At 70.6% G+C, this 115,343-nt stretch carries 85 protein-coding genes, 3 tRNA genes, 1 other RNA gene and 5 pseudogenes (2 of these 94 running past the window's edge); 54 read left to right on the top strand and 40 right to left on the bottom strand.

Going from position 1 to position 115,343, the window contains the following annotated elements:
- Both C3V41_RS07895 and ffs read right to left on the bottom strand, forming a co-directional pair.
- Positions 1–384 carry the beginning of a DUF4011 domain-containing protein gene (locus C3V41_RS07895; protein ID WP_106109818.1) on the bottom strand. Its footprint begins 4,860 nt before the window's first position, so 384 of the gene's 5,244 nt are visible here — the first part of the coding sequence; its start codon is at positions 382–384; its stop codon lies off the left edge, out of view.
- Between the two features lie 681 nt (positions 385–1,065).
- Positions 1,066–1,161, bottom strand: an RNA gene (gene ffs, locus C3V41_RS07890) — signal recognition particle sRNA small type.
- A gap of 203 nt (positions 1,162–1,364) precedes the next feature.
- Between ffs and C3V41_RS12860 the strand changes: the two genes are divergently transcribed.
- Positions 1,365–1,559: a hypothetical protein gene (locus C3V41_RS12860; protein WP_129591529.1), complete on the top strand. Its 195-nt coding sequence runs from the start codon at positions 1,365–1,367 to the stop codon at positions 1,557–1,559.
- 225 nt (positions 1,560–1,784) lie between these two features.
- Here the strand turns inward: C3V41_RS12860 and C3V41_RS07885 are convergent.
- The 9 genes and pseudogenes from C3V41_RS07885 to C3V41_RS07845 form a co-directional block, all read right to left on the bottom strand.
- Positions 1,785–1,872: transfer RNA gene (locus tag C3V41_RS07885), tRNA-Ser, on the bottom strand.
- Positions 1,873–2,228: 356 nt separating this feature from the next.
- Positions 2,229–3,047 (bottom strand): type 1 glutamine amidotransferase, encoded by an 819-nt coding sequence (locus C3V41_RS07880; protein WP_254423522.1) that lies wholly within the window; start codon positions 3,045–3,047, stop codon positions 2,229–2,231.
- A complete protein-coding gene (locus C3V41_RS07875) occupies positions 3,044–4,432 on the bottom strand; it encodes a Mur ligase family protein (RefSeq protein WP_106109817.1) in 1,389 nt (462 codons plus the stop codon). The genes C3V41_RS07880 and C3V41_RS07875 overlap by 4 nt, the downstream gene beginning before the upstream one ends.
- Positions 4,433–4,925: 493 nt before the next feature.
- Positions 4,926–5,648, bottom strand: coding sequence for a hypothetical protein (locus tag C3V41_RS07865; RefSeq protein WP_106109815.1), 723 nt, complete (start codon positions 5,646–5,648; stop codon positions 4,926–4,928).
- 487 nt (positions 5,649–6,135) lie between these two features.
- Positions 6,136–6,534: a hypothetical protein gene (locus tag C3V41_RS12855; protein ID WP_129591528.1), complete on the bottom strand. Its 399-nt coding sequence runs from the start codon at positions 6,532–6,534 to the stop codon at positions 6,136–6,138.
- Positions 6,531–7,007 carry a Panacea domain-containing protein gene (locus C3V41_RS07860; protein ID WP_106109814.1) on the bottom strand — a complete coding sequence of 159 codons (477 nt, stop codon included), beginning with the start codon at positions 7,005–7,007 and terminating at the stop codon, positions 6,531–6,533. The genes C3V41_RS12855 and C3V41_RS07860 overlap by 4 nt, the downstream gene beginning before the upstream one ends.
- 597 nt (positions 7,008–7,604) lie before the next feature.
- Positions 7,605–7,678 (bottom strand) — tRNA-Pro (locus C3V41_RS07855).
- A gap of 68 nt (positions 7,679–7,746) precedes the next feature.
- Positions 7,747–8,948 (bottom strand): annotated as a pseudogene (locus tag C3V41_RS07850) (metallophosphoesterase).
- Position 8,949: 1 nt separating this feature from the next.
- Complete coding sequence (locus C3V41_RS07845; protein WP_106109813.1) at positions 8,950–11,424, bottom strand: transglycosylase domain-containing protein; 2,475 nt, start codon at positions 11,422–11,424, stop codon at positions 8,950–8,952.
- Between the two features lie 393 nt (positions 11,425–11,817).
- Here C3V41_RS07845 and C3V41_RS07840 point away from each other — a divergent pair, with 393 nt between their 5' ends.
- Positions 11,818–12,141, top strand: coding sequence for a WhiB family transcriptional regulator (locus C3V41_RS07840; RefSeq protein WP_106109812.1), 324 nt, complete (start codon positions 11,818–11,820; stop codon positions 12,139–12,141).
- An 18-nt stretch (positions 12,142–12,159) separates the two neighbouring features.
- Entirely contained in the window at positions 12,160–12,318 is a 159-nt protein-coding gene (locus tag C3V41_RS07835; protein WP_106109811.1) for a DUF4177 domain-containing protein, read from the top strand.
- A 398-nt stretch (positions 12,319–12,716) separates the two neighbouring features.
- Here the strand turns inward: C3V41_RS07835 and C3V41_RS07830 are convergent, their stop codons facing one another.
- A complete protein-coding gene (locus C3V41_RS07830) occupies positions 12,717–13,394 on the bottom strand; it encodes a Crp/Fnr family transcriptional regulator (protein WP_106109810.1) in 678 nt (225 codons plus the stop codon).
- A gap of 262 nt (positions 13,395–13,656) precedes the next feature.
- Between C3V41_RS07830 and nth the strand changes: the two genes are divergently transcribed.
- Complete coding sequence (gene nth, locus C3V41_RS07825) at positions 13,657–14,250, top strand: endonuclease III (RefSeq protein WP_441299703.1); 594 nt, start codon at positions 13,657–13,659, stop codon at positions 14,248–14,250.
- A 57-nt stretch (positions 14,251–14,307) separates the two neighbouring features.
- On the opposite strand, the gene C3V41_RS07820 is transcribed toward nth, so the two are convergent.
- The 5 genes from C3V41_RS07820 to C3V41_RS07800 all read right to left on the bottom strand — a co-directional run bounded on the left by C3V41_RS07820 (position 14,308) and on the right by C3V41_RS07800 (position 19,314).
- Positions 14,308–15,225 carry an alpha/beta fold hydrolase gene (locus C3V41_RS07820; protein WP_106109808.1) on the bottom strand — a complete coding sequence of 306 codons (918 nt, stop codon included), beginning with the start codon at positions 15,223–15,225 and terminating at the stop codon, positions 14,308–14,310.
- A 187-nt stretch (positions 15,226–15,412) separates the two neighbouring features.
- Positions 15,413–15,733, bottom strand: coding sequence for a branched-chain amino acid transporter permease (locus tag C3V41_RS07815; RefSeq protein ID WP_106110741.1), 321 nt, complete (start codon positions 15,731–15,733; stop codon positions 15,413–15,415).
- On the bottom strand, positions 15,723–16,472 hold the full coding sequence (locus C3V41_RS07810) for an AzlC family ABC transporter permease (protein ID WP_106110740.1): 750 nt from the start codon (positions 16,470–16,472) through the stop codon (positions 15,723–15,725). The genes C3V41_RS07815 and C3V41_RS07810 overlap by 11 nt, the downstream gene beginning before the upstream one ends.
- 49 nt (positions 16,473–16,521) lie before the next feature.
- Complete coding sequence (locus C3V41_RS13795; protein WP_254423521.1) at positions 16,522–18,111, bottom strand: hypothetical protein; 1,590 nt, start codon at positions 18,109–18,111, stop codon at positions 16,522–16,524.
- A 306-nt stretch (positions 18,112–18,417) separates the two neighbouring features.
- Positions 18,418–19,314 (bottom strand): hypothetical protein, encoded by an 897-nt coding sequence (locus C3V41_RS07800; RefSeq protein WP_106109807.1) that lies wholly within the window; start codon positions 19,312–19,314, stop codon positions 18,418–18,420.
- Positions 19,315–19,520: 206 nt separating this feature from the next.
- Here C3V41_RS07800 and C3V41_RS07795 point away from each other — a divergent pair, with 206 nt between their 5' ends.
- Positions 19,521–20,345, top strand: a complete 825-nt coding sequence (locus C3V41_RS07795) for a Fic family protein (RefSeq protein WP_254423520.1) — start codon at positions 19,521–19,523, stop codon at positions 20,343–20,345.
- A gap of 83 nt (positions 20,346–20,428) precedes the next feature.
- On the opposite strand, the gene C3V41_RS07790 is transcribed toward C3V41_RS07795, so the two are convergent.
- Both C3V41_RS07790 and C3V41_RS07785 read right to left on the bottom strand, forming a co-directional pair.
- Positions 20,429–21,805 carry a DUF4032 domain-containing protein gene (locus tag C3V41_RS07790; RefSeq protein ID WP_106109806.1) on the bottom strand — a complete coding sequence of 459 codons (1,377 nt, stop codon included), beginning with the start codon at positions 21,803–21,805 and terminating at the stop codon, positions 20,429–20,431.
- 195 nt (positions 21,806–22,000) lie between these two features.
- Positions 22,001–23,128 carry an ABC transporter ATP-binding protein gene (locus tag C3V41_RS07785; protein WP_106109805.1) on the bottom strand — a complete coding sequence of 376 codons (1,128 nt, stop codon included), beginning with the start codon at positions 23,126–23,128 and terminating at the stop codon, positions 22,001–22,003.
- Positions 23,129–23,347: 219 nt separating this feature from the next.
- On the opposite strand from C3V41_RS07785, the gene C3V41_RS14205 reads away from it, so the two are divergent.
- The 3 genes from C3V41_RS14205 to C3V41_RS07770 all read left to right on the top strand — a co-directional run bounded on the left by C3V41_RS14205 (position 23,348) and on the right by C3V41_RS07770 (position 27,054).
- Positions 23,348–25,423: a serine/threonine-protein kinase gene (locus tag C3V41_RS14205; RefSeq protein WP_302475969.1), complete on the top strand. Its 2,076-nt coding sequence runs from the start codon at positions 23,348–23,350 to the stop codon at positions 25,421–25,423.
- Positions 25,424–25,839: 416 nt separating this feature from the next.
- Complete coding sequence (locus C3V41_RS07775) at positions 25,840–26,967, top strand: DsbA family protein (protein ID WP_165271606.1); 1,128 nt, start codon at positions 25,840–25,842, stop codon at positions 26,965–26,967.
- 11 nt (positions 26,968–26,978) lie between these two features.
- A tRNA-Thr gene (locus C3V41_RS07770) sits at positions 26,979–27,054 on the top strand.
- Between the two features lie 170 nt (positions 27,055–27,224).
- Here the strand turns inward: C3V41_RS07770 and C3V41_RS13130 are convergent.
- From C3V41_RS13130 to C3V41_RS07730, 7 genes are all read right to left on the bottom strand, one after another.
- Positions 27,225–27,377, bottom strand: coding sequence for a hypothetical protein (locus tag C3V41_RS13130; RefSeq protein WP_165271605.1), 153 nt, complete (start codon positions 27,375–27,377; stop codon positions 27,225–27,227).
- Positions 27,378–27,465: 88 nt separating this feature from the next.
- Positions 27,466–27,726: a hypothetical protein gene (locus C3V41_RS07765; protein WP_129591526.1), complete on the bottom strand. Its 261-nt coding sequence runs from the start codon at positions 27,724–27,726 to the stop codon at positions 27,466–27,468.
- Between the two features lie 32 nt (positions 27,727–27,758).
- Positions 27,759–28,001, bottom strand: coding sequence for a helix-turn-helix domain-containing protein (locus C3V41_RS07760; RefSeq protein WP_106109801.1), 243 nt, complete (start codon positions 27,999–28,001; stop codon positions 27,759–27,761).
- Between the two features lie 704 nt (positions 28,002–28,705).
- Positions 28,706–29,626, bottom strand: coding sequence for an HIT family protein (locus C3V41_RS14400; protein WP_106109800.1), 921 nt, complete (start codon positions 29,624–29,626; stop codon positions 28,706–28,708).
- A gap of 53 nt (positions 29,627–29,679) precedes the next feature.
- Positions 29,680–30,147 (bottom strand): TIR domain-containing protein, encoded by a 468-nt coding sequence (locus C3V41_RS07750; RefSeq protein ID WP_217350922.1) that lies wholly within the window; start codon positions 30,145–30,147, stop codon positions 29,680–29,682.
- A gap of 418 nt (positions 30,148–30,565) precedes the next feature.
- Positions 30,566–30,793: a helix-turn-helix domain-containing protein gene (locus C3V41_RS07745; protein ID WP_106109799.1), complete on the bottom strand. Its 228-nt coding sequence runs from the start codon at positions 30,791–30,793 to the stop codon at positions 30,566–30,568.
- Positions 30,794–31,926: 1,133 nt separating this feature from the next.
- Positions 31,927–32,325, bottom strand: a complete 399-nt coding sequence (locus C3V41_RS07730) for a helix-turn-helix domain-containing protein (protein WP_106109797.1) — start codon at positions 32,323–32,325, stop codon at positions 31,927–31,929.
- Between the two features lie 1,011 nt (positions 32,326–33,336).
- On the opposite strand from C3V41_RS07730, the gene C3V41_RS07725 reads away from it, so the two are divergent.
- The 16 genes from C3V41_RS07725 to C3V41_RS07650 all read left to right on the top strand — a co-directional run bounded on the left by C3V41_RS07725 (position 33,337) and on the right by C3V41_RS07650 (position 48,995).
- Complete coding sequence (locus tag C3V41_RS07725) at positions 33,337–34,515, top strand: cobalamin biosynthesis protein CobQ (RefSeq protein ID WP_106109796.1); 1,179 nt, start codon at positions 33,337–33,339, stop codon at positions 34,513–34,515.
- 89 nt (positions 34,516–34,604) lie between these two features.
- The gene (locus C3V41_RS07720) at positions 34,605–35,936 is read left to right on the top strand and encodes a TadA family conjugal transfer-associated ATPase (protein WP_106110736.1); all 1,332 of its coding nucleotides are present in this window, start codon (positions 34,605–34,607) and stop codon (positions 35,934–35,936) included.
- A 4-nt stretch (positions 35,937–35,940) separates the two neighbouring features.
- A complete protein-coding gene (locus C3V41_RS07715; RefSeq protein WP_106109795.1) occupies positions 35,941–37,104 on the top strand; it encodes a hypothetical protein in 1,164 nt (387 codons plus the stop codon).
- Between the two features lie 433 nt (positions 37,105–37,537).
- Positions 37,538–38,050 (top strand): PH domain-containing protein, encoded by a 513-nt coding sequence (locus C3V41_RS07710; RefSeq protein WP_106109794.1) that lies wholly within the window; start codon positions 37,538–37,540, stop codon positions 38,048–38,050.
- A gap of 112 nt (positions 38,051–38,162) precedes the next feature.
- Entirely contained in the window at positions 38,163–38,504 is a 342-nt protein-coding gene (locus C3V41_RS07705) for a histone-like nucleoid-structuring protein Lsr2 (protein WP_106109793.1), read from the top strand.
- A gap of 664 nt (positions 38,505–39,168) precedes the next feature.
- Complete coding sequence (locus C3V41_RS07700; RefSeq protein ID WP_165271604.1) at positions 39,169–40,158, top strand: sensor histidine kinase; 990 nt, start codon at positions 39,169–39,171, stop codon at positions 40,156–40,158.
- Complete coding sequence (locus C3V41_RS07695; RefSeq protein ID WP_106109791.1) at positions 40,155–40,820, top strand: response regulator transcription factor; 666 nt, start codon at positions 40,155–40,157, stop codon at positions 40,818–40,820. The genes C3V41_RS07700 and C3V41_RS07695 overlap by 4 nt, the downstream gene beginning before the upstream one ends.
- Before the next feature lie 269 nt (positions 40,821–41,089).
- Positions 41,090–41,257 carry a hypothetical protein gene (locus C3V41_RS13125; RefSeq protein ID WP_165271603.1) on the top strand — a complete coding sequence of 56 codons (168 nt, stop codon included), beginning with the start codon at positions 41,090–41,092 and terminating at the stop codon, positions 41,255–41,257.
- Between the two features lie 192 nt (positions 41,258–41,449).
- Entirely contained in the window at positions 41,450–42,445 is a 996-nt protein-coding gene (locus C3V41_RS07685) for an ABC transporter ATP-binding protein (RefSeq protein WP_106109789.1), read from the top strand.
- Positions 42,438–43,235, top strand: a complete 798-nt coding sequence (locus C3V41_RS07680; protein ID WP_106109788.1) for a hypothetical protein — start codon at positions 42,438–42,440, stop codon at positions 43,233–43,235. Before C3V41_RS07685 ends, C3V41_RS07680 begins: the two co-directional genes overlap by 8 nt.
- A gap of 336 nt (positions 43,236–43,571) precedes the next feature.
- Entirely contained in the window at positions 43,572–45,422 is a 1,851-nt protein-coding gene (gene dnaK, locus C3V41_RS07675; RefSeq protein WP_106109787.1) for a molecular chaperone DnaK, read from the top strand.
- A complete protein-coding gene (grpE, locus tag C3V41_RS07670) occupies positions 45,419–46,036 on the top strand; it encodes a nucleotide exchange factor GrpE (protein ID WP_106109786.1) in 618 nt (205 codons plus the stop codon). Before dnaK ends, grpE begins: the two co-directional genes overlap by 4 nt.
- A 180-nt stretch (positions 46,037–46,216) precedes the next feature.
- Positions 46,217–47,236: a DnaJ C-terminal domain-containing protein gene (locus C3V41_RS07665; protein WP_106109785.1), complete on the top strand. Its 1,020-nt coding sequence runs from the start codon at positions 46,217–46,219 to the stop codon at positions 47,234–47,236.
- On the top strand, positions 47,233–47,655 hold the full coding sequence (locus tag C3V41_RS07660) for a heat shock protein transcriptional repressor HspR (RefSeq protein ID WP_106109784.1): 423 nt from the start codon (positions 47,233–47,235) through the stop codon (positions 47,653–47,655). The genes C3V41_RS07665 and C3V41_RS07660 overlap by 4 nt, the downstream gene beginning before the upstream one ends.
- Positions 47,656–47,715: 60 nt before the next feature.
- On the top strand, positions 47,716–48,225 hold the full coding sequence (locus tag C3V41_RS07655) for a hypothetical protein (protein ID WP_106109783.1): 510 nt from the start codon (positions 47,716–47,718) through the stop codon (positions 48,223–48,225).
- Between the two features lie 23 nt (positions 48,226–48,248).
- Positions 48,249–48,995, top strand: a complete 747-nt coding sequence (locus C3V41_RS07650; RefSeq protein WP_106109782.1) for a hypothetical protein — start codon at positions 48,249–48,251, stop codon at positions 48,993–48,995.
- Between the two features lie 199 nt (positions 48,996–49,194).
- Here the strand turns inward: C3V41_RS07650 and C3V41_RS07645 are convergent, their stop codons facing one another.
- Positions 49,195–49,377 carry an antitoxin gene (locus C3V41_RS07645; RefSeq protein ID WP_106109781.1) on the bottom strand — a complete coding sequence of 61 codons (183 nt, stop codon included), beginning with the start codon at positions 49,375–49,377 and terminating at the stop codon, positions 49,195–49,197.
- A 207-nt stretch (positions 49,378–49,584) separates the two neighbouring features.
- Here C3V41_RS07645 and C3V41_RS07640 point away from each other — a divergent pair, with 207 nt between their 5' ends.
- The 6 genes and pseudogenes from C3V41_RS07640 to C3V41_RS13770 all read left to right on the top strand — a co-directional run bounded on the left by C3V41_RS07640 (position 49,585) and on the right by C3V41_RS13770 (position 56,040).
- Entirely contained in the window at positions 49,585–50,238 is a 654-nt protein-coding gene (locus tag C3V41_RS07640) for a hypothetical protein (protein WP_106109780.1), read from the top strand.
- Between the two features lie 283 nt (positions 50,239–50,521).
- The gene (locus tag C3V41_RS07635) at positions 50,522–53,215 is read left to right on the top strand and encodes an ATP-dependent Clp protease ATP-binding subunit (RefSeq protein ID WP_106109779.1); all 2,694 of its coding nucleotides are present in this window, start codon (positions 50,522–50,524) and stop codon (positions 53,213–53,215) included.
- A gap of 412 nt (positions 53,216–53,627) precedes the next feature.
- Positions 53,628–54,299, top strand: a pseudogene (locus tag C3V41_RS13785) (serine/threonine-protein kinase); the annotation flags it as partial.
- Between the two features lie 216 nt (positions 54,300–54,515).
- Positions 54,516–55,037, top strand: a pseudogene (locus tag C3V41_RS13780) (PTS sugar transporter subunit IIA); the annotation flags it as partial.
- 33 nt (positions 55,038–55,070) lie between these two features.
- Positions 55,071–55,457, top strand: a pseudogene (locus tag C3V41_RS14395) (transposase family protein); the annotation flags it as partial.
- A 31-nt stretch (positions 55,458–55,488) separates the two neighbouring features.
- Positions 55,489–56,040 (top strand): transposase family protein, encoded by a 552-nt coding sequence (locus C3V41_RS13770; RefSeq protein ID WP_368033296.1) that lies wholly within the window; start codon positions 55,489–55,491, stop codon positions 56,038–56,040.
- Here the strand turns inward: C3V41_RS13770 and C3V41_RS07620 are convergent.
- The 3 genes from C3V41_RS07620 to C3V41_RS07610 form a co-directional block, all read right to left on the bottom strand.
- Entirely contained in the window at positions 55,958–57,853 is a 1,896-nt protein-coding gene (locus tag C3V41_RS07620; RefSeq protein ID WP_106109777.1) for a CocE/NonD family hydrolase, read from the bottom strand. The genes C3V41_RS13770 and C3V41_RS07620 overlap by 83 nt on opposite strands.
- A gap of 41 nt (positions 57,854–57,894) precedes the next feature.
- The gene (locus tag C3V41_RS07615) at positions 57,895–60,897 is read right to left on the bottom strand and encodes an alpha-L-rhamnosidase (protein ID WP_106109776.1); all 3,003 of its coding nucleotides are present in this window, start codon (positions 60,895–60,897) and stop codon (positions 57,895–57,897) included.
- Between the two features lie 2,019 nt (positions 60,898–62,916).
- On the bottom strand, positions 62,917–64,032 hold the full coding sequence (locus C3V41_RS07610; RefSeq protein ID WP_106109775.1) for a hypothetical protein: 1,116 nt from the start codon (positions 64,030–64,032) through the stop codon (positions 62,917–62,919).
- Positions 64,033–64,560: 528 nt separating this feature from the next.
- Between C3V41_RS07610 and C3V41_RS07605 the strand changes: the two genes are divergently transcribed.
- From C3V41_RS07605 to C3V41_RS07575, 6 genes are all read left to right on the top strand, one after another.
- Positions 64,561–66,315, top strand: a complete 1,755-nt coding sequence (locus tag C3V41_RS07605) for an anchored repeat ABC transporter, substrate-binding protein (protein WP_106109774.1) — start codon at positions 64,561–64,563, stop codon at positions 66,313–66,315.
- Between the two features lie 506 nt (positions 66,316–66,821).
- Positions 66,822–67,877: a choice-of-anchor M domain-containing protein gene (locus C3V41_RS07595; RefSeq protein ID WP_106109773.1), complete on the top strand. Its 1,056-nt coding sequence runs from the start codon at positions 66,822–66,824 to the stop codon at positions 67,875–67,877.
- On the top strand, positions 67,874–68,728 hold the full coding sequence (locus tag C3V41_RS07590; protein ID WP_174714764.1) for an anchored repeat-type ABC transporter ATP-binding subunit: 855 nt from the start codon (positions 67,874–67,876) through the stop codon (positions 68,726–68,728). Before C3V41_RS07595 ends, C3V41_RS07590 begins: the two co-directional genes overlap by 4 nt.
- A 10-nt stretch (positions 68,729–68,738) precedes the next feature.
- Positions 68,739–69,596: an anchored repeat-type ABC transporter permease subunit gene (locus C3V41_RS07585; RefSeq protein ID WP_106109772.1), complete on the top strand. Its 858-nt coding sequence runs from the start codon at positions 68,739–68,741 to the stop codon at positions 69,594–69,596.
- Between the two features lie 294 nt (positions 69,597–69,890).
- A complete protein-coding gene (locus C3V41_RS07580) occupies positions 69,891–72,575 on the top strand; it encodes a choice-of-anchor M domain-containing protein (RefSeq protein WP_106109771.1) in 2,685 nt (894 codons plus the stop codon).
- 261 nt (positions 72,576–72,836) lie between these two features.
- The gene (locus tag C3V41_RS07575) at positions 72,837–75,326 is read left to right on the top strand and encodes a glycosyl hydrolase family 95 catalytic domain-containing protein (protein WP_106109770.1); all 2,490 of its coding nucleotides are present in this window, start codon (positions 72,837–72,839) and stop codon (positions 75,324–75,326) included.
- A gap of 949 nt (positions 75,327–76,275) precedes the next feature.
- Here C3V41_RS07575 and C3V41_RS12850 read toward each other — a convergent pair.
- From C3V41_RS12850 to C3V41_RS07565, 3 genes and pseudogenes are all read right to left on the bottom strand, one after another.
- On the bottom strand, positions 76,276–77,499 hold the full coding sequence (locus C3V41_RS12850; protein ID WP_129591524.1) for a hypothetical protein: 1,224 nt from the start codon (positions 77,497–77,499) through the stop codon (positions 76,276–76,278).
- A gap of 384 nt (positions 77,500–77,883) precedes the next feature.
- A pseudogene (locus C3V41_RS14515) lies at positions 77,884–78,000 on the bottom strand (variant leucine-rich repeat-containing protein); the annotation flags it as partial.
- Positions 78,001–78,629: 629 nt separating this feature from the next.
- A complete protein-coding gene (locus C3V41_RS07565) occupies positions 78,630–79,277 on the bottom strand; it encodes a TetR/AcrR family transcriptional regulator (protein ID WP_106109768.1) in 648 nt (215 codons plus the stop codon).
- A 107-nt stretch (positions 79,278–79,384) separates the two neighbouring features.
- Between C3V41_RS07565 and C3V41_RS07560 the strand changes: the two genes are divergently transcribed.
- From C3V41_RS07560 to C3V41_RS07550, 3 genes are all read left to right on the top strand, one after another.
- Positions 79,385–81,664, top strand: coding sequence for an ATP-binding cassette domain-containing protein (locus C3V41_RS07560; protein ID WP_441299702.1), 2,280 nt, complete (start codon positions 79,385–79,387; stop codon positions 81,662–81,664).
- 89 nt (positions 81,665–81,753) lie between these two features.
- Complete coding sequence (locus C3V41_RS07555) at positions 81,754–83,466, top strand: ABC transporter ATP-binding protein (protein WP_106110734.1); 1,713 nt, start codon at positions 81,754–81,756, stop codon at positions 83,464–83,466.
- Positions 83,467–83,846: 380 nt separating this feature from the next.
- Positions 83,847–85,358, top strand: coding sequence for a hypothetical protein (locus C3V41_RS07550; protein ID WP_129591523.1), 1,512 nt, complete (start codon positions 83,847–83,849; stop codon positions 85,356–85,358).
- A 264-nt stretch (positions 85,359–85,622) separates the two neighbouring features.
- Here the strand turns inward: C3V41_RS07550 and C3V41_RS07545 are convergent, their stop codons facing one another.
- Positions 85,623–88,271: a heterodisulfide reductase-related iron-sulfur binding cluster gene (locus tag C3V41_RS07545; RefSeq protein ID WP_106109766.1), complete on the bottom strand. Its 2,649-nt coding sequence runs from the start codon at positions 88,269–88,271 to the stop codon at positions 85,623–85,625.
- 334 nt (positions 88,272–88,605) lie between these two features.
- On the opposite strand from C3V41_RS07545, the gene C3V41_RS07540 reads away from it, so the two are divergent.
- The 3 genes from C3V41_RS07540 to C3V41_RS07530 all read left to right on the top strand — a co-directional run bounded on the left by C3V41_RS07540 (position 88,606) and on the right by C3V41_RS07530 (position 90,737).
- Complete coding sequence (locus C3V41_RS07540; protein WP_217350921.1) at positions 88,606–89,439, top strand: tetratricopeptide repeat protein; 834 nt, start codon at positions 88,606–88,608, stop codon at positions 89,437–89,439.
- An 81-nt stretch (positions 89,440–89,520) separates the two neighbouring features.
- Positions 89,521–89,907 (top strand): DUF5663 domain-containing protein, encoded by a 387-nt coding sequence (locus C3V41_RS07535; protein ID WP_129591522.1) that lies wholly within the window; start codon positions 89,521–89,523, stop codon positions 89,905–89,907.
- 230 nt (positions 89,908–90,137) lie between these two features.
- Positions 90,138–90,737: a hypothetical protein gene (locus tag C3V41_RS07530; protein WP_129591521.1), complete on the top strand. Its 600-nt coding sequence runs from the start codon at positions 90,138–90,140 to the stop codon at positions 90,735–90,737.
- A 164-nt stretch (positions 90,738–90,901) separates the two neighbouring features.
- Here C3V41_RS07530 and C3V41_RS07525 read toward each other — a convergent pair whose 3' ends face one another.
- Positions 90,902–92,470, bottom strand: coding sequence for a tetratricopeptide repeat protein (locus C3V41_RS07525; RefSeq protein WP_106109762.1), 1,569 nt, complete (start codon positions 92,468–92,470; stop codon positions 90,902–90,904).
- Between the two features lie 396 nt (positions 92,471–92,866).
- Here C3V41_RS07525 and C3V41_RS07520 point away from each other — a divergent pair, with 396 nt between their 5' ends.
- From C3V41_RS07520 to C3V41_RS07510, 3 genes are all read left to right on the top strand, one after another.
- Positions 92,867–94,936 (top strand): hypothetical protein, encoded by a 2,070-nt coding sequence (locus C3V41_RS07520; RefSeq protein WP_106109761.1) that lies wholly within the window; start codon positions 92,867–92,869, stop codon positions 94,934–94,936.
- A gap of 6 nt (positions 94,937–94,942) precedes the next feature.
- Positions 94,943–96,364: a hypothetical protein gene (locus C3V41_RS07515; RefSeq protein ID WP_106109760.1), complete on the top strand. Its 1,422-nt coding sequence runs from the start codon at positions 94,943–94,945 to the stop codon at positions 96,362–96,364.
- Between the two features lie 62 nt (positions 96,365–96,426).
- Positions 96,427–98,085, top strand: a complete 1,659-nt coding sequence (locus C3V41_RS07510; protein ID WP_106109759.1) for a hypothetical protein — start codon at positions 96,427–96,429, stop codon at positions 98,083–98,085.
- Between the two features lie 261 nt (positions 98,086–98,346).
- Here the strand turns inward: C3V41_RS07510 and C3V41_RS07505 are convergent, their stop codons facing one another.
- Complete coding sequence (locus C3V41_RS07505; protein WP_129591520.1) at positions 98,347–99,528, bottom strand: OmpA family protein; 1,182 nt, start codon at positions 99,526–99,528, stop codon at positions 98,347–98,349.
- A gap of 1,585 nt (positions 99,529–101,113) precedes the next feature.
- Here C3V41_RS07505 and C3V41_RS07500 point away from each other — a divergent pair.
- The 9 genes from C3V41_RS07500 to C3V41_RS07455 all read left to right on the top strand — a co-directional run bounded on the left by C3V41_RS07500 (position 101,114) and on the right by C3V41_RS07455 (position 110,122).
- On the top strand, positions 101,114–101,869 hold the full coding sequence (locus C3V41_RS07500; protein ID WP_129591519.1) for a hypothetical protein: 756 nt from the start codon (positions 101,114–101,116) through the stop codon (positions 101,867–101,869).
- Positions 101,853–102,176 (top strand): hypothetical protein, encoded by a 324-nt coding sequence (locus tag C3V41_RS07495; protein ID WP_106109756.1) that lies wholly within the window; start codon positions 101,853–101,855, stop codon positions 102,174–102,176. The genes C3V41_RS07500 and C3V41_RS07495 overlap by 17 nt, the downstream gene beginning before the upstream one ends.
- Before the next feature lie 59 nt (positions 102,177–102,235).
- A complete protein-coding gene (locus C3V41_RS07490) occupies positions 102,236–103,489 on the top strand; it encodes a hypothetical protein (RefSeq protein WP_129591518.1) in 1,254 nt (417 codons plus the stop codon).
- 456 nt (positions 103,490–103,945) lie between these two features.
- Positions 103,946–104,410: a hypothetical protein gene (locus C3V41_RS07480; RefSeq protein WP_106109753.1), complete on the top strand. Its 465-nt coding sequence runs from the start codon at positions 103,946–103,948 to the stop codon at positions 104,408–104,410.
- Complete coding sequence (locus C3V41_RS13305) at positions 104,407–104,982, top strand: hypothetical protein (protein WP_174714763.1); 576 nt, start codon at positions 104,407–104,409, stop codon at positions 104,980–104,982. Before C3V41_RS07480 ends, C3V41_RS13305 begins: the two co-directional genes overlap by 4 nt.
- Positions 104,979–107,366 (top strand): helicase HerA domain-containing protein, encoded by a 2,388-nt coding sequence (locus tag C3V41_RS07475; RefSeq protein WP_129591517.1) that lies wholly within the window; start codon positions 104,979–104,981, stop codon positions 107,364–107,366. Before C3V41_RS13305 ends, C3V41_RS07475 begins: the two co-directional genes overlap by 4 nt.
- A gap of 67 nt (positions 107,367–107,433) precedes the next feature.
- A complete protein-coding gene (locus C3V41_RS13120) occupies positions 107,434–108,153 on the top strand; it encodes a hypothetical protein (RefSeq protein WP_165271601.1) in 720 nt (239 codons plus the stop codon).
- Entirely contained in the window at positions 108,150–108,944 is a 795-nt protein-coding gene (locus C3V41_RS07460; protein WP_129591516.1) for a hypothetical protein, read from the top strand. The genes C3V41_RS13120 and C3V41_RS07460 overlap by 4 nt, the downstream gene beginning before the upstream one ends.
- Positions 108,945–109,270: 326 nt before the next feature.
- The gene (locus C3V41_RS07455; RefSeq protein ID WP_106109749.1) at positions 109,271–110,122 is read left to right on the top strand and encodes a hypothetical protein; all 852 of its coding nucleotides are present in this window, start codon (positions 109,271–109,273) and stop codon (positions 110,120–110,122) included.
- A 261-nt stretch (positions 110,123–110,383) separates the two neighbouring features.
- Here the strand turns inward: C3V41_RS07455 and C3V41_RS07450 are convergent, their stop codons facing one another.
- The 4 genes from C3V41_RS07450 to C3V41_RS07435 form a co-directional block, all read right to left on the bottom strand.
- Entirely contained in the window at positions 110,384–111,535 is a 1,152-nt protein-coding gene (locus tag C3V41_RS07450; RefSeq protein WP_106109748.1) for a tetratricopeptide repeat protein, read from the bottom strand.
- Between the two features lie 68 nt (positions 111,536–111,603).
- Positions 111,604–113,046, bottom strand: a complete 1,443-nt coding sequence (locus C3V41_RS07445) for a tetratricopeptide repeat protein (RefSeq protein WP_106109747.1) — start codon at positions 113,044–113,046, stop codon at positions 111,604–111,606.
- Between the two features lie 52 nt (positions 113,047–113,098).
- On the bottom strand, positions 113,099–113,944 hold the full coding sequence (locus C3V41_RS07440; protein ID WP_165271600.1) for a tetratricopeptide repeat protein: 846 nt from the start codon (positions 113,942–113,944) through the stop codon (positions 113,099–113,101).
- 193 nt (positions 113,945–114,137) lie between these two features.
- Positions 114,138–115,343 carry the end of a tetratricopeptide repeat protein gene (locus C3V41_RS07435; protein ID WP_106109745.1) on the bottom strand. 1,734 nt of this gene lie beyond the right edge of the window, so 1,206 of the gene's 2,940 nt are visible here — the last part of the coding sequence; the start codon falls outside the window, past its right edge; it ends in the stop codon at positions 114,138–114,140.

Genomic DNA, 115,343 nt, shown 5'->3' with positions numbered 1-115,343 from the left:
GATCCTGAGCGTGACGGCGACGGTGCGCGGCAGGCGGCTGCCGAGCGGCCTGCCCGGGGGCGTCGCGGGGTGGGAGCGGTTCAGGCCGGTCGCGCCGCGGGGGCGCCCGGGTACGGTGGAGCGGTCGGACGGCGGGGTGCTGGGCGTGCCGCCCGTGTCCTGGGCGGCGGGCGCGGACACGCGGACGGTCATGCTCAGTCCCCGGCCCACCACCGCGTGGGCGTAGCTAATGACGGGGGTGCACCAGGCCTCGACCACGACGTCCTCGAACGGGTTGCCCCAGGGGCGGGAGGGGGCCGGTGACGCCGAGGGGTGGTGCGGTCTCGCGGTGGCCTGGACGGCGCCCGGCCCTGGCCGGGGCGCCTCCGTGCGAGAGGGCTCCATACGGGGAGCACCTGTAGGGGTGCGTGTGCGGGGTGTGTCCGTCGGGTGCGGCCAGGAGGTCTTCTGCTGGGTACGGTCGGTGCGGGGCGGTAGCTGAGTGCGGTTAGTGTGGGGCGCTACAGGAGGGGTGCTGGCGGAGCGTCTGAGCGTCTCTGCAAGCTGCTCAATTGCGAGGACACCGTCCGGGACGTTGACCATGGTGAGAATCTCTTTAATAAGAGTAAGAGTCGTCTGAGCCTGGTCGTAGGTGAGTGGTAGGCCGTGGTCTATGTCATGGAGGTGCTTGCGTGCCTCACGCAGCTTGCTGCGCAGGTCCATTCTCACCGGTCGTCGCGAGCCGTGGGGAGGGTCAATGAGGAGGTCCAGCTGGACTGCCGCCTGGGAGAGCCTGAGGGGCTCGGCGTCGGCCCCCGTCCGGTACCTCAACCGGGTCAGCGCCGCCTCACCGAGCACCTTGCGGGTGTAGGGCTCTAGGTGTGTCGGGAGAATGTTTTTGAGTCCCGTGGCAACGATGTCATTAAACTTCATAGACGTTCTCCGCCACGTCACCAGGGTCTGGGGACTCCCGCCGCCGTCGCCCTGGCGGGGCGAGGGTAGCGACGGCGGTGCGGTCCGGAGCGGTGGCGCAGTGAGATGTGTGAGAAGGTGCAGGAGTGCGGCCGGGGTTGGGACCGGCGGTGAGTCAAGGACCCCCCGTGCACCCGCCAGAGCCCGCTTACCCTTGCTACCTTCCGGTCCTGGGGGAGTTCGCGAGATAACGCCGCACGAGGGGCCGGGCAGCAGTGTACCCGACAACGGCTGCGGTGCCGAATCGGCTGGTGGGGCGGTGCGGGCGCGGGCGGATCTCGGTCGCCAGGGTCAAGGTGGCGTCCCCCAAGAGGTAGCCGCGGGGAAGGTCTCGTCGTGTTGTCTCGGCCACTCTGGTATCCGTGGGGCCGCCGCCCTAGGGTAGGTAGACCACCACATCTAGGAGGATCCTCATGACCACGACGACGGCATCCCCTACCCCACCTTCCCCCACCCAGCCGACCACCCCGGCCCTGCGCCCCCCGGTCGGTACTAGGGAGCAGGACCTGGCGGAGAAGGCTAGGAAGGCCCTTGAGGCCCGGCGCCTGGGCGCCGAGCTGCGTCGGGGCAGGCGGAAGAGTTTTCAGCCTGTCGTCGGACGCATCTGATGACCTCACGCACCCCCCTCGACACGAGAGACTTGCCGCCCGGGGGCGACGCCGGCATCTGATTCGGGACGCACTCACCGGGACGCCTCTTGCGTCCCGTACTGGTGGGAGGGGTGCCCTCGTGGGTGGGTCTCAGGCGGCCGGATCGAGGTGCTGGTCGAGCTGCGGGGCACTGTGTGAACAAGGACACAAAACAAGGCCCCGGAACCGTCGCGGTCCCAGGGGTGGCGGAGGATGGGGGATTCGAACCCCCGAGGGCTTGCACCCAACACGCTTTCCAAGCGTGCGCCATAGGCCACTAGGCGAATCCTCCAGGCGCCCCACGACGCCGTGGCGTCGTGCAACGGAGTAGGAATATATCGGACAGCCATGCCCGGGCGCCACTCGCTTAGAGTGACGTGCCTCACTGTTGGGTGGGTGTGTGCCCCTGTCTGTCGTGTCTGCCCAGGTAGCGCCCAGGTGTGGTGCCTGCCTCGGGCCGGTGCGCTCCACGTCGGGCTAGTGCGCTCCTCGTCGGCAAGCCGCACGGGCCCGGCGCTCCTTAGGGCAGGTCCGGCACCGGCACTGCCGTCAGCCACAGCCCCCGTTCTCACGAGCAATAAGTACCGTTCTCACGACAAATAAGTACCGTTCTCGCGAACGGGGGTGGGACGGGGTGGGGTGGAGGGCTCAGCGGGGGCGGGAGCGGGCCACCTTCCGGGCCCGCTCGGCCTCGGTGGCCAGGTCCGCCCCGCCAGGCAGGGCCACCGGGACCTGCGGCTGGGCCGGTACCCACTCGACCCCGGCCCGCGTGCAGGCCTGCTCAAGCAGCCAGTCGGCCACGGCGGGGTTCTTGGGCAGGAGGGAGCCGTGCAGGTAGGTGCCGATGACGTGGTGCACTCGCGCCCCCTCCGTACCGTCCTTGCCGTTGTTGCCGTCCCCCTGCGTGACCCGCCCGAAGGGCCGGGCCCCCGGTCCCAGGGTGGTCAGGCCCGAGTGGTTCTCGTAGCCCACCACCGTGCCCAGGTCCGTGGACAGGGTGATATTGCCGATCAATCGCCTGGGGCCGCCCACGGTCTCGGCGTCGATAATGCTCACCCCGGGGATCTCGGCGCCCTCGGAGGTGGTGAACCGGTGGCCGAAGAGCTGGTAGAGGCCGCAGATGACCAGCATGGGCAGGCCGTCGGCCGCCCAGGCCCGCAGGTCCGCACCCCGGGTGACGAGGTCCTCCTTGATCTTCTCCTGGCCGGAGTCCTGTCCGCCGCCGCCCACCAGGAGGTGGACGTCGCCAGGCAGGCTGTCACCTGGGTCGTAGGAGAGCAGCTCGACGTCGTACCCGCGCCACTGTGCCCGGCGCGTCAGGGTCAGGGTGTTGCCCCAGTCGCCGTAGATGTTCATGTCCCGGGGGTAGAGCTGGAGGATGCGCAGCCTGCCCAGGGCGGGGCCGTCGGTGGTGTGCTCGTAGCGCACGGCGCCGGACGCGCCGCCACTGGCCTGGGGGGTGCTCACTTCATGACCTCCTCGACGTCGGTGATCTCGCCCAGCCGGGCGCGCAGGGCCAGCATGGCCGTGTAGGTGGTGAAGATCCGTACGGGCCGGTCGGCCTGGCGGGCGGCGGTACGCACCCGCTCCAGGGCCCTGGACAGGTCCGGCTCGACGGCGGCGGCAGGCACCTCGTCGTAGGCCAGGCGCAGGGCCATGTCCCAGGCGCGTACGCCGGTGACCACCGCGACGCCCTCGGCCCGCAGGGCCGAGAAGTCCACGTCCCACAGCCAGGACATGTCCCGGCCGTCGGCGTACTCGTCGTTGATGGCGATCATGACGGTCTCGGGGCCGGGCGCCGTGGCCGCGGTCAGCAGCCCCATGCGGAAGCCCGCCGGGTTCTTCACCAGGCTCAGCTGGACCTCCCGGCCGTCGAGGTGGAGGACCTCCCCGCGCCCGAAGGCCGCTTGGACGTGCGACAGGGCCCTCAGGGCCGCCGGGACGTCGGCGTCCTGGCCCAGCACCTCCAGGACCAGGGCCAGGGCCGCGCAAGCGTTGAGCTGGTTGTGGATACCCGGGATGGTGAAGGTGACCTCGTGGGTGGAGCGGGTGCCGGACGCGGCGGAGGTGCCCGGTGTGCCGGGGGCGTCCGGGGCCTGCGCCACGTGGGGTGCCAGGGACAGGACGGCGTCCTGGCCGTGCAGGGACTCCAGGAGGACGGTGGCCTGCCCGCCGGGGGCGGCGTCGGTCAGGGTGCTCACCTGGCCGGTGCGCAGGTCGTCGTCGGACAGGAACAGGGAGCGTAGCGCGGGCCCGGCGCCGAAGGAGGCGACGCGCGCCCTGAGGTCCTCGGTGAAGGCGGGGGCGGCCAGGCGGGGGTCGTCCGCGTTGACCACGACGACGCCGGTGGTGGCCTTGGCCACCGTGTGCAGTAGGGAGGCCGTGTAGTCGATCTCGCCGAAGCGGTCGAGCTGGTCGCGCATGACGTTGAGCAGGAGGCATGCGCGTGGGCGTACCGCCCGCACGAAGTGGACGGCGTGGGCCTCGTCCAGCTCCAGGACGGCGATGTCGGCGTCCAGGTGGCCGGAGGCGTCCACCTCGGTGAGCAGGGCGGCCAGCACGCCGCGCACGAAGTTGCTGCCGGTGCGGTTGGTGAAGACCCGCAGGCCCGACGCGCGCAGGAGGTCGACCACCATCTTGGTGGTGGTGGTCTTGCCGTTGGTGCCGGAGACCACGATGACGCCGTGGGGCAGGGCCCCCAGTGTCCGGGCCAGGAAGCCCGGGTCGGCCCGCTCCATGACCAGGCCGGGGAAGGCGGTGCCGCCGGAACCCCCGCCCCGCAGGCGGGCGGCGAGGCGCGCGGCGCGTCCCAGGGCCACTGTGGCGCGCGAGCGCGGTGAGTGTGCGGTCATGGTGGTCCCCTCGGTCAGCGGCCTGGACGGAGCCGAGTATAGGGAGGAGCGGGGGCGCGTGGTGGGCAGCGCGGGCGCGTGGCGGACTCAGCTGCGGGCGGTGAGCGCCACGGCGGCGCGGTCCTGCCCGATGCGGCGGAGGCCGCTGCCAGGGAGCTGCACCTGGGTCTTGACGGCCTCTTTCTGCGGGGGCTCGTCTACCCGGGCCTGCAGCTCTGCGGGGGGCGTGGAGCTCCTGCGTCACCTGCGTGATCATCTGGTCCGGGTGCCCGCTGGCCTCGGGGCAGGTTCTGGCCGGTAACGGGCGTCAGGGCCTTTCAAGGGGCGAGGAACCTGCTGACTAGGTATCCTCGGGAGTGAGGGGAACCCGGTGTCGACCGCACCGGTGCGGGGCACGGCTACTGCCGCACCCCGCACCGGCTGGTGTCGGTCCTCTCCGAGTGGTTCTCCCCGTGTGCCACGGTGACCGCTGCGCGGGGGACGCTCAGCAAGTTCAGTGAGCGGTCTGCACCACGACGTCAGCGAAGCCCTTGACCTCCTCCGCCGTCGACCCGGAGACGTAGATCACAGTGAATGCCTTCTGGGCGTTGGGCAGGATGAGCATGACGCCCTTGATCGTCTTACCTGCCTGGGTCAGGGTGTAGGCGCTGCGCACACCCTGACCGTTGGCGGTCTCGACGGTCTCGTAGGAGTCCAGCGTCGCGTTCTGCTTCTGGAGCAGGGACTCGACCGTCTTCTGGTCCGGGACCACAGAGGTCGGGACGGTCTGCTTGGCGACATTGAGGTTGGGGGTGATGCCGGCCTCGTCCGGCGCCTGAGCCATGACAAAGAGGTCGAGCTGAGCGAGCAGGGTCTTTATCTGGTCGACGCTCTGGTCCACGTTAGAGGCGAGCTCCTCAAGCTGGCTGTCGGAGAGCTCTCCGAGGTTCTCCCAGTCCTGGGGGACGGCGAAGGTGATCTTGGCGGTAGGAGCGGTGACCTCCTTGTAACCGTCGGGGACCGTGGTGCCCTGGGCGGCCGACGTCTTCATGTCGGGTGCGGTTGACGTCTTCGTGTCGGGTGCCGCTGACGTGGCCTCACCCTGTGCCTGCTGGGACGTGCTGGTCCCGGGGGTGGAGGTCTCCTTGGCTTCCTTGGAGTCGGAGCCGCAGCCCGCCAGGGCCAGGGAGCCGGTGAGGACGAAGACGGCGAGGGTGTTACGGAATCGGGTACTCATATGACCTCCTCGGTCGTGGTGCTACCCGGCGGGAAGGCGGTTGTAGCCGTCGGGACGGCAGGGGTGGTGGGGTTCTCCTGCTCGCGCATAGTAACGGACTGATGACGACAAGAGCCAGTTGCCTCGTGGTCCAGTGCGTCATGCGGTGGTTAAGGAGGCGTCCTGACCTGCGTCAACGACGGTCAGGGCATGGGTTCCCCGAGGTGCCGCGCCCGGCGACACGGGACACGCACGGCACTGGCTGGGCCGACGTCGGGCCTGGGGAAGGGGGTGGGGAGTCGCTGGTGCCGGGGCGGCGGTACGTGCGCACCGGCCCCTGGTGGCAGGGGCCGTCCAGGCCAGCTGGGTGCGAGCGTGTCCGCCCGGGTGCCCCGCCCTCAGCCGGGCCTGCCGGGCGGTGATAATCACCTGCTGGCGCCATGTGGCTCCACACCTTGCCAGGTCTGATGATAAATGTCACCTTGCTCCTGGTTCTGGGCGTGTTTCCTTACTTGTCGCGGTCGAGGGTCCTGGCGAAGACGAACCCCAGGGCGGTGGTGACAATGAGCTTGAGGGTGTCTACCGCGCCCGAGAGCAGGTCGGACTCCCGGGGGAAGAAGTAGCCGACCAGCGCGAGCACGGTAATGAGGAACACGCATGATCCAATAAGCCATTGGGCAAAGTTCAGGCGTTTGATGGAGATGTGCTCGCCCAGGTTCTTGGGCTCGTAGCCTCTTGGTGCCATCTTCGCTGCCGGCTCGGGCACCGTCGCCGCCCTGGCCTCACCGGTCCGGCCGTTTGGTGAGGTAGCGGGCTGGAGGCGTACGTCCTCCTCTCCCGAGATGACGGGTACCGCCTTGGGCTTCTTCCTGCCCTCGGCCGCGGTTTTCCCTTCCTTGGTGCTCAACAGGTGAGCCCTAGGTCGGCCAGATAGGTCCTGTCCGCAGTGATCTCGTCCGGGTCAAGGACGTCGCGGTCGTCCTGGTAGGCCTTGTACCAGGCGGATCCTTCTGCGTGCGTGAGCTCGGAGAGATCGATGGCGCTGCGGCGTTTGGTGGCCTCCCAGACCTCGTCGAGGCAGTCACGCAGGTCTGCGTCGGCATCCTCGTCCACGACGAGGGCGTTGCCGGCGGCGTCGCGTGCAAAGCGTCTAATGCCCTTCTTGGCAAAGGGGCGGAACTCGTCGTAGGCGGAGTAGGCGACCGGGCCGTACGCCCAGGTCTGGAACCGCTCGGCCAGGAGCTGGGAGCCTGTGCGCTTGGCGTACTGGGCGGCGGTGAAGTAGAGGATCTTCTGGAGCTTCATGGGCGAGATGTAGCGACGCTCGCTGAAAGACCGCATTAGGATATTGTTGGCCAGCATTGTGGGGCTGTAGGCCATGACGGTTCACCTCGCTCCTTCCTCTCCCCGGTGCTCCGGACTCCGGGCACTGCCGTCTGGCGGGGCGCAGCCTGTGGGGCGGAGGCTGGTTCCCGGGAGGAGCCTGGGTAACACCTGTACCAAGGCTAACCCACAAGGCGTGCTTGTTATTCCCTCTACGGGCAGGTTTTGTCAGGATGCGCGGCTCCCGTCCCGTCGCCGGTGCGCGGCCCTGGTGGCGCCTGACTGCAGGCCTGCTGGTGCCAGCACTCGGCTCCTCTGCCGCGGACAGGGGGCGGGGAGAACCGTCGCCCCTCTGCCTCACGAAGGGGCTGCGGCATGAGCGACGTCGGGAGCTGGTCCGGGCTGGCGCCCTGGGGAAGGGGGTGGGGAGTCGCTGGTGCCGGGGCGGCGGTACGTGCGCACCGGCCCCTGGTGGCAGGGGCCGCCAGGGGCGCGTCGGTGGTGCTGTAGCGCCTCTTGTCGCGCAACAGGGCCGTGGTGCCACCTCTGGGCGCGCACCACCGTGAGTGCCAGGCCAGCTGGGCGCGAGCGTCGCCGCCCGGGTGCCCCGTCAGCCGGGCCCACCGTGCGGTGATAATGATAATCACCTACCAGTCGGGGTGGCGGGATTTGAACCCACGACCTCTTCGTCCCGAACGAAGCGCGCTACCAAACTGCGCCACACCCCGTGTTGCAGCGCGCCAATACTAGCGGCACGAGCGCGCTGTTGCGAAATCCTCCGGCTGAGTCCTGCGTCTCACTCCTGGCTGGTCCTGGCCTTCTCCTGGCCCTCACCCGGCTCCTGGGCCGGCACGAGCGTCAGGAGCGTGGCCTCCGGGCGGCACGCCAGGCGCACCGGTGAGAACGGGCTGGTGCCCAGGCCCGCCGAGACGTGCAGGAACAGTCCGGGCTGCGGAAGTGGCCCCAGCAGGGCGCGGTCCCCGTGGACGCCGCGCAGGGCGTCTCCAGGCCAGGTGGACAGCCCGGAGGCCCGACGGCGGTCCAGGTCGCAGTTGGTGACCAGGGCCCCGACGCCGGGCAGGCAGATCTGGCCACCGTGCGTGTGCCCCGCCAGGACCAGGCTCACGCCGTCGGCCGCCATGGTGTCCAGGACCCGCGTGTAGGGGGCGTGCGTCAGCCCCAGGCGCAGGTCCTGTCGCCGGGCGTCCTGGACCGCGGGCAGGCCTACCGCTGCCGCAGGACCCCGGTGCGCGCCGGTAGTGGTCCTGGCGGCCCCGCCGCTCGCGCCGGGGGCGGCGTCCGCCCGGTGGCGGCCCCGCCCGGAGGCAGGGAAGACGTCCCGCTTGGCGTGGGGGTCGTCCACGCCCACCAGGTCGATCCGCCGTCCGCGGACCGTCAGGCTCCCGCGCGTGTTCGTCAGGTCGACCCACCCGCCCCGGGCCTGGATGTCGTGGACCTCCTGCCAGGGGAGCTCCTGGATCTCCGCCTGCTTCTCCGGGGAGTCGGCGGTGCGGGGGTCGCGGCGCAGGTAGCGCGTGGGGGGCGGAAGACCGTCGTGAAGTAGTCGTGGTCGCCCATGACGAAGGCCCCTGGCAGGTTGAGGAAGGGCTCCAGGGCCCGCTCAAGGGGCTCGACGCCGGAGGCGAAGGACAGGTTGTCCCCGGTGTTGACCACGACGTCGGGACGGGTGCCCGCCAGTGAGCGGACCCAGGCCACACGGGCCTCGGTGTGGTCGGTCAGGTGCAGGTCGCTGAGGTGGAGCAGGCGGATAGGCTCCTCGCCGGGGGCCAGGACCGGGACCTGGATGCGGCGCAGGACGTACCAGCGGGCCTCCAGCAGGCTGTAGCCCAGGGTGACCGCGCCCAGGCCGACACCCAGCCCAATACCCCGCGCTGTGATACCTGCCACTCTGCTCAGGGTCCGGCCGGGGCGGCGAGCGTGGGGCGCGGCCCGGCGGTCACTGTCCGCAGGCGTGCGCCCCGTACCAGTACCCGCCATCTCAGCTGTCCTCCTCGTTGCGCACGGCCGGGACGGTGCCGACGCCTGCCAGGCCCCCACCTCCTGAGGTGCCGCCTGCGGAGAGCTCGGTGGTGCCCGCCGAGACGCTGCCGCTCTCCTGGCCTGACGGGGTGGCGCCACCGGTCGGCGTCGTGCCGGTGGGTGCACCGGTCGGTGCGCTGGTGGGCTGGATAATGTCAGCGGACGGGGTGCTGGCCTGGAGCGTGGCCTCGAAGGTGCCGCTGGTAGGCGCCTCGGTGGCCACGGAGGTGGCGCCCCCGGTGGCGCTGCCCGGGGCCGGGGTGGTGGCCTCGCTACTGGCCTCGTGCGTGGTGCCCTGGTCGCTGGTGGAGCCGCTGCCCGCGGTGTTGGAGGCCCCGCCGGCGCCCAGGCCCACCTGGTTGAAGGCCTGGGCCGGCTGGCCGGCCAGGGCGCTGTCCATGTAGGTCTTCCACAGGGATGCCGGGGCGTCCGAGCCGTACATGGTGGAGTAGTAGTGCCCGCCAATGGTCTGGTGGGCCATGGTGTAGTAGCCGTCGGAGTGCCCCAGCCAGACGGCGGTGGAGAGCTGGGGGGTGAAGCCCACGAACCAGGCGTTGTCCATTTCCTCGGTAGTGCCGGTCTTGCCCGCGCCCTGGCGTCCGGCCAGGGCGGCGTTGGGGGCGGTCCCCTTGGAGGTCAGCACATTGGTCAGAGTGAGAGCCACCTGGTCGGCGGCGGTGGCCTCCAGGGCCTGGGAGCAGTCCGCGCTGGGTACCGCCATGTCGTTGCCGGAGGCGTCCTTAATGGAGTTAATGGCAATGGGCTTGCAGTAGACGCCGTGGCCGGCGAAGGTGGCGTAGGCGTTGGCCATGGCCATCGGGGTGACCTCCTGGGCGCCCAGGACGATCGAGGGACGGGCCTCCAGCTCGGATCCGTCGGTCTTGGTCACCCCCAGGGTGGCGGCCAGCTTGGAGACGTCGCAGATGTCCAGCTGGGCGAGCATTCTGACGTAGCCCACGTTAATGGACATGGCCGTGTTCTGGATGACGTTGTGGGTGCCGCCCTCGCTGCTGTTGGAGTTTCCCACCTTCCAGTTCTCACCCGCCAGCCGTGAGCCGCAGGCGGTGAACTGACTCATATTGAACACGGTAGGGTCGGTGTTCATGGAGGCGTAGCCCGACTTGTGCTGGGCGTACCACTCGGCGAGCACAAAGGGCTTGAAGGCGGAGCCGGGCTGGAATCCGTTGGATCTCAGGCCCCCGTGCTTGGCGTCGGCGGCGAAGGAGATCTGGGTGGCCGAGGGGTCGGACGCGGTGGAGTCGCCGAAGTTGGTGTTCTGCGCCATCGCCAGGATCTTGCCGGTGCCCGGCTCCACCGAGACCAGGGCAGCCTTGACGTCGGAGGGGTCGTTGGTGGGGACGTAGGCCTGGACGGCGGAGTTGGCGGCACCCTGCTTGCCCCGGTCCAGGGTGGTGGTGATCGACAGGCCGCCGCGCAGGAGGAGCTTGCGCCGCTCCGCCAGGGAGGCCCCGTAGAGGTCGGAGTTCTCGATCTCGCCGACCACGTAGTTGCAGAAGTAGGCCGCGTCCCCGGCGGTGCCGCAGCCGCCGACCTCGTTGGTCACGTGCAGCATGGAGTCAATGGTGGTGGCCACCCCGGCGTCGTGCTCCTCCTGGGTGATGAACTGCTCCTCCAGCATCTTCTCCAGCACCCAGTCCATGCGTTTCTTGGCCTCCTCGGGGTGGGTGATGGGGTCGTAGGCGCTGGGGGCGTTGGTCAGGCCGGCCAGGAGGGCCGCCTCGGGGATCGTGAGCTCCTTGGCGGAGTGGGAGAAGTAGTGCTGCGCGGAGGCCTCCACGCCGTAGGTGGAGGGGCTGAAGGCCGCGATATTGAGGTAGCCCTCGAGGATCTTCTGCTTGGCGTCGGGGTACTTCTGCTCCAGGGTCAGCGCGTACTTGATCTCCCGGAGCTTACGGGCCGTCGTCTTCTCCGTGGCCGCCTTCATGGCCTTCTTGTCGTTGGACTGGGTGGCCGCCTCCACCAGGACGTTGCGCACGTACTGCTGGGTGAGGGTCGAGGCCCCCTGGGTGGAGCCGTCGTTGCTGTTGGACACCAGGGCGCGCAGGATACCGGTGGGGTCAACGCCCTTGTGCTGGTAGAAGCGCTTGTCCTCGACCGCGACGATCGCGTGCTGCATATTGATGCTGATGTTGTCCAGGGAGACCACGATGCGGTTCTCCGCGTAGAACTGCGCGATCTCGGTGCCGTCAGAGGCCTTCATGACCGAGATCTGGGAGGGGGACAGGATGGTGAAGTCCTCGGGGAGCTCGTCGAAGAACTCCTTGGAGGCGTTGGTGATCGCCGAGGTCGCGCCGACGAAGGGAGCTGCGAAGCCCGCCGCCAGGATGCCGCCCGCCGTCGAGAGGAGCAGGAAGACGAGCACCAGGGACAGGGCCTTGACCGGGCTGATGGGGCGTCGCGAGGAGGAGGACATGCCTCCAGCGTACGTGGAAGGTGGCCGGTAGTGCTGTGAGGTCGCCCGGTGGCGTCGCGGGGAAATCGTCCGGGGCGTCGGCGTCCGGGGTCAGGGGGCGACGGCGGCGGGCACGGCGCGGCGGTCGCCGGACCGGGCCACCCGGGGCGGGACGCCGGGCGGGCGGCCCGGCCCCCCGGCCGTTTTCCCGCGCGGTTGCGGGGATGGGCGGGGTGCCCGGGTGACGTGGCGGCGGTCGCGGCGCCCCTGTGCCAGGGGCCGTGGCGGCCGGGGTACCCCCGTCGTCGCGGCGGCGACCGACCGGATGGCGGATTTTGTGCCGGGGACCATTGTGATCTAACGTCTATGTGATGCGGCTGACAGTGGCTTCGATCGTAGAGAGGGGTAGAAGTTATGGTGAGTGACCCAACCTGGGCAACGCGTGCGGCCTGTGCCGGAATCGCGCCGGACCGTCTCTTCGGGAAGGGGGCGGAGCAGCGGGACGCGCGCTCGATCTGCTTCAGCTGCCCGGTGCGCATGGAGTGCCTCATAGAGGCGCTGGAGACCGAGTCCGTCTTCGGTGTCTGGGGCGGGCTGACCGAGCGTGAGCGACGCGCCCTGGTGCGCAAGTACCCCGACGTCACGGACTGGTCGGCCTGGCTGCGCCAGGTGGACAACGAGACGCTCGCTGAGCTGCGGGCCCGGCGTGCTCCGCGGATCCTCGCCCGCACCCGCTGACGCCCGTAGGGTGGGGGCATGACTACCTGGGAGTACGCCACCATCCCCCTCCTGACCCACGCCACCAAGCAGATCCTCGACCAGTGGGGCGCTGACGGCTGGGAGCTCGTGCAGGTCGTCCCCGGGCCGACCGGCTCGGAGAACCTGGTCGCCTACCTCAAGCGCCCCCGCGCCTAACGCCTCGCCGTCGTGGTCGTGCGCCTGCCCGGTGCGCGACCACGAGGGGCGGGCACGCCTGGCGACCTGCGACGACGCGGACCCGGGGCGAGGTGCCCGCACCCGACGGGGGAGGAGGCGGGCGGTGCGACCACACGTGTTCTCTGCTAGAGAACTTAGGTCCTAAGGCCTAATTTTAGACCACTTGTCCTCCGATCAGCTTTCTCTGTCAGAGAACGACTCATGCGGCTCCGGCCCCTGCGAGATGCCGCCCCTGGTGAGGGACCCCCGCACCGGGAGGCCCTCACCAGGGGCGGGCGGACCGGGCAGGTCGCGGTCGCCAGGACCCGGTAGGCCGGGACCTGGCTGACGGTGGCTCACGCCGGCCTGCCCGCCCCTGGTGAGACCGGAGCCCGGAGTCAGCGAGCGCGGCGGCGCAGGCGGTCGACGTCGAGCAGCGTGACGGCACGGCCCTCCAGGCGGATCCAGCCGCGTGAGACGAACTCCGCCAGCGACTTGTTGACGGTCTCCCGGGAGGCGCCCACCAGCTGGGCCAGCTCCTCCTGGGTGAGGTCGTGCGGGACGTGGATGCCGTCGTCGGTGGTGGAGCCGAAGCGGTCGGCCAGGTCCAGCAGGGCCTTGGCCACGCGACCTGGGACGTCGGAGAAGACCAGGTCGGCCAGGGCCGTGTTGGTGCGGCGCAGACGCTGGGCCAGGGCGCGCAGCATGTCCTTGGCCAGGGCCGGGTGGGTCTCGATAAAGCTCATGAGCTGGCCGTGCTCCAGGTTGAGCAGCTCGGTGGGCGCCACCGCGGTGGCGGTGGTGGAGCGCGGGCCCGGGTCGAACAGGGTCAGCTCGCCCACGATCTCGCCGGGGCCCAGGACCGCCAGCAGGTTCTCGCGGCCGTCAGGACTGGTGTGACCGAGCTTCACCTTGCCCGACACGAGGATGTAGAGGCGGTCGCCGTCCTCCCCCTCGTTGAAAAGGGTCTCCCCGCGGCGCAGGGTGGTGCGCGACATCATGCTGCGCAGCTCGTCCTGCTCCTCGTAGGTCATCCTCTCAAAAAGGGGGATACGGGCGATGATGCTGTCTTCCACGAAGGACCTCCTGTAATGATGGTCGGCCAGCCCTGCGTTAACGGGCAGCCCTGTTCCTATCCTGCCATGGCTTGTGACATATGGCACGCCGCCGTGCATTGTAGTCTCACTGTGGGTTAGGTCAAATACTGTACGAAGGAGCTCGATGGTCACGCCAGTCGTGCCGGCGCCTGCGCCGGCCTCAACGCCTGCGCCGGCACGGTGTTCGCTGCCAGCACTCCGGGCCACCCCCGAGACGGCCGCGGCGGTCGACGAGGCGCTCATGGTCCTCTACCCCGACGCGACCTGCTCCCTGGTCCACCGCGACGCCTACGAGCTCCTGGTGGCCACGGTCCTGTCCGCCCAGACCACCGACGCCCGCGTCAACACCGTCACCCCCGCCCTCTTCGCCTCCTGGCCCGACGCCGCCGCCCTGGGGTCCGCGCGGGTGGAGGACGTGGAGGACGTCGTCCGGCCCCTGGGGATGCAGCGCACCCGCGCCCGGCGCCTGGTGGCCCTGGGCACCGAGCTCACCGGGCGGTTCGACGGCGTCGTCCCGGCCACGCGCGCCGAGCTCACCTCCCTGCCGGGCGTGGGGCGCAAGACCGCCAACGTGGTCCTGGGCAACGCCTTCGGTATCCCGGCCCTGACCGTGGACACGCACGTGGGCAGGCTGTCGCGGCGGCTGGGATGGACCCGGCACACCGATCCCCTCAGGGTCGAGTGCGACATTGCCGACCTGTGGGAGCCGTGGCGCTGGACCGACGGCTGCCACCGGCTCATTGCCCACGGGCGGCGGGTGTGCCGCTCCCGCAGGCCCGACTGCGCCAGCTGCGCCCTGCTGGACCAGGGGCTGTGCCCCCAGGCCGGGCTCTGAGGCCGCCGGAGAGCGGGGAGGCGTCACCGCGTGTGCCCCGCCCGGACCCTGAGGCGCCTACCCGACCTCGGTGAGGAAGGGCAGGAGGGCGTCCACCAGCTGGGTGGGGGCCTCCTCGGCCGGGAAATGCCCCACCTGCGGGATGGTCACCTGCCGCAGCGTGCCTACGACGTGGTGGGTGTCGCGGGCGTAGGCCTGGGCGGGCTGCAGCGGGTCCACCTCCCCCTGCACGGACAGGACAGGGACCGACACCCTGCGCTCCAGGGTGTTGGACTCGGCGCGGCTGAGCCTCCTGCGGCGCACGGTCTCCAGGGCGCAGCGCACGGCGCCCGGACGGGCCAGGAGCTCGGCGTAGTACCCCGCCCCCTGCGCCACGGCGTCACCGTAGGCGGCCCCGGCCCAGGAACGCAGCAGCCGTTCCACGCCCGCCCGGGTGGACAGCCTGCGCTCGTACAGGTGGGGGATCCTGAAGGCCGTGGTCTGCAGGGCCGTCCCGGAGAAGGCCCGCCCGCGCAGGGAGCGCACCGCCAGCGGGTGCGGTGCCCCTACCGGTACGATCCCGACGACCGTGCCCGGCTGCGAGGAGGCCAGCGCCCAGGCGACCTGCCCCCCGTAGCCGGCGCCCACCACCACCGCCCGCTCGTACCCCAGCGCCCGTACCAGCCTGGAGGCGTCCTGGGTCGTGGTGGACAGGTCGTAGCCCGACGGCGGGCGGTCGCTCCCGCCGAAGCCGCGCAGGTCCGCGGCCGCCACGCGGTGACCGGCCTGGGCCAGGGCGGGGATGACGTGGCGCCAGGCCCACCAGCACTCCGGGAAGCCGTGGAGGAGGAGGACCAGGGGCTGTTCCGGGGCCGCCTGCGTGCTCTCCAGGCGCAGGGGCGCCTCCGGGCCGGCCAGGGCCACGTGGAAGCGGGTGCCCCCTGCGGTGAGGTCGCGGTGGGTCCAGGGGCCGGGCAGGTTGACACGCACAGGCATGATTGCAGCCTAGCCGTCTTTAAGGCGGACACCCTGCCCGGGGCGCCTCCGGGCCGGGGCGCCGGGCACGTCCCCGACCGCCCCGGCTGCGTCGCGTGGGGGCTGCCGGGGCGTGCCGTGGTCGGATACAGCGGGAGTCCCGCGGACCCGTAGGCTCCTGAACGCCGCGCGTGTGGTCGGATCCCTGCTACAGCAGGAGTCCTACGGCGACGTAGGCCGCCGTGCCGCCTACCAGGGACAGCGCCATACTGCCTCGCCACAGGTGCAGGCCGGCGGTCGTGCCGATCCCCACCAGCGGGGGCAGCCAGCTGGAGGGGGCCGGCCCCACCTCGCCGACCGTGTAGGCGATCAGCACCACCATGACCCCCAGGGGCATGGCCCGGGTCAGGAAGGTGAGGAGAGGGACGTCCTGCTTACGGCGCAGGAGCACGAACGGTGCCGCGCGGCAGATGTAGGTAATGACCGCGACCACAATAACGGCCAGGCCGATCTGCGGGTTACTGGGCACGGGCCCCACCACCTGTGCCGTCCGGGTCCTCGCCCTCGGGCGCTCCCGGCAGGGGTGCCCGACGGCGTCGGTACAGGTAGAGCAGGCTCAGCCCGAGGGCCAGGAGGGCCAGGGACACCAGCAGCGGTGCCGAGCCCCCGACGAGGACGCCCCCGCCTCCCGCCGCCACCCCCACCAGGAGCACGGCCAGATCCGGGTGGTGTCGCCAGTTCTCAATCGCCAGGACCACGAACAGGGCCGTCAGGACGAACCCCAGGAGGGTGACCCGCTGCCCCAGCAGGTCCGCCAGCCCCAGCCCCACCAGCGCCCCCGCCGTCGTGCCCAGCAGCCAGGAGACCTGGGCCGCCGCCTCCACCGTCAGGACGTAGCGGCTGCTCATGGACCCCTCGTCCTTGGACGACAGGAGGGCGAAGACCTCGTCGGTGATGGCGTGCACGGCGTAGGCGCGCCGGCCCCCTCGGGCGCGGACGCGCTGGAGGGGGAATCCCAGGCCGTAGAAGACGTGCCGCCCCGAGACGAACACCGTGGACAGGGCGATGGCCGCCAGGGGCTCACCTGTGGCCGCCAGGGGCACGAGGACCATCTGCATGGTCCCCGAGTAGATGACCAGGCTCCACACCGGCGCCCACCACCAGCTCAGGCCCTGGGCCACCAGCAGGGTCCCCGCCGCCGTGCCCAGGGTGAGGTAGCCGACCACCACCGGTACGACGTCGTGCAGGGCGTCCCGGCAGGTGGTCAGCCCCGGTACGGCGGTGGCGCCGGGAGGCGGCGTCGGGCGCGTTGTGGCCTCAGACACGGCGGACGCGGTCAATGACCTCCTGCTCGCGGCGGCCAGCACGACGGGCAGCGTGTGAGACGAGTCCCACCATGATCATAAAGACGCCAAAGGATACGAACTTGCCGCTGGCGGCGTCGTGCCACAGGTAGGTGGCCAGGTCGACCCCCAGGTCGGAGTGCGTGCTCAGGTGCTCCAGGGTCGGGGTGAGCACACTGGTCATGACACCCGGGAGGAGCAGGAAGGGCAGGCCCAGCACCACGGAGACGGCGCCGATCACGAAGCTGCCCAGGGAGGAGCGCTGCGCCATCCACAGGGCCAGGGCCAGGCAGGCCGCGCCGACCAGGAGCGCCACGAGGCCGTTGGCGGAGAAGGCGAAGGACAGCCTCGCGGCGGCTGCGGTCTGGTGGGCGGCGCCCAGGTGCAGGAAGAACCAGGCCAGGGGGACCAGGACCACGGCGACCAGGACCGAGGCCCAGTGCACGGCGGTGCGCGGGGCCAGCTGGCCCACGACCGAGGAGCCGTCAAGGAGGACGTCGTCCTCACTGCGCTCACCGGTGGGCACGGGGGTGCGCCTGAGCCAGGGCGGCATGGTGTCCGCGGTGTCCGCGGTGTCCGTGGCCGCCGCGGGCACTGAGGCCGCCGAGGCCGCCGCAGCGGGGGCGGCGGGCGCGGCGGGCGCGGCCGCTGGGCCCGGCTCCGGGGAGTGGGCGGAGGCGGCGTGGCTGGTCGCCCTGGCAGGTCCGGGCGCCAGCTGGTCGACGGTGGCCTCGGCCGGGGGGGAGGCCTGGGCGTCACGGTCGCTGATCGCCTCGGTGAACAGGGACCGACGGCGGATAGCGGTGGAGTCCGGTGAGTCCGGTGAGTGGGTGGTGGCCAGGCGCCCGGAGCGCTCACTGCGCGTGCGGGGAGCCTGGGCGGGAGGCTCGTCGGCCCGCACCGGCAGGTCGCCGGCCTGGACCGGCAGGTCCCTGGCGGGGGTCGGGCGGCCTGACCGGGAGGTGACGGAGGGTGCTGAGGTGGCCGAGGGGGCGGAGCCCGGGCCCGCTGAGGGGGTGACGGGGGCCGCTGAGGGCGCGGAGCCGGTCGAAGGGGCCGAGGGTGCGGAGTCGGGGGTGAACAGGGATGGCGGCGCCGCCGGTGCCACCGGCGTGGCCGAGGGCGCTGAGGGGGCCGAGGGAGCCGAGTGCGGGGCGAACACGGGCGGGTCGACCGGGCCCGCCGAGCCGGCCCGTGGCGCTGAGGGCGCGGAGTGGGAGGTGAACACGGGGGCTGACCCCGGTCCCGGACGGGGCTGGCGCCGCGGGCTGGCGGAGGCGGTACCGGGCGGGGTCGCGGAGCCGGCGGAGGCGGTACCGCCCGGGGCGGGGCGACGGCGTACCGGGTAGGAGGGGGGTGCCCCGTCGGCGCTGTGCGCGGGGCCGGGGACGTCGCCGTCCTGGATCAGGAGGTGCCGGTCGTGCGCCTCGGTGCCCGGGGAGGCGGGGGTGGCGGCCGTGACCGTCTCAACGACCCGGCCGGACTCGTCCAGTACGGGCACGATGTCGGGAGTGATCAGCTCGTCCGGGGTGTTGGCGGGGGTGCGCGGGTTGTCAGTGCTCAAGAGGCCCTCCTTCTGCGTGACACCGTAGTGGTGCGGGGGTCGCGAGCGCGGGAGGCGTGCCGGAGCGGCGGTGGGTGATCTTCCCGTGGCCTGGGGGCTGACGCGGGTGCGTCGGTGGCCCCTGGTCGACACCCTGGTCCCTGTGCCGGGCCCCGCTGGTCACCACCCGAGTGGCCGCCAGGAGCGGGGCGCCCTGGCCCTGTGCCGGGCCCCGCTGCGGGGCGGTGCCCATGGGGCCCGGGGCTGTGTGTCAGGCCTCGCGGGCGTGCAGGGCGGGGCGGTGCCCAGGGAGTGCGCCGACCCTGCTCAGGCCTCGCGGGTGTGCAGGGCGGCGGCCTGGGCGGTGCGGCCCTGGCGTCGGGCGGCGTGGGCGCCCCATCCCAGCGTGGACAGGAGGATCCCTATGAGCACCAGGGTGGTGCCGGTGGGGTCCTGGGGCAGGAGCTGGGCGGCCGGGTCGCTGGGGAGCAGGGGGCCCCACAGGAGGCCGGGCAGGCCCGCCAGGATGAGGAGCGTCCCGGTCACGCGCGCTCCCAGGGTCGATCGGGCGGTCCCCGCCGCTGCCAGGAGCAGGATGAGGGCGCAGGCCAGGGCGTAGCCGTAGCCGGTGACCAGGGGCCCGTCCTGACGCAGCAGCAGCACGACGGCGCCGGCCGCGGCCAGCGTCAGCACCCCGGAGAGCAGGTGGCTGCGGCGTCGCGAGGGCGGGGCCGCCGGTTGCCGGCCCATCTGCCGGTCCTGCGCGGCGAGCTGGCGGGCGGTGCGGGCCTCGGCCCGTCCTGCCCGGCGTGCCTGGCGCATTCCCAGGCTCCCTCCCAGCAGCAGGGCCCCCACGTACAGGCTGTGGTCCACCGATATGGTGGTGAGCCACCACTCGGGCAGCTGCCTGGGGGAGGTGGCCATGAGCTGCGGCAGGCTGGTGGCCAGGGCGGCGACCCCTCCGACGAGCCCTCCCAGGGAGGAGCGGCGCGCGAAGGAGATCTGGGCCAGCAGGCAGGCGGTGCCGATGACCGCCATGGTGATGACCGCCTCCGTGTGGTCCCCGGTCATGACGTTCACGAAGGCGCCCCTGGCTCCGACCAGGACCAGGGCTACCAGGGCCAGGCTCTCGGCGCAGACCAGGAGGTGGTCGCGGCGTCGCCCCTGGGGAGGGGTGGCGGGGAGTCCGCGTGAGGGCGTCGGGGGTGCGGGGAGGGTGGTCACAGACTGATCCTAGTGTGGTGTGGGACAGTGGGGCCGTGGTTGGTATTAGCACGGGCCCACGACCCCTGCCAGGTCCGGGACCGGCCCCGAGGCTGGCCGCGGGGCCAGCCCTGAGGTCGCCGCGGTCGGCTCCGGGGACGGCCGCGCAGCCGCGGGCCGGCTCTGCCCTGGTTCCGGTCCTGCGTGCCCTGGCCGCCCAGCCCCGGGTGGTCCGGGCTCAGGAGGCCCTGGACGAGGCGACTGCCGCACTGCGCTGGAACGAGGCCCTGCGCCGTCGCTGGCGGGAGGCGCGGGCTGAGGCCTCTGTGCGCTGCGCCGTCGCCTCCGGGGCGGTCGAGGGGGCGCCCGTGCCGGCCTCCCTGCTGCGTGAGCACGTGGCGGCCGCCGACCTGACCAGGCCGACCAGCGCGGACCCCGCGCTCGACGCCGTCGCCGGGATCTGGCGGGCCGGGACCCGCCTGGTGGCCTGGATGCCTGACCTGCGCGGTGACCTGCGTCCGACCCAGCCGAGTGCCCGGACCCTCCTGGCGACCCTCCACCGTGACGTCACCGGGCCTCTGGCGAGTGCGGGGGTCATCCCCCTTGGTGAGGTGGGTGCTCCTCGTGAGGAGGCGATGCCCCTGCGTGAGGGGGGACCGGGTGACGCGCCCCGTGGCGGGGCTCTTGCCGCCCGCCTGGACCCCCTCCTGGAGCTCATTGAGGCCCCCGGCCTGCCCGCCCTGGTGCGTGCTGCCGTCGTCCACGGCGAGCTGATCACGGTCCGTCCCTTCACCTCCGGCAACGCCGCCGTGGCCCGCCTGGTGGTCAGGCACCTGGTGACCCGTGACGGCCTGGAGCCCACGGGCACAGCGGTGGCCGACCAGTACGCCGCCCAGGCCCCCGGGGCCTACTCAGCCGCGGCCCGGGCCTACGCCTCGGGGACCTCTCAGGGGGTCACCGACTGGATCCTGTGGCAGGCCGAGGCGCTCCTGGTGGGGGTCACCGAGGCCCAGGCGCTGTGTCGTGCCGTCCAGGCGGGGACGACGGCGTAGCGGCGCACCACCCAGGGGCGGCCACGGCTCCTCGATAAGGAGTTAGTCCTTGCGGAATGGCCCGGCCCGGATGCCGGGGCGGCTCACTCTCCCTTGAAGCGCATCCCGGCGGTGAAGCCCAGGGGGTTGGCCTCGTAGGCGGCGGCGGTCTCCTCGTCGCGGGCAGCGAACTCGGCGTCGTCCCCCAGGGGCTCGTCCACCGGGGCGGTGTCGTCGAAGATGGCGGCCATCTCCTGGGTGTCCCCCAGGGAGAGGAAGGACTGCTCGTCGCGGTGCTGGGGCAGGACGTGGGCGACGTAGTCGTCCACGGCCTCCTTGGTGCTGACGTCCCGCCGCTGCTGCTCGGACATGTACCAGCGGTGCTCGAGGATCTCGTGGAAGATCTCCGCCGGCTCCAGCTTGCGGCGCATCTCCATGGGGACGGCCTGGATGGTGGGCTCGAAGACCTCCGCCAGCCAGTCGTGGGCCACCAGCTCGATGGGGTCGTCCTTGCGCCCGGACATGGCCCGGTAGGCCTCCAGGTCGTTGAGCATGCGCTGGCCCTGGCGCTCCTGGACGTCCAGACCCGTCAGGCGCATGACCTGACGGTGGTAGTGGCCGGCGTCGACCACCTTGGGCTGGATGACCAGGTGGTTACCGCGCTCGTCGGTGCGCATAATGAGCTCGCCGACGTCGAAGCCCAGCTCGTTGAGCTTTTCGATACGGTGCCGTACGCGCCACCGCTCGGACATGGAGAAGGACTCCTCGGCGGTCAGGACGTTCCACAGCTCGGTGTAGCGGGTGACGATCCGGTCCCCGACCTCGATGGTGTCCACGCTGGGCTCCAGCAGGGCCCCGGCCTGGAGGTCCATGAGCTCGCCGATGATATTGGTGCGGGCGACGTCGATGTCGTACAGGCGCTTGCCCTCCGTGAGCCCCTCGGTGTGGAGCTCGCCGGTCTCGGCGTCCACCAGGTAGGCGGCGAAGGCCCCTGCGTCGCGGCGGAAGAGGGTGTTGGACAGGGACACGTCCCCCCAGTAGAAGCCCAGCAGGTGCAGGCGCACCAGGAGGACGGCCAGGGCGTCAATGAGGCGGGTGGCCGTCTCGGGGCGCATGTACTGGCTGAACAGGGCGCGGTAGGGCAGGGAGTAGGACAGGTGCTCGGTGACCAGGACGGAGTTGAGGGCCTGCCCGCTCAGGTCCGTGCGGCCGGTGACGACGGCGGTGGGGATGACGCAGGGGGCTCCCAGGCGCAGCAGGTTACGGAGGAGCTCGTACTCCCGGTAGGCCACCGACTCGCCGATCTCCTTGACGGCGATGACGCGCTCAGAGAGGTTGACGAAGCGCACAATGTGCCGTGACAGGCCACGAGGAAGGGCGGCCAGGACCTCGGCGGGCCACTCCTGGAGGGGGAGCTCCCACGGCAGGTCGAGCAGGGCGGGGTCGGTCGTCGCCGCGGTGATCTGTATGGACTGGGGCATGGGGTCATTGTCTCAGGTAAGCCTGGTCCGTGCCGGGTGGGAGCGGGGCGTGCTGGGCGCGCGACATCCTCGTCCGCGCCCTGAGCGGCGCGCGGCGCCGGGGCGTGCTGGCCCGGGCGGGAGAGCCGGGGCGGGCAGGAGCCCCGCCGCGGGGACGGGGCTCCTCATGCCGGGCAGGGCCCGGGTACGTGCCGGTCAGGCAGGCAGGCGCTCGCCGGTGGAGGCGGAGAAGATGTGCTCCTGGCCGGGCTTGATCCGCACGTAGACGGTCTCGCCCGGCTCCGGCGCGGTGCGCGGGGGGACGCGGACAATGATCTGGCTGGAGTCCTCACCGGAGCCCAGCTTCTCTTCCGAGCCCTCGGCGCCGACGAGCTCGCCGTAGATGTAGGCGTCGCTCCCCAGCTCCTCCACGAAGGACAGGCGCACCGGGATGGAGTGCTCGGCGGAGGCGGAGACCACCTCGAGGGACTCCGGACGGAAGCCGATGGTGACCTTGCCGCCGTCCTCGGGGGCGATGGCGTCCAGGGTGGCCTTGGACAGCTGGATCTTGGCGGCGCCGAGGGTGGCGACGTCGCCGGAGACCGTGAAGCGGCCCAGGTTCATGGCCGGCGAGCCGATGAAGCCGGCCACGAACTCGTTGGCGGGCTTGTCGTACATCTCGCGCGGGGTGCCGACCTGCTGGAGGACGCCGTCCTTGAGGACCGCGATGCGGTCGCCCATGGTCAGGGCCTCGGTCTGGTCGTGGGTGACGTAGACCGTCGTGACGCCCAGCGAGCGCTGGAGCGAGGCGATCTGCGTGCGGGTCTGGACGCGCAGCTTGGCGTCCAGGTTCGACAGCGGCTCGTCCATGAGGAAGACCTTGGGCTTGCGCACAATGGCGCGGCCCATGGCCACGCGCTGGCGCTGGCCGCCGGACAGGGCCTTGGGCTTGCGGTCCAGGTACTCCGTCAGGCCCAGGACCCTGGCGGCCTCACGGACCCGCGCGTCGATCTCGTCCTTGGGGGTCCCCGCGATCTTCAGGGCGAAGCCCATGTTGTCGTGGACGGTCATGTGCGGGTAGAGCGCGTAGTTCTGGAAGACCATGGCGATGTCACGGTCCTTGGGCTGGACGTCGGTCACGTCGCGGTCACCGATGAGGATGCGGCCGGAGTTGACGTCCTCGAGGCCTGCGAGCATGCGCAGGGAGGTGGACTTCCCGCAGCCGGAGGGGCCGACCAGGACCAGGAACTCGCCGTCGGCGATCTCCAGGTCGAGGGAGTCCACGCTCGGGCGGTCATTACCTGGGTAGATACGAGTGGCGTGGTCGAAAGTCACGCTTGCCATGTTGCTGTCCCTTCACCGGCAGGTACGTGCCGGACGATCCGCATGAAAGGTGCCGAATGCGTGTCCGCACTGACACATGTCCACCAGTAGGCTCCGGTAGGACATAGGCTGATCATGACATACAGGACGGCGCCAATGGAACCACCTAGCTTACCATCACACACTGTGATGTGTCGCACGTCTATGTGGCTGTCGGGTGTCCCCGGTACTGTGGGCCACGTGAGCACCTCCGTTCCTGGCGCCCGGCCCCGCCGTCACGAGACGCCCAGTGCCGTGACCTCCGGATCCCGGACGGCACTGCGCGAGGGCGGTCTGGCAGGTGGCTACCGTCTGGTGCGTCGCCTCGGCGCCGGCGGCATGGGCGCGGTCTGGGAGGCCGAGGACGCCGACGGCCTGCGCGTGGCCATGAAGATCCTCCACCCGCAGGTCGCCGCCGACGCCACCGCCCGGCTCCGCCTGCGTCGTGAGGCCTCGGTCATCTCCCGGGTCAAGGACAGCCGGGTGGCCCGCGTGCTGGACATCGAGACCGGGGAGGGGGAGGACCCGGACTCCTGGGACGGGCTGACCTTCGTGGTCACCGAGCTCGTGGACGGCCCCACCCTCAGCGCCGAGATCGACGACCACGGCGTCTACGACCCCGCCACCGACAGCACCGAGCTGGCCGACCTCGCCCACGGGCTGTCCGAGGCCCTGGAGGCGGTCCACGAGGCCGGGGTCATCCACCGTGACCTCAAGCCTTCCAACGTCATGCTCGGCGCGCAGGGCCCCGTCCTGATCGACTTCGGCATCGCCCAGGTGGCCGACGACGTCCGGCTGACCCAGACCGGCCAGGTCACCGGCACCCCCGGCTACCTGCCCCCCGAGATGCTCGACGGCGCCTCCCCCAACGAGGGCGTGGACTGGTACGCCTGGGCCGGGGTGGTGCTCTTCGTCCTGACCGGCTCCGCCCCCTTCGGCTCGGGCCCGTGGCAGAGCGTCTTCCGGCGCGTCTACACCGGGCGGCCCGAGCTCGGCAGCCTCCCGGACACCTACCCGGTGCTGGCCCACTGCCTCACCCTGGCCCTGGCCCCCGAGGCCGCCTACCGCCTGCCCCACGGGGTGGTCCTCTCGGTGCTGGACGAGGTGGCCGCGGGCGGTACCGGCGAGCGGGCCCTGGCCGTCTACCTCGGCCAGGAGGCCGTGGACGAGGTCATGACCTACGGGGTCTTCCCCGACAAGTACGGCATCTTCCCCCCTGAGGCCGAGGAGGACGCCGTCCCGGACTGGGTGACCCAGGCCGAGGAGGAACCTGAGGACGACGTCGCCGGGCCGACGGACCAGGACCGCTGGGCCTCGGCGCCCCTGCCGCCGAGCTTCGCCCCCAGCGGCTCCACCGCCTCCGCGGACGTCGTGGGCTCCCCGCCCTCCTGGGGGGGCGAGCGCCCCCAGGAGGGCTACCCCGAGCCCCGTACGCGGACCCCCGGCGTCGCCTCCGACTACGGCACGGTCTACGGGCAGTTCCCCCAGGCGGGGGCCACGCACCGCCCCGTCGCCCCGGCCCCCGCACCGCAGCCTCCGGTCGCCTCCCAGCAGCCGATGGCCCCCCGGCCGGCACCGGTGCCCCCGCCCGTCCCGGCCCCCGCACCGGTCCGCCGCTACGCCCCGGTGGCCCCCCGGCCGACGCCGGGGGTCCTGCCGGCGTGGGCGCGCGAGCCCGAGAGGCGTCCGGGGACGGTCTTCGCCCTGGGCGTGGTGCTGAGCGCCATGGGGCTGTGGCGGCCGGCGGTGGCCGGCCTGCTGGCGCTGGTCCTCATGCTCCTGGCCGGCGTCGTCGGGCGCGCCACCGACGCCCGGCGCTGGCACCGCCTGCGCGTGGGCGGCGTCAGCCGCTCCGACGACTCGCGCATGTGGGCGGCCATGCCCTGGTACCTGCTGCGGTCCATTGTCTCGGCGGTCTTCGCGGTCCTGATGGGGGCGTTCGTGGGCTTCCTGGTCCTGCTGGTCCTGGCCGGGATCATTAACGCCAACGGGGTGGACGCCTACGAGCCGGCGGTCGCCTACCGGATAGACGGCATCGGCATGGCGGTGGTCACCGCGCTGTTCCTGCTGAGCGCGTGGCTGGCCCCGTGGGCGGCCGCCACCCGGCGGGGTGCCGCCAGCATTGTCGACATGGTGGCTCCCAGCAGCGGCGGGCGTACGGGCCTCGTCCTCGCCTTCCTCCTGCTGGCCGGCGTGTTCATCCTCCTCTTCGTCGGCCAGGTCCTGCCCGCGGCGACCCTGGAGCCCCTGTACACCATCCCGTCACCCTCGTCCTGAGCCTCTCGTCACGCTCAGGGCTGTGGGCGGGTGCGGTGCTGGCGGGGACGCGGGGTCGGGGCGCCAGCCACCGGCAACGCCTGCACGGGCCGGCCGCAGGCGGGCCCGCCCGGCGGGCTGCCGGGAGGGGCCGGATCCCTGGGGCGTCGGGACGGTGCCGCCCGTGGACCGGGAGAGGACCTGGTCGGTGCCTGGGCGCCGGTGGGCGCCGGGACGGTGCCCCTTGCGGCTGGTGGGCCCCGGTGCTGCACGGCCGGGAGCCGGCCAGAATCCCTGGAGCGCGGATGGGTGTGAGGCGTGGCGCACCGGCCGGAGGCGTCCTCCCAGGTGGCGGTCAGGCACAATGGCTAGCGTCCGCCGTCGTCGGATTATCGAGCCGTCACCCGCCTGGTGACGTCAGAGCTGAGGAGTGCCCAGTGCCCTCATACGAGTCCCGCCCCACCAAGGCTGAGCGTCGCGAGGCCGCCCGCGCCCGGGCCCGGGCCCTGCGCGCGGAGCAAGAACGTCGGGCCCAGCGCCAGAAGGTCACCCGGCGCGCCCTCATCGCGGGCGGGGCGCTGGTCCTCGTGGGCGGGACCACCGCGGGCACGCTCCTGGTCATAGACCGGAAGAAGAAGGAGAAGGAGAGGCGGGAGCTGCGGGAGAGTCAGGGACTCTCCCTGCCCAAGCACGTCGCCCAGGACGGCTCGTGGTCCGTGGGCGCCGAGGGGATCGGGACCGTGAACGAGGGCGCCCGGGAGCTGAAGATCATCTTCGACTACGCCTGCCACTTCTGCGCCAACCTCGACGTCGCCCACGCCGAGGAGTTCTCCACGCTCGTGGCCGAGAAGAAGATCACCCTGGTCTTCCAGCCGGCCAAGATCCTCGGCCAGGCGTGGACGGACTGGTGCATGACCGCCGTCGGCCTGGCCCTGGATAACGAGCCTGACAAGGTGCTCGCGGTCCACAACGCCCTCCTGGAGTCCCTGGCCCGGATCTACCAGACCAAGGACACCACTGACTACACCCTGGACGGCGTGGTCGCCGTGGCCAAGTCCGCGGGCCTGTCCGCCTCCCTGGCGGACAGGATCGAGACGGAGGTCAACAGGGAGACCTACAGGGACTGGCTCGAGGCCGGCAACAAGACCTTCCGCAGCTACAACCTGGACTCCACCCCGAAGGCCTTCCTGGACGGCAAGGAGCTCAAGCTCGACAACAGCTTCTTCACCAACCCCCAGGCCTTTACCGAGGTCCTGGGGGCGGGGCGGGCGGTGCCAGCCCCACGCCCGGGCAGGCCAGTTCCACGCCCGGGCAGGCCAGCCCGGGGCCCACGGACGGGGCCGGCGGCACGGGCACCCCCTCGCAGGCTCCCGGCGACGGGGGGAGCTGACCGGGGCTGGTCCCGCGCCGACAGGTCGGTTTCCGCAGGGGCGGTCAGGTGTGTCAGACTGCTCCCGGGCGGCCAGGAGACGGGCAGGCAGCCCCGGGGTCGCAGGCCGGAGACCTGGCCCCCGGTCCGGCCGGTCGTGGTGACCTCCGGGTCCTCGGTGGCCGGGCCCCGGTGAGAGCCTCTCACGCCGCTTTAGCTCAGTTGGTAGAGCAGCTGTCTTGTAAACAGCAGGTCGTCGGTTCGAGTCCGACAAGCGGCTCCACGGCGGGAGCGGCGGTACTCCGCCGGGAGGTGGGTGCTGCCGCTCCTGATCCCGAGGCCTCCCGCCCGGGCCGCGTCGGCCATTCCGTCGGCCGTTTCCGCAGGGCAGCGCGCCTGACGCGGGACAGCGCGCCTGACAGGGCCTTACCGGAACCGGTGAGAAAGTCCCTGTCAGTCCCGGTGCAGGACCAGGACGGTGGTGTTGACGCCGAGGTTGACGCCCCAGACGGCCCAGACCGTGGCCAGGAGGCCCCGGCTGGTGATGCCGGGGCTGACCCGGTACAGGGCCACGCCGATGACGACCGTGGCGGCCAGGACGGTCACCGCGATCCACCTGCTCGTGCTTATGCCTTCCTCCTCTCTGTCCTCCGTGGTGGGGTAGCCTGGTGGGGGCGGGCTGGAGGTACTAGTACTACTTCCAGCCCGCCCCACGAGGGTCACTGACGCCGCTACTCGCGGTGACGGCTTGCAGTGACGCCCGTGCCTTCCTCGGGCCGATCCGGAACAGGGTTTCCAGCACCAGGCCGATCGCGGTGAGGACCGTGCTGATCACGGTGAGCACCATCCTGATGACGGTGGTGACTGCGATGATGGTCGCAAGGAGGTCGCGCAATAGGCCTCTGTTGAGTTGCTCAGTCAGGCCCTGGTGTTCTCCTGATGACCTGTGCATCACGGTGTACGGTTGGTATGCATTTTGCGGGCACTCTAGTGAGGGTGATTCCTGTCACGCCAACGGTAGATGATGCTACGCTGCACGCCAGCCAGCTCTGCTACCTCCGTCGCTCTGGCCCCCGCGTCCACGGCGGCCAGGGCGGCCGCGCGCAGCCGGTCCCGTGCTGCTGCCGCGTCCTCGCGGGCGGTCTTGTCGTCGGCGACAGCCTGCTTCAGCTCAATGAGGGCTGCGAGTCGGTCCTCGGCACTCGCCCTCCCTGCTCCCCTGGTCACCATGTGCGCTCCCCTCTGTCACTTTGTCACGTTCCCGCCTGGTGCGGGAGCTCCTGGTCCAGGGTAGTAGCGGTGACCCGGATCCAGGTCTCCAGGAAGAGCCCAGTGGCCTGATGCGAGTCCGCGGGCCCCGGGGTTCGTTCCTCGCGAGACGTCGCCCGCCGGAGCTCGCGTCGAGCCGGTCCTGGTGGGAGGCTTGGGGCCACAGCGTCAACGAGCTGAGCAGGTGCGCGCCCCAAGGGTGTCAGGCTGCTCGGATTGCGATCAACGGCGATAGCGTGACAATATCGTCAAGGACGAAGTCGGGGAGCCCGTCCTCGGAACCTGGGAGGCGCTGGTAGACGCTGATCACTGGTGGACTGTGCAGTCCATGGGGCCACTAACCGCACGGGCAGCAACACGAGGAAGCACCTCGGCGCGGACCTGGCCCGCGTGCGTGACTCGGCACGGGATGAGATCGAGCGCCTGGAGGCCGAGTGGCTGGCCCCAGGCGTCGGGGCGTGGCCTGCCCGTTCTGGGTGCTGAGAACCCGGTAGAGGCCTTCCTGAGCGGGAACCGTGCCGTGCAGCGGTCGGTGATCGACGTGCTAATGACGGTCACACTGAGACCGCAGAAGCAGGGCCGGAAAGGGTTTTAACCCTGGATCTATTGAGATTGCTTGGAAGTGACCTTTCTGATGATCAGTAAAGAAACCGATGCGACGCCATTTATTTCGCGCTTCTCAGAACGATAAGCCCTATCACCCCGGTTCCTAGCGCAAATAATGCGGTATAAAAGGGTAATATAGACCAAGATCGCCATATGTCCCACTCAGGTAGATACGCCTCAGAGAATCTTCTCCACTTAGACTTGATTGCTATGTCGTTAGTAGGTAGGTCTTCTGCGTCGCTGGGGTCGAGCGTGAAGTCAGGGATCGGGCGTCGTGATTGTGCGACGGTGTTGTATAGGGAACGGAATCGTTTTTCGCTTCTCAGGTAGTTGGCGTCTAGGTAGGCGAAAAGCAGTATAGAGAATAGTCCGATGGCGGCTAGAGGCCATGACTGTTCAGTGAGGGCGAATCCGAAGGTCGCAGTAACGATAGGTAGTAGCCAACTTTTTGCTGAGGATGACGCTGCGGACTGGCGGGTTACTACTGCTTGAATGTAGTCAAGATGCTTTCGCCGATCTTCGGGGGCGACGAAAGGGTCACTTCGATGAGTCTGTCTCATTACGTCGCGAATTCGCCGAAGCGCCACATCCTTCTGTTGGTCTGAATAGTTAGTCTCATCTGGCCAGATCGGTCCCATCGCATCCCCAGTCCAGCGCGGGACTATGTGTATGTGGAGGTGTAGAACAGATTGGGTAGCCGCATCGCCATTCGATTGGATGATGTTAAGGCCTTCGGGATGCAGTGCCTCTCGAACTGCCAGACAAATCCTGTGGACAGTATTAGTTAGCGCCTGCACGGTATTCGTGTCGACGTCCCATATGGTCGCCATGTGCTTGGTGGGGACGACAAGTGTGTGTCCAAGCGTTGCGGGTTCCTTGGGAAAGAAAGCGACCGTCTGATCGTCGCGATAAACTTCTCTAGTTCCAGGCTCATTTTCCTGTGCAATGATGCAAAATGGACAATTATGGTCGAATGTCATTATTTTGTGACACCACAGGATGACCAAAGTTCAAGATTGTTTTCTAGCTTCTTTTATGTGGCTGCCGAGTCGATTCTGCCCAAGTGATCGGTGACAGTTGGGTCAAACAGTGGGATGCCGGAAGCCGGGTCGAACGGGCTGGTGCCAGGTGAGTCTGTGCTGCCCATGGATGAAATGCCGTGAATTCGGATGCCGAGCAATGGCTTGCCGATCTCCCATGCACGTCTGATCTCGTACTTCACCCACTTACGTCCTGCGGTATGCTTTCCGACCAAGACGATCACGGCTTTCTTATAGTTCATTTGCTTGTCGATCCACTGCTTGATCGCCGCGTCACCCTGACGCTTCACCGTCTCCCAGTCCTGGGAGTCAAGTAATGGTTGCCCTTCAAGTGCATGGATGTTTCTTACTAACTGCACACGGTGCACGTCATGCTCGTAGTGGAATGAGTAGAACACTGACTTCGCCATCATGGTCCAATCGGTCGGGATACGGTGGGGCAGGTGCCAGGCGGCCAACACCTAGGGGAATCATAGCCGTATGAGTCGATCTGGGCGGAGGCGACACTCCAGCACGGCTCCCGAGACCTACAGGCCTGGAGCTTGATCGGCGGCCGCCGACGGCAGCCCGGGTCCTGTTCCGAGACTGGTCTGCTTGTGTGCGTCCTCTTAGGGCTGGGACGCCCGGGCCGGTCTCTCTGGCTGTGAGGGGGATGGGTGTGCGGAGTGGCGCTCGTGAACGCGTGGTGGCCCTTAGCTGGTGGGTGGGGTGCCCGGACGTGGCTCAGACGGAGGCCGAGCTACGGGACCTGGCGCTGCTGCGTGACGTCGTGGAGGAGGGGGTCGCCGCCCATGCCCGTGAGATGGTCGAGCACGAGGGCGTGTCGTGGGTCGTGGTGGCCTCGGCGCTGAGCCTGGCGCCGGGCGCGGCCCGGGGTCGTTACGGGCGCGGAGGTCTTCCTGTGAGCAGGCCGAGGGCGTCCAGGCCGAGGCGGCTGGCCAGGGCGTCGACGGAGTCCAGGGTCAGATTGCGCTCGCCGCGCTCGATGCCCGCCAGGTAGCGGGCCGTCACTCCCAGGTGCTCGGCGAGGGCCTCCTGCGTCAGAGCGCGTCGATGCCGCTCGGCGCGTAGGTTGGCGCCCAGGCGCTTCCTCAGGGGCTCTGACACGCTCCCATCGTCAGTGCCGGAAGCCACTGCTTCCAGGTACTTATCACTTCCACAAGAACCGATGACTTCCGCTAGAGTCGGCTCGGAACCCAACAGACAACGAGAGGTAACCTCGTGCCTCGCCGAGCCAGAACCCTGATGACCGTCGTCCGCGCCTGTGGTGTGCTGGTCCTAACCTGCTGCAGCTCGCCCTCCCCGCCTGCTGGTGGTGGGGGTGCGGTTAGGAAGGCCCCGGGGACGTCCTTCCTGTCCGCTAGCGGTAGGGTGTGAACGTGTTGGTGTCGTGTACGACATCATCACCTGCTCGCCCTTCAGTACCGACCCGGGGCAGGTGGTCATTCAGGCGCCCAAGGGGCTCCAGGACCTGGTGAGCCAGAAAAGGGGGTTGTTCATGGCCGATGGACTTCTGGACGTCTTTCGGACGGTCTTGAAGCTCGTGTTTCAGGCTGTTTATGGTCGGAATTAAACAAGATCGGTGTGTGGTGGTGTGGTTGGGAGGTGCTCGAGGTCGTAGTCGAAGGTGCGGTTGGTGATGTAGGTGGTGAAGGCCGTGAAGGTTTTCTCCGGGGCGAGCGCGCGGGGGTTGGCGGTGCTGGTTCTTGGCGGCGTCCCGTACGTGTTGCGTGGGGCCCGGGGTCGGGGGCGTAGGGGGGGGAGGTAGATGGGTGTTATGCGTCCGGGGCCTGGCCGGGGGCGTAGAGGTCGGTCAGGGCCCTGGCGTGGTGGAACCTGGCGTTGTCCAGGACGACCGTGGTCTTCTTTCCCTCGTCGGTCTCTCGTTGGAGGCGGCCCCGTCATGAGGATGGTCTGCTCGGTGTTCTGGTTTCCCTCGATGGGGTAGATCCTCATTTTCTTGGTCGTCAGGCCCGGTGCTCCGAGGAACGACTGGCTCGCCTTCTCGCGGTCCACGTACAGTTTTGTCCTCCTCCCGGGGAGGCCACGTGCGTCTTGTCTCGGCCTCGTGGCGGGCGCGGACCTCGTCGACGGTGTAGACCTCCCAGCCCTCCTGGAGCAGGTCGTTGACCTGGTGCCGGGTCCTGGTCATCCGCCTGGTGATGGCCTCCTCGTCGCGGCGCTTGTCGAAGGGGTCGGGGCAGCAGAGGCTCATTCCCAGGAAGCGCATGAGCAGCAGGTCAGGAGGAGTCCGACCTGTACTCGACTCCGAATCCTGTCTGCACGACGTCCCTGAGGGCCGGGACGTCCCAGAAGGCGGCCTTGACTCCCGACTCCGAGGGCGGCCTGCTGAGGACCTCCTCCAGCTCCTCCTTCTGCGCCCTCCTGAGCTTCGCCGCGTTCTCGCCTCCGGCATGCCCGGTCACCACGGATCCCAGCCTGTACCTCCGCCATTCCGAGAGCCACTCGCGTACCGTCTTCTCAGTCCGCTCGACCATCTCCGCGATGATGTCCAGGCCGACGCCTCGGGCGGCGTACACAATCGCCTCCGACTTCATCCGCACAAGCTTGTAGGTGTCCGCGCGCTTCTTCCACCTGATGAGGACGTCCCGTTCCTCGTCCGTCATGTCGATATGCACGAGGCCATCATATACGAGACGCTCCGCAGACGTCAACCAGGAACCCCGCAGAAGCCACCCCAGAATACCGTTTTGTTTAATTCTGGCCATATCTTTCTTCCTGGCGTTCGGGCACGCGATTCACGTGCTGATCACAATATGGTTATTGCCCATAGCTCGTCCCGCTGCCGGTCGACAGTGGGCCCGTCACTCCCGGGGGCTCAGCCGGGGTCCAGGCCGTCGTCCCAGGTGGGCTGGGTGCTCGGTGCGCACAGCTCCTATTTGTGGCGTCCACTCAGTCGGTCGCAGACCTAATAACTCCTTAATAATCTCGGAAGATGTTAGTATGTGTGTAATAATTTATGATATCCTCGGTGTGTGTCGTCAGACGTTCTAAGACCTCGTCAATACTGTCTCACGAAAAGATGTCAAACATAACATGTAATGTTTGAACAGGCATGTATTGTAGTTACGGGAAAGGTGCTCGGGGAGCGGTTGGAGGCGTCCGGCGTCCGCCTGCCCCGGCGGGCACCAGCACGCCGGAGCACCAGAGCGCCGGAGCACCAGGGCACCGGCGTCAGCTGCCGCGCCCGCTGACAGCGTCCTGACGACACCCCTGACGAGGGCCCGCTTGACTCGGTTTCCCATCGTTGCGTCATCGTCGTACCACCCCGGCGTCTCCCGGGGCGCTACGCCACCCCGGCGTGTCGTGCCGGACGCGCCTGCTCCTGACCCTGCTCGCAGCGGCTTCGCTACCAGGGATGAACGAGGTGCGGTCCCGTGCTCCTGAGAGACCCCGGTTCAGACTACAATCGCCTGACCGATGCCGTCCTGGCCTCATCCGTCAACCTTGCTTCTCAAGCCTTGTTGACGGTGTTTTGGCGAGATCATGCGGCGTCACTCAGCACACAGGTGCCGCTTCCCGACAGGTTTTCCACAGGCTCTGATGACTGAGATGCGTCCTGTCGGTGCGGCAGCACACTCTGGTGCCATCCGCCAGGCGCCTGGCCTGGCTCAGCCTTGGGAGGGGCCATGGACCACGATTACCCAGACACCTACGACGAGCTTCCTGAGGGCGGGCCTGCCGGCCTCGGGTGGCAAGGCAGGTACGACCTCTTTGAGGAGGACGCCCTCTACGACAGGGCGGCCTCCGTCCAGTGGCCGGACACCCCGGCCGACACCACCCTCATCGCCCCGGACGTCCTCGTCCTGAGCCTCCTGAAGGAGCCCCCGGACTGGTGCCTGGAGATGACGCGCATCTGTACCGGCCGCCCGCCGCTGGTCCTCCCGGAGCCGGACGACCCCGAGATACTCCTGCAGGTAGCGCCTCAGTCCAGCAGGCAGACCCTCTACCTGATCGAGGGGCCACAGGGCCGGAACCTGCCACCGGGGTCCAGGACCCTGGACCTGCGCGGACTCAGCGCCGTCAGCGGTCCTGAGCGCCTTATCGCCGCGCTCATGGCGGCCCAGCACCCGGCGCGCGCCCAGATCCTGGCCGTCGTCGGCGCCCGAGGCGCCCTGGGCGTCTCCACCCTGGTCCTGGGCCTGGCCAGGGAGCTGGCCTCCCGGCTCAACGTCGCCATCGTCGACTGCGACCCCGGGTGCCCTCTGGGCCTGCTCACCGGTAACGACGCGCGGCCGGGCCTGCACTGGGCGGACCTGCCCCCCGGGGAGGTCGCCTACCGGGCCGACCGCCTGGTGGCGGGCCTGCCCCGTTTCTGGCGTGCCGCCCTGCTGACCGGTGACGGGCGTGCCGGCGCCACCGTCGAGCAGGCCCAGGCCGCTATCCTGGCCCTGGCCGCCGTCCACGACCTGGTCATTATCGACCTGCCCCGGGGCCAGCTCCCGCCCCCCGGGGCCCAGGTGCTCCTGGTGACCTCCCGTGAGCTGTACGTGGTGGGCGCCGCTGTCAGCCTGGTGCGTCGCCTGCGGGGACCGGCCTACTCCCTGGGCTCCCAGGAGTCGGGGACCCAGGTGCGTTTCCTGCTGCGGGACGTCGGTGAGGACCTCAGCCGCAGCGAGATCGAGGACCTGGCAGGGGCCGATATCCTTGCCCAGCTGCCCACTGACAAGGCCCTGGCCCAGCGGGTCGCCCGCGGCCTGGACCCCACCAGCGGCCGCAGCCGGTGGAACCGGGCCGTGGCGGCCCTGGCCGACGTCCTCCTGAAGGAGATGGGGGAGTCCGCGAGCCAGTACGGAGACGAGTTGTGAACGCCGTGTCGGGGACCGTCCGCGGCGGCCGCCACGCCGTCGGCAGCATGACGCCCACCGTGGGGAGCCTGCCTGGTGACCCCGATGACATGGTCGGCGACGTGGGCCGGGTCCGGGTCGCCCTGGCCCGGGGCGAGGACCTGGGCAGCGCGATCGGCGCCGGGGCCCGTCAGGCGGCGGGGGCGGGCACCCTGGCGCGTCTGGCCCGGGCCGTCCACGCCGACGTCGAGGGTGCCGGGCCGCTCCAGGCGCTCCTGGAGCTCGACGGCGTCACCGACGTCCTCGTGACCGGTGACGCCACCTGGATCGATCGTGGCCGCGGACTTGAGTCCGTCCGCTCCGCCAGGCTCGCGCCGGCCGATGCCCGGGCCCTGGCCGTGCGCATGGCCGCGGCCTGCGGCAGGCGCCTGGACGACGCCAGCCCCATTGTGGACGCCACCCTGGCCGACGGTACCCGTCTCAACGCCGTCCTGCCGCCGCTGAGTGCTGACGGGACGCTTATCGCCCTGCGTACCGGCCGCCGTCGGGCCTTCACCCTGGCCGAGCTCAGGGACGCCGGGACCGTCCCGGCTGGGCTCGACGGCGTCCTGGCGGCCCTGGTGTCGCACCGGGCCTCCTGCCTGGTGACCGGCGCCACGGGAACCGGCAAGACGACCCTGCTGGCCGCCCTGCTCAGCCTCGTGCCCGCCAGTGAGCGGATCGTGTGCATTGAGGAGGCCAGCGAGCTGCGTCCCGACCACCCCCACGTGGTCCACCTCCAGGAGCGGGGTGAGAACATCCAGGGGGTGGGCGCGGTCCCCATGACCACGCTCGTGCGCACCGCCCTGCGCATGCGGCCGGACCGGATCGTGCTCGGGGAGTGCCGGGGCCCGGAGGTCCGTGACGTCCTGACCGCCCTGAACACCGGCCACGAGGGCGGCTGGGCCACGCTCCACGCCAACTCCCCGGCGGACGTGCCCGCCCGGCTCACGGCGCTGGGGGCGCTGGCGGACATGAGCGAGGACGCCGTCGCCGCCCAGGCGGTCAGCGCCCTGGACGCCGTCATCCACCTCAGGCGCCAGCAGGCCCCGGGCGGGGCCCGGCGCCTGGTGACGAGCATCGGCACCCTGCGCCGTCCCGCCGGGGGCCGTCTCCTGTGCCAGGAGGCGCTGAGGGTGGACGACGGCGTGCTCAGGGCGGGGCCGGCCGTGGAGGATCTGGTGGCCCTGGTCGGCCGGGACACGGTGGAGGCCGCCCTGGGCGGCGGGTGCGGTGCGGCTGCCCCGCGCCGTGAGCGTGAGGGCCCGCCCGTCCGCCCGCCTGACGTGCGTCCTGCCGTAGCCCCGCGTGGCGGACGCGACACCGGCCTGGCCCGGGAGACCACGTGGGACGGGCCCGCGGCCCCGCGTGGCGGACGCGACACCAGCCGGGTGAGGCGGTGAGGACATGGACGCCAACACCCTCCTGGTGGCCCTGCTCCTGGCCCTGGCCTGCGCCGTCCTCCTCCTGCCCGCGCGTCGGGAGATCCCTGCCGGGCCCCGACGGCGCCCCGCCCCGGCCTCTCGGGGCGCCTCGACCCCCGAGGTGGACATTGGCCTGCTCCTGACCGAGGTGGCCACCCTCCTGCGCGCCGGGGCGACGCCGTCGCGTGCCTGGGGACGCACCCTGGAACGGGCGGGGGTCACCCAGGGCGCCCAGCCCGGCCCCGACGGCACCCCTCCCGCCCTGGCGTCGCTGGCGGCCACCCCCTCCGCCTGGCTGCCGCGCCGTCACGACGGGCGCTGGACGTGGCAGCTGCCCCGGGGCCCGGCCGAGCAGCGTCGGCGGGCGCTGAGGGCCGCCGTGCCCGGTGCGCTGGCGGCCTGCCGCCTCACCCAGGTGCTGGGGGCGCCCCTGGCCGGGATCCTTGAGGCCGTGGCCGCGGGGGTGGCCGAGTCCGGCCGGGCCCAGGCCTCGCGCACGGCTGCTCTGAGCGGTCCCAGGACCACGGCCCGGCTCCTGGCGGCCCTGCCGCTCCTGGGACTCGCCCTGGGGGCCATGGTGGGGGCGCGGCCCCTGGACGTGCTCCTGGACGGCGGGTGGGGCAGCGCCCTGGGGCTGGTCGGGCTCGGGCTCATGGGACTGGGGCACGTCCTGACCCGCCGCCTGGTCCAGGCCGCTGAGCGCAGGCAGGCGCGTGTGGACGAGGCCCTCGTCCTGGACCTGGCCTCGGCGGCGCTGGCCGCCGGCGCCTCCGTCCCCGGGGTCCTGGAGGCCCTGGGGCCGGCGGTGGAGGACGATGACCTGGGCGTGGTGGGGCGGGCTCTGGTACTGGGGGCTGACTGGGAGGAGGCCTGGCGGGCGCCCGAGGACGACGACCTGGGTGGGCGCTACCGCCGCCTGGAGGGGTGCCTGCGCCCCGGCTGGGAGGACGGGGCCTCGCCCGGCCCGCTCCTGGCTGCGACCGCCGCCTGCGTCAGGGACGGGCGGGCGGCCGCGGACGAGGATGCGGCCCAGCGCCTGGCGGTCCGCCTGGTGGTGCCTCTGGGGCTGTGCCACCTGCCTGCCTTCGTCCTCCTGGGGATTGTGCCGGTCATTGTCTCAGTGGGGGCGGGGCTTGTGGGCGGCTGAGCCGGGGCACGGGAGCAGCCGCCCGCGCTTGCTGGGCTTCTCCGGCTCGTGCGGCTGAGCCGGTGCGCGACGTTCCGCGTTGGTCGCCTTGTTTTACGCTTAGAGAGAACGTGCGTCTGCGAAGTCAGCTTCTCGACCCGGGGGAGCACCTCGGTGGGCAGTGGTATCCGGGTCTGTCCGGATCCGGGACGGTGCGCGCCATGGCCTGGTACACCATAACGGTCCTGCCTCCGTGTACGTGGCCGGTGGGCTACGGGGTCGGGCGCAGCCGGGCCGGTGCGCCCCGCCTCTGTATATGGTCGGTGGGTCGCAGCCGCTGGTGAGGACCATGAGCGTCCTACCTCTGTGTGTACCGGTCGATGGGGAGTAGCAGGAGGCGTCGGGACGGCCCTGCCTCTGTGTGTACGGTCGATGGCGCTGGCACCATGAGGACATGGCATCCTCCAAGACCCTCCTGAGCCGTGACGAGGTCCTGGTCCGGCATATGCACACCCACCCCAAGGTTCTGCTGTGGCCAGGGCTCCTTGAGGTCGTCATCCTGGCCGGGGCCGTGGTCCTGACGGTCTGGATGCCTGTGTCCTGGGGCTCGGTGCCCTATATCATCCTGTGGGCGGTGACCCTCATTGCCTCGGTGCCCGTCCTCTTCCTTCCCTGGCTGCGGTGGATGACCACCACCTACACCGTGACCTCCATGCGGGTCGTCACACGCTCGGGAATCCTGCGCAGGACCGGCCACGACCTGCCCATGAGCCGTATCAGCGACGTCCAGCTGGACCGGGACGTGGTGGACCGCCTGTTCGGCTGCGGTACCCTGACCCTGCAGACCAGCGCGAATGACCCGCTGCCCCTCTACGACGTCCCGAATGCGGAGATGGTCCAGGTGGAGATCGCCGACCACCTATTCCACGACGGCCGGGACGCCGTGGACGCCGGCCCGCGGGGCTGAGACATAACACGACCCTAATTCGTTTGCGTCCGCCCCGGTTTCGTTTTACAGTGTGACTGCCGGGACCGCATGAATGGAGCGGCACACTCACGATCATTCTCAAGGAGAGAACATGGCCCGCAGGACACAGACGATCCTCGTTGACGACATTGACGGCTCCGAGGCCTCGCAGACGGTGACCTTCGCACTGGACGGCGTCACCTATGAGATCGACCTGACAGACGAGCACGCAGCAGCCCTGCGCGAGTCCTTCGAGGAGTGGACCTCCAAGGGTCGTCGCACAGGAGGCCGTCGTCACAAGGGGCGCCCCGCGGTACGCAACAGCAAGACCAAGGAGATGCGCGAGTGGCTTCTTTCCCAGGGCCGCGAGGTGTCTACCCGGGGCCGGATTCCCGCCGACCTCGTCGAGCTCTACAACAACGCCCACAGCGAGAACGCCCACCACGAGGGCTGACCTGATTGCCCGCCGCGGTGCGGGCGCTGACGGCGTCGTCCACCTCCGTGGTGGGCGGCGCCGTCGTTCTACCTGCCCGGCACCAGCCTTCCGGCCCCTGGCTCCCAGTCCCTGTCTCTGGGTCTCGGACCCCGATGCGCCAGTACTGGTTCCAGCGACTAGGCGGCGCGCTAGGGCACAAGCGGCCCGGACCCCGGCGCGCCAGTACTGGTGACGCAGCACCGCCTTACTGGTAGTGGCATCCCCCAGTGCGCACGCTCTACCGGCACCACAGGGACGGCTCCTGGATTTGGGGCCCGGCAGCAGGGCGCCGCTGACCGGGTAGCCCACCCGCCGACAAAGGCGTTGCGCTTCTGGCTGAATATCCTGGTGTATGAGTTGCGTCATGTATGTAAAGTATGATGATTGATGGGGTATGCCCTCGGTCTTCTCCGTGGCTCAGGTGGTAGGGACAATCGTCTCGGACAGGACACTGATGCTTCGTAGCTTCACACCCCTCGCGGCCCCCGGCAGGCGTGCGACGGTGTTCCTCGCGAGCCTCGTCTCACTCGGCCTTGTGTGCGTGTTGGCGGCTAGCTCCGTGGGCAGGCCTATCGGTACGGCTGCTGTGTGCACAGTGGTGCTGCTGGCGGTCCTGGGCTGCCTGTCGGGAGGCTCGCCGAGAGTGGTCAGGACTGTCGTTCTCCTCGTCCTGCTTGGTGCGGGGCTCACTATGCAGGTGTACGGGAGCCTCATGGCCCTCTTCCTGCTCCTGCCGGTGGGGGTGCTTGTCTCCAGGGGGGAACGACGCCCCGCCGTGGTCCTGGCCGTCGCCGCCACCGCCACCATGAGCCTGCTCAGCACCCGCCTCGCCAGCTCGGGCACCGCGGTCCTCGTGAACGTCCTCCCGTGGGGGGTGCTGACGGGCCTGTCCCTCGTCATTGGGCTCCTGGACAACCAGGCCCTGAGGCGCAACCAGCGGGTAAGGGCGGCCTTTGAGCGGGCCCGGGCGGAGGAGCGCAGGCTCATTGCCGCCGAACTGCACGACTCGGTCACCCGCCTCGCGGCCGCCGTCACCATCCAGGCGGAGACGACGCGGCTGACGCACTCCGACGACCCCGCCCTCGCGGAGGCAATGACGAGGATCGGCGACCAGTGCCGCACCCTCACGGCGGAGCTGTGCTCCGTCCTCTGGGTCCTGCGCAGGTGCAACGACGACAGGGCTGAACTGTCGGAGGTCCTGGCCCTCGACGGCGTCGCGGGGCGGGTGACGCCGGAGGAACGGCTCCGTACCGAGACGGCCCTGCTCCGCCACAAGGGCTTCCAGGTCCTCGTCGGTGGCGCGGTGCCCCTCGGGCTCGGCCCCGTTCGGCGTGATCTCCTCAGCCGGGTGATCGCCGAGGCCCTGACAAACGTGCGGCGCCACGGGGACCCCGCCGTACCGGTGCGGGTCATGCTCAGTGCGGAGGACGACGTCGTCGAGCTCGTCGTCGTCAACGGCGTCCCCACAGCCCCTCGTGCCACCGACTCCACGGGAGCGGGCCTGGAGTCCCTGCGCCATGGTGCGCTCTTTGCCGGTGCCTCGTTGACGAGCGCACGCAGCGGGGACGCCTGGGTCCTGAACCTGGTCATGCCGCTGATGACCACCGCCCAGCCCTTGGAGGTCCGCGCATGAGCACGGACGCACCCGTTCGCGTCGTCATTGTCGACGATGAGCCCGTTGCCCGTGACGGCCTGACAATGTACCTCGACGGCGCCGAGGACATTGAGGTCGTCGCCCGCCTGTCCAACGGCGTCGAGCTCCTCGACTACCTTAACGCGCACCACGTCGACCTCGTCCTCATGGACGTGCGCATGCCGGTCATGGACGGGTCAACAGCCCTGTCCCGTCTCACCGTGGCACACCCGCAGGTCCGCGTCCTGTTCATGACCTCCTTCGACGACGAGGAGATCGTCTACCAGGTCCTCTCCCACGGCGGACACGGCTTCCTGCTCAAGAACGCGACACCCGAGGAGATCCGGGCGGCCGTCCGCGCGGTGGTCGGCGGGGGCGTGCCGGTCTCGCCGACCGTCAACGCCCGCATTGTCCGCGAGGCCGCCTCCCAGTACCGTCGGCGCTCGCAGCTAGAGGACTTCGGCCTCTCGGAGCGGGAGAGCGATGTCCTCAGGCTCCTGTGCCAGGCGGCCTCGAACCGGGAGATCGCCAAGCGGCTGAGCCTGTCGGAGTCGACCGTCAAGGCCTATGTGTCCACCATTATGATGCGGATGGGGTGCACCTCGCGGCTCCACGTCGTCGTCACGGCCTTTGAGCAGGGGCTGGTCCCTCTGAGGGGCTGAGTGCGCAAGACCTGCGGGAATCGACGACGAGCCACGGTGTCCACCGGACGACCCAGACCCGCCCGATGAACAACTACCTTTGCCGGGTAGCGCCCTGGATCGTGTTCGTCTGCCCCCGACGCACCTGACATCCTCCTCCAGGACGAGGGGCGGCCGTACTTTCGTACGGCCGCCCCTCGTCCTTGTGCCCTGGCGCCACCTGATGCCGCTGCCGGAGGATGAGGACGTCCTGGACGGCTCGCGTTCAGGTGTCACAGGAGGTGCTCCTCATGGAGAAGAAGAGGAATCCGTGGACGATCTCGATGCTCGTCGGCATGGCCGTCCTCGCCGTCGGCTTCATCACGGGCAGCCCCATGCTGCTCAAGGTCGGTTGGGTCGTCGCGCTCGCGTCAGCCATTACCGTCGTGCTCCAGGCCATCGCGGGCGAGCGGTCATAGGACCTTGGGATGTCCCGGGCAGTCTGACCTGTCCCGGCTACGCGGACTTTGTCCGGTGTTCAGCGTGGAGCCGGGCAGCAGACCTGCCCCGGCTACGCGGACTTTGTCCGCTCCCAGATGGTCCGGGAGCCGGACCACGAGCTCATGACCCCTACTGGCCGGTGAGGCCCTTTTTGACAAGGAGTTACGAAGATGACCGTTGCAGGAGACCTGGGAGGCCCGGCGAGGGTAACGCCGTCGCGGCGCCCCCTGCACGAGGAACCGACTGACGCGGCGGGTCCGCGCCTGAGGGCCACGGGCCTGAGGAAGAGCTACGGGTCCTTCCACCTGTCGGACGTGGACCTGGACGTCCGGGCCGGGCGGATCCAGGGCTTCTTCGGGCCCAACGGCTCGGGCAAGACCACGACCCTGTCGATCCTCGCCGGACTGGTCACCCCTGACGGGGGAAGCGTCGTGCAGCTGCCCGGGCCTCGGCCATCGGGACGCGAGCCGATGGCGGTCCTCCTGGAGTCCTTTGGCTACAACCCCTTCCTCACCGGGCGCGAGCACCTGCGCACCGTCGCCCGCCGTTTCGGCCGCCCGGCGTCCCGGGTCACCGAGGTCCTGGAGGAGGCGGGTATCGCCCCGGCGGCACGTCGCCGGATCGGCAGGTACTCCCTGGGCATGCGCTGCCGCCTCGGGATCGCCGAGGTCCTCCTCGTGGACGCCGACGTCGTCCTGCTCGACGAGCCGACCAACGGGCTCGATCCCGACGGGATCGTGTGGCTCAGGCGCGTCATACGCCGGATGGCGGCTGAGGGGCGTGCGGTCCTCCTGTCCTCCCACATGCTCAACGAGGCCGAGGGCCTTATCGACGACGCCGTCTTCCTCCTTGACGGGAGGGTCGAGTGGGCGGGCCCCTACCAGGACGTCGTCGTCGCGGCATCCGAGCGCTACGTGGGCCTGCGGGGGGCCGCGAGCACCTTCGAGGTCGCCGAGCGCCTCGCCGGCCGCGGGGTCGACGTCCTCCAGGCCGGTCCGGACGAGCTCGCCGTCAGGGTCGAGCAGGTCGCCGAGGCCGAGGCCGTCGTGGCCGAGACCGGCCAGAGCGTGTCCGTCACGAGCCTGGGCCGTCCGAGCCTCGACCTCGTCTACCACCTCATCCGTTCCCATGGTCTTCGTCACCAGGAGGTTTCCGACCGTGAATGAGTTCCTGTCCCAGCTGGGCGGTGTGGTCCGCGACCGCGCCGTCGCCCTCACCTCGGTGCTCATCGGGGCGTGCCTGTGGGGCATGTGCGCCCTTATTACCAGCAATATCGCGCGCGGCTACGGCCCCGGGCAGATGGCCGACGTCGCCCGGGGGTACGTCTACTCCTACGTGGGCCGCTCCGGGTACCTGTTGCCGTTCCTTGTCGGGGTGCTCGTGGCGACCCAGATGTTCCGGTACCACACGGTGGCCCGTACCGTCTTCTACGGCTCCTCGCGCCTGCGGACCTACGTCAACCAGGCGGTCTGCGGCGGCATTGTGGCGCTCGTCATTGCGGTCGTCACCGTCTTCGGGGCGGTCGCCGTCATTGCCGGCGTGCTGACGGCCACCGGTGAGGACACGGCCCTGGGCGGCGCGGTCTACTGGCTCATGTCCCTGCGGGCGGTCGTGGTGCTCGTGCTGTGGGCGCTCATTGGCGTGGGCCTGGGCATGCTCGTGCGCAACCAGGTGGCGGCGGTCGCCACGGTGTTCGTCTTCGCGGTCCTCGTGGAGCCCACGGTCACGGCCATGTGCAACGAGTCCGAGAGCCTGCAGAGCGTCGGCCAGTTCCTGCCCGGCGGGGCGAACTGGTCCGCGGTGTGGCCGGTGGAGCCCGGCCTGACCAGTACCCCGCAGACGGTCCAGGCCGGGCTGAGCTGGCAGGGCGGGCTCGCGGTCCTCCTCGGGTACGCGGTGGTGCTCCTCGTGGGCGGCTACGTCGTGAGCCTGCGCAGGCGGGACATAACGGCCTGAGGACGGCGGCCGGGCGATCGGGCGGGCGCGGTCGGGCTGGGCACGCCCCGGGTCCGGGACGGGCGGGGCCGGTGCCGTGGTCGCGGCGGGCATGACCGTGCCACGAGGCCTCGGCACCTAGGGGGCGGCCCGAATGTGACGAGTGACTCATGGCAGGACGTGCGATTGGTGGAATAGCAGACGTGCTCTCAAAGTTGAGCCAGTCAGACTCAAGGTTGGCGTGCCGAAGGTTGACAAGCCTCGGCTCAACGACCAGTCTGAGTGCATCAAACTCAAGGCAGCCCCGCCGCCACATGCCGCGGGGCGCCGCGTCCAGCTATGAAGGAGCACACACATATGGCACGCGCCGTCGGTATCGACCTCGGTACCACCAACTCCGCCATCGCCGTCCTGGAGGGCGGCGAGCCCACCATTATCCCCAACGCCGAGGGCGGGAGGACCACCCCCTCGGTGGTCGCCTTCTCCAAGTCCGGCGAGGTCCTGGTAGGCGAGGTGGCCAAGCGCCAGGCCGTCACCAACGTGGACCGCACCATCTCCTCGGTCAAGCGCCACATGGGCACCGACTGGTCCGTCACCATTGACGGCAAGAGGTACACCGCCCAGGAGATCAGCGCCCGCATCCTGGCCAAGCTCAAGGCCGACGCCGAGGCCTACCTGGGCGAGAGCGTCACCAACGCGGTCATCACGGTCCCGGCCTACTTCAACGACGCCGAGCGCCAGGCCACCAAGGAGGCCGGCACCATCGCGGGGCTGACCGTGGACCGCATTGTCAACGAGCCCACCGCCGCGGCCCTGGCCTACGGCCTGGACAAGGGCAAGGAGGACGAGCTCATCCTCGTCTTCGACCTGGGCGGCGGCACCTTCGACGTCTCCCTGCTGGAGGTCGGCAAGGACGAGGACGGCTTCTCCACCATCCAGGTCCGGGCCACCAACGGCGACAACCGCCTGGGCGGCGACGACTGGGACGCCCGCATCGTGGACTGGCTGGTCAAGCAGGTCAAGGACAAGAACGGCGTCGACCTGTCCAAGGACAAGATCGCCATGCAGCGTCTGCGCGACGCCTCCGAGCAGGCCAAGAAGGAGCTCTCCAGCGCGATGAGCACCAATATCAACCTGCAGTACCTGTCCATGAGCGAGGCCGGCCCCATCCACCTCGACGAGCGGCTCACCCGCGCCCAGTTCGAGGAGATGACCGCCGACCTGCTGGAGCGCACCAAGGTCCCCTTCCACAACGTCATTAAGGACGCTGGCGTCAGGCTCTCCGAGATCGACCACGTCGTCCTGGTGGGCGGATCCACCCGCATGCCCGCGGTCTCCGAGGTGGTGCGTGAGCTGACCGGCGGCAAGGAGCCCAACAAGGGCGTCAACCCCGATGAGGTCGTCGCCATTGGCGCCGCCCTGCAGGCTGGCGTCATCCAGGGCGACCGCAAGGACGTCCTCCTCATTGACGTCACCCCCCTGTCCCTGGGCATTGAGACCAAGGGCGGGGTCATGACCCGCCTCATTGAGCGCAACACGGCCATCCCGACCAAGCGCTCCGAGGTCTTCTCCACCGCCGAGGACAACCAGCCCTCGGTGCTCATCCAGGTCTACCAGGGTGAGCGCGAGTTCGCCCAGGACAACAAGCGGCTGGGCACCTTCGAGCTCACCGGTATCGCCCCGGCGCCCCGCGGCATCCCGCAGATCGAGGTCTCCTTCGACATCGACGCCAACGGCATCGTCCACGTCTCGGCCAAGGACCGCGGCACCGGCAAGGAGCAGTCCATGACCATCTCCGGCGGCTCGGCCCTGCCCAAGGAGGACATTGACCGCATGGTCAAGGACGCCGAGGCCCACGCCGCCGAGGACAAGAAGCGCCGCGAGAACGCCGAGACCCGCAACCGCGCCGAGCAGCAGGCCTACTCCGTGGAGAAGCTCCTGAAGGACAACAAGGACAAGATCCCCGCGGACCTCAGCTCCGAGGTCTCCGGTGCCGTCGAGCAGCTCAAGAAGGCCCTGGAGGGCGAGGACATCGAGGCCATTAAGTCCGCCCAGGAGAAGCTGAGCACCACGGCCCAGAAGATCGGCGAGGCCATCTACGCCTCCGACCAGGCGGCGCAGGCCTCCGGCTCCCAGCAGGCCGGCAAGCCCGCCGAGGAGGACAACATCGTGGACGCCGAGATCGTGGATGACGAGGACTCCAAGTGAGTACCGAGAGCACCAGCCACGACGAGGGCGCCCAGAGCGTGGACCCCGCCCTGGCCGACGCCGTCGAGGAGGCCCTCAGCGCGGTGCACGACGGGGAGGACCCCGACGCCACCCCGGGGGCCGAGCCCGCCGGCCCGGCTGACGGATCCGGGCAGGACGACCCGCTGGCGGCCGCCCAGGCCGCCGCCGCCCAGGCCGCTGACGACCTGGCCCGGGCCCGCGCCGACCTGTACAACCTCCAGCAGGAGTACCAGGGGTTCGTGCGCCGCTCCCGCGAGGGCGCCGCGGGCCACCGCGAGGCGGGGCAGGCGGCCGTCGTCGAGGCCCTCATCCCGGTCCTGGACGAGATCGAGCTGGCCCGCCAGCACGGCGACCTCACCGGGACCTTCGCCACCACGGCCACCAAGCTGGAGACCGTCCTGGCCGACAAGTTCCACCTGGAGCGCTTTGGGGCGGTCGGGGAGGTCTTCGACCCCACCCTCCACGAGGCCCTCATGGCCACCGAGTCCACCGAGGTCACCGAGACCACCGTGACCATGGTCCTCCAGCCCGGCTACCGGCTGGGTGAGCGGGTGGTGCGCGCCGCCCGCGTCCAGGTGGCCAACCCGGCCTGAGGCACGTGCCCAGGGGGTGCGACCCGCCCTGAGGCGCGACCCGGCCTCCTGCCCGGGGGGCGCGGGGCCACCGGCTCCTGCGCCCCCCGGCCGGCGCCGGGTGCGGACCGGCAGGGCCTTAACCCACCAGTAGGAATAGGAAGAACCACGAACACCACCACAAGGAGGCGGTGACACGAGATGGCCAGCCAGGACTGGATGACCAAGGACTTCTACGCGGTCCTCGGCGTCACCAAGGACGCCGACGCCACCGCCATCAAGAAGGCGTACCGGGTACTCGCCAAGAAGTACCACCCCGACCGCAACCCCGACGACGCCGCCGCGGCAGAGAGGTTCAAGGAGATCGGAGAGGCCTACGCGGTCCTGTCCGACCCCAAGGAGCGTCAGCAGTACGACGCCATCCGCTCCATGGCCAGCGGCGGGGCCCGCTTCACCTCAGGCTCCTCAGGCGCCTCGGGCGCGGGTTTCGAGGACATCCTGTCCAGTATGTTCGGCGGTGGTGGCGGCGTCCGCTTCTCCACCTCCGGCGCCGGCCAGCCCGACCTCGACGACCTCATGGGCATGTTCGGCGCCAGCGGGGCCTCCACCTCCGGGCGGCGTCGCGGCCCCTTCGGGTTCGGCAGCTTCGGCCAGCGCGAGCCCGTCAAGGGCCCCGACGTCCTGACGGCGGCCACCCTGTCCCTGCGCGACGCCGTGGCCGGCACCACCGTCGAGCTCACCGCCGACGGGAAGGTCATGAACGTGCGTATCCCGGCCGGGGTGCACGACGGGCAGAAGATCCGCCTGCGCGGCAAGGGCCGTCCCGGGGCCGGCGGTGGCGAGCCCGGGGACATGGTGGTGACTATCTCCGTGGCCAGGCACCCGGTGTACTCCATAGACCCCAAGAACCCCGTCAACCTGCGCATGGACCTGCCCGTGAGCCTGGCTGAGGCGGCCCTGGGCGCCACCGTGGAGGTCCCCCTCCTGGACGGCTCCACCACCAGGGTCAAGATCAAGGCCGGAACCTCCTCGGGCACGGTGCTGCGCCTGCGCGGCAAGGGCGTGGTCACCTCCAAGAAGACCGGTGACCTGCTGGTGACCGTGCAGGTGGCGGTGCCCAAGAAGCTCTCCGCGGCTGCCAGGCAGGCCCTGGAGTCGTTCGAGGCCGCCATGGGCTCCACCAACCCGCGTGCCACCCTCATGGAGGAGGCCTCCCGGTGAGGGCGCGTCGTACTGGTCAGGGGGTGGACTTCCTCGCCGAGGACGCCCTGGAGCGTGCGGTCTACGTCATCTCAGTGGCTGCTGAGCTCGCCGGCATGCACCCCCAGACCCTGCGCCAGTACGACCGCCTGGGCCTGGTGTCCCCCGCCCGTACCAGCGGGCGGGGGCGACGCTACTCCCACCGGGACGTGGACCGTCTCAGGCGGGTCCAGGAGCTGAGCAACGCCGGGGTCAACCTCGAGGGCGTGCGCCGTATCCTGGCCCTGGAGGACCAGGTGGCCCGGGTCGAGGCCGAGAACCGGGTCCTGCGGGAGCGCCAGGCCGCCGTCCAGCGCGTCTTCGCCGCCGCCGCCGACGGCGAGGTCCAGGTGCTGCCGGGACGTCGGCTGCCTGCGGGGCCACGCCGTAGGAGCAGGTGAGACAACAGGCGCCCGGCCTTGTAGGATGCGCGGGTACGTACCGAGTCCACAGGAGACGTCATGACCCAGCCCTACAACCCATCCCAGAACCCCAACGCTGCTGCGGCCAACGCCCAGGCTCCCACCATGGCCGTTCCCATGACCTCGTCGGCCCCCGTGGCCGCCCCCTACAGCCAGCAGGCCAGCGCCTACGCCGGCGGGCCCGCGCCCTACTCCGCCTCGGCGCCCCAGGCCGGTGCCCCCTACGCACCACAGGGCGGCTATGCCCCGGTGGGCCAGGACTCCCTCTTTGGGAACCTCATGAACACCACACGCGCCTTTGCCGTCAAGTACGGCAACGCGCTGTTCATCGTGGCCCTGGTGGGCTACGGTCTGGGCTGGCTCTTTGATCTCATTACGGTCCTCATGTCCTTTGGCGGCTACGGTAGTAACACCGGTAGGACTGTGGTGAGCCTGCTGGCCACGCTCTTTGCCGGCGCCGCCAAGGCCATGGTCCAGCTGTTCATCTTCCGCATGATTATCGAGCTGGTCCGCAACACCGCCCCCAGGGGCGAGGGCCCGCAGGCCTGAGCGCCCGGACCGGGTAACCGCAGGTGGCTGGCCCCTACGAGAACGAGGACGGCAGCCCCAGGTACGGGCAGCGCCTGGATCCCGAGGAGCTCGCCGCCTACCGGCGTGCGCACGGTCTGGACGCCGGTATCCCGACGTCGTCCTCCCTCCCGGACGGTGGCCAGGGGCTGCCGCCCGGGGGAGAGGTCAACCCCTACCGCTACGACCCCCAGGCGGTGCCTCCTGCCAGGCACGGCCTGAGGCCCGTCGGCCCCAGGACGGCGGCAGTGCCACCCTGGCGCAGCCCGCGGCCCCGGCACCGGTGGCGGCTCCTGGTGGTCGGGCTGGTGACCATGGTCGTCATCCCCGTGGTGCTGCTGGTCTCCTCGGCCCTGCTGCTGACCGGGGGACAGGGCGGCAGCGGCGTCGCCCTGTCCGCCAGCGGAGGCGTCTACCTGGGTGCCTCCCGCCAGCTGGCGATCTACTCCCCGGGCCTGGGGGAGGACACCTCCCGGTGCGCCGTCACCGACCCGGCCGGGGCGCCGGTGAGCGTGACCCCGCTGGAGGGCATGGGGGGCAGCCTGTCCACCATTGGCACCTTTACCACCAGCGTGGAGGGGGAGTACCGCCTCTCCTGCCCCCAGGGCACGGACGGCGTGGTCGTGGGCCCGAGGGCCTACACCGAGCGCTTCGGCATTATCGCGGTCCTGGTGGTCGCGGCCCTGGGCTGCGGCCTGCTGGGACTGGGACTCACCGTAGGCGGCCTGGTGCGTGCCGTCCGGCGTCGCTAGCCCTCCTTACCCCTTCCTCCCCTTCTCGCGAGAACGGTACTTATTCGCCGTGAGAACGGTACTTATTGCTCGTGAGAACGGTACTTATTGCTCGTGAGAACGGGGGAGCTCATGGCGTGCCCGCCGCGGGCGCCGCCCTGCGTCCCGTCGCTGTCGCCGGGACGCAGGGCGGCGTCGCCACGAACTCCGTCAGTCGGTGTCAGTCGGTGCCCACGGCCTTGTCGGCAGCCTGGATGGCGGAGTCGATCTGGGAGTCGAACTTGCCCCCGGTGACCTTCTTGGCCGCCGTGCCCGCCTTGTCCAGGACGGTGTCGCTGATCTCCTCGGCCTTCTCCGAGGACAGCGCGTCAGATGCCTTCTTGGTCAGGTCGCCAAGTCCCATGGTGGTCTCCTTCAGGTTCGGACGGACGTCACGAGGGGTGACGTATCTCAAGGGCAGGTTAGCGTCCGCTGGCCCCCAGGGCGAGGGCGGGGCCCCAGGGCGAGGGCGGGGCGGCCGACGGCGTCCGGTACGAGGCCCGTGGCGCACGCTGCTGGTGGGGCCGTATACGATCTGGGTGTCTGCTGCTCCTGGCCCCTGGAGGAACTCATGAGCCGTGTGGCTCCCGCCCGCCGCGCCGTCGCGGTCGCCCTGGTCCTGGCCGGGGCGCTGGCCCTTCCCGCCTGCGCGAGTGACAACGAGGAGGACGACGTGGTCGCGGTGGTCGAGGGTCCCACGCCCTCCCCCACCGCGCCGGTCTCCCAGCACGTGACCGCGCCCAACCTGGGCCTGGGGTTCGACGTCCCCGGCACCATGGCCACCATTGACGGCAACGCCCTGACCAGCGGCGACCAGGCCGCCATCGACAGGTACGCCCAGGCGACGAACGTCACCAGCGACAAGGTCAGCAAGCAGGCGGGCGTGGTCGACATTATGGCTGCTGACACACTCTTTGGGAACCTGAGGGTCATCTCCGCCAACAGCAAGACGGTGTCCTACTCCGGCGTGCCCCCGGAGGAGATCACGCGCAGCGCCATTGAGTCCACCGGCAACGTCCCGGGGCAGTACACCGTGCGCAGCAGCCCGATCGGCGACGTCGCCATGCACGCCTACACCCCCAGCTCCCCGGGCGGGGCGTCAAGCATTATGATCTTCGTCCCCCTGAGCGGAGGGCGGGTCGCGCTCGTCGGCGTGGCCTGCTCCAGCCTCGAGCAGGCCCAGCCCCTGGCTGACGCGGTCGTCGCCTCACTGACTACCAGCTAGGGCCAATGGCGGCCTGCACGCCCGTGGCGGTGCGCGGGGCCTCCCGGACTGCTCGTCCCGGCGCCTGCGGGGCCTGCCAGCCTCCAGCGGACCCGGTGCCCAGGCTGGCGCCCGGCTGGCTACCAGCTGACCCGCTGGCTCCGGTACGGGCGGGCCCGCCCCGGCGTCGTATGCCCTGCGTCATACTCAAAGTTGAGTGGAATAGACTCAACTTGTCGTGGGTTGAACCTCTCAGACCTGCGGCGCACCGTCGCCGCCCACGACATCACCCAAGGAGGTCCTGTTGGACACCAACTACACCACCCGCTCCCAGGAGGCCATCTCCGGAGCCATGCAGGCCGCCGCCGCGGCCGGCAACCCGCAGATCGAGACCGCCCACCTGCTCTCCGAGCTCCTGGGCCAGGAGGAGGGCGTGGCCCTGGCCCTGCTCGCCGCCGTCGGCGCCGACCGCACGGCCGTGGGCGCCGCCACCCGCCGCGTCCTGACCTCCCTGCCCAGCTCGGCGGGCTCCTCCGTGGCCCAGCCCCAGCCCTCGCGCGCCCTCCTGGCGTCCCTGGACGCCGCCGGCAAGGAGGCCAAGAGCCTGGGGGACGAGTACATCTCCACCGAGCACCTGCTCATTGGCCTGGCCCAGGGCGCGGGGGCGGCGTCCTCCGACCCCGTGGCCCGCATCCTGTCCGAGGCCGGTGCCACAGCCAAGGACCTGCGCGCCGCCCTGCCCCAGGTGCGCGGCAGCGCGCGGGTGACCTCCCCCAACCCCGAGGGGACCTACAAGACCCTTCAGAAGTACGGAACCGACCTCACCGCCGCCGCCGCCGAGGGCAAGCTCGACCCCGTCATTGGCCGTGACGCCGAGATCCGGCGCGTCGTGCAGGTCCTGAGCCGCCGCACCAAGAACAACCCCGTCCTCATTGGCGAGCCCGGTGTGGGCAAGACCGCCGTCGTCGAGGGCCTGGCCCAGCGGGTCGTGGCCGGGGACGTGCCCGACTCCCTGCGCGGCAAGCGGCTCATCGCCCTGGACCTGGCGGGCATGGTGGCCGGGGCCAAGTACCGCGGCGAGTTCGAGGAGCGCCTCAAGGCCGTCCTGAAGGAGATCAAGGACTCCGACGGCGAGGTCATCACCTTCATTGACGAGCTCCACACGGTCGTCGGCGCCGGGGGCGGCTCCGAGGGCGCCATGGACGCGGGCAATATGCTCAAGCCCATGCTGGCCCGCGGCGAGCTGCGCATGGTGGGTGCCACCACCCTGGACGAGTACCGTGAGCGCATTGAGAAGGACCCCGCCCTGGAGCGGCGCTTCCAGCAGGTCTTCGTCGGTGAGCCCAGCGTGGAGGACACCGTGGCCATCCTGCGCGGCATCGCCCCCAAGTACGAGGCCCACCACCAGGTGACCATCTCCGACGGTGCCCTGGTGGCCGCCGCCACCCTGTCCGACCGCTACATCACCGGCCGCCAGCTGCCCGACAAGGCCATTGACCTGATCGACGAGGCCGCCTCCCGCCTGCGTATGGAGCTGGACTCCAGCCCCGTGGAGATCGACGAGCTGCGCCGCCGGGTGGACCGCATGCACATGGAGGAGTCCTACCTGGCCGAGTCCGTCCAGGAGGAGGGCTCCAAGGCCGACCCGGCCGCCGTCGAGCGCCTGGCGCGCCTGCGGGCCGAGCTGGCCGACGCCACCGAGTCCCTCACCGCGCTGACCGCGCGCTGGGAGGCGGAGAAGGCCGGGCACAACCGGGTCGGGGAGCTGCGCGCCACCCTGGACGAGCTGCGCACCAAGGCCGACCTGGCCGAGCGTGAGGGCCGCTTCGAGGAGGCCGGGCGGGTCCGCTACGGCGAGATGCCCGCCCTGGAGCGCCAGATCCGCGAGGCCGAGGCCGCCGAGGCCCGCTCCGCCGTGGTCAACCCCGACGGCACCCAGACCCCCGCCGAGCCCATGATCGCCGAGAAGGTGGGGCCCTCGCAGGTGGCGGAGGTGGTGGCCGCCTGGACCGGCATCCCCGTAGGCCGGCTCATGCAGGGTGAGACCGAGAAGCTGCTGAGCATGGAGGAGGTCATCGGCTCCCGCCTCATTGGCCAGAAGGCGGCCGTGGCGGCCGTGGCCGACGCCGTGCGCCGCTCCCGGGCCGGGGTCTCCGACCCCGACCGCCCCACCGGCTCCTTCCTGTTCCTGGGGCCCACCGGCGTGGGCAAGACCGAGCTGGCCAAGTCCCTGGCCGAGTTCCTGTTCGACGACGAGCGCGCCATTGTGCGCATTGACATGTCGGAGTACTCCGAGAAGCACTCGGTGGCCCGCCTGGTGGGTGCCCCTCCCGGGTACGTGGGCTACGAGGAGGGCGGCCAGCTCACCGAGGCGGTGCGGCGCCGGCCCTACTCGGTGGTGCTGCTCGACGAGGTGGAGAAGGCCCACCCGGAGGTGTTCGACATCCTCCTGCAGGTGCTCGACGACGGGCGCCTGACCGACGGCCAGGGGCGCACCGTGGACTTCCGCAACGTCATCCTGGTGCTCACCTCCAACCTGGGCAGCCAGTTCCTCATTGACCCGCTGCTCAGCCCCGAGGAGAAGCGCAACGAGGTCATGGGGCGGGTGCGTGCCGCCTTCAAGCCCGAGTTCCTCAACCGCCTGGACGACACGATTATCTTCGAGGCGCTGAGCAAGGAGGACCTGGGGCGGATCGTGGGCATCCAGCTGGCCAGGATGCAGGAGCGCCTGGCGTCCCACCGCCTGACGCTCACGGTGACCGACGCCGCCCGCTCCTGGCTGGCCGACGAGGGCTACGACCCCGCCTACGGGGCCCGGCCCCTGCGCCGCCTGGTGCAGCGCGAGATCGGCGACCGCCTGGCCCGCATGATCCTGGGTGGCGAGGTCCTGGACGGCCAGGAGGTCGTGGTGGACGTGAGCCTGGACGGGCCCGCGGCGGGCCTGGCCCTCACCGCCCGTGGGGAGGCCTGGGCGCCGAGCGCCTCCAGCGCCGCCTGATGGGGGCGGGGCGGGGACTGGTAGCGCGGCAGTCTTTGCGACTGGCGTCCTGCTCCCGGGGCGGCGAGCAGATGGCCCCGTGCTGGTCCCAGGTCCCCTGGGTTCGTCCCGGTCCCGCGGCGGCGGGGCAGGCTGCTGGCCAGCGGTTGCCGGCGTCGGTCCCGAGGCGCCGTGCGGCGCTCGCAGGTAGGGCGTGGGCGGCAGGTGAGTTCACCTGCCGCCCACGCCTTTGCCGCCCCACGCCTTCAGTGATGCGCGGGAAGGGCAGGTAGGCGTGGCAGAATCGGACGGTGCGGATGCCGTGCCTCGTCTGGCCGGGTGCGCGCTCAAGAGCCAGTAGGAGATCGAGGTCGGGGGTCTAGTGGTGAGGGCTGGGGCGCTGGTCTGCGGGCGTTATCGTCTTGAGCGTCAGATGGGCTCGGGCGGCCAGGCGTCGGTGTGGCTCTGTCATGACCTCTTTGTGGGGCGTGAGGTCGCGGTCAAGGTGGTGGACTTCGAGGGGGATCCTGATAGGGCCCGCAGGGCGGAGCGTGAGATCCGGGCTCTTCAGAGGCTCACTGACCCCCACACGGTGCGCGTCCTGGACACCGCTCGGGACGATGGCGACCACTACGTCTACATTGTCATGCCCGTGGTCACGGGGGAGTCCTTGGCTGACCGGCTGCGCCGGGGGCGCATGGGCGCCGCCGACGTCGTGTCGATCATCCGGGGGGTCAGCAGCTCCCTTGGTGAGGCCCACGCCCAGGGCATCTGCCACCGGGACGTCAAGCCCGGCAACATTATGATCCACACCTCGGGGGCGGCGGTCCTCCTGGACTTCGGGATCGCCTCGTCCCTGGACCAGACCTCCTCGCTGACCGCGGCCGGGATCGTGGTCGGGACGCCGACCTACATGGCGCCGGAGGTCATCTACGGGGAGAAGGCGACACCGGCGTCCGACGTCTACTTCCTGGGCGCGGTGATGTACGAGTGCGCCTGCGGGAGGCCACCCTTCAAGGCCGACACGATGCATGCTCTCCTAATGGCGATCACCCACGGTAACTACCCGCCGCCCTCCTGCGCGACGGAGCTCAGGGGTCTCATTGTGCAGATGCTGGACCTCGACCCCGGCCAGCGCCCCACCGCCCAGGACCTGCTGGTCAGGTTGGCCGCGATCCGCACCAGCATCACCAGCCAGGCAACCGAGCACGCCGGTACCAGGACCGCGAGGATCGCCGGCAGCACCAGGGCCCGCGCTGAGCAGCCGACGTCGGCCACGTGGCGCCTGACGACGCCGGCGACACGACCGCACACCGACGGGGCCCCGCACGACCTCACCGTGACCGCCCCCATTAAGGGCCGCTCGGTGCCGCTGAGCGAGGTCGCCGACCCGACCTTCTCCCAGGGCCTGCTCGGCCCGGGCATGGCGATCGTCCCGGACTCCGGGCCGGTGGTCTCCCCGGTGGACGGCGAGGTGCTCGTCGCCTTCCCGACCGGCCACGCCTACGGGCTGCGCTCGGCCAGCGGCGTCGAGCTGCTCATCCACGTGGGCATGGACACCGTCAAGCTCGACGGCAAGGGCTTCACCCCCCACGTCAAGGCCGGTGACAAGGTCCGCCGCGGCACCCCCCTGGTGGACGTGGACTGGGCGGCCATCAAGGCCGCCGGCTACGAGACGGTGACCCCGGTCGTCGTCTCTAATGCTGCTGTCTTCGATGTAATAAGAGGGACTTCCTCGACCGAGGTTGTTCCCGGAAGCTTATTCAGCGGGCGTCTTGGTGCATTTCCGGGAAGCAATATTATGATGGTCCGTTCTCATGAGGTACAATGGGTGTTGAAATAAGTTCCACGACCTCACGAGAAACGGACCATCGTCATGAAGTATACCACGGGACTGCCCACCCCCAAGTTCGCCGATCTGCTCATCCGTCTGCGCGAGGAGGGGATCGAGGGGTATCCGCCGAGCCTGGGGCTGAGGGACTCCCTGCGGGCGGCGCTGATCTACATGCGTCACAATGTGATACAGGCGGCGATCGGCGAGCAGCTGGGCGTGTCCCAGCCCACTGTCTCGCGGGCCATCGGGGTCATGACCGAGGCGATCGTCCGGGCCCTGAAGGACATGCTGCTCACCGCGGAGGAGGTGCCCGAGGGCTGCGACTACGTGCTCGACGGCACCCTCTTCCCCTGCTGGAGTTGGCGCGCTCACCGAGAATTGTGGTCGGGCAAGCATGGGACGACCGGCATGAACGTCCAGATCCTGGTCCTGCCCGGCGGCAGGCTGGTGTGGGCCTCCGATCCCTACCCCGGCTCCATGCACGACGTGGCCGCACCAGGCGCCTTCCGGACTGCTCGACGGGCTGGACCCCTCCGGATGGATCGCCGACAAGGGATACGTCGGCAGGGGAATGATCACCCCGCACAAGAAGCCCCCCAACGGCGAACTGAGCGAAGCCGCCCAGGAGGCCAACAAGAGCGTCAATCAGATCCGCCAGGTGGTCGAGCAGACCATCGCCCACATCAAGGCCTGGAGAATCCACCCGCACCGACTACCGCCGCCCCCTGCACGCATTCGAACAGACCATCACCGCCGCACTCTCACTCTACGTATTCAAAACCACCCTCTGAATAAGCTTCCCGGTGAGAAAGGCTCAATGAGCGCTTTCCGCCGGTTTCGCGTGTCGTTTCCGCCGGTTTCGCGTGCTTTTTCCGCCGGTTTCGGTGAAGAGGGCGGGGACGGGCGGGGTCAGCCCGCCGCGCCGGCGTCTACCGGTTCCGGCCGAGGGCGGCGAGGTCGACCAGGGGCAGGAGCAGCGCACTCGGGCGGGCGGCGTCGTGGTGCACGGTGATCGTCACCGGCGCCCCGCCCGCCGGGTCGGCCACGTCGTAGCGCGGCCAGCACGAGCCCGCCAGGTCCAGGCGGAGGCGGTGCCCGGCGGGCACGTGCACGCCGGTGGCCCACATGTCCACCTCCACCTCGACCGCCTCGCCCGGGGTCAGCGGGTCGCGCCGGTCCGTCCCGCGGCGGGCGGACAGGCGCAGCACGCCGTCGGTGAGCAGGACGGAGGTGCCGTCGGGCAGGACCTCGGTGAGGGCGGCGTGCAGGTGAGCGTCGACGGCGTCGGCGCTCACCCAGGCGCGCAGCCGCACCGGCCCCAGGACGGTGACCGGCTCGGTCAAAGGCGGCCCGGTGAACACGGCGACGTCGTCGCGCGCCTCGACGCCGCGCTGGTCGTGCGGCCCGGAGTTCTCCGGCGTGCCCATGAGCATCTGGCCGCCCTGCGCGGGGACCGGGTCGGCGGGGTCGTGGATCCAGGAGGTGGCGCCGACGGCGGCCTCCGCCTCGTCGGGTGCGAGCAGGGCGCCGCCGTCGGCGAGCCTCCAGGCCGTCTCCTCGGCGTTCGGAGCCGGCCAGGCGGGCAGGTCGACCCAGCGCCCGGCCCCCATGATGTAAACGCGCACCGGGTCGTGGGGCAGGCGCGCGGCGGCTTCCCCGTCCCCCAGACTCGCCCTCCAGAAGTCGACCGTGAGCTCGCCCAGTCCCGACTCCCGCGTGCCGCCGCCGGGGAAGGAGCGCCCGACCAGGCGCCCGTCGAAGGTCAGGTGCGTCCACGGGCCGATGACCAGGCGCTGGCCCGCCCCGGCCGGGCCGCCGGCCATGGCGCGGTAGTTGCGCAGGGTGCCGCCCAGGAACAGGTCGTACCAGCCGGCGACGTGGAGCGCGGGCACGTCGAGGGCGGCCAGGGCCCGCCAGGGGTAGGCCAGGGACTCCCAGTAGGCGTCGTGCAGCGGGTGGGCGACCCAGTCGGCCGCGTGGCCTCCGGCCGTGTGCGCCCGCGCCAGCCTGCGGGCGGCCTCCGCCATGCCCACACGCGCCAGGAAGGGCGTGAAGTCCTCCATCGGCTCGGGCAGAAGCTCCTGGGGCGCGTCCTCCTGCCCGTCGTGCACCAGGCCCGCGCGCACCTGCTGGCGCGTCCACTCGTAAGAGGTTCCGGCCAGGAGCACGCCCCCGCGCATGGCCAGGTCCTCGTCGTAGGTGGAGGGGGCGACCCAGGCGGTCATCGCCGCCAAGTGCTCGGTGGAGGCCAGGGCCGCGGTGAACTGGGTGGTGGTCAGGTAGGAGTTGCCGAAGGTGATGACGCGCCCGTCGCACCAGGGCAGGGCGGCCAGGGCCCGGCGCGCGGCCACGCCGTCGGAGGCCTCATCGGCGTGGAAGCGGAAGTCGCCGTCGGAGATGTCCGTGCCGCGGCAGGCCTGGGCGACGACGGCGAAGCCCTCCTCGACGGCCCGGTCCAGGCCCACCGCCGTCTGCATCCCCAGGCAGGCCGCCGTGAGGCCGGGCGCGGCGGGATCCTCGCCCAGGTCCTGGGCGATCATGGGGCGCCAGGACCCGAAGTAGGGGCAGCGGGCCAGCAGGACCGGGTGGGCGGCGTCGTCGTCGGGGCGCACGACGTCGGCCCGCAGGACCGTGCCGTCGGGCATTGGGATCGGCAGGACCTCGTGGACGGCGCGCGAGGCGGCGCCGCCCGGTTCGGGCATGAGGAGCGCCTTGCGTATCTGCTCGAGGCTCTCGGGAGGGGCGATCTCGGTGCCAATGTCGTCGGCGGCGGTGCTGGTGCCGGCGTCGGCGATAGCGTCGGCACCAGCGTCAATGTCGGTCATATCGGGTCCTCTGTTCCCGGGGCGATGACTGTGCTACGAGACTACAGGGCCGGGGCGGTGTCGGCGGCCGCGCAGACCTCGACGGTCCGCCCCCCGCGTAGCTCGCGCACCCCGCCGTCGGGCGTCATCAGCTCCCCGCTCACCCCGGCGGGCAGCTCGATCTCGTAGCGCACGCGGGAGTGCGCGCCGACGACAGCGGTGCCGGTCCGCGCGGAGCTGGCCCATGCGGCGCTGGGCCGGTCGATGCCCGCGCTGGCGCCCGCCCCGCCGGCGCCCCCCGGCGCCGCCCGGCCGGCAGTGCGCTCCCAGGACACCTCCACCCGCCCGAAGGGCGTGTCGCGGTGCGCCCGCGCCCAGGACACCGGGCCGTTCGTGAGCGGGGCGACGCGCACCCGCCGGTACCCGGGCTCCAACGGCGCGATCCCGCCCAGGCGGCGGAACAACCAGTCGTCCACGCAGCCCAGGGCGCAGTGGTTGAAGCTCATGGCCCCCACCGTCCCGTCGGGCGCGACCGCCGCCCAGGACTCCCAGATCGTCGTCGCCCCCTCGGCGACCTCGTAGAGCCACGACGGCACCGCCTCCTGCATGAGCACCGCCCAAGCCTCGGCCTCGTGCCCGCTGTCCACCAGGACGTCCAGGAGGAAGGGCGTGGACAGGAACCCCGTGTCCAGCCGGCCCCCGGCCCCGCGCACCAGCTCGGCCAGGCGCTCGGCCACCCGACCGCGCAGCGCCCGGTCGGCGACCAGGTCGAAGGCCAGGGCGAGGACCTGCTCGCCCTGCAGACCCGAGGAGACGACGCCGTCGGCGCTCACGTACTCGGCCGCGACCGCCCCGCGCACCGCCTCCCAGCGCCCGCGCAGCCCGGCGGCCTCGCGCTCGTGGCCCAGGGCGCCCTCCACCCGGGCCAGGGTGCGCAGCGCCTCGGCGTGGTAGGCGCTGGCGACGAACTCGCCCGTGCGCCGGGGCGCCTCCATAATGGGCAGCGGCACGTCGGCGGCGAGGGTCGACGGCGCCAGCCAGTCGCCGAAGTGCGTGCGCGAGTTCCACAGCAGGCGCTGGCGCGCGGCCTCCTCCCCGCTCAGGCGCTCCCACCCGTCGGTCGGCCCGCCCGCCTCGGCGCGCAGGCGCTCGGGCAGCTCCCGGTCGGCCTCGCGCGTCTGCTTGGCGACCCACGAGCGCATCGCGCCCAGGTTCTCCTCCAGGGCGGTGGTGTCCCCGTAGCGCTCCCACAGGGCCAGCGGCACGCGGATGACGGCGTCGCCCCACCCGGCGGACACCGCGATCCCGCCCGGCCCGGGGATCCCCTCCACGGCGCCCATGAGCGGGGGCCACGGGCTCATGTTCATCACCGAGCCGTCCTCGCGCTGGTCGGCGCGGACATTGCGCATCCAGCGGGCCAGGAAGGCGTGGACCTCGGCGTTGTTCGCGGCGGCGGGGGCGAAGACCTGGGCGTCGCCGGTCCAGCCGGTGCGTTCGCGCTGGGGGCAGTCGGTGGGGATCCACAGGAAGTTGGCCCGCTGGGACCACACGACGTTCTTGTGCAGCCGGGTCAGGCGCGCGTCGGAGCAGGCGAATCCGCCCGTGGCGGGCAGGTCGGAGGCCAGGACGACGCCGACCGCGTCGCGCGCCCGCAGCCGGCCGGGGTAGCCGGTGACGCGCACGTAGCGGAAGCCGTGGAAGGTGAAGGCCGGCTCGAAGACCTCCGGCGCCTCGGGCGTGCCCGTGCCCGCCAGGACCCACACGTCGCGCTGGTCCTTGTTGGGACCGACGACGTTGGAGAAGAAGGAGCCGTCGGCGGCCAGGTGCTCGGAGTGCTCCAGGACGATCTCGGTGCCGGCCGGCCCGACGGCGGCCAGGCGCAGCCTCCCGGCGATGACCTGCCCCAGGTCGAGGACCGTCTCGCCCGCGGGCGTGGTGAGGACCTGCGCGACGGGCAGCGCCCTGACCCGGCGCGCGGGCTCGCCGCGGAAGGGCTCCAGGCGCGTGGGCGGGTCCAGGCGCGCGGCGGGCACGATCCGCACCCGGTCCCAGGCGCCGTCGTCGAACCCGGGGCGGTCCCAGCCCGCCACGGCGGCGGCGAGCCGGTCGTCGCGCCGCTCGCCCACGAGTATGTCGCTGTAGCGGATCGGGCCGCCCTCGGTGCTGCGGGCGGTGGCGTCGGGGCCGACGACGGCGGTGGAGCCGTCCGCGTACGTCAGGGACAGCTGCCACCAGGCCCGCAGGACGCGCCCGTACTGGGCGGACTCGCCCAGGGCGCCGATGCGCCCGGCGAACCAGCCGTCGGCCAGGCGCAGGCCCAGGACGTGGGGGCCGGGGGAGGCCAGGGCGGCGGTGACGTCGTGGACGTCGAACTCGGTGTAGTCGTGGTAGCTCGTCCAGCCCGGGGCGAGGACGGAGTCGCCCACGGGCGCGCCGTCGATGGAGACGTCGAGGACGCCTTGGGCGGTGGTGTACAGGCGGGCGCGGGTCAGGGCGGCGGGGGCCGGTTCGGTGGTATCCGGGGCGGCGGGGGCCGGTTCGGCGGTGTCCGGGGCTGCCAGCCGGGGCGGGACGAGCTCCTGACGGATGAGCTTGACCGGGTGGAGGCGCCGGCCGGCGGGCTCCCAGGCGCGGGCGGCGCCGTCCTCGCCGAAGACGGCCGCGAAGTCAATGGGCGGCTCAGGTTCGACCGGGGTCTGGGCGGGCTCGACCCAGGGGGCGACGACGTCGGAGTCGGGGTGCAGCAGGGAGGTGGAGAAGGCGGAGTCCGTCCAGGCGGAGGGGGCGGCGCCGGCGGTCCACACGCGCACCCGCCAGGCGTAGTCGGCGTCGGAGGCCAGGGGATCGCCGCCGTAGGCGACCCAGGGGGACATGGGAGGGGAGACTACCTCGACGCGGCCGGTCGCCCAGACCGGGTCGGCCGGGGCGCCGGTCGCCGGGTCGAGGCGGCGCACCTCGATCTCGTAGGCCCGCGCCGGTGCGGGCCCGGGAACCCGCCAGGCCAGGACCGGGCGGGGGACGGCGACGCCGGTGGGGGCGGCGAGGTGGTCGACGGTGAGGTTCACGGGCGCGCGACACACGAGGGGCGTCGTGTCCCGACTGGTGCGGGGAGAAGTCATGTCGTTCCAATCGCTCGTCGTTGAAGCGGTTCAGATCGTATCGTGACGTCCCGGGGACGGACACATCCCCGCCATTGAGCCCTTCTCGCCGGGAACGGCGGTCCGCGGACGGCTTCTCCGTCCCAGGCGGAGCATCGCGGGTCCGGGGCGCCGTTTTCGCGGCCGGGGCGGTCTTCGGGGCACCCGCAGCGGCCGCCGCCCGGCCCGCACCTGCAGCCGCCGCCTGGTCCGCGACCGCCCTCCCCGCAGAGGCCCACGCCCCGGTCAGCCCCGGGAGCCTCACACGCCCCACCACGATCGTGCGTCATCGCGCCGACTCCGGCCTCCAAGCCACCGCTTCTGATGAGAAAGGCTTAATGACCCGACACGGATGGCGCGCTGATCGCCGCTCGATGACCGTCGTCCTCGTGCGGCCGGGAGACCGTGCGGCTCGCGATGGTATTCGCGGCCGAGCAGCAAGAAGGGCGAGGACCTCACCGTCCTCGCCCGAATTCGACGCAGCGGATCGTTCCGCCTCAGGGACCGGCTGTGTCAGTGAAGGTTATTCAGTGGGCGGCGGGTCCGGCGCCCGCCTGGACGGCCCCGCCGGGAGTCCCCCGGTTCTCCGCGAGCGCGCAGGTCTCCAGTCAAACGCGCAGATGGGAGGTGCGCGTTCGCGGAGGATGACGGGCAGGGGCTGGCGAACCGGACGCAGAATGTGCCCTCCCCACCGACCCCGCCCCGGAACCCTTCCCCGATGAGGAGGACTCGACATACCCAGACGCCCCCAGAATAACCTTCCAGGTGCGTGGTGCTCCCTAGACCCCTCGCAGTACGAGGAGCTGTCCAAGTTCACCTGGTCTCAATGCACCTACAGGTGCGTGGTGCTCCCTGACCCTCACCTGTCATTTTGGCAGGCCGTTGGGTTCTGGTCTCAATGCACCTACAGGTGCGTGGTGCTCCCTGACCGGGGCGCAAGCCCCGGTTTGTCCCCGTCTACAAGTACGTCTCAATGCACCTACAGGTGCGTGGTGCTCCCTGACGAGAAGATCAATGCCCAACGCGACAGAAACATCAGGTCTCAATGCACCTACAGGTGCGTGGTGCTCCCTGACCCCTGCCTCCGAGAGTGGCGGTATGACGCCACTTCGAGGGCCCGGAGCGCCACCGGCCCCGGGAGCACCCCTGCGGACCGGCCAGCACCGGGCTCAGACTAGCACATAGTGGCGGAATCACGCCAAGCGCCATCGACGGCCCTCAGAGCCCTCCGCGCGCCAACTTTCAACCAGGTCATGCGGAAAAGTCGGTGTCGGAGCACCATCTTGCAAACATGTAACATGACACCCTGTTCACTATACCGCCCCACCAGCCACAACAGCACCTCCAGCACCAACCGGGTCGGCCCCGCCGAGGACACCCCTGCACACCGACCGGACCCGACGTGGACACCCGGGCCCAAACGAGCCCGGCCCCGAGCCCCGACCGGAACGAACGCGATCCTCCGACCATTCCGGCAAACCCGGACGAGATCTCCATCGGGAAGGCGATTCAGGGAAAGAGGGCGCCATCTATCACGAAAGTCGCAGCCCTCGGACACCTCCTCGGCCGTGAGTCGCAGGCCCTTCAGAGTCCAGGAATAATCGGCGAGCAACTCGTCGAACTTATCATCGATCAATCCTATGGCATACGTCATGACGACGCCCCAAATCCTTCTGAACTCATGCGAACGTTTATTCCACATCCATGACACACCACGGGAGCGGACCATCATAATATCGCACCCGGGAAATGTCCCCAGACGCTCCCTGAATAAACTTTCCGGTGACGTATTGTTCTCGGTCACTCCTATTAAAGCGTCGTCCGGGGCCTGATCGTGAGATAACGGTCTCTACGCTCGCAGCCTTCTTTCTATCTTGTGGCCGGGCATAGTCTGGATGTGGCCACCAGCCTGATATTGTCCAAGAGGTCGCTCTTGGTGGCAGATGGTTACGGCCGGGCTTTCGGCGTGAGAAGCCGGTCCGCGACAAGAGGCGGTTTGATCCGTCCGTCTCGGGTGATAATGCGTGCTGGCGGTAGCGGGGCGCCATCCTTGAGCTGGTCGAGGAAGTCGAGCGCCGAGTAGCTGGTGGCGTCGAAGCTTGCGGGCACGAACTCGGCCGCGACGGCGTACACGTCTATCTTGTGCCCTTTTTCCGTCATGGCCTCCACCATGCCCCACATGGGGTTGGGGCGCTCGCCCTCATCAATGGCACTGGCTAGCTGCTGACGGCACTCCTCGACATCGTCGGCCCAGCTGCGCAGTGTGCGGCCGATAATCTGCGCCTGCCACTCGTAGTTGTCACCCATGGACTCGGTGGTCCAGCCCGGCCACATCTCCTTAAAGGGGCATGGACTGGTGTACTCGCCCGAGATTGACCACCAACGCAGTTCGCGCGCCGGGAAGTCAATGTGTATGCCGGTATCGGGGATCTCCTCGAATGCGCCCTCGTTCTGCTCGTCCCACAGCAGGGGCTCACCGGCCCGGGCCCGTTCAAGGACGGTGAGCGTGTGCTGGCGCATATTGTCCGGCCCGAGTTTGGTGACGGCATCGAGATCGCCGAGACCCCGCCACACCACCAGTTGCCCATCGTCAAGACGGATGGAGAACACGCCTGAGTCCCCGAAATCATCCCAAGGCCCGAACCACGCGGAGCCCTCGAGCGTCCTGGTGGCGTAGTGCTTTTCTGCGAAGATATCGGCGGGGTCGATGCCAGCTGCTTGGAGCACCCCGTCGGTGCTCTCAGCGGACCAGATAGCCGTCCACCCCGGCCAGCTGTTCTCCACGAGTGCGTTAATGAGGCGCGGCATGTACAGGCCGTCACTCTCCTCGGCCCATGTGACGTGCTTCGTCGCCATGTCGATCAGGAGCATTCCCTCTATCAGCGTCGACTTCACGCACTCATGCAGAGAGTCACCCAGGGGGACCATTGCCCGGACTCTCTTCAGGGTCTTCTCAAAGCCGTTGATCGCAATGTCCTGCCCGATGGTCTGGGCGGCCCAGTGATCGTAGTACAGCTCCCAGCCCGTCTCGGACCGGATCGCCACGACCAGCCGAGATCCCATAAGGTGTCCCTCCTCGCGTAGCCAGGCGACGCGCGTAGTCGTGTCGTGTCCGAGCCTACCCGGCATCCGTCTGTCCGGCCTGCGGCACGCCCGACACAGGTGCGTCCTGCGCCGTCGAGGGTGATAAGGGGAGGCTATACACGGCCCTGGTGAGGCCGGGTGTCCGATTCTGTCGCAATCTGAGGATCAGAGCCGACCCCACCCCGTTCTCAGCTTTGTACACCCAATGTCCACGCAGGTCAGAGGCTTGGGGTCCAACGCGGCAGAGAGTGCCTATCGCCCTGATCCTCAGATTGCGACACGTACACGGATCCGAGCCAGCAGACAGGCGGCAGACTACCTAAAGAGTTGTATCAAACTACTCGGGTTCGTGCCGGGAGAGCTCGACAGACACCTCCACCACCCGGATCCGTGCCAGGAGACGCCGCGGACGCCTTTTCGGGGTTGCTTTAACGGTCTTGTCGCGACCGCATTGGTGGGACAGGCGGGCGCGCGAGTGCTGGGGTGACTGTCGCTTCGCGGGGGTAGGTGGCGGGCTGCGGCCTGGGACGCGGTGTTGACCCCGCTACCGACGGCGAGCTGCGGGTGGTGACCACCACCGGCATCCTCGCCGACCTGGTGCGCAACGTCGCCGGGGACCGGGCCACCGTCACCCAGATGGTGCCCGACGGCGCCGACCCCCACTCCTACGAGCCCGGCCTGCGTACCGTGCGGGACGTGGCCTACGCCGACCTGGCCTTCTCCAACTACCTCCTGCTGGAGGAGCACGCCATTATCCGCACCCTGGACGCCAACCTCCCCCGGGGCGCCGTGTCGGTGTCCATCGCCGAGGAGGCCTCCAAGGAGGGGGCCACCATCCTGCCCCTGGTGGAGGACCGCGCCCTGGAGGCCGTGTGGCTGGGCATGCGCGTGGCCGGCACCGGCAGCCGGTACGGCGCCGACCGCGCCAGCCAAGTGGACCTGAGCGTCACCGGCGTGGAGGGTCCGGGGGACGCCTCGGCCTACCTGACCACCACCTTCGGTGCCCCCGAGGTGGGCTTTACCTCCTCCGACGGCTTCGACGCCGGGGACGGCTACCGCCAGGACACCTCCACCCTGCCCGCCGACGCCCACCAGCACATGAGCTGGGCCTTTACCGCCCCGGGCGTCTACCGCGTCCACCTGAGCGCGTCCCTGCGCACCCGCGCGGGGGCCCGGCCCGTGCCCGTGGGGGAGGCCACCGCCGTCTTCGCGGTGGGGGTGGACCCCGCCCAGGTCGCCGCGGCCGAGGGCAGGCAGGTCCTGGAGGCCGGGCACGCGGACGTCACCGTGGACCTGGAGGCCGGGGCTGTGGACCTCATGGTGGACGCCGGGGTGCTGGCTGACGCCGGTGGTGCGGGGGCCCCGGGCGGGTCGGGCGCGTCCGGGGGACCGGATGCGTCCGGGGACTCGGGGGCGCGGTCCCCCGGACCCGCTACCGGTCCCGCCTCGGCCAGCCCCTCTCCGGTCGCCGGTCCCGACTCGGCCGGGCCTTCCCCGGCTACCGGCCCCGACCCGGCTACCGGCCCCTCCCGGCCCGCCTCGGCCAGCCCCTCTCGGCCCGCCTCGGTGCCCGGCCTGGAGGCCAGGAGCCTGGATGACGTCGTCATCTCCGTGCCCAGCCGCACCCTGGCCGAGGTGCCCGCCACCAGCGGCTACCGCTTCCTGGGCGCCCCCGGCAGCCAGGTCTACCTGCTGCCCCAGGCGGTCCTGGGCAAGCACGTCCACGGGGAGATCGACCCCCACCTGTGGCACGACGCCCACAACGCCGCCGCCTACGTGCGCGTCATCCGTGACCGCCTCATCCAGGTCGACCCCGGCGGTGAGGCCGTCTACCGGGCCAACGCCGCGTCCTATCTGGCCCGGCTCGACCAGGTCGACGCCGAGGTGAGCTCCACCATCTCCACCATCCCGCCCGAACGGCGCCAGCTGGTGACCACCAACGACGCCTACGCCTACCTGGCGCACGCCTACGGCCTGAGCGTGGCCGGGTTCGTGGCCCCCAACCCGGCCACCGAGCCCTCCCTGGCCGACCGCCGCAGGCTCGCCGCCACCCTGGCCGACCTGCACGTGCCCGCCGTCTTCCTGGAGCCCAACCTGTCGCGCACCCGCTCCACGCTGCGCACCGTGGCCGCCGAGGCCGGGGTGCAGGTGTGCCCGCTCTACGGCGACACCCTGGACGAGGGCGCCCCGACCTACCTGGACATGATGCGCTTCAACGCCAACTCCCTGGCCCGGTGCCTGGGTGGTACCCCCGGCGGGTAGCCGAGGTGCTGGGCCGTCGGCAGGCGGGTCGGGTGCCTCCCGGGGCCGGTGCCCAGCCCGGCTGGTGGTCCGGCACCCCCTGGAGGGCGTCCCGGGGCCGGCGTCACCGCCACATGGGCTGCGTCACTACCGGTCGGGTCCTCCGGGCGCCAGGGTCAGCGGGCTCGGCCCGGGGCTACCAGGGCCTGCTGGGTCCGTCTGGTCTGCCGGGCTCACCTGGTCTGCCGGGCATGCCGGGTCCGCCTGGTCCGCTGGGGCTACCAGGTCCCGTCTGGTCCGCCGGGCTCGCCTGGTCCGCTGGACGTCTGCTGGGTCCGCTGGGGCGGGCAGGCTCGCGAGGCTGGCGGGCTCGCCTGGTCCGCGGGCCTGCCGGATTCGCAGGGCCTGTTGGGTCTGTTAGGCCCATCGGGTCCATAGGACCTGCTGACGCGCGCCAAGAGCGCACATCATAATGTCAAGAAACTTTCCTTAGTCAAAGACTGTCCCACGCTATATTGGAGATAATAATGCGACCGTGTCATACCCGCCTGCGCCCTCGGCGCCTGGCCATCGTCCTGGCCCTCCTGGCCACCGTCCTGGGCTCGGGCACGGCGGGGGCCGCCCCCACCCCGCCCCCGGACGACCCCGCCCTGGCCCAGAGCGTCGCCCCTGACGAGGCCGCCGCCAGCGGCCCCGCCGTCATCGACGTCGGCCACGTGGACGTCGGCCCGCGCGTGGTGGACGGCCAGTGGCAGGTCATGGCCCGTGACGACTCCGGTCCCGCCCCGGTGTGGCGCGACCCCGCCCAGACCGTCCTGCACGTCACCGACGCCGCCCTCATGGACGCACCCACCGACCCCGCCTACGACTTCATGGGCGGCAGGGCCGGTGAACGCTGGTACGTCGTCCCCCAGACCCAGAACCCCGACGTCGTCTGGCTGGGCTGGAACACCCAGGACCCCGGCGTCACCCGGACCGTGCAGCGGGGCGCCACCATGAGCATCGGCCCCGTCAGCGGCCCCGGGCGCGCCTGGATGTTCCTCCAGAACGGCACCTTCGGCAAGCCCCTGCCCCTCATGGACTCCCAGACAGGGGCGCCCCAGGACGTGTGGGTGGACGTCAACACCCACGTCCACGCCAACTGGGTCTTCAGCGCTCCCGGCACCTACCTCGCCCGCCTCACCTTCAGCGCGGACACGCTCGACGGCAGGCACGTGAGCGCCACCACTGTCCTGCGCTTCGCCGTAGGCAGCGCCACCTCCACCCAGGACGCCCTGGCCCTGGACGCCTCCGCGGTCCTGGACGCCGGTGCTGCGGGGGCGACCCCCAGCACCCCGGCCACCACGCAGGACGCCTCCCCGGCCCCCGGGTCCGGTAGCCGAGCCACCCTGCTCGTAGGCGGCGGGGTCGTGGTCCTGGTCCTGGTCGGTGGCGCCTGGATCCTCCTGCGGGCCCGGGCCACCGCCCGCGAGCGCGCCCGGGCCCAGGCCGAGGTGCGTGCTGACCGGGAGGTGCGGACCGGCGTCGGGCCCACGGCCGAGGGACCCACCGGGACCGCCCAGCCCCGGGGAGGGCGGGAGTGAGCCCCCGTCCACCGGCCCTGAGCGTCAGCGGCCTGGCCGTGGACCTCGGTGGCCGCCGGGTGCTCAGTGACGTGGACCTCACGGTGGGTGCCGGGGAGCTCGTCGGCCTCATCGGCCCCAACGGCGCCGGGAAGACCACCCTCCTGCGCGCCGTCCTGGGGCTGGTCCGCCGTCGGGCCGGGGCGGTCACGGTCTGCGGGCACCCGGTGGACTCCCGCCGGATCGGCTACGTCCCCCAGCGCCACGAGTTCGCCTGGGACTTCCCCGTCAGCGTGCGCGACGCCGTCCTGAGCGGCCTGACCGGCTCACTGGGGTGGCTGCGCCGCCCCCGCCTGGAGCACCAGCGCGCCGTCGAGCAGGCCCTGGTCCGCGCCGGCATGGACGACCTGGCCACCCGGCCCGTGGGCGAGCTCTCCGGCGGCCAGCGCCAGCGGGTCCTGGTGGCCCGCGCCCTGGCCCTGCGTCCCGAGCTCCTCCTCCTGGACGAGCCCTTCACCGGCCTGGACATGCCCACCCAGGAGGTGCTCACCGACCTGTTCCGCACCCTGGTCGGCGAGGGTGAGGCCCTGCTCATGACCACCCACGACCTGGTGGCCGCCCGCTCCGAGTGCGACCGCCTCGTCCTGGTCAACCGCACGGTCATCGCCTCAGGCACCCCCGCCGCCCTGTCCGACCCCGACCCGTGGATCCGCACCTTCCAGGTCCGCCCCGGCAACCCCCTCCTGGCCGCCCTGGGGCTGGGGCGCCAGACCCGTGGGCAGGACGCCGCGGCCCCTGACCCGGCCCCCGGCACCGCCACCGACGTCGCCCTCGAGCCGGCCACCAGCCCCACCCCCGCCCTGACCAGCTGAAGGACATCTCGTGCTCACCCCGATCGACTTCCTGACCGACCTGTTCAACCCCACCCTCGCCTTCCTCCCGCGGGCCCTGCTCATGGCGGTCCTGTCCGCCGTGGTCTGCGGGGTGGTGGGCACCCACGTGGTCCTGCGCGGCATGGCCTTCATAGGTGACGCCGTGGCCCACTCGGTCTTCCCCGGCCTGGCGGTAGCCTTCCTCCTCTCGGGATCCCTGGTCCTGGGCGGGGCCGTCGCGGGGGTGACCACGGCCGTCCTCGTGGCCCTGCTGAGCCAGAACCGGCGCCTGAAGGAGGACTCGGTCATCGGGGTCCTCTTCGTGGGGGCCTTCGCCCTGGGGGTGGTCGTTATCTCCCGGGCGCCGGGCTACGCCGGAAGCCTCCAGGACTTCCTGTTCGGCTCCATCACCGGCGTGCCGGCCAGCGACGTGCCGGTGGCGCTCGCGGGCGGGGCGGTGGTGCTGGCAATGGTGGCGGCCCCCCACCCCCAGATCGTGGCCGTGAGCCTGGACCGGGAGACGGCTCGCGCGGCCGGGCTGCCGGTCCTCCTCCTGGACGTGCTGCTCTCCGTGGCCGTGAGCCTGGCGGTGGTCATCTCCGTGCAGACCATTGGCAACGTGCTGGTCCTGGCCCTCCTGGTCACCCCGGCTACCACTGCCCGGCTGCTGACCGACCGCCTGGGTACCATGATGTGGCTGGGGCCGCTCGTGGGGGCGCTGGCGAGCGTGGTGGGGCTCTACCTGTCCTGGTCCATTGACCTGCCGACCGGGGGGACGATCGTCCTGGTCCTCACGGCCGGGTTCGTGGCCGCCTGGCTGGTCGCTCCTCGTCACGGGCTCCTGGCGCGCAGGCGGGTGGGTCGCTAGTGCCGTCTGTGTACGACGACATGATGCGTCAAAGCGGTTGCCCGCCAGCCCTCGAGCGCACCCCGCCGCGGGGTTCTACGGCTCGCCCCGGGGGCGCAGGAGGCCAGCCAGAAAGCGCACCCTGACAGCGGGGACCCGCACCCCATGCGGGTCACGGAGGCATTACGCGACCGTGGTAGGCTGGCCGCCAGCCACGGGCTGCTGCGCCCGTCGTGACTTCTCGACCTGCACACGTCAGCGAAGGCGGCGGGGTACGGGTGCGCAAATGGTTCTCGTCCTTGGAGAGGTTCCCCTATGACCCGTTTCCACGTGCTGCCGCACCCCTTGTCCGTGCTGGTCGTCACCGGCCTGGCACTGGCGGGCCTGGTGCTCCCCCCGAGCCCGGTCGCCGCCGCTCCCGCTGACCCCGCCTCCCCGGTCGCCTCCGGCCCCGCCCAGGACGGCTCCACCGCGTCCCCCGCCGGCGCGCCCGACGGCACGGGGCGTGCGGCCCTGAGCATCCCCGGGCCCGCCCAGGATCTCCCCCCGGCGGTCGCCGAGGGCCAGCAGGGCTACCTCCGCACCCTTCAGCCCGGCGACGCCGAGGCGGTGCCGGGCTGGCAGGCCCGGTCTGTCGCCGGCGAGTCCGTGACCGTCAGGTACACCCACCAGGGCGAGGACGGCTCCAAGGACGGGAAGATCTACGCCTGGTCCGACCTGGACAGGGACGGCCAGGGCGGCGTCGCCCCCGGTAGCGCCCCGCACGACGCCACCCAGCCTGAGCCGGATAGCGCTACCCAGGACGCCTCTACCCAGCCCGCCCCGGACGGCGCGGACCAGGCAACACAGGACGCCGCTACTCAGGCCACTCAGGATGGCGCCGCCCAGGACGCTGCTACTCAGGCCACTCAGGACGGCGCCGCCCAGGCCACCCAGCCCACCTCAGACGAGCCCGGTCAGGACGAGGGGGCCGGGCAGGAGGTCACCGGTCGGGGCAGGACGCCGGGCTCCGTCCTGGAGGACGGGAGAGGCTACCTGGTCAACCCCAATGGCTCCGCCGTCGTACGCCCCACCGGGAGCGCCACCACCTGGGCCTTTACCAAACCCGGCACCTACACCCTGCACGTGACGCCCAAGGGGCAGGGCGACAAGGGGCAGGGCGACGAGGCCGCCTCCCAGGAGGCCGTGGACTACACCGTCACGGTCGGTGACGCCGTCGGCCAGGGCGGGGGCGCCCAGCCCGGGTCGGGGGCGGGCCCCGAGGCCCAGCCCGGCCCGGTCGGACAGCCTGCCCCGGCCGAGCAGCCCGGCCCGGCCACCGAGAAGCCGGAGACGTCCCCCGGGGTCCAGCCCGCCTCGCCCCTGGACGGGCGGAAGTCGCCCTCGGACGGGCGGAAGCCAGCCTCGAACGGGCAGGAGACCACCTCTAGCGCGCAGACGCCCACGGACGGGGCCAGCGCCTCGGATGCCCGGCCGACCAACCCCGCCTCGCCTCAGGGCAGCCAGCAGTCCACGTCATCCAATGGCGCCGGGGGCTCCGCCCCGGGTGGTACCGGTAACGGCACCGCCTCCAGGCCCGGTACCGCCGTCACGCCCGGCCCGGGGCGCAGCTCGGGGACGGCACCCGGTAGCGGGCGCTCGGCGACCACCCCGCCGGAGACCTGCCTGGCCACGACCGTTACCCGTGAGGCCACCGCCGAGGAGGCCAAGCGCCTGGGCATCTCGCCCAAGACGACGGCACCCGCCCCGGCCCCGGTGGCCAACACGGCCGTGACCACCCTGACCTTCAAGGTGGGCGACGGCGCCCCCGCGGCCGGGGGCGTTGATAAGGGCGGCTTCGACCTGGGCCCCGTGGTGGAGAACGGCACCGTCCTGGCCCGGGTCAGGAACGACGACGACAAGTGGGTGGATCCCAGCAGCATGACCTTCGCCCTAGGGGGCGCGGCCAGGACCAAGGCGCCGGGAGACGTGTCCTCCGTGGCCGCCGAGGGCTCCACGGTCTGGGCCATCTCCTCCAGGGGCGGTGCGGGCTCGCTGTCGCTCGGATTGAGCGCCAGGCACAAGAACCTCGTCAGCGGGACCACCGGCGGGGTCGAGTTCACCCTGCTGTCCGTCTCCGGGCCCGACAAGGGCAAGGTCGGGGTCTACAGCCCCGGCTTCCTGGGCGGCGCCGTCGCCCGCGACAAGGACGGCAAGCCCGTCCTGTTCTTTGACAAGGAGAGCTCCGGCTACACACTGCCCCACGGGGCCCGGGGACTGCAGAACTGGATGTTCACCGAGCCCGGCACCTACAAGCTGACCATCGCCATGAAGGTCACCCCCGTCAGCGGGGAGCTCACGGGCTCCGTGGGAGGTGCCACCAGCGCCAGCCCCGCACCCACCGGCCCCGGGGGCGCCACCAGCCCGGCGACCCCGGGCCCCGCGGCACCCACCAGCCCCGCGCCCGGCGGGTCCGGCGGCTCGAGCCCTGCGCCCAGCGGCCCGGCCGCGCCCACCAGCCCGGCAGCACCCGGCAGCACCGCCCCCGGTGGCGCCAGCACCGCCTCCCCGGGTGGTGTCAGGAGCGTCGCGAGTGGTGGCAGCCCGGCGGGCGTGAACGCCGTGGGCGCCGCCACCGGTCCCGACTCGTCCTCCGGATCCTCGGGCAGTCCCACCAGCCCCGGCTCCTCGGGCTCACCGGGGGCCTCGAACCCGAACTCCGCCAGGCCCACCGGGGCGCCCGCCAGCCCCACGCCTACCTCCTCCTCGACGCCCAGGAGCTCCGGCTCGACGGCCACGCTCGTGCCCACCGGGGAGACAGGGCCCAACGGCCTGCCCATGGTCAAGGAGATCGTGGGCCGCACCCCGTCGGGCAAACCCTGCACCCCCGGATCCCTGGCCCGCACAGGCGCCTCGCCGCTGGTCCCCCTGACCCTGGCCGGGGTCCTGGCGCTGGTGGGGACGGCGGCCGTCGTGACACGACGTCGGGCTCTGGCCCGGTACGTCAGTGCCCGGCGGTAAGTGCCGGGAATATAGCTCTCCGTTAGCGGCGACGTACCTTAGTCGGCGGGGACGTACTTTAGCCATCGGGGACGTACTTTAGTCGGCGGCGACGTACTTTAAAGGTACGTCCCCGTCAGCAAAGGTACGTCGCCAGCGCTTCACCACCGACGAAGGCACGTCCCCGGCACCTCACCTCAGGCAAAGGCACGCCCCCGGGCACCTCGCCCCCAGCAAAGGCACGCCCCTGACGCCGACTACCACGTCAATATCAACCTCCAGATGAACTACTGGCCCGCCTACTCCACCAACCTGGCCGAGACCGCCGCGCCCTACGAGCGCTTCGTCTCCAGCCTCGTGGCACCCGGCAGGGCCAGTGCCCAGGCCCTGTTCGGCTACCCGGCGGGCTCCTCGGGCTGGGTGACCTTCAACGAGACCACCCCCTGGGGGTACACCGGCCTGTACGACTGGCCCACCGCCGCCTGGTTCCCCGAGGCCGCCGCCTGGGTGGCGGACACCTACTGGCAGAACTACCGCTACACCGGCAACGTGCAGCACCTGCGTGACACCGGCTACCCGGTCCTCAAGGGCGCCGCCCAGTTCTGGCTCAACTTCCTCGTCGCCGACGCCTCCGGGCACCTGGTGGTCACCCCCTCCTACTCCCCGGAGCACGGGCAGTACTCGGCGGGCGCGGCCATGAGCCAGCAGATCGTGACCCGCCTGCTGTCCACCACCCTGACGGCGGCCGAGCTGGCCGGGGAGACCGACGCCGCCTTCACCCAGCAGCTCAGGGACACCCTGGAGCGGCTCGACCCGGGCCTGAGGGTCGGGGGCCGCGGCCAGCTCCAGGAGTGGGCCCAGGACTGGGACTACGCGCCGGGCTGGGGCGGGGACGAGCCCACCCACCGGCACACCTCCCAGCTCTACGCGCTCTTCCCCGGCAGCGAGATCCGCTCCGCCGACCCGCTCACCGCCTCCTGGGCGACGGCGGCCCGCCAGACCCTGACCGACCGCGGTGACGGGGGCACCGGCTGGTCCAAGGCCTGGAAGATCAACTTCTGGGCCAACCTGGGCGACGGCGACCACGCTCATCTCATGCTCAGCCAGATCCTGAGGGAGTCCACCTACTCCAACCTGTGGGACAAGCACCCGCCCTTCCAGATCGACGGCAACTTCGGTGCCACCAGCGGCGTGGCCGAGATGCTCCTCCAGTCCGACGAGGGCGTCACCAGCCTCCTGCCCGCCCTGCCCTCGGCCTGGGCCGACGGCAGCGTGGACGGCCTGCGCGGCCACGACGGCCTGACCGTGGGCGCCACCTGGGCCGGTGGGACGGTCAGCCAGATCCGCCTGGTGGCTGACAGCGACGGCACCCGGCTGCTGCGCTCGGCGGCCCTGGACGGTCTGTCCACCGTGGTGGACACCACCACCCACACGGCCGTGACCCCCACCTGGGACGCCTCCCGCCGGGCCTGGGGCCTGGAGATGCAGGCCGGGCACGTCTACGTCGTCGTGCCCACCGCCTCGGTGACCGCCTCCCTGTCCGCTGCCACCGCCGACCCGGGCACGCCCGTGACCCTGAGGGTGCGCACCACCGGCGACCTGCCCGCGGGCTCCCGCCTGGAGGTCACCGCCCCGCAGGGGTGGGTCGTGGACCCGGCCGTCACCGAGCTCAGCGGCGCGGGTGAGGTCGAGGTGAGGGTCACGCCCGACGGCGCGGCCTACGGCCCCGGCACCGTGACCGCCACGGTCACCTCCGGTACCGCCCGTATGACGGCCACCGCCACGCTCACCGTGACCGACCCCGCCGTCATCCCCCAGGAGCGCATGCGCGTGGTCTCCGTCGACTCCGAGGAGACGGCCCAGGAGGACGGGCGCGCGGCCAACCTCCTGGACGGTGACCCGACCACCTACTGGCACTCGGACTGGTCCACCACCAACACCGACCCCCCGCACCAGGTGACCATTGACCTGGGTGCCACCGAGCGCCTGGAGTCGGTGACCTGGACCCCGCGTCACAACACCGACAACGGCCTGATCAAGGACTACGAGATCTGGACCTCCGCCGACGAGGCCTGTGGGGACGGCACCTTCACCCGGGCGGCCCAGGGGACCTGGGAGCACGACCGTCAGGCGCGGACCGTCACCCTGGGCGGGGTGGACGCCCGCTGCGTGCGGGTCGTCTCCACGGGCCGGGCCTGGTACGGGAACTGGGCCACCGGCGCCGAGTTCACGGCCCGCCGGGTGGTGGGGCCCACGCCCGGGCCTACTCCGGAGCCTACGCCCGGGCCTACCGCTGGGCCCAGCCCGGAGCCGGAGCCGACGCCCAGCCCGACTGCCGCCCCTACACCGGCTCCTGAGCCGACACCTGCCCCTACACCGGGGCCCACGTCCAGCCCGGCACCGCAGCCCACCACCGCACCCACCCCGCCACCTGCCCAGGGCGTACCCGCCTTTGTGACCGCCGTGGCGGCCAGCGGCAGGGGCACGGTCCTGCGAGGTGACTGGGACGGGGACGGCACCGTGACCTACGCCGCGCGCGTGGGCACACGGGTGGTCTTCTACAACGAGAACACGGTCCTGGCCTCCCCGGCCGCGACGCTCTCCCTGGGGCGGGCCTCGGACACGGTCTATGTCGGTGACTGGGACGGGGACGGGCGGGACACCCTCGCCCTGGTGCGTGGTGGTCGGGTCCTCCTCCAGACCCGCCTGACCAGCGCCGTCACCACCGAGGGCAGCCAGGACGACCTGGCCAGGGCACGCCCGCAGGGCTAAGCGGCCGTCTGAGGGGCCGTCTGAGGGGCCGTTTGAGGGGCTGACCGCACGCCGAGACCTTCGCCGTGCGGGCCCCGGCACCACCGCCGCCACCGGGCAGGCCACGCTGCGACCTTCGTCGTGCGGGCCCCGGTTTCTGAGCGGCCGTCTACGAGGGGCTGGCAGCCGGGAGACCGGGGCCAGCCCCTCGGGCGTCCTAGGACCACCCGTCCAGGGCCCGCACCCAACCGCGAGAACGGTACTTATTCGTCGTGAGAACGGTACTTGTTCGTCGTGAGAACGGTACTTGTTGCGTGGGCAGGAGGCCTGGTTGTGGGGTGCGGGGGCCGGGACTGGAGGCGGCCGCCACCGGGTGAGGTCGGAGCGCCTGCCGGTGGCGTGGCTGTCAGGGGCCGGGGAGCCTGGGCGGTGGTGTTGCACATTCATCCTGGGGTCCTGGTCGGGGTGGTGGCGTGGTTCCAACGGTTTCCCGGCACGGGAGGTGTCCGGGGACGGGATGAATGTGCAACGCGGGCGTCGTTGCACATTCATCCTGGTTCCCGGCCCCGGGTCGTCAGGTGGATCCGCGTGATCCTGCCGTTTACTGATCGCAGTTACGGGAACCAGTGCAGTCCGCAGAACCGTGCAGTCTGCAAGAACCAGTGCAACCTGGAAACCGTCACGATTGGCCCTGTGAACTGCCTCCCTGTCCTCGCGGAAGGAAAGGATCTTGTGTTAGCTCTGAAGGCCGTGCGTTCAATGCCTCCCCGTCCTCACGGGAAAGGTGCCGCGACGCGACCGACCTGGCTCCAGGGATACCGGGCTCGGCCCCTGGAGCTCAAGAAGGCGTCTTCAGCAGGACCTAGGCGTGCCCCCTGCGTCTACCTCGGCCTGGTATACAGGAAGGCGCCCGGGGCCCTGGGACGACAGCAAGTGTCGCCATCTTCCGCTACCGACGTCATGGGCTGCACTATTTTTTGGGGACGTAGCAGATCATTCCTTTACTTGTATCGATGATCATGCGATTTGGGGTCCTTCCGGGAAGCGGTAGCGAATATAGTGACGTAACTCCGTTGCCGCTTTGGTTGCAGATAAAGACGTTGTAGAATGACGGCTCGAAGCGATGCGCGCTCTTTCCTGTGGCAACGTCAATGAAATAAGTGTGGTCAATGTCGTCTTCTTCGAGTTCCCCAAGAACTTCTGATCCGTCTGCCAAAATGTTGAAAAAATTTATGCCGCCAATCTCGGGGCTGCTGCTGCTGCTGCCGTCCTCCTTTCTGAGGAGAACAAAATGGCTATGGTTATATTTATTTTCCTTATTGCCTATGGTCACTGCGACACCATTTTCTGCGACGACTGCCTCCATGCCGGTCAGCTCGGTCAGTGAACGGCGGACCACGTCTATGGGGGGAGTGCCGTCAAAGGAGACGCCCCTGCAGTTACCGATCTTCTGCTCCCACCGCGGCTCTCCGGTGAAGCTGAAAGCCCTGGCGGTCACGGTCTCTGACTCTGAGAAATGGCCTGTATCTGAGAAATGGCCCGTAAAGGTGACGACGCCGTCTGTGCATACAATGAGGCCGTTGGAGAGTGGCAGCTGTGCTATTGTCTTCCCTGTGGTGATGTTAATAAAGTGCGGAGTGCTGGCCACGTCGTCCGAGGACTTGTTCGTCTGGTAGCCTATGAGGATGTCCGGCTGCATTGGGTCAAAGAATGCATTCCAATAGGAGTCGGCTGTGCTCCAGAGTGTCTTCCCTTGGCGGTCGATAGCGCTAATAGGCCCGACGGTGTCATTGAGGGCATCTGCGGGAGGCTTTTTGAGCAGGAGGGCCGAACTGTCGTCGACCGCCCCGAGGAACAGGTACGACGCAGCGTCCCAGGGAACGGCGGTGACGTTCTTACTGTGAGGATCAATAATCTTGTCGCGCCATATTGGCGAACTGCCCCACCATGATTCACTTACACTGAACTTCATAATATCTGGGTTCTGTGTCTCCCAGGGTGACGTGCTGATCTCGACAGGGGTGCCGAGGCCAGATTCACTGAGTGTGTATATACGGTGAGGTGCCGTTATTAGGTTATCGGCGGTATCGCTAACAAAGACGAGGTCTCCCTTAGCTGAGATAATTGCACTATTGCCCTCGACTGACCATGCCTCTGTGACGCCTCGGGCAAAGTCTGGTGACAGGGCGGACATGGAGAACGTTCTGTGTTCTTCTGAGAGGTAGTGGGAGAGGCCCCAGGTTCCTAGGGCGCTGAGGGTGGCTAGGGCGGCTCCGCCTGCGAGGAGGGGGAGTGCTCGGTTGATGGTGCGTCGGGACGGGCCCTGGGGGTGTGCGGTCCCCGGGGTCTGGTTGCCGGTGGTCGGGGTGGTGGGGGAGGTGGGCGCGGGTGCGGTGGTTGGAGCGGGGGTGCTGGTGTCTGTGGTGGGGGCTGGGTAGGGGGTGGTCTGGGCCTGGTCGCTCTGCGGGGTCGTGGTCCCCGCGGCGGCCGGGCCGGTGGCCGGGGCCAGACTGGCGGTCGGGGTTTGGTTACTGGTGGGGGCCGGGCTTCCGGTTGTGGTGGTCTGGTACTGGGTGATCTACTGGTGGAGGGCGGGGTAGCAGTGGGGGTGGGTGGTAATGGCCGGGTGGAGGTCGGGGCGGGTTGCGGCTATGCGGGCGAGCTCGGTGGCGGGTGCGTGCGGGTTGCTCAGGGCCTCGGCGTCGGGGTCCTGGGGTGGCGTGGGGGGGGGTGGTAGGTGATGGGGTGGTGGTCATGGGTGGAGGGTAGCTCGGGTGGTGTGTGCGTCGTCGTGCCTGGTGGGGGTAGGTTCCTGTCCGTGGTGTAGTGGCCTGGTGTCCTCCTGTGTCGCTAGCTGCCGAGGACGTGCCTCGGCTGTCGGCGACGTGCCATAGTCATCGGTGACGTACTCTGGAGGCCGTCTAGGGTACGTCGTCGGTGACTAGGGTACGTCCCCGTGGGTGAGGGGTAGCGAGGTGCCACGGGGCCCGGTGGGCGCCTCCTCGAGGCCCCGTCCTCGCCACGGTCGCCACGCTGACAGTGACGTCTACGCGGGCGCCTCCTTGCAGCGCCCCGTCCTCGCAGCGGACGGCCCTGCGGCAGGGGGCGTCCGCCGCCAGGACACCAGGGCGACCCCCGTTCTCACGGCCAACAAGTACCGTTCTCGCGAGGAATAAGTACCGTTCTCGCGGCCAATAAGTACCGTTCTCACGACGAACAAGTACCGTTCTCGCGGCCAATAAGTACCGTTCTCACGACGAACAAGTACCGTTCTCGCGGAGGGTAGAGAGGGAGGGAGGAGGGTGCGCGAGGGGCGGGTGGGGGTTAGTCGTGGTCGTGCAGGTGGCGCAGGCCCGCCACAATGAGCTTGAGCTTGGCGTCCAGGAAGCCCCTCCACACCAGGGAGCGGTCGGGGACCAGCTCGTTGGGCAGGCGCACGCCGGGGCGGGTGCGCGGCCAGTCCTCCAGCGGCCCGGCGGTGCGCATGGCCCTCAGCGACAGGTGGGCGGACACCAGGGTGTCGCCGGTGGCGTCCAGGGCCAGGACGGCGTCGGCGTGCCCCAGGCCCTCAGCCTCCAGGGCCTCCAGGAAGGCGTTCATGGCGGTGGCGAAGGACTGGAACGCCCAGGGCACGGTCAGCAGCACCTGGGACAGGCCGGGGTGGGCCTCCAGCACCTCCCACATGGACTCCGCCCCGGCGCGCAGCACCGGCTCCCAGTCGTGGTGCCCCTGCGCGGAGCGGATCGCGGCGGCTACGGGCACGGCCGCCTGGTCCCCCAGGCGGTCCAGGCAGGCGCGTAGGAGGTCGTCGCGCGAGGAGACGGTCCGGTACAGGGCCGAGGTGCGCACGCCCAGGCGCTTGGCCACGGCGGTGAGGCTGAAGGCGTCCACGCCCTCCTCCAGGGCGGCGTCGACGACGTCCTGGCGCGAGAAGCTGGGCTTCGGGCCGGTGGGTCGTCCGAGGGTGCTCATGAGATCACACTAACGCCGGAACACGTCCGCTTGCCTGCCGGAAAGAGTGCGCTGTAAGGTCTGCCTCAGTCAACCGTGAAATACTTTCACAATTAGGTGAGGCACCCATGAACACCCATTCCTCGGCCGTGCCGGGCAGGGCGGAGCCAGCTCCCCAGTCCGACGCCGCCCTCCCTGACCCCTGGACGGCCCCGGAGGCCGGCAGCACCGCCCCGGCAGGCGCCCCCGGGACCGACAGCGCCACCCAGTCGGGCGCCCGGACGAACACTCAGACAGACGCCCGGGTACCCACCCAGGCGGACGCCCAGGCGGGCACCCAGGCGACGGACGCCCAGGCGGGCACCCGTACGGATACCCAGAAAGACGCCCAGGCGAACACCCAGACGGACGACAAGCGCAAGTCCGTCGCGGGCCAGGCGGCCATGAGGCGCCTGAGCGCCCCGGTACGCACCCGCCTGCGGATAGGCCAGGTCCTGGTGGTGGTCTCCGCGGTCCTGGCCGTCGCCCCCTACGTCGCCCTGGCCCAGCTCGGCGACGTCCTGCTCGACGCCTACCACGCCGGCACCGCGCCGGACCCCGACCGCGTCTGGCACGTCGTCATGGTGCTGGTCAGCGCCTACTCCACGCGACTCCTCCTCTACTTCGTGGCCCTGCTGGCCACCCACCTGGCTGACCTGAGCCTGCGGGACCGCCTGCGCCGGGACATTGTGGCGCGCCTGTCCCACGTCCCCCTGTCCTGGTTCACCGCCTCGACCTCGGGCAGGGTGCGCAAGGCGGTCCAGGACGACACCACCACCGTGCACACCGTCATCGCCCACGGGCCGGTGGAGATGCTCAACGCCGTCGTCTCCCCGCTGGCGCTGCTGGCCTACGCCTTCTGGATCGACTGGCGTCTGGCCCTGCTGGCCCTGGTCACGGTGGTCCTCTACATCCTGACCTACTCCCTGACCCTGCGGGGCATGAACGAGAAGACGGTGGAGATGGACCGCCGTCTGGCCGAGGTCTCCTCCTCCATGGTCGAGTTCGTCTCCGGCATCTTCGTGGTCAAGGCCTTCGGGCGGGTCGGTCGCGCCCACACCGCCTACCTGCACGCCGCCGACGGCTTCTCCTCCTTCTACCGCGCCTGGGCCCTGCCGCTGATCTCCATCAGCTGCCTGTCCTTCACCTGGGTGTCCGTCCCGGTGGTCCTGCTGGTCAACCTGGGCGGCGGCGCCCTGCTCCTGCACGCCGGGGTGGTCACCCTGCCCCAGGTCCTGGTCACCACCCTCATCGCCCTGGTCCTGCCCGGTGCCATTATCACCGTGGCCTCGATCTCCTGGTCCTACCAGATGGCCGGGGCCGCGGCCCTGCGCCTGTGCGAGATCCTCGACGTCCCCGTCCTGTCCCAGGCCGCCAGCCCCCGCGTACCCGAGTCGGCCCGCGTGGAGATCGACCACGTCAGCTTCTCCTACGGGCGGACCCTCGCCCTCGACGACGTCACCCTGACCCTGGAGCCCGGCACGGTCACTGCCCTCCTGGGCCCCTCCGGGTCCGGCAAGTCGACCCTGGCCACCCTCATCGCCCGCTTCTCCGACCCCGACACCGGGGCCGTGCGCATCGGCGGGGTGGACCTGCGGGAGATGGAGGAGCAGACCCTGTACGACACCGTCTCCTTCGTGCTCCAGGACGCCCAGCTCCTCAGCGCCTCGGTACGTGACAACATCGCCCTGGGGCGGCCGGGGGCGAACCTGGAGGAGGTGCGCTCCGCCGCCCGCGTCGCCCAGATCGACGACGTCATTATGGCCCTGCCCCACGGGTACGACACCGTCATCGGGCGGGAGACCTCGCTGTCGGGCGGGCAGGAGCAGCGCGTCGCCATCGCCCGGGCGGTCCTGGCCGATAACCCCGTCCTCCTGCTCGACGAGGCCACGGCCATGGCCGACCCCGAGTCCGAGGCCGAGATCCAGCGGGCCCTGTCGGCGCTGGTGCGGGGCCGTACGGTCCTGGTCATCGCCCACCGTCCCGGCGCCGTGCGCGGGGCGGACCGCATTGTCGTCATGGACCGCGGGCGCGTGGTGGCCGCCGGACGTCACGAGGAGATCGTCGACGAGCCCCACTACCAGGCACTGCTGCGTCAGGGCGGCCTGCTCAGCGGGCCCGCGGGGTCGGCCGGGCAGGACGACGTCGGGGGCGCCCGGGGTCGGGCGTCCCAGGCAAGTCAGGCCCCACGCACCCAGGCCCAGGCCCGGGCGGGTCAGGCCCCACGCACCCAGGCCCAGGCCCGGGCGGGTCAGGCCCCACGCACCCAGGCCCGTGCGGGTCAGGCACGTGCAGGCCGGGCGGGTCAGGCCCCGCGTACCCAGGCCCCGGCAGCCCAGACGGCCCAGGACAAGGAGGACCTCAAGTGAGCGCCCAGACCACCACGACCACCACGACCACCACCTCCGGGGGCGCCGGGCGCCGTCGGCCCCCGCTGCTGCGCCAGTACCGCCAGCTCATGAGCCCGCGGTCGTGGGCCCAGCTGCGCCGCGGCATTGTCCTGGGGGCGGTCACCGGCTCCCTGTGGGGCCTGTCCCTGCTCGCCCTCCTGCCCGCCTCGGTCTCCCTGGCCACCGGGGAGCCGTCCTGGGGCCTGGGCCTGGGCGGCTGGCTGGGGGTCCTGGGCGGGTGCGCCCTGACCGCGGCCGTCACCGACTTCGTCGCCCAGCGCTCGGGCATGATGGGGGCCCTGGGCTTTATGGCGGACGTCCACCACGCCATCGGCGACCGGGTCGCCACGCTGCCCCTGTCCTGGTTCAACGCGGAGTCCGCCGGCACCCTGTCGCGCGCCGTGAGCCAGGAGATGGTCTCCCTGGGGGAGTCCGCCGCCCACTTCCTGCACAAGGTCTCCTCCACCGTCGCCAGCTGCGCGGTCATCTGGCTGGGGTCCTGGCTGTGGGACTGGCACCTGGGGGTCCTGCTGACCTGCGCGGTCCCGCTGCTGGTCCTGTTCCTGCGCTGGTCGCGGCGCCTGGTGGACCGCGGCAAGACGGTCTCCGAGCCCACCGAGCGCGAGCTCGCCTCCCGCATTGTGGAGTTCTCCCGCTGCCAGGGGGCGCTGCGCTCCTGCCACGTGGGCTCCGGCTACCCCCAGCTGGCCAGCGCGTTCGACGACGCCGCTGCCGCCTCCCACCGGGCCCTGTGGTGGGAGTCGGCCGGCATCCTCCTCAGCGGTGCCCTGGTCCAGGCCATTGTCGTCGCCATGATCACCCTGAGCGCCGCGCTCGCCCTGGGCGGTGACCTCGAGCCCCTGCGCGCCGTGGTCACCATCGGCCTGTGCCTGCGCTTCACCACCATGCTGGAGGACATTGGCAACACCGTCAACGGTATTGAGGAGCGTCGTCAGATGATGAACCACCTCAGCAGCGTCATGGACGCCCAGCCCCTGCCAGAGCCCCAGACCTCCTCGCTCATGGGCGAGCCGGGCGCCGTCGAGCTCATTGACGTCACCTTCGGCTACGAGGAGGGCACCACGGTCCTGCGCGAGGTGGACCTGCGGGTACCGGCCCGCACCATGTGCGCCGTCGTGGGGCCCTCGGGGGCCGGCAAGACCACGATCGCCCGCCTGGTGGCCCGCTTCTACGACGTCTGGTCCGGGCAGGTCAGGGTCGGTGGGGCCGACGTGCGCTCCCTGACCACCAAGGACCTCATGGAGCAGCTGTCCATGGTCTTCCAGGACGTGTATCTCTTTGACGACACCCTGGCGGCCAACGTCCGCGTGGGGGACCCTGACGCGGACCAGGAGCGCCTGCGCTGGGCCGCGGACCTGGCGGGCGTGACCGAGATCGTGGACCGGCTTCCCCAGGGGTGGGACACCCGCGTGGGGGAGGGCGGACGGGCCCTGTCCGGCGGTGAGCGCCAGCGCGTCTCCATTGCCCGCGCCCTGCTCAAGGGCGCCCCGATCGTGCTGCTCGACGAGGCCACCAGCGCCCTGGACGCGGAGAACGAGGCCAATGTCGTGACCGCCATGGAGGAGCTGCGACGCACCTCCACGCTCATTGTCATCGCCCACAAGCTGGAGACCGTCGCCGCCGCCGACCAGGTGGTGGTGCTCGGGGCCGACGGGCGGGTGGCCCAGACGGGGCGGCACGACGACCTCGTGACGCTCCCCGGCCGGTACCGGGACTTCTGGGAGGCACGCAGCAGGGCCCAGGGCTGGACCCTGGTCTAGGGCCGGTCCTACTCCTCCTCCCGGGCCGGTGCGTTGTCACCTGGGCCGGTGCGTTGTCACCTGGGCCGGTGCGTTGTCACCGGCCCGGCAGGGGCCGGGGCGTGGGCAGGCCCGCTCGTCCCTCTCGTCCCGGGTGGGTGCTGGCCTGGCAGGGGCCGGGGCGTGGGGGCACGGGACCGGGGCCGCCGGGTAGGGAATGTCACGACCAGATCACCTGCTGCCACCCACCGCCCCTGGCCGTGGCCCCCCTCACCTGGGCATACTGTTCCCTGAGGCCGGATCGTGCTCCGAGGCCGTCGCACCGTCTCCAGGGCCGGACCGGTGCGGGCCGGTGCAGACAGGCCGCGCAGGACGCTGACGTGCGCAGAGAGGTAGAGATCATGACGACACCCCCGACCCAGGGACAGGGCCTTCCGCAGGGCCCGCCCGAGCCCGTGTCCGCAACCCCGGTCCCGCCCGGAGCGGGCCCTGGTGCGGGTGCGGGGGTGCCCGAGGGAGCGGCTACCTCCACGGGGGCGGTCCCCCAGGTGCCTGCCGGCGTCCCGGCCTACGGGGCGGGCCAGCAGCTGCCGCCCGGTGCGGGGGTGCCCGGCGGCCAGGTCCCGCCGGGGGCGCCCGGCGTGCCGACCCCGGCGGGAGCGGTGCCCCAGGTACCCGGCCAGGTCCCACCCGGCGCCCCGTACGGGGTCGGAGCAGCCCAGCCGATGACGCAGCAGCCCCTCACCGCCCCACCGGCCTACTACAACCCGGGCCAGGTCCCGGCTGGCCAGGTCCCGGCCGGTGCCCCGGCCTACGGGGCAGGACCCGGCCAGCAGGCGGTCCCGGGCCAGGTCCTGCCGGGGGCACCCAGCGCCCCGGTGCCCGGTGCGGGCGTCCCCGCGGCCGTCGGCGTCCCGGTCTACACCCCGGTCCCGGCCCAGCAGCCCGCCTACTACAACCCTCCCGGCGCCCCGGGCTACCCACCCGCCGTCCCGCCGTCCCAGCAGCCGCGTACCTGGGCCAGCGTCACCGCCCTGGTCCTGCTCCTGGTCTCCCTGGTCCCCAACGTGCTCGACCTCTTCACGACGATGACGTACAGCGACCGCTTCACCCCCAACCGTCCCCTGGCAGGCGTCATGGTCGGCATGCTGGTCAGTACCGGCCTGGTCTCGGCGGTCATTGGCGTCGTCCTGGCCGCCCTCAGGCGTCCCACCGGCATCGTCCTGGTGTCCGCGCTCGTCATGGTCGGCATGTACCCCAGCTTCCTGGGGTTCGACCAGGCGAGCCTCTACTACCACCTCATGGGCCTGCCCTCGGCGATCGTAGGGCTGATTATCCTCGTCCTGCGGGTCACGGCCGGTATCCTCCTGCTCCTGGCCGGGCCCCGGGGCGCGGACCGGTGCCCGGCGACCGTCCTGCTGAGCCGCGGCGCGGTCGGCGCCATGGGCCTGGTGGTCCTGCAGCAGGTGGTCACCCTGGGAATGACGCAGATCACCCTGAGTGGCCTCCCGGATGAGTACTTCGCGACCATGGACTTCTGGTTCAGCTCCTACCTGCTGGCCCCCAGCATGTTCGGGCCCGACTGGACCAGGGCGTCCCTCTACCAGGACATGTTCTCAGTGGGCGTGGCCGCCCTGGTGCTCACGGCGGTGCTGGTCCTGGCCGCCCTGGTGCTCATGGTCATGCGTCGCTCCTGGGTGCTGGCCGAGGCGCTCGCCGCGCTGGCCGCCGTCGTGCTGCTCGGCTTCAACACCTACGTCACGGTCGCCCGGTACTCGGCGAGCACCCGCAGCATAGTCGTGACCGCCGACGTCTTCACCGTCCCGCCGCTCCTGGCCCTGGTCGTCCTGGGGTTCGTCCTGACGGGCCTCATTAGCCCCCGGGCCCGGGCCTGGGCCCAGGCCCGGAAGTGAGTGGGCCGCCGCCCGCCCCGACGCCGGTACCAGGCCCGCCCGGACAGCGGGCCGGTCGTGACCGTGCTGAGACTGGTCCCGGACGACAGCCCGCCCCCGGACAGCGGGCCGCCGGGTTCCGCCGTGGACGACTGGCCGGGTAGTGGCCCCGGATCCCAGGAGGCTGCCAGCAGGGCGACGCCGTGGAGGTGTCCGCGCGGCGACGGCTCTGGCACCAGCCGGGTGCTCTGGCGCCAGCCGGGTACGGCCAGCGCCAGCCGGGTCTTAGGTATCCGCGCGGCGCACGGCCTCCAGCATGAGGGTGGCCACGTCGGTCACCCGCACCTCGGCCCCCTGGCTGGCTACGCCGTCGGAGAGCATGGTGGTGCAGAAGGGGCAGGCCGTGGCAATGACCTGGGCCCCGGTGCCAATGGCCTCGCGTGAGCGCTCCACGGCGATGCGCGTGCCGATCGACTCCTCCATAAAGGCCTTCGCCCCGCCCCCGCCGCAGCAGAAGGCGCGCTCGCGGCTGCGCGGCATCTCCACGGCCTGCGCGCCGGTGGCCTCCAGCAGCTCGCGCGGCGGGGAGTAGATCCGGTTGTGCCTCCCCAGGTAGCAGGCGTCGTGGTAGGTCACCAGGGGGGCGGCCTCCCTGCCCGTGCGTCCTGCCTCCCTGGCGTCCGGGGCGGTGGCGCCTGGAGCAGGGGCGTGCGGGCCCGGGTCGGCCCCCGCGCCACTGGCCCCCTCAGGCGGGCCGCTGGTCCCGGCCCCCGGCGTCGGCCCGGCCTCTGGCGCCAGACCGGCTCCCGACGTCGGCCCATCCTTTGGTATTGGCTCGGCCTCTGGAGCCAGGCCAGTCCCCGGCCCGCCTCCCGGCTCCCGGCCTGTCCCGGACCCCGGCGCCAGAGGTCGCAGCCGCCCCTCGCGCACCAGGGTGCTGAGCAGCTGGGTGTAGTGCAGTACCTCAAAATGCCCGCCGACCTGCGGGTACTCCCGGGAGATCGTGTTGAAGCAGTGGGGGCAGGTCACCACGATCCGCTTCACCCCGGCCTCGGTGAGGGTCTCCACGTTCTGGGCGGCCAGCATCTGGAAGAGGATCTCGTTGCCGGCCCGGCGGGCCGGGTCGCCCGTGCAGGACTCTCCGTCGCCCAGGACCGCGAAGCTCACCCCGGCAATGTGCAGCAGCTCGGCCACCGCCCGCGTGGTCCGCTTGGCCCGGTCCTCGTAGGCCCCGGCGCAGCCCACCCAGAACAGGTAGTCCACCTCGGAGGCGTCCTCCACGTCCACCCCGACGACCGGCACCTCGAAGTCCAGGCCCTTGGCCCAGTCCATGCGCTTGCGGGGGGCCAGCCCCCAGGGGTTGCCCTTGGACTCCAGCTTGCGGAACATCTGCCCCAGCTCGCGGGGGAAGGCCGACTCCATGAGGACCTGCTGACGGCGCACGTCCACCACGTGGTCCAGGTGCTCAATGTCCACCGGGCACTGGTCCACGCAGGCCCCGCAGGTGGTGCACGACCACAGCACGTCCGCCGGGATGACCGCCCCGGCCAGGGGAGCCGGGCGGGTGGCCACCCCCGACTCGGTGGGGGCCGCCCTGGCGGCGAGCAGCGCGCCCAGGACGTCGCCGGTGTGGGCGCTGCCCTCCACCAGGCCCAGGTCCTCACCGGTCCTCAGGCCGTCGGTCATGCCGGTCAGGCGCCCCAGGACCCCCCGCTCTGAGCGACGCCGCTCCAGGTCCTCGTCGGTGACCTCCTCGGGCTCCACCCCCAGGGCCGCGGCGGCCCGCAGGTAGGGGGCCGCCGCCGCCGCGTGGTCGCGCAGGGCCAGGACGAAGAGCTTGGGGGACAGGGGCTTGCCCGTGTTCCACGCCGGGCACAGGTCCTGGCAGCGCCCGCACTCGGTGCAGGTGGCGAAGTCCAGCAGGCCCTTCCAGGTGAAGTCCTGGATGCGCCCCACCCCCAGGCGGACCTCGGGACCCTGCCCGGAGTCGGCCGCCTCCATGGCCTCGTCCAGGGTGTCCATGGTGGCGGCGGTCAGGGGGGTGCCGTCCACCACCAGCGGCCTCAGCGGGCCCAGGGACTTGGAGCCGTCGGTCTCACGGCGGGCGTAGATATTGACGAACGCCAGGAACCGGTGCCAGGCCACGCCCATGGAGGGGGCCAGGCCCACCACCACGAACCAGCACATGGAGATGACGATCTTGAGGGTGGCCGTCACCAGGACGGCGGCGGTCAGCACCGTCGGCCCCAGGGGCTCCAGGAGGGGGGAGGCCCAGGAGGTCAGGGGGAAGTACACCCAGGAGCCCAGGTGGCGGGCGGTGGGGTCCGAGCTGGAGGCCAGCAGCGCCTGCTCCTCCATGCGCAGGGCCAGGACGCACAGGACGACGCCGGTGACGACCAGCTCCACGAAGCGGGCCTGGGCCGCCGTCGAGCCGGCGAAGCGGGAGGTGCGCGGCCGGGTGCCGCCGTCCGAGTCCTGCGGGTAGGGGGCGGTGGCGCGCCCGCCCCGGTTGGTCCGGCGGCGCAGCACCATGAGGTGGACGATGCCGGCCAGGCTCAGGTAGGCGATGAGCTCCACCGTCCAGGACCACCAGGCGGCGTGCCCCAGCAGCGGCAGGGCGAAGTCCGCGCCCCCCAGGACCTGCCCGTAGCCGGTGACCAGGGTGAGGAACAGCAGGGGGAAGCTGACCATGACCAGCCAGTGCGCCGCCCGCACCCAGGGGCGGTTCCTGAAGGCCTCGTGGGTCAGGACGCTGGAGAGGGTCAGCCACAGGCGCCGTCCCACCGGGTGCAGACGGGAGCGTTCCACCGCCCGGCCCACGCTGGCGCGGTGGACAATGGTCACGCAGGCGCGGGCAAAGACCCCCACCCCGATGACGGTGGTGACCAGGACCGTGGTCGCGCAGACGATCTGCAGGACCTCCAGGAAGCTCATGGTCTCAGCCTACGGCGCCCGCCCGCCCCCGACGCCGGGGCAGGGCAGCGGGGCGGGGGCGGGGCGGTGGTGTCGGATACGTAGGCCGGTGGTGCTGGTCCGCCCGGACGTGCACAATGTGACCGGGTGCCCCCCAGGGGGGTGCTGACCTCTCCGGGGCGTTAGGAGGCGCGAGTGTACGGGCGCAAGACGACCAAGCTGCTGAATATGGTACGCAGGTTCTTGGGGAAAGGGCCCAGTCCCGCCTCAGCGTCCACCGGGCCGGGGCGTGGTCACCGGGCCGGGGCGTGGTCACCGGGCCGAGGCCGGCAAGGACCAGGATCTTGCCCGCAAGGTGTACACCCCCGTCCAGCAGGCTAAGCGGATCGACCAGGGTGTCGCGGGCCGGGCCGGTTACGCCTACGACGCCGGACGCCGACTGCACCGGGAGGGTCGGTTTAAGGGGGCTCTTGACGCTTTTAAGGAGTCTTTGGAGCTTTTCCGGCAGGTAGAGGGGAGTGAGAAGGACCAGGGGGACTGCCTGCACGGTATTGGCGCGGTCCGCGGGGACCTGGGCGACTACGAGGAGGCCCTGGCTGCCGGGGACGAGGCGCTGGAGCTCTTCGGTCAGGTGGAGGGCACCCAGAACGAGCAGGCGTACTGCCGGTACAATATGGCTATCTCCCTGCGGAAAATGGGGAGTTACGAGGAGGCCCTGGGCCGGTACGACGAGGCGTTGACGGTCTACGGGCAGATTGAGGGCGTCCAGTACGGACAGATCGTCAGCCTGGAGAACTCCGGCGTCGCCCTGGAGGAGCTGGGGCGGCTCGAGGAGGCCGTGGACTTCTACCGCCGGGCAGCGGATCTCTGCCGTCAGGTCGACGGCGCTGAGCTGAGCCTGGTCGAGTGCCTCGTGCGTGCCGGGAACGCCCTGGAGGAGCTGGGGCGCTCCGAGGAGGCCCTGGAGGCCCACCGCGAGGCGCTCCGGACCTGCCAGCAGGTCGGGTCGCTGGTGGACTACGAGGCCGACTGCCTGTACAACGTCGCCAATATGCTCAAGGAGCTGGGGAGAGGAGACCAGGCCCTGCCCCTGTTCCGCCAGGCGCTGGAGGCCTATGCCCGCCTCGAGGACTCTGAGGAGGAGCAGGCCGACTGCCTGGAGGCCATAGGCGCCATTGAGGCGAGATAGCGCCGGGGCTGCCAGGCTGCGTGAGGGACCGCACCTGCCGACAGGGCTGGGTCCGGTGGGGCAGGGGGGATGATGGTGGCCATGGACAACGACCTGCATGAGGCCATTGCTGACAGGCTCCGTGAGACCATCCCTGATCCCGTCCTGGAGGCCATTGGCCCCGAAGGCTTCCAGGAGGCCCTGACCCGTGTCTGCTCCGCGATGGAGACGCGCGTCGGCGAACGCCTCTCGGAGGGTCTCAGTGACGCCGAGCTGGAGGAGTTCAGCGACCTGGCCGACTCAGTGGCTGACGAGGAGGTCACGGCCTGGCTCCAGCTCCACCGCCCCGACTACGAGGACGTCATTATGGACGTCATTGTGGAACTCATTGACGAAGTGGCCCTGCAGCTCACCCGCGCCTTCGTGACCTACTCAGCAGGCACGGACCAGGAGCCCCAGGCCCTTGACGACGGCTCCCAGGACCACTGAGGTCTGAGTCGTCTACCGGATTATCCACGGGCGTCTTGGGTGCCCTTTGACGGGTGGTTGCCAGGTCAGGGGCGTGGCCCTGTTGCTCAAGGGCTGTTCAGGGGCTCCCACCCCCTGGATAAGGGGCGGCGTTCCCGTGTCATAGGTCAGGCGACGCCCGCGACCTCACCTCCTGGATGAGGGGCGGCGTTTCAGGGGTACGGCGGCGGCTGCCGGGCTAGAGTCGGGTCATGACGAAACCGTTGTCCGTAGCTGCTGGTCCGTTAGGGATCCTGCTGCTGGCCGCCTGCTCATCGGTCACCCCGGGCGTCTCGGGCAGTCCGGACGTCCCGGCTAGCCCGCCTGGGACGACGCAGCTCAGCACCACATCCCCCTCTCCCACCGTCGAGCCGAGCATGAACCCCAACGCACCCTCTAACCCCTCTGCCACCGATTCCACCGGCGCGCCCGCCACGGCCCCCTCCGGCGCCGGTCCTACCGGTGCGCCCGGTGCGCCCGGTGCGGCCCCCACCGGTACGGCACCCACCGGTGCGCCGTCCGTTACCGCGCCCGCGGAGCTGGTCGCCGCCATTAGGGCGGACCTGGACTCCCGTGGCGTCTCCGGTGCCTCGGCCGAGGTGGTGGAGGCCACGTGGACCACCTGGAACGACGCCTCCCTGGGCTGCCCCGAACCGGGGATGTCGTACACCCAGGCGCTCGTGGACGGCTGGCGGATCGTGGTGAAGGCGGGTGGGAGCACCTACGACTACCGGTTTGGCGGCGACTCCACGCCGCTACTGTGCCAGACCCCAGGGCTCGTCCTCCCGGTCCCCGGGACGAGTACCTCCTGAGACGTGCCCTGCCGTCGGTAGCGCGACGGGCCCGTGCCGGTCGCAGGGGCCCGTCGCCCGGCGGGCGGTGAGGCGATGGCGGGTCGGCCACGCGCAGGCCCCTGGGCGGATGAGCCCGTCGCCCGGTGAGGCCTTACGGAGACCGGGACGGTGGTCCCAAGGTGCTAGGGGGCCTCGGGACCGGTGGGCTCCTCGAACTCCTCGGGATCCTTGGGCTCGGTGGGTTCCTCGAGCTCCCCGGGATCCCCGGGTGCTTCGAGCTCCCCGGGATCCGTGAGCTCATTGGGCGCCTCGAGCTCGGTAGACGCCCCAGGCTCGGGTGGCTCCTCGGGCTCGGTGGGCGGGTCCGCCGGGAGGCCCAGGTCCAGGGCCTGCTGGTAGGCGGCGTCGGCCTCCTCGGGCCGACCCGCCTTGCGCAGGGTGAGGCTCATGCTGTTCAGGCAGTCAGCCTGGTCCTGCTCGGTGCCCGTGACCTGGCGGTAGAGGTCCAGGGCCTGGCGGTAGGCGTCCAGTGCCTCCTCGTACCGGCCTATGTCGTCCAGGACGCGCCCGGTGTTGCTCAGGCAGTTGGCCTGCTGGAAACCGGTGCCGGTCACCTGCTGGTAGAGGCTCAGGGCCTGGCGGTAGGTGTCCAGCGCCTCCTCGTGGCGGTCCGTCGCCTCACGCAGCGTACTGGCGGTGTTGTGCAGGCAGTTGGCCTGGTCCTGCTGGGTGTCGGGCAGGGTGCGGTAGATGTCCATGGCCCGCTGGTAGGCGTCCAGCGCCTCCTTAGACATCCCCGTGTCGTCCAGGGTGTTACCAATGTTGTACAGGCAGATGGCCTGCTGGTGGCCGGTGCCTGCTACCTGGGTGTACAGATCCAGGGCCTGGCGGTAGGCGGTTAGCGCCTCCTCGTGCCGGCCTGTCGTGCGCAGCGTGCCGCCGGTACTGAGCAGGCAGTCAGCCTGGTCCTGCTCGGTTCCCGCTACCTGGGTGTAGAGGTCCATGGCCCGCTGGTAGGCCTCCAGGGCCTCCTCGTCGCGCCCCTGCCTGCGCAGGACGTTGCCGGTGTTGTGTAGGCAGTCGGCCTGCTGGTGGTCGGTGCCCGCTACCTGGGTGTACAGGTCCGTGGCCTGGCTGTAGGCGTCCAGCGCCTCGGGGTAGCGGCCCAGCGTGCGCAGGATGAAGGCGGTGCAGTACAGGCAGTCGGCCTGCTGGTGGCCGGTTCCCGTTACCTGGGTGTACAGGTCCAGGATCTGCTGGAAGGTGGTCAGTGCCTCCTCGTAGCGCTCCAGCTCGTTGAGGATAATGCCGGTGCAGTACAGGCAGTCGACCTGGTTCTGCCAGGTGCCCGCTACCTGGGTGTACAGGTCCGTGGCCTGGCGGTAGGCGTCCAGGGCCTCCTCGTAGCAACCCGTCTGCCCCAGGGTGAAGCCGATGTTGTACAGGCAGCTGGCCTGCCCGCGCCGGGCTTCAGGCAGGGCGCGGTAGATCTCCAGGGCCTGGCGGTAGGCGTCCAGGGCCTCCTCGTAGTGACCTGCCGTGCGCTGGGCGTTGCCTATGCCGTTCAGGCAGCTGGCCTGGTCCCGCTGGGCCTCGGGCAGGGTGCGGTAGGCCTCCAGGGCCCGGGTGAAGGCCGTGACCGCCTCTGCCGGGTGCTCGACCTCGAGCATCCGGAGCCCCTCGCTGAACGCCTCCTGAGCCCTTCCTTGGACGTCCTCGGAGGAGAGCTCCTCCGTAGCTGAGTCCGCCATGACCGCCTCCTCCGTCGGGGACAGCAGTATCCCAGTACATCCTGGGCAGCGGGGTGAGACTCGCCGTCCTGGCACGACGGCGTTCACCAGGACCCGGGCTGCCGGGGCCGACGTCGGGGCCGGGCAGCCCTAGGCGGCAGGACCCGGAACCGGGATCTGGCCTGCCGGGGCCTGCCTCAGCCGACGTCGGTACCGCCGTGGCAGACCGGGCTGCCGGGCGCCAGCCCCCCCGGCGTGTCCGCCCTCCGTGGGCCGTCCGGCAAGAAGTTGCTGGTGGGGGAGCTGCGGGCAGGACGGCAGGAACTGGTGTGCGGAATCGTGCCCTTAAAGCGTGCACCCGTCCTCTACCATGAGCCCGTTGCCGCCTGAGGCACTGCATGAGGACGAGGGGGAGCCATGGACCAGACGGGCGTCGCGGACGTGCGCAAGGACGGTGCTGCCGGTGGCCGGTCCCGTCCCGCCCACGAGGCCGCGCCCGTCCCCTTCTCCCGGTGCACGAAGGGCACTGACGCCCTGCGCGACGCATGGGGGCACGTCAGGGACCTCGCCCCGGACGTCGTGAACGAGTGGACGACCGGGGCACGACGGCGGCCAGGGCGGAAGGGTCAGGGCGACAGCCAGGGTCTCCCGCAGGAGCCGGTGCGCCGCAAGATCCTCAACGCGCTTCTCAGGGGGCCGGCCTTCAAGGACATGCTCAGCAAGTTCGTCGGTAAACCGGGTAGCGTCGTCCTCACCCCGGTGCAGGTCGCCGTCCTGGATGAGACGCTGGGGCGGGAGGCGCAGCGCATCGTCCGCGCGCTGGACTGGGCGACCAGGCTTCGCGCACTGTACGAGAACAATGACGAGATACGGAGGACGTCTGACAGGTACTTCGTCAACGCCGACAACACGTTCCTGCGGGTCAACCTCACGAATACCATTCTTGAGGCCGTGTGGAGGGAGGCTGAGGGAGGTGGCCTGGTGGATCTCGGGAAGGCCTCGCCGAAGGACCAGACCGCGTTCCTGGACAGGATCCTCGTCGAGCGGACCGAGGCACCCCAGCGTGCGAACACGGCTGCGTGCCGCAGGATCCTTGCTGAGCCCGGGATCCGCCAGCGCGTCGAGGGGGAGATCGACAGGCTCTGGGAGCCGTCCCCGACGACCAGGCCGGCAACCGACGCGGGACTTGACGACCTCACCATGAAAGTCGCCGGGGCGCGCATGATGGCGGAGAATGACGACGAGACCCTGTGCCAGGCGATTCGGTGTGAGCACACCCCGGTTGACGAGCTGCTCCAGGCCGTAGTACGCCAGTGCGGGAAGGACGGCTCCGACGTCTGGGCGCTGGTGAGAAGGTCTAAGCCCCTGAGGCTGACTCGTGACGTGGAGCGCTCATCGCTCCGGCGTCGGCCCGCACCGCAGTGGGACAGGCTCCTCAGGCGGTCGGGGCGGGATCGTGCTGCGGATGAGTCCGAGCCCCGTGTCAAGGGGCCCCTGCGTGAGCCCCCACTCGACCTGGGCTACGTCCCCCGGGTCCTTCACGTGTTCAATAACACGGTGTCGGAGGACTTCCCCCAGGACCGCCTGCCCGAGGTCCTGGTGGATGAGGCGCGGCGCTGCGCCCACTGCACGGGCCTGGCCTGGGTGCAGTCCCGGCTGGTCATCACCATGGCGGCGCTCGTGGTGGAGTTCGTGCTCCAGGAGACCGAGCGGGTCCTCTCCCCGAGGCCGGACAAGGACGACGTCGGCCAGCTCCTGCAGTGGCACCCGCGCAGCCTCGTCCACCGGGCCGTGCGGGAGCAGGTGCTCAAGGAGCGGACCGCGGTGCAGATAGCGTTCCGGCCCGCGCGCTCCGCGTCGGCCTCGATGCGCCAGGACGGGAGTGTCAGCTGGGCGGCGGGGGAGCGTCAGCTCAAGGACGACAAGGTCAAGGCCTTTATGAGCAGGGTGGCCTCCCACGCCGCGTGCTCGCTGTGGTACCAGTGGCACCGCTACGAGTTCCTCGGCCTTGAGGACAAGAGGGACGGCTTCTCGGTGAAGACCGTCCAGGAGAGGATCTACTTCGCCGTGAAGCAGGCGTGCATTGACGCGGGGAAGGTGCTGGTGCCCAGACCGCGCTCGTCGCTCCGGCAGGGACCGCAGGGTGGTGGGTCATCTCACCCGGCCCTCCCCTTCATTATGAAGATCCAGGAGCTGCGGACCGACGAGCCCTACGCCTCCGTCTACAGTCTCATACGGCAGTACAGGAACCCGGAGGACGGGGACGACGGCCCCGGGACCATCCCGGGGCGCAGCCGGGAGCTGAGGGACGACGTACCGCGGGAGGCGCTGCGTCTCGCGGAGAGGGATGCCGTCGACGTCAAGCGGGGCAGGGTGGCACTGGAGCTCATGGGAGAGCTGGACCACCTTTACGACGACCCGCAGGTCGGCCCGCTGCTCGACGGAGTCGATATCACCGACATCCTCGACTGCCTGAACAGGATGTGAGCACAGATGACTGATCAGACCACTCCCAGGACGGCAGAGCCCGCCGACCCGCTGGACCGGGTGACGGTGTCATGGGACGGGGACACGGTCCTCATTGTCCCCGGCGGGACCTCCGCCGGGACCCCTGACGAGGCCCTCGGTAGGGCCCCCGACGGGACCCCCGGTGGGGCCCCCGACGGGCAGGCCGCGAGGGAGAGCTTCCTGCGCCCCCTTGTCCCACTGGACGGAGGCTGGGTCGTCGCCGACCTCGTTATCGACAAGAAGGATCCCGTGTCCGTGGCGGGCGGTTTCCTCACCACCACCGTGCCGCTGTGGGTCGAGCTCGTCTACGGCTACGACGTCGTCCTCGCGGCGCAGCAGCTTCTCGCCGAGGTCGAGGACGCCGAGGACAGCCGTCGGCTGCGCCTGGCCCGTGAGGTCCCCACCACCTGGCACAGCGCGCCGACGATGACCGCCAGGGTGCTGTGCAGGATCGCCCAGGGCCTGTGGCTACGCCGTTACTGGCCGTCCCCCGCCGACGGCAGCGTCAGGCAGCTCGACCGGGTCGCGCTGGACATGGAGTTGATCGCGCTCAGCCGGAAGGGTGACGTCCCCCTGTGCCTCGCCGCGGACGGGGGCGTGGGCGCCCTCCTGCTCACCCCCATGGCGCAGGAGGTCAAGGACCGGGCGCGGGACTTCATTGACAACGGCGTCGATGAGACGGTGCGGCGCTCCTGGGGGCTGGTGATCGCCAGCTGCCTGGAGGGCCTGCTCGACGCGGCTGAGGACGAGGGCGACGAGGAGGAGGCCGCCGCCCTGGAGGAGCTCCTGGACGCCGTGGAGGAACGCGCCGGGGCGGGCGGGGGACAGCACGACGAGCTGGCCGCCCTGCTGGGAGGGAGCCTGTCCCAGGACGCCGTCGCCCTCGTGGCGGGCGCCGGGAAGACGCGAGGCACCTTCACCATTGACTGGGGCCAGAACGTGCAGGGGCTCTTTAACACCTCCCCCGGCGCCGGGGCCTGGCGGGTCGCGGGCACCGGACGGGACCGGCGCGTGACCGTGACCGTCCGCACCGCCTGCGAACTGCCCCGGGACAGTGACGTGGGGATGGCCCGCGTCTACGTCTACGGGGAGATCCTGCCGGTCCTGGTCCACCTGTGCGCCACCGCCCCCGGGGAGGTGAGTGGTGCGGCGCCCCTGGGGGAGGGGCAGGAGATCGAGCTGGTCGACGTGGTCTCCGTGCCCCGCCCCTCCCGGCCCGTGCGCGGCAGCGACCGGGACCGGCTCCTGGAGGAGCAGAAGCGGGCTGACAAGTGGGTCCGGAGCCGCCAGCGGACCGCGCACAAGGCCATCCAACAGCGGCGGAGCATGGCGCCCCGGCTCGTGCGGGCCGGCCTGAAGCAGTCCCAGCTGTGGGTCGCCGAGCTCCTGGCCCAGTTCAGGTGCTGACCCGCCCGGTTCCCCCGGTGCCCCGAGAAGGGCGCCGTCCCGACTGCCTCCGAGGAGTGGATGTGACCAAGCAGCTCGAGTTCGTCTTCCACGGCGTCGACACGACGTCGGGGACCTACGTGGCCTGGGAGAGCGAGGACTGCCCGCCGGCGTTCGTCGTCCTGGACCGTAAGGAGCTCGTCCGGGTGACACAGGCGCTGCGCCGGTCCCTGCCTGACTACATGGACGACGACGACCAGGTCACCGGGGCCCAGGTCGAGCGTCTTGAGCGGGACTACCCGCCCCTGCCCGCCCAGCCCGACGTCGGCACCGGCCCTGAGGACGACGATGACGAGATGGCCCGTTTCTTCGACGATGACGACGAGGACGAGACGGCCTCCACCGCCACCCCGGACCCGCTGGAGGTGGGGCACTTCCTGCGGGTGGTCGACGGGGCCCTGGCAGGCGACCCGGAGCGCGAGCTGGAGCTCATGCGTGACCTGGCCCAGGTCCTCGTCCCCCCGGGTTTCCTGGCCTCCCTGCTGGAGGCGGTGGACACGCCCGGCCAGCGGGTGCTCCTGGCCGTGAACCCGCCGCCGTCGTGCGGACAGGTCCCCTGGGAGCTCATGCCCACCGGGCGGACGACGCCGGACGGCCAGGTCGAGCGGTTCCTGGACGTGCTCGACGTGGTCACCATGGGCCCCGTCCTCGGGCGGGACTCCGAGCCGTCCCTGCCCCACCCCAGCTGGGAGAGGGTCAGGGACGCCCCCGCCGTCTACCTCGTGCAGCCCTGGCAGCAGGGCGCGGGGCGGGCCGGGGTCCTCAACGGCTCCGAGCTGGCCGCGTGGGAGGAGCGGGTCAGGGGCTACGAGCCCGCCCCGGTGACGGTCGGCAGCGCCCCGGCTGAGGCCGGTGGGCGCGGGGACGCCCGGGGGACGACCCGCCTCCAGCTCTCCGCGGTCCTGCGCCAGGATCCCGACGTCGTCACCGTTGACAACAGGAGGCCGCTGTCGCACCTGCTCTACGTCGGGCACATGACCGGCACGGGGGGCGACTCCCGCCTCCAGCTGGCCGACTCCCGCGCCTGCTACGGGGTGTACCCCACGGACCAGGAGGGCACCCGCTGGTTCAGCGCCAGCGACCTCGTCCTGGGCACCATTGACTGGAGGGAGCACGCCGCCAAGTTCCGCAACACGGCGCGCGCCGGGCAGGAGCCCGACCTGGGGGACCTGCTGCCCACCGGCGTCGGCTTCGACGGCACCGACATGAGCGGCGCCCCGGCACCGGAGGCGCACTCAGGGATCTACCTGTGGCCCATGCCACCGCGGGTGGGGCTGGTGGCCTGTCAGTCGGGCACGGAGACCGGCCAGGTGGAGCCCTTCGGCATGGCCGCCGCCATACTGGAGGCCGGTGCCGAGCTGGTAATGACCACACGCTGGACCATGCTCACCGACGAGTTCTTCCGCCGGGCCTGCCAGGAGGAGTCGGCGCGGGGGTTCCTGGACCTGTCCTTCGCGATGGACGACTGCCTGCGTGCCCCGGACGCGGTGCTGGCAATGAACGAGTGGAAGCGGGGGTGCCTGGCCGCGTGGCGGGAGCGCCCCGGTATTGTCACCTCGCCCCTGACCTGGGCCGGTCTCAACGCCTACTGGGCGCCCGACCGCAGCTTTGTCCCTGACGCCGGCGGGGACGAGGATGGGGGTGAGGGTGGGGGCGCCAATGCCGGGGCCGGGGTTGCTTGAGCGCCGGGCCGGGGGTACTCCTAATGCTGGGGGTGCCAATGCCGGGGCCGCTGATAGTGGGGCTGGGGGTGTCTGGGCCGTGGTCGCCTGAGCGCCGGGGCCAGCGGGCCCGCCCAGCTCCGCCTGGTCCGTTCTCACGAGCAATAAGTACCGTTCTCACGGCGAACAAGTACCGTTCTCGCGTCTGGGCGGGGCGGCGGGCCCGGTGGCCCCGGTGAGAGCTGGCCCTGGCGGGTCCGGCGGGTCCGGGCGGTGGGCGCCCTACTCGGCGGTCACCACGGTGACTCGGTTCTGCTGGGCCTGGGGCTCAGTGAGGCGGCCGTCAGGGCCGACGTCGGGCACGTGCCCCGGGCACTCGGCCCCCAGGCCCCGGGCCGTGACCGGCACGCTGCCCAGGTGCGCCTGGAGCTCAGTCCTCACGGCCTCCGCCCGGGCCTGGGACAGGGTGGCACGGCTCTCAGGCGTGCCGGCGGTGGCGGTGCAGCCGGTGACGGTCACGCGCGAGACCCCGCTGCCGGTCAGGGAGCGGGCCAGCTCGGCAATGGTGGCGGAGGCCTGGTCGGGGTGGAGGAAGGTGGCCTCGTCGCCCACGAACGCCAGCTGCGTCTCCGGCAGGGTCACCGAGATCCGGGCCGCGGACACCGAGGTGGCGGCCACATTGACCGGCGTCACCGCGGGCAGCTGCTCGGGTGCGGTGGTGGTGACGGCGTCTCGGGAGTCGGTGGTGAGCGTGCCGCCCGCGGTCTCGACGACGGACCGCCACAGCTCCTCGAGGCGGGCCCGGGCGGCCTGGTCCAGGGCGCCCTGGGGGGCGGTGGTGTCCCCCATGCCCACCCAGTGGACCGTTATGCCCTGGAGGTCGGGCAGGAGCCGGGCGGCCTTGAGCGACTGGGCGGTGGCCTGGATGTCAGTGCCCGGGCTCAGGACGCCGTTCTGGAAGGGGACGGCGCCCGTGGTGGCCAAACCGGAGTCAATGACCACGACGGTCGGGCTGGTGGAGCCCCTCACCTGGTCGGCGGCCACACCGATGGCGCCCAGCGTGTCGGCCTCGGGCGTCGTGGCGACCGAGGCGGCCAGGGCCTGGCGCACCCGGCTCACGTTGGCGGTGCGGGAGCGCTTGGAGGCGACCTCGCTCGCCTGCCTCGAGGCGAGGGTGAGGCTTGTCCGCACGGCCGGGGCGCCGTCGGCGCTGACCACGTAGAGGGTGCCGTGCCCGTCCACGGCGTCGTCGATCACCGCGTCAACGCCGGGGCTGGAGGCCGTGAGGTCGATCGTGGGCGAGTTCTGCCGGGCCGAGTAGACAATGGCCGTGGCCCTGGTGGAGGTCACGACGTCCTCGCCCTGCTTGAGCTCGCAGGCCGTCAGGGTCGTCAGGCCCAGGGCTGCCGCGACCAGGAGGAGCAGAAGACGGGTGGTGCGCCTGAGGCGCTGGTGCTGTGTCATGACCCCCATGACGGAGCCCAGGCGGCTGGCGGCTCACCTGGCCCTGGCCTCCCAGTGGCGTGGGCCCGTGGGGAGTCTCTCCCTCCCGCCCACGCTCCCCGCTCGCGAGAACGGTACTTATTGCTCGTGAGAACGGTACTTGTTCGCCGTGAGAACGGGTGTCCGTGGCTGGCTCCCGCAGGGACGCGATCATGTACAGCGTGAACGGAACGCGATCTAGTCGTGGGGAACAGGGTGTCTCCTGATTGTGCTGGTGTGGGTGGGGGACGTGTGCTATTGTTTTGTTCGTGGGGCAGGGCTAAGGGCGGCACAGGGCAGTGGTCAGGAGGTCGCCTTTGAGCCATATTCGGAGGGGTTTCTCCTGTTGTCTGGTCTGCCCCAGGCAAATGGGTCCACAATGAGGGCTTGTTCGGGTGCTGTGTTGAGGAGTCCAATGACGTGGTCCGTCTTATTGTGCGCGTCCTGTGTGGGAGGGAGTGGGCGGTGCTCGCGCTCGACGACGGGGACCTGTGCTGGAGGGGATCTGGTGAGGGGAGGGGGTGCACGTGCGGGTGTCCGCGGGGTTGAGGTCGACCGAGCTTGTGGTCTTGGTCACCGCTACTGTGGTGTGGGACACTCCTCTCGACTGCCACTTTTCCGCATGGTCTCGTCCAAAGCCGGCGCCGGATCCGCTCCCAGGACCGTCGGTGGCGAGTGGCGTCATACCAACGAAAGGTGGTAGAAATGGACCCGTTCCGGCCACCTCCGGAAGGGCCCCAGAGGGCCGGTGGCGATCCAGCCCCTGGAAACGTTGCAACCACGCGGCTCCCAGGAGCAGGGGTCAGGGAGCACCTCGCACCGCTAGGTGCATTAAAGCACTTCCTCGCCGCAGAGCTGTCTACCCAGACAGCGTGTCAGGGAGCACCTCGCACCGCTAGGTGCATTAAAGCTCCCACCCCGATTCCGTCTGCATCTGTGCGGCCAGCGGGTCGGGGAGCGCCCTGCTCCCCTATGGCACAGGTTTATCCCGTTCGCGCTACGGGTAATTCGTGCGTGGGCGGGGCGAGATTGACTGTGAGGCGGGCTCTCCCGCCTTTCGTGGCGCGAATCCGAATGCTTTTATGTGGTACGTCGGATAATCTGCCGTCTGTCTGCTGACCCGGTTCGTGTGCGTGTCGCAATCTGAGGATCAGAACGACTGGCACTCTCTGCCGCGCCGGGGCCCAGGCCTCTGACCTGCGCGGACATTGGGTGTACAAAGGTGCGAACGGGGTGGGGTCGGCTCTGATCCTCAGATTGCGACAGAATCGTCCACCCACCACCGCCGGGGCCGTGCATAGCCCCCTGTCCTCACCTCAGGCCAGATCTCGGACTAGACGGTGAGGCGGCCTGCTACCCGTCCCGGGGGATTCTCGGTCGTGCTGGCAAGAGCCCGGGCCAGCAGCCCGAGGTGAGTGGGCCTGGGACGGCGACCCCGGGCCTGCCAGTGGTCCCGTCCCGCCCGGCCCTGGGACAATGAGCCACCTGCCTGCTGCGCTCCGTCAGGAGGGGCATGAAAGTATCGTCACCTCCTGAGGTACCCTCCGTGTCCCGTACCGGCCTGGGCATGTCCAGTATCGGTGCCCACGTAGGCGTGAGCGGCGACCTGAGGGACGCCGAGCGCCAGGGGCGGCAGGACTACGCCCTGACGCCTGACCCCGACGGGCGCACCCCCTGGATCCACGGGCAGGAGCAGGCCTTCCGCGAGGGGCAGGCCGTTCTCTCCGAGGAGCTTCACGACCGCGTCGCGCTCTTGGACGCCCAGATAGCCAGCGACTCCGACCTCCTGCGCCGTGAGGGGGAGGGGGCCAGCGCGCTCTCACCCGTCCCCGACCAGGGGTACGCCAGCAGCATCGAGGCCTACCGGGCCCGTCAGTCGGCGCGTGCGGCCAAGGCGGCCGGGGAGCAGCGCCGCGCCCAGGTCGAGGCTGCCCGCGACCGCCTCCACGCCAACGTGCAGATGCGACGCCACCTTCACGAACAGGGCCGTGAGATGCTGCGTCAGGCTGCCGCCCTGGCCAACAACCGGGTCGCCCACTACTGCCTCGGCAGGGAGCGTGGCCCCTGGTGGCGGTTCTGGGGCGCGGGCACCAGCGCCCCCACCCGCCCGCGGCCCATCGCCCCCGACGCCCCCTGGTTCGTTGACGACCTGCCCGTCATGCGCTCGACCCTGGGGCCCGCCCAGGATCCGCGGCTGGAGTGGACGTGGGAGGACTTCCGTGACCCCGAGCGGGACGGTGCCCTCGAGCGGGACGGTGCCGCCCAGGGTGCGTGGCTCGGTGGAACCCAGGGCGGGGTGAGCGGCCGTGGCACCCTCGCGTGAGGCGCACCTGGCGGCCGTCCTCGGCTACCCCGGCTCCGGCTTCAGCTCCGGCTCCGGCAGCGCTCCCAGGGCCGGGGCCCAGGGCCGGGACGCGGATCGAGGCACCTACCGGGGCCGGGGACCCGGCGTGGCCACCACGGTCCTGGCCCTGCTGCTCCTCGTCCTCGCGGCGGCGTGCGCGGGGTACGTCCTGGGCTCCCGCCAGGCCGGCCCCTCGTCCGACGGCGCCACGGCCTCCCCGGTGCCCGGTGGCCCCGGGGGCGCCACCGCCGCCTCGGCCTCCCCCGTGACGGGCGGGAGACCCTGAGGGCGGCGGACGCGCCCCGGCACAGGGTCCTGGTCCGCGCCCCGTGGCCCAGGACCCTCGTGGTATCCGTCAGAGGGGTCATGAAGATCCTCAGGAAAGTCACGACGCTCTTCCGTGACGACACTAAGTCCCCCACCCGGACGCGCCCCATTGAGTACCACCGCAACAGCGCTGAGGACGTCCGCCCGCAGATCGTCCTCGCCCCGGTGGTGCCAGCTGCCGCCGTCGCCTCGAGCGAGCAGCAGGCCGTAAGGCAGGCTGCCGCCGGGGTCGACAACGCCGACTCCCTGGCCGTCAGCGACCAGCGCCTGGCCGTGGAGCAGCAGATCCGCTCACGGACGCACCGGGAGGTGGCCGCCGTCCACTACAGGTACCAGCAGCTCGTCAACGAGCAGGACGGTATCCTCTCGGGTCTTCTCGGCCGCCAGTCCGAGGGCGACCTGCTTGAGAGGAAGGTGACCGAGGCCCAGGCCGCGGTCGACAGTGCCGAGCAGGAGCTCCGTGACAGCCGCGGGCCCGGCGCGGTGGAGGCGACCCGCTCCGTAGGCTTCTGGAGCCGGGTCATGCAGTGGATCTTCCTGATCATGATCATAGTGTCAGAGGTGGTCTTCAACGCGACCGCCCTGCTGGTGGCGGGCTTCTCCTTCCAGGTCGCCCTCATGGCCGGCTGCGGGATCTCCCTGTCCCTCCTGGTGGGGGCGAGCTTCACCGCGAACCAGCTGGCCGCGGGCCGGCGCGCCGCCGCCCTCTGGATGGGGATCCCCTTCTCCCTGGCGGGACTCATGATCGCGGTGTCGATGGCCGTGATGCGGGAGGACTACGTGCGCATTATGGACAGCCAGGCAGGCCTGACCTCCCAGGCGACCTCCTCGACCTGGTGGACTGCCGTGGCGCTCGGCGTGGTCAGCGTCCTTATGCCGCTGGTCTGCGGGGCCCTTGAGTATGGGCTCTTCTTCGGCGCCACCCTGGGCCGCGCGGACCGCGACCTCAGGCGTGCCACCCGCGCCCTGGACGCCTACCGGCGTCAGAATGCCGACCTCCCTGAGCAGATCGAGCACGCCAGGCGGCTCAAGGAGGAGTTCGCCCACCTCCGGGAGAAGGAGGTCGCCGTCGTGACCTGCCTGGGTACCGAGATGATTGACACCTACTACGTGGCTCTCCAGACCTCCTACGGCGACCCGGAGATGACGACCGCGCTGGACCAGCGTCGTGCGGCCGCGGACGCCCGCGCCGAGCGGGCCAGGACCCCCGGAGGCGCCGCCGCTGACGGGCGCTACGGCGAGGACGGCACGCCCTCCCTGGCGGTGGCCTGATGAGCCGCCCCAACCTCCTGGTCTATGTGTGGACGCGACAGGGCTGGTGGGCCCCCGGCGAGCCGGGGACGTGCCGCCACTGCCCTCAGGACCTCACCACCTGCCCCGTGTGTGAGGGGGACTGGCGCGAGAGGCGCTGCACGGCTTGCGGGGGCGGGCTCGTCTGCCCCGACCACGGGCGCTACTGGCTCGTCTGAGAGGACAGCTGGCCGCCTGGGAGGCCTGTTGGTGAGGCCGGGCCTGCCTGGCAGCCTCGTCGGCGAAGCCGGACCCCGCCTGGCAGCCTGTCAGGGCAGCCGACCGCCTGGGAGCCCCGCGCACCGTGCCGCGCGGTGCTGCACGGTGCCGGTCGCGGGGCTCCCGGCGCCGGGGCCAGTGGCCCGGCCACCTCCTGGCCTCCGTCAGGTGCGGTGTGGCCCGCCGCCAGGGCGAGCCGTCACCAGTGAAGGAGCCGCCATGTACAGAGTCCCCGTTGACGAGGAGGGCCTCATTGTCCCCGGGGCGGGCCACCTCGCGGAGCCCTTCCTCGGCACCGTCCTGGAGTTCCACCGCCGCAGCGGGCTCGGCCTGCCGCTCACCGTCGTCCACTCGGGCGGGCGGCTGCGCCTCCAGGCCCCCGTCCGGTTCAGGAACGGCTGGTGGCGGGGTCTTCCCCACCTCCTGGAGGTCCGTGCCGACCCCGTAGGGACGGGACTTGACGTGGGCTGGATGCTCGCGGTGGAGGACCAGGGCCTTCTCCGCTCCCTCCTGGGCGGCCCGGGTCCGGGCCGGGAGCTGGCTGAGCGGGCCGACGCCGGGGCGCAGGCCACCCGGGCCCGCCTGACCCTGACCCGCTCCTTCCACGACCTGGTCCTCCTGCCTGCCGTGGACGTCCTCGTCGCCGAGGTCGAGGGCAGGCCGGTGCGCAGGAGGCCCCGGTGACCGACCTCCCCGTGCCCTGCTGGGCGGGGCTGTACTCCGCCCAGCTGCTCCTCGCCCTGCTCCTGGCCGTGCTCCGGCTCGAGCGCGCCCCACGCCACGACACCCTCAGACGGGTCCGGGGGACGGCCGTCCTCGTCGCCGTCCTGCCGGTACCAGGTCCGGGGCTGCTCCTGGGGGCCACCGCCCTGGCGGCCCTGACCCTCCTGCGCCGACGGGCCAACGACGACGCCCGCGCGGCGCGCTCGCGGCTCACCGCCTCTCCGCTGCGGCCCGGCGGGTACCCAGGCAGCGGGCTGCCTGACCCGGACCTGCTGGCTGGGCGCGTCCCGGACCTGCCGGCACTGCCTGACCCGCAGGCCCTGGTGACCCTGCCTGACCCGGACCTGCTGGCCCCGCCCGCTCTCGCGGACCCCGCCGACCGCGGCAGCACCCTCCCGGTGCTCCCCGCGACGGGCCCGGGCCCTAACCCCCTCGGCCTGCCGGTACTGCTAGGCCCGGGCGGCGGGCTGCCGATCCCGGGCCTGCCAGCTGAGCACGTCCTGTCCGCCCCGACCCCGGGAGACCGAGTATGACCAGCCTGCCTGCCCCTGCCACCGGGAGCGTCGCGCCTATGAGTCGGCTGCGGCCCTGTGCCCCCGTGCCCGCCCCTGCCACGGGGACCGTCGTGACCACCGGCCCCACCTTCTGCTGGCCCCCTGCCGGTGGCCAGCTCACCCCCACCACCTCCTGGACCGCCGTCCTGGAGGTCACTGCCGCGCCGGCCCTCGGCGGCCCCGGCACGGAGGACGAGGCCGCGGCCACTCGGACACTGCGCGGGGCAGCGGCCAGCCTCGTCCTGGCGGCCCGCACACAGCCCGGCTGTGACGCCGTCGAGCTGCGCTGGGTCAAGGACGACGGCGAGGACCGCCTGCACCTGTACCTGGCCGCCCGCTCCACCCGGGGCGCGACCACGGCCCTCGGAGCACTGGCGGCCCTGCGTGGGCACCTGCCCGCGGGGTTCGCTACCGGCCCGGCCCCAGCTAGGGCCCTGGGGCCGAGAGGCGGCAGCTACCTGGACCTGCGACGCACCGAGGTCGGTGGGCGGCCCACGTGGCCCGGCCCGGACGGCCCGGACGTCCTGTGGCACCTGGCCGACCGGCCCGGTGACGCCTCCGCCTGGAACCGTGTCGCCCGGGCGCTCCTGGGCGTGCGTGAGGGCGCCGTCTCGGTCCTGGTGCAGGTCGCCGAGCTGACCCCCGGCGAGCGGGCCCTCCTGGACGCCTACAGGGCTGGTCTGGAGAACCTGGGCGCCGAGCACGATGACGTCGACGTCCTGCGTCGGCTGGTACGGGTCCCGGGTGACGTCGCCGCCCGGGACGCGGCACTGTCCTGGGCGGAGCTGCGCGAGGAGCTCGATCGTCCCGTCCTGGCCCGGATCGGCCTGCGGGGCCCGGCCGGGGACCTGGCCCGTCTGGCCCCGGAGGTCGGGGCCGCCGTCGCCGGGCGCCGCCGCGGGGTGGCTCCCCATATGCGGGTGGCGGCCCCCACCAGCGAGGAGGAGCTGCGTGCCGCCGCCTACTCCTTCGACCACCTCAGCGTGATCCCCTGGGGGCCCGGACCCCTGTGGTCCCGTGGCCTCCTGCCCGCGGGGCTCGCGCGTCTGCCCTTCCTCTACGGTGTCACGGACCTGGCCGGGCGCCTCCTCATGCCCCTGCCCACCCAGGCCGGCTGCCCCGGCCTGCCCCAGTCGGACGCCTCCCAGGCCTATCGGGGTCCCGTCGTCGAGCAGGACGGTGACCGTATCCACCTGGGCAGGGTCCACGGCTCGGCTGGCGCCATGGGGCTGCCTGCCCGCGACCTCACCGAGCACACGCTCGTCGTCGGCTCCTCCGGGCGCGGTAAGACCACCGCGATCCAGTCCCTCCTCGTGCGCCTGTGGCGTCGTGAGCGCGTCCCCTTCCTCGTCATTGAGCCGGTACGCAACGAGTACCGGGCCCTTAAGTCGGTCCTGGGGGAGGAGGTGACCGTCCTGACGGCGTGCCGTGAGGACCTGGTGCCTCTGCGCACGGACCTGCTCACCGTCCCCGAGGGGGTGCGTCTGAACCAGCACCTGGCGGCGGTCAAGCAGGCCCTCCTCCTCAGCGCCCCCATGCCCTCCCCGCTCGACGTGCTGCTGGAGGAGTCCCTGGCCCGTGCCTACAGGCACCACGGCTGGCAGGCGGGGCGCCGTGGGGTGAGGACGCCGGGTGTCGGGGACGTGCTGGCCGGGTTCCGGCAGATTGTCAGTGAGCGTCATTACACAGGTGAGGCCCTCAATATGCTCGGTGCCATGGAGACCCGGCTCAGGCGCCTGGGCGGGGACGGGGACCTGGCCCACACGCTCGCCGCAGGGCAGGACACGCTCACGCCCAGGCTCGGTGGCCCCCTCGTCATCGAGCTGCATGAGCTGGTAGAGCACGACGACGTCCGCCTTGTCACGGCTGTGGTCCTCCAGCAGGTGCGCGCCGCCGCCCGCGCCCGCGGCGTGCGGCGGGGCCTGGCCCACCTCACCGTCCTGGAGGAGGCCCACCTCTTCCTGGACGCCGGGGACCGCCACAGTGGCGCGCAGACGGGGGAGAGGCTGCGCTCCGAGGCCGTGCGGGCACTGTCCACGGACATTGCCACACTGCGCGGGTACGGGGAGGGCTTCGTCCTGGCCACCCAGTCACCCGGTGAGCTGGCGCCGCAGGCCCGCTCCTCGACGGCGAACCGCGTCGTCATGGGCCTGATGAACGACGACGACCGTCGGGCCGCCCTGGCCGACCTGGGCCTGTCGGGTGAGGCGGAGCGGGTCGCGGCGGGCCTGGGGCGGGGGCTGGCCTTTGTGCGGGTGGCGGGCTCCGGCGTCGTGCCGCTGGTGGATCTGGAACCGGCACCTGGTGTGGACACCGGGCGGACCCTGGACGACGACGCCCTGAGGCGTCTTCAACGGGGGTGACGGTCGTGTGGACCAGACGTCCCCGGGCGTCCGTCAAGGGCAGTAGGTCCGAGTACCAGGAGGGAATATGAAGGACTTTGCAGCAGATACCGGTAGCGGTGCCGGTACAGCCGGGGGCGCGGACACGGCGGTCGTGGACACAGCGGCCGGGGGCGCGGACACGGCAGGTGCCGTGTGGGACACCAGCTGGAGCGGCCCCGAGACCAGCCCTGGTGCGGAGACGGGCGCGGGCACGGGGACGGAGACGGGCAGGGGCGCCGGTGACGCCGCGGACACCGGTCACACCGGGGACACCGGTCACGCCCCGGGCGCGGGGCTGGCCCGTCAGGAGCTCGGACAGCGCTCCGAGGACCTGGCCGCCTCCTTCGTCCGGGACGTGGAGGGCCACGAGCTGCTCACCATCCACACCGAGGGCAGCCGCCCCCAGGGCCTGGATCTGGAGACCCTCGGGCCCGACGGGCGCGTCCACGTCATTGAGGTCAAGGGCACGGCCGCTCGCGACTACCGGCCGCCGCGCATGACCCGGAACGTGGGCGGGACGCAGATGAGCCGGGAGTGGGTCGTCAGCACCCTCAACCGGGACGGGCAGACCCACCTGGAGGGAGTCGACGCCGTCGGTGAGGGGCCTGACCAGGTGGGACGCAGCGTCATCCAGGTCGACGAGCGCGGCGGGACGGTGAGCGTGTGGGAGCACGTGGGTGACGACGGCCGGCTCGACACCTCCGGGGGGCCTGACCGGGTCTACAGCCTGGCCGACGTCCGGGACGTTCAGAGGGCGGGCCGGTGAGCGCGCTCCTGGGAGCCCCGCGGCCGGGGAGGGCGGGGCGTGCCCCGGTGGCGCTGCTGGCGGGGGCCGTCACCACGGTGGCGGCGTCCACGTCCACGGGCTGGCTCGGCTGGGAGTCGGCGGGCTGGGGCACCGGCGTGCTCATTGCGGTGTTCACCGCGGCGGCCGTGCTCCTGGACCCCCTCTGGCAGCCGCTGGCCTGGTCGGCCTCGGTACTGGGGCTGGTGGCTTCGACGCCCTTCGTGCTGGCGCTCCTGGGAGCGGGCACCGGGTGCGGCTTCGACGTCGTCACCCCGGTGCGCTCGGTGGGGCTCATCGCTATGGGGGCCGCCGCCGGGACGCTCCTGCTGCCCGGTGTGCGCGGAAGACTCCCGGAGGGCGCGGGCGCGGGGGTGGAGACGACGGGTCTGGGCTGGTTCGGCGGGGTCCTGGCGATCGGGTCGGTGTCGGCGGGGTGGGGACCGGAGGCGCTGCGGCACGGGGCCGCCGCGGCGCCGCTCATGGGCCTGCTGGGGCTGGCCCTGGGGGCGGTCATCGCCCTGCTGCCGCTGGCGGCCGTGGCCCTCGCGGGGCTGGAGGCGGTGCTCCTGGCCACGCCGCTGGTCCTGTGGGGAGGCTACGGGGCGGGTGCGGGGGCCGCGGTGCCGGTGTCGGGGTCGGCGAGCGTGTCCTCCGGTAGCTGCCTGCTGCCGGGGACGAACCTGGGCGTCGTCCTCGGGTACGGGCTGGCATTCGTCCTGGCCCACCTGCTTCTTGGCTGGGGCAGGCGTGTCCTTGGTGGAAGGAGGTGAGTGCCATGTTGTACACCCAATGTCCACGCAGGTCAGGAGCCCGGGCCCCGACGCGGTCAAGAGTGACCCTCGTTCTGATCCTCAGATTGCGACACGCACACGAACCGGGCCAGCAGACAGACGACAGATTATCCGGTTTGTCGGATAAATCCGCCTTGATTTGCGCCGGGAGAGCTCGACAGACACCCCCACCACCCGGATCCGCACCAGGAGACACCACGGGCGTCCGCGCTCCTGCTCCTGGCGTGGGGCCGCCCGCTGGCGAGGGGCGGGAGTACAAGTTCTGGTACTTGTCAGGACGTTGACGGGGTCGCTACGATCGCCTCGTGCTTACGACACTGAGATTAGGTTTCTCCTATGCCATCTTCGGCGCCCTTATGTGGGTGTCCACCGGGCTGCTGGTTCTGGGCTTCTCAAGTATGAGCTTCTCAACCGGAGCCTCTTCCGCGACGAACGACACGCTTATTGCGGCGGCGCAGAACTATGCCGTGATGGGAGGGGTTGTCGGCTGCGCCATCGGGGTCGTGATAAGCCGCCTCTCCGGTAGCCGAGGAAAGGACCTGACTGTTGTCTCAGCGGTCCTCTTCCCTGTCGGTGCGTTCATAGGCTCGCTGCTGTTCGCCGTCGCTGTCTCATTGGCGCTGTTTGTCGTCTCTCTCTTCGGCTTCCGTTGGTTCCAGTACCAGGGGACGATTATTGTCACGGGTGTGTGGGTGATATCCGCGGTCGCCGTTCTCGCCGTCCTGACCTCCAAGGATGGCGGGTCGTCGTCGGTCACCTATTCCTACAGGGGAGGCTACTCCGGTGTGGGCTCGGTGGGCGGGGGCGCCATTGGCGCGACGCCTGCCGGCGGGTTCGGAGGGTCGGACACCTTCCATACCACCAGGGACTTCTTCGGGGACGGTTACACGACCCGGGGATCTGACGGGACCACTTTCCACACGACCAGGGACTTCCTTGGCGACGGGACCACCACCCGGGGGTCGAACGGGGTCACTTTCCACACGACCAGCGACTTCCTTGGTGGCGGCACGACCACCCGGGGCTCGGACGGGACCGTCTACCACACGACCAAGGACTTCCTTGGGGACGGTTACACGACCCGGGGGTCGGACGGCTCCGTCTACCACACGCGTGACGACTTCTTCGGGGACGGGACCACCACACGTAAGGGATGATCCGCCGCAGGGCCCAGGCTACCGTCTCCGGAGGGTGGAGCACCGTCCCAGGAGAAGCCCCCGGGGTCACCGGTAGCGGGCGTGGGCGCGCTGCGGCCCGCCAGGGAGAACCCCGCACCGAGTGGCCCGTTGCGGAAGCTCTCGCCCTCACGGGCCCCATGATCGGGAGCGCCCCGCACCGAGTGGCCCGCCGGGACGGTAGCCAGCCAGGGCGGTGCGGTGGTGGGGCATGTGGAAGACGGGTCCGGGGCGCGCCTCCTGCTACCGGCCCCCGTCAGGTTGGGGGTAGATCTCCTGGGCCTGCTGGTAGAAGGCGAGCGCCTCCTCGTGGCGGCCCATGTCGTCCAGGACGACACCGGTATTGGTCAGGCACCTGGCCTGCTGAGACTCGGTTCCGTCCACCTGGCGGTACAGTCTCAGGGCCTGCCGGTAGGAGTCCAGGGCCTCCTCGAAGTGATCCGCCAGGTGCAGGGAGATGCCGATATTATACAGACAAACGGCCTGATAGTGCTTGCCTCCCTCTATCTGGATGCAGATATCCAGGGCCTGTCGGTAGGAGTCCGCGGACTGCTCGAACTGCCCGGTCTTGCGCAGGGCCCGGCCGAGGTCGTGCAGGCAGTCAGCCTGCTGGGGGAGGGTGTTTCCCATCTGACGGTAGGTTTCCAGGGCCTGCCGGTAGGGCTCCACGGCCTGGTCAGCCTGCCCCAGGCTACCCAGGGTGGAGCCAATGCAGTGCAGACAGTTGGCCTGCTGGGGGAGGGTGTTTCCCATCTGGCGGTAGATCTCCAGGGCCTGCCGGTAGGAGTCCAGGGCCTGCTCGAACTGCCCTACCTCGCGCAGGCTCTGGGCGAGGTTGTGCAGGCAGTCAGCCTGCTGGTGGTGGGTGTCCGGTAAGGTGCGGTAGGCCTCCAGGGCGCCGCGGTAGAAGTTGAGGGCGTTCTCGTTACGTCCCAGCTCACTCAAGGTGAGGCCAATGCGGTCCAGGCAGACAGCCCGGTCCTGCTCGGCGTCGGGCAGGGTGTGGTAGATCTCCAGGGCGTCGACGTAGAAGTTGAAGGCATCCGTGTAACGACCCATCTCATACAGGTTGAATCCGGTACTGCCCAGGCAGAGGGCCTGATTCTGTTCGGTGCCGGGCAGACCACGGTAGAGGTCCAGGGTCTGCTGGTAGGTGGTGAGGGACCTGTCGAACTGTCCTGCCTCCTCCAGGATGACGGCGGTGTTATACAGGCAGTCGGCCTGGTCCTGTTCTGTGTCGGGAAGTCTGCGGTAAAGGTCCAGGGCCTGCGTGAGGGCCTCGACCGCATCCTCCGCGTGCCCGGTCTCAGACAGAAGATCCGCGTCATGAAAAGCCTTTTGAGCTTTCCTGAGTACCTCCTCCTGGGAGGGTTCTGGTGCACTTGGTTTCGTCATTATCGTTTCCTGTCTGTCGTTGGCGGTCGTGTCTTGTCGCGGGGAGTGTTGGTCCGTGCGAGCTCCGGTCACCGGTAGCGGGCGTGGGCGCGCTGCGGCCCGTCGGGACGGTAGCCAGCCAGGGCGGTGCGGTGGTAGGGCATGTGGAGGACGGGGCCGGGGCGTCGGGGGAGGTTGGCGGACGGTGTGGCGGCGGTCCCCAGAGGTGGACCGGCGGTCAGGGCCAGGCTAGTGGGTACGAGGTTTGTGGGAGGCGTGCTGGGTCCAAGACCGGCGGCGACGTTCGGTTCGCCGCGTCCTGTACGGACGCCATGGCCCGACGCCGTCAGCGCGGCAGTGTCCACGCTGCCGCCGGTGCGGGATGTGGCAATGAGGTCTGAGACAAGGTCGGGCCGGTCGTTCCTGGAAGCAAGCTCCAGGGCGAGCGCCAGGGCTGGTACCGCTCGCTCGGTGAGCCAGGTGAGGCGGTCGCGCTCGGTGGGGAACTGGAAACGGGCGGCGTCGGACTCCAGGGCGCCGATGAGCACCGGGGCGAGTGCCTGCTCGTAGAAGGGCAGAGCCTCCTTGTGCTGCCCTATACTGTCTAGAGTATCACCAGTATTGTTCAGACAGTGAGCCTGCTGAAGTTCGGTCCCGTCCACCTTCCGGTAGAGGACCAGGGCGTCATGGTAGGTGGTCAGCGCCCTCTCATAACAGTCGACGTCGTCCAGGATGACACCCATGTTGATCAGGCAGTTGGCCTGATCCTGCTCGGAGTCAGGCTGATCACGGTAAATTTCCAGGGCGTCACGGTAGGCGTCCAGAGCATCTTCCTGTTGTCCTGCTTTGTCTAGGGTGACGCCGGTGTCGTACAGGACGATAGCCTGAAGCTGTTCGGCGCCTGGAAGATCTCGGTAGATGTTAAGAGCATCTTGGTAAGAGGCGAGAGCTTCCTCGTAGCGTCCATTCTCATGCAGGGTGGCGCCGATATTGGTCAGGCAGTTGGCCTGATTCTGCTTGGTGTCCGGCAGGTCGCGGTACAGTGCCAGGGCCTGCCGGTAAGCAGTGAGAGCCTCCTCGTACCGTCCCGTGTCACTCAGAGTGAGGCCGATGTTGTGCAGGCATTCAGCCTTCTGGAATCCGGTATTCTTTTTGTGCTGATAGAGGCTCAGGGCCTGCTGGTAAGCGTCAACTGCCTCCTGGTAGCGTTCCACGTAACGCAGGGTGTTTCCTGTATTGACGAGGCAACGAGCTCTATCATGTTCGGTGCCGTCAATGCGTCGGTAAATGTCCAGGGCCTGCCTGTAGGAGGTCAGTGCCTCTTCGTGCTGTCCCACCCGGCGCAGGGTGACGCCAATATTGGTCAGGCAGTCGGCAAGATCTTCGTGGGTATCACCCGTTTGACGGTAGAGGTCCAGGGCGCGACGGAACGCCGTCAGCGCCTCGGGATAACGCTTTGCGTCAGTCAGGTCAATACCCGTGTCAAATAATTTGTCTGCCGTGTGCTGATACTCTTCTGTCAGGTGGTTCAATGTTCTCGGCTCCTGACTGCCTGTTCGTAAACGTTCTATAATAAACGCCGGCTCAGCGGCTGGTTGGTGTCTCGGGTAGGCGTTGCTTCGTTTTTCTGTGTACCACTTCCTCCTGGCTACCGGCCCCCGTCAGGCTGGGGGTAGACCTCCTGGGTCTGCTGGTAGAAGGCGAGCGCCTCCTCGTGGCGGCCTGTCTTGTGCAGTGCAGTGCTGATATTGTATGAGCAGGCGGCCCGGTCCCGCTCGCTACCGGGCAGGTCGCGGAAAGGTCGAGGGCCTGCCGGTAGTAGTCGAGGGCCTCTTCGCGGCGCCCTAGCGCGTACATAACGATGCCGGTATTGTTCAGGCAGTCGGCCCGCTCCCGCTCGGCGTCGGGTAGAGCGCGGTAGAGCCTCAGGGCTACCTCGTATACGGTCAGCGCCTCCTCATAGCGCTCCAGCCTGCACAAGATGACCCCGATATTGATAAGGCAGCTCGCCTGTCGGCGCTCTGTGCCGGGTAGGTGCTGGCAGAGACTCAGAGACTTCCTGTAGAGGGTCAGGGACTCCTCGTGACGCCCCAGCTCATTCAAGGTGACACCCGCGTTGTACAGGCATTCGGCTTGTCGACGTTCCGTGCCAGGCAGGCCGCGGTAGAAGTCCAGGGCGACCGAGTAAGCTGTTAGAGAAGGCTCGTAACACTTCGTTGCATTCAGGGCGTCGCCAATATTGGCAAGACAGTCGGCCTGCTGGCGCTCGGTGCCCTCCACCTGACTGTAGAGCTCGAGAGCCTCCGTGAAAGCTATGATCGACTTCTCCTGGTGCCCGGTGGCGAACAATCGGGCCGCTTTGCTAAAAGCGGTTTCAGCTTCCCTCAGGATCTCCTCTGGGGAGAGGTCAGCCTCGTCCGGGTCCGTCATGGTCATCTCCTGTCCGTCGTGTGTGCCCCATTGCAGCACATATTGTGCTGCCAGGCGAGCCCGACGTCCCTGCCGCGGCCACAGACGCATCCGTCAAGAGGCGTGCGCTGTGACCATGGCAATAGCTAACGGCACTGAGGCGGGCGCTACGACCTGCCGGACGGGCGTGTGGAAGTCTCACCCTGCACACAGGTCACCGGTAGTGGGCGTGGGGGCGTGTGGTGTCGTCGTCTTGTCGGTAGTCGGCCAGGGCGGTGCGGTGGTAGGGCATGTGGAGGACGGGTCCGGGGCGTCGGGGGATATTGGCGGAGAGGACGGCGTCGGTCCCTAGGGGTGGGCTGGCAGTCAGGGCCAGGCCGGTGGGCACGGGGGCTACGGGATGGGGGTCGGGTTCAGGATGTATGGCGAGGTCGGGCGTGATGAGCCCCGGCGTGGTTGTCCTGCCCTGTGTCGTCAGCCTGGTGGTATCAATGCTGCCGCCGGTGCGGAAGGTGGCAATGAGATCTGAGATGAGGGCGGGCTGGCCATTGATGTCGGCGAGGCTCAGTGCGAGGGCCAGGGATGGTTCTGCTCTTTCCGTGATCCAGGTGAGACGGTCGTGCTCGGTGGGGAACTGGAAGCGAGTAGCATTAGAGTCCAGGGCGTTGATAATTGCCGGTGTGAGAGCTTGCCTGCATGAGATGAGGGCCTCCTCGTACCGGCCCACCTCAGCCAAGGCGGTGCCGGTGTTGCCTAGGCAGAGGGCCTGCTGGCGCTCGGTGCCTGGCAGGGTGCGATAGGCGGCCAGGGCGTCCCGGTAGGCGGTCAGGGCCTCCTCGTACCTGCCCACCTCGTACAGGGTGGTGCCGGTGTTGAACAGGCAGTTGGCCTGCTGGCGCTGGGTGCCTGGCAAGGTGCGATAGGCGGCCAGGGCGTCCCGGTAGGAGGAGAGGGCCTCCTCGTACCGACCTATCTCGCCTAGGGCGAGGCCGGTGTTGCCCAGGCAGTTGGCCTGCTGGCGCTGGGTGCCTGGCAGGGTGCGATAGGCGGCCAGGGCCTGCTGGAAGGCAGCCAGAGCCTCCTCATACCGGCCCGCCTCGGCCAGGGTGATGCCGGTGTTGTTCAGGCAGTCGGCCTGCTGGCGCTGGGTGCCTGGCAGGGCGCGGTAGGTGTCCAGGGCGTCCCGGTAGACGGTCAGGGCCTCCTCGTACCGCCCCACCTCGCGCAGGGTGGTGCCGGTGCCGAGCAGGCAGGCGGCCTGGTCCTTCTGGGTGTCGTCAACCCGCTGGTAGAGGTCCAGGGCGTCCTGGTAGGCGGTGAGGGCCTCCTCGTACCGGTCCGTCTTGCGCAGGGCGGTGCCGATGCTGTTCAGGCAGTTGGCCTGCTGGAGCTGGGTGCCTGGCAGGGCGCGGTAGGTGTC

This window comes from Actinomyces sp. oral taxon 897, from assembly GCF_002999235.1.
In the GTDB taxonomy this organism is placed as follows: Bacteria; Actinomycetota; Actinomycetes; order Actinomycetales; family Actinomycetaceae; genus Actinomyces.
The sequence above is the reverse complement of the archived record's forward strand: the minus strand, read 5'-3'. Positions and strand labels throughout refer to the sequence as shown.

Excerpts from the sequence above, each read along its gene's own strand:
- C3V41_RS12860 (WP_129591529.1), top strand. The coding sequence starts at position 1,365 with ATGACCACGACGACGGCATCCCCTACCCCACCTTCCCCCACCCAGCCG.
- C3V41_RS07875 (WP_106109817.1), bottom strand. The coding sequence starts at position 4,432 with ATGACCGCACACTCACCGCGCTCGCGCGCCACAGTGGCCCTGGGACGC.
- C3V41_RS07865 (WP_106109815.1), bottom strand. The coding sequence starts at position 5,648 with ATGAGTACCCGATTCCGTAACACCCTCGCCGTCTTCGTCCTCACCGGC.
- C3V41_RS07860 (WP_106109814.1), bottom strand. The coding sequence starts at position 7,007 with ATGGCCTACAGCCCCACAATGCTGGCCAACAATATCCTAATGCGGTCT.
- C3V41_RS07845 (WP_106109813.1), bottom strand. The coding sequence starts at position 11,424 with ATGTCCTCCTCCTCGCGACGCCCCATCAGCCCGGTCAAGGCCCTGTCC.
- C3V41_RS07840 (WP_106109812.1), top strand. The coding sequence starts at position 11,818 with ATGGTGAGTGACCCAACCTGGGCAACGCGTGCGGCCTGTGCCGGAATC.
- C3V41_RS07835 (WP_106109811.1), top strand. The coding sequence starts at position 12,160 with ATGACTACCTGGGAGTACGCCACCATCCCCCTCCTGACCCACGCCACC.
- nth (WP_441299703.1), top strand. The coding sequence starts at position 13,657 with ATGGTCCTCTACCCCGACGCGACCTGCTCCCTGGTCCACCGCGACGCC.
- C3V41_RS07820 (WP_106109808.1), bottom strand. The coding sequence starts at position 15,225 with ATGCCTGTGCGTGTCAACCTGCCCGGCCCCTGGACCCACCGCGACCTC.
- C3V41_RS07790 (WP_106109806.1), bottom strand. The coding sequence starts at position 21,805 with ATGCCCCAGTCCATACAGATCACCGCGGCGACGACCGACCCCGCCCTG.
- C3V41_RS07785 (WP_106109805.1), bottom strand. The coding sequence starts at position 23,128 with ATGGCAAGCGTGACTTTCGACCACGCCACTCGTATCTACCCAGGTAAT.
- C3V41_RS07760 (WP_106109801.1), bottom strand. The coding sequence starts at position 28,001 with ATGGTGACCAGGGGAGCAGGGAGGGCGAGTGCCGAGGACCGACTCGCA.
- C3V41_RS14400 (WP_106109800.1), bottom strand. The coding sequence starts at position 29,626 with ATGACATTCGACCATAATTGTCCATTTTGCATCATTGCACAGGAAAAT.
- C3V41_RS07725 (WP_106109796.1), top strand. The coding sequence starts at position 33,337 with ATGGACCACGATTACCCAGACACCTACGACGAGCTTCCTGAGGGCGGG.
- C3V41_RS07720 (WP_106110736.1), top strand. The coding sequence starts at position 34,605 with ATGGTCGGCGACGTGGGCCGGGTCCGGGTCGCCCTGGCCCGGGGCGAG.
- C3V41_RS07715 (WP_106109795.1), top strand. The coding sequence starts at position 35,941 with ATGGACGCCAACACCCTCCTGGTGGCCCTGCTCCTGGCCCTGGCCTGC.
- C3V41_RS07710 (WP_106109794.1), top strand. The coding sequence starts at position 37,538 with ATGGCATCCTCCAAGACCCTCCTGAGCCGTGACGAGGTCCTGGTCCGG.
- C3V41_RS07705 (WP_106109793.1), top strand. The coding sequence starts at position 38,163 with ATGGCCCGCAGGACACAGACGATCCTCGTTGACGACATTGACGGCTCC.
- C3V41_RS07695 (WP_106109791.1), top strand. The coding sequence starts at position 40,155 with ATGAGCACGGACGCACCCGTTCGCGTCGTCATTGTCGACGATGAGCCC.
- C3V41_RS13125 (WP_165271603.1), top strand. The coding sequence starts at position 41,090 with ATGGAGAAGAAGAGGAATCCGTGGACGATCTCGATGCTCGTCGGCATG.
- C3V41_RS07685 (WP_106109789.1), top strand. The coding sequence starts at position 41,450 with ATGACCGTTGCAGGAGACCTGGGAGGCCCGGCGAGGGTAACGCCGTCG.
- dnaK (WP_106109787.1), top strand. The coding sequence starts at position 43,572 with ATGGCACGCGCCGTCGGTATCGACCTCGGTACCACCAACTCCGCCATC.
- C3V41_RS07665 (WP_106109785.1), top strand. The coding sequence starts at position 46,217 with ATGGCCAGCCAGGACTGGATGACCAAGGACTTCTACGCGGTCCTCGGC.
- C3V41_RS07655 (WP_106109783.1), top strand. The coding sequence starts at position 47,716 with ATGACCCAGCCCTACAACCCATCCCAGAACCCCAACGCTGCTGCGGCC.
- C3V41_RS07645 (WP_106109781.1), bottom strand. The coding sequence starts at position 49,377 with ATGGGACTTGGCGACCTGACCAAGAAGGCATCTGACGCGCTGTCCTCG.
- C3V41_RS07640 (WP_106109780.1), top strand. The coding sequence starts at position 49,585 with ATGAGCCGTGTGGCTCCCGCCCGCCGCGCCGTCGCGGTCGCCCTGGTC.
- C3V41_RS07620 (WP_106109777.1), bottom strand. The coding sequence starts at position 57,853 with ATGACCGACATTGACGCTGGTGCCGACGCTATCGCCGACGCCGGCACC.
- C3V41_RS07610 (WP_106109775.1), bottom strand. The coding sequence starts at position 64,032 with ATGGGATCTCGGCTGGTCGTGGCGATCCGGTCCGAGACGGGCTGGGAG.
- C3V41_RS07595 (WP_106109773.1), top strand. The coding sequence starts at position 66,822 with ATGCGACCGTGTCATACCCGCCTGCGCCCTCGGCGCCTGGCCATCGTC.
- C3V41_RS07580 (WP_106109771.1), top strand. The coding sequence starts at position 69,891 with ATGACCCGTTTCCACGTGCTGCCGCACCCCTTGTCCGTGCTGGTCGTC.
- C3V41_RS07575 (WP_106109770.1), top strand. The coding sequence starts at position 72,837 with ATGAACTACTGGCCCGCCTACTCCACCAACCTGGCCGAGACCGCCGCG.
- C3V41_RS12850 (WP_129591524.1), bottom strand. The coding sequence starts at position 77,499 with ATGTCCGCCCTGTCACCAGACTTTGCCCGAGGCGTCACAGAGGCATGG.
- C3V41_RS07565 (WP_106109768.1), bottom strand. The coding sequence starts at position 79,277 with ATGAGCACCCTCGGACGACCCACCGGCCCGAAGCCCAGCTTCTCGCGC.
- C3V41_RS07560 (WP_441299702.1), top strand. The coding sequence starts at position 79,385 with ATGAACACCCATTCCTCGGCCGTGCCGGGCAGGGCGGAGCCAGCTCCC.
- C3V41_RS07555 (WP_106110734.1), top strand. The coding sequence starts at position 81,754 with ATGAGCCCGCGGTCGTGGGCCCAGCTGCGCCGCGGCATTGTCCTGGGG.
- C3V41_RS07550 (WP_129591523.1), top strand. The coding sequence starts at position 83,847 with ATGACGACACCCCCGACCCAGGGACAGGGCCTTCCGCAGGGCCCGCCC.
- C3V41_RS07545 (WP_106109766.1), bottom strand. The coding sequence starts at position 88,271 with ATGAGCTTCCTGGAGGTCCTGCAGATCGTCTGCGCGACCACGGTCCTG.
- C3V41_RS07535 (WP_129591522.1), top strand. The coding sequence starts at position 89,521 with ATGGACAACGACCTGCATGAGGCCATTGCTGACAGGCTCCGTGAGACC.
- C3V41_RS07530 (WP_129591521.1), top strand. The coding sequence starts at position 90,138 with ATGACGAAACCGTTGTCCGTAGCTGCTGGTCCGTTAGGGATCCTGCTG.
- C3V41_RS07525 (WP_106109762.1), bottom strand. The coding sequence starts at position 92,470 with ATGGCGGACTCAGCTACGGAGGAGCTCTCCTCCGAGGACGTCCAAGGA.
- C3V41_RS07520 (WP_106109761.1), top strand. The coding sequence starts at position 92,867 with ATGGACCAGACGGGCGTCGCGGACGTGCGCAAGGACGGTGCTGCCGGT.
- C3V41_RS07515 (WP_106109760.1), top strand. The coding sequence starts at position 94,943 with ATGACTGATCAGACCACTCCCAGGACGGCAGAGCCCGCCGACCCGCTG.
- C3V41_RS07505 (WP_129591520.1), bottom strand. The coding sequence starts at position 99,528 with ATGACACAGCACCAGCGCCTCAGGCGCACCACCCGTCTTCTGCTCCTC.
- C3V41_RS07500 (WP_129591519.1), top strand. The coding sequence starts at position 101,114 with ATGTCCAGTATCGGTGCCCACGTAGGCGTGAGCGGCGACCTGAGGGAC.
- C3V41_RS07480 (WP_106109753.1), top strand. The coding sequence starts at position 103,946 with ATGTACAGAGTCCCCGTTGACGAGGAGGGCCTCATTGTCCCCGGGGCG.
- C3V41_RS07475 (WP_129591517.1), top strand. The coding sequence starts at position 104,979 with ATGACCAGCCTGCCTGCCCCTGCCACCGGGAGCGTCGCGCCTATGAGT.
- C3V41_RS13120 (WP_165271601.1), top strand. The coding sequence starts at position 107,434 with ATGAAGGACTTTGCAGCAGATACCGGTAGCGGTGCCGGTACAGCCGGG.
- C3V41_RS07450 (WP_106109748.1), bottom strand. The coding sequence starts at position 111,535 with ATGACGAAACCAAGTGCACCAGAACCCTCCCAGGAGGAGGTACTCAGG.
- C3V41_RS07440 (WP_165271600.1), bottom strand. The coding sequence starts at position 113,944 with ATGACGGACCCGGACGAGGCTGACCTCTCCCCAGAGGAGATCCTGAGG.